At 68.1% G+C, this 113,788-nt stretch carries 103 protein-coding genes (2 of these 103 only partly in view); 44 read left to right on the top strand and 59 right to left on the bottom strand.

The window, feature by feature from the left end:
• On the top strand, nt 1-4 hold the 3' end of the coding sequence (locus WJ16_RS28050) for an IclR family transcriptional regulator (protein WP_069260269.1). Its footprint begins 890 nt before the window's first position; 4 of the gene's 894 nt are visible here — the last part of the coding sequence; its start codon lies off the left edge, out of view; its stop codon occupies nt 2-4.
• A gap of 218 nt (nt 5-222) precedes the next feature.
• Here WJ16_RS28050 and WJ16_RS28045 read toward each other — a convergent pair whose 3' ends face one another.
• Nucleotides 223-1,302, bottom strand: coding sequence for a porin (locus tag WJ16_RS28045; RefSeq protein WP_069260268.1), 1,080 nt, complete (start codon nt 1,300-1,302; stop codon nt 223-225).
• 445 nt (nt 1,303-1,747) lie between these two features.
• On the opposite strand from WJ16_RS28045, the gene WJ16_RS28040 reads away from it, so the two are divergent.
• From WJ16_RS28040 to WJ16_RS27970, 15 genes are all read left to right on the top strand, one after another.
• On the top strand, nt 1,748-2,065 hold the full coding sequence (locus tag WJ16_RS28040; protein WP_027789384.1) for a non-heme iron oxygenase ferredoxin subunit: 318 nt from the start codon (nt 1,748-1,750) through the stop codon (nt 2,063-2,065).
• Between the two features lies 1 nt (nt 2,066).
• Nucleotides 2,067-2,378: a recombinase-like helix-turn-helix domain-containing protein gene (locus WJ16_RS28035; protein WP_027789383.1), complete on the top strand. Its 312-nt coding sequence runs from the start codon at nt 2,067-2,069 to the stop codon at nt 2,376-2,378.
• A gap of 54 nt (nt 2,379-2,432) precedes the next feature.
• A complete protein-coding gene (locus WJ16_RS28030) occupies nt 2,433-3,503 on the top strand; it encodes an aromatic ring-hydroxylating dioxygenase subunit alpha (protein ID WP_069260267.1) in 1,071 nt (356 codons plus the stop codon).
• Nucleotides 3,496-4,266, top strand: a complete 771-nt coding sequence (locus WJ16_RS28025; RefSeq protein WP_069260266.1) for an SDR family oxidoreductase — start codon at nt 3,496-3,498, stop codon at nt 4,264-4,266. The genes WJ16_RS28030 and WJ16_RS28025 overlap by 8 nt, the downstream gene beginning before the upstream one ends.
• Before the next feature lie 37 nt (nt 4,267-4,303).
• Entirely contained in the window at nt 4,304-4,831 is a 528-nt protein-coding gene (locus tag WJ16_RS28020; RefSeq protein WP_069260265.1) for a cupin domain-containing protein, read from the top strand.
• A gap of 17 nt (nt 4,832-4,848) precedes the next feature.
• Nucleotides 4,849-5,745, top strand: a complete 897-nt coding sequence (locus WJ16_RS28015; protein WP_069260264.1) for an alpha/beta fold hydrolase — start codon at nt 4,849-4,851, stop codon at nt 5,743-5,745.
• Nucleotides 5,742-6,599 (top strand): IclR family transcriptional regulator, encoded by an 858-nt coding sequence (locus WJ16_RS28010; protein WP_069260263.1) that lies wholly within the window; start codon nt 5,742-5,744, stop codon nt 6,597-6,599. Before WJ16_RS28015 ends, WJ16_RS28010 begins: the two co-directional genes overlap by 4 nt.
• Complete coding sequence (locus WJ16_RS28005) at nt 6,596-7,393, top strand: SDR family oxidoreductase (protein ID WP_069260262.1); 798 nt, start codon at nt 6,596-6,598, stop codon at nt 7,391-7,393. The genes WJ16_RS28010 and WJ16_RS28005 overlap by 4 nt, the downstream gene beginning before the upstream one ends.
• Nucleotides 7,386-9,053, top strand: coding sequence for a thiamine pyrophosphate-binding protein (locus WJ16_RS28000; protein WP_069260261.1), 1,668 nt, complete (start codon nt 7,386-7,388; stop codon nt 9,051-9,053). The genes WJ16_RS28005 and WJ16_RS28000 overlap by 8 nt, the downstream gene beginning before the upstream one ends.
• Nucleotides 9,046-9,861 (top strand): aspartate dehydrogenase, encoded by an 816-nt coding sequence (locus tag WJ16_RS27995; protein ID WP_069260260.1) that lies wholly within the window; start codon nt 9,046-9,048, stop codon nt 9,859-9,861. The genes WJ16_RS28000 and WJ16_RS27995 overlap by 8 nt, the downstream gene beginning before the upstream one ends.
• Nucleotides 9,862-9,933: 72 nt before the next feature.
• Nucleotides 9,934-11,424 carry an aldehyde dehydrogenase gene (locus tag WJ16_RS27990; protein WP_069260259.1) on the top strand — a complete coding sequence of 497 codons (1,491 nt, stop codon included), beginning with the start codon at nt 9,934-9,936 and terminating at the stop codon, nt 11,422-11,424.
• Nucleotides 11,425-11,442: 18 nt separating this feature from the next.
• Nucleotides 11,443-12,405 carry a VOC family protein gene (locus WJ16_RS27985; protein ID WP_069260258.1) on the top strand — a complete coding sequence of 321 codons (963 nt, stop codon included), beginning with the start codon at nt 11,443-11,445 and terminating at the stop codon, nt 12,403-12,405.
• Nucleotides 12,402-13,646 (top strand): NAD(P)/FAD-dependent oxidoreductase, encoded by a 1,245-nt coding sequence (locus WJ16_RS27980; protein WP_069260257.1) that lies wholly within the window; start codon nt 12,402-12,404, stop codon nt 13,644-13,646. The genes WJ16_RS27985 and WJ16_RS27980 overlap by 4 nt, the downstream gene beginning before the upstream one ends.
• A 30-nt stretch (nt 13,647-13,676) precedes the next feature.
• Nucleotides 13,677-15,077, top strand: coding sequence for an MFS transporter (locus WJ16_RS27975; RefSeq protein WP_069260256.1), 1,401 nt, complete (start codon nt 13,677-13,679; stop codon nt 15,075-15,077).
• Between the two features lie 170 nt (nt 15,078-15,247).
• Nucleotides 15,248-15,838, top strand: coding sequence for a GNAT family N-acetyltransferase (locus tag WJ16_RS27970; RefSeq protein WP_069260255.1), 591 nt, complete (start codon nt 15,248-15,250; stop codon nt 15,836-15,838).
• Between the two features lies 1 nt (nt 15,839).
• On the opposite strand, the gene WJ16_RS27965 is transcribed toward WJ16_RS27970, so the two are convergent.
• Complete coding sequence (locus WJ16_RS27965; RefSeq protein WP_084636122.1) at nt 15,840-16,766, bottom strand: ADP-ribosylglycohydrolase family protein; 927 nt, start codon at nt 16,764-16,766, stop codon at nt 15,840-15,842.
• 312 nt (nt 16,767-17,078) lie between these two features.
• On the opposite strand from WJ16_RS27965, the gene WJ16_RS27960 reads away from it, so the two are divergent.
• Complete coding sequence (locus WJ16_RS27960; protein ID WP_069260254.1) at nt 17,079-17,492, top strand: PPC domain-containing DNA-binding protein; 414 nt, start codon at nt 17,079-17,081, stop codon at nt 17,490-17,492.
• A gap of 155 nt (nt 17,493-17,647) precedes the next feature.
• Here the strand turns inward: WJ16_RS27960 and acnB are convergent, their stop codons facing one another.
• From acnB to WJ16_RS27940, 4 genes are all read right to left on the bottom strand, one after another.
• Entirely contained in the window at nt 17,648-20,233 is a 2,586-nt protein-coding gene (gene acnB, locus WJ16_RS27955) for a bifunctional aconitate hydratase 2/2-methylisocitrate dehydratase (protein WP_069260253.1), read from the bottom strand.
• A gap of 335 nt (nt 20,234-20,568) precedes the next feature.
• Nucleotides 20,569-21,042, bottom strand: a complete 474-nt coding sequence (locus WJ16_RS27950; RefSeq protein WP_069260252.1) for a nuclear transport factor 2 family protein — start codon at nt 21,040-21,042, stop codon at nt 20,569-20,571.
• A 301-nt stretch (nt 21,043-21,343) separates the two neighbouring features.
• Complete coding sequence (locus tag WJ16_RS27945; protein ID WP_069260251.1) at nt 21,344-21,592, bottom strand: adhesin; 249 nt, start codon at nt 21,590-21,592, stop codon at nt 21,344-21,346.
• A 665-nt stretch (nt 21,593-22,257) separates the two neighbouring features.
• Nucleotides 22,258-22,692 carry a universal stress protein gene (locus WJ16_RS27940; RefSeq protein WP_069260250.1) on the bottom strand — a complete coding sequence of 145 codons (435 nt, stop codon included), beginning with the start codon at nt 22,690-22,692 and terminating at the stop codon, nt 22,258-22,260.
• A gap of 367 nt (nt 22,693-23,059) precedes the next feature.
• On the opposite strand from WJ16_RS27940, the gene WJ16_RS27935 reads away from it, so the two are divergent.
• The 6 genes from WJ16_RS27935 to WJ16_RS27910 all read left to right on the top strand — a co-directional run bounded on the left by WJ16_RS27935 (nt 23,060) and on the right by WJ16_RS27910 (nt 28,173).
• Entirely contained in the window at nt 23,060-24,544 is a 1,485-nt protein-coding gene (locus WJ16_RS27935; protein WP_069260249.1) for an amidase, read from the top strand.
• 544 nt (nt 24,545-25,088) lie between these two features.
• Entirely contained in the window at nt 25,089-25,775 is a 687-nt protein-coding gene (locus WJ16_RS27930) for a hypothetical protein (RefSeq protein WP_069260248.1), read from the top strand.
• An 86-nt stretch (nt 25,776-25,861) separates the two neighbouring features.
• Nucleotides 25,862-26,692 (top strand): arylamine N-acetyltransferase family protein, encoded by an 831-nt coding sequence (locus tag WJ16_RS27925; RefSeq protein ID WP_069260247.1) that lies wholly within the window; start codon nt 25,862-25,864, stop codon nt 26,690-26,692.
• A gap of 87 nt (nt 26,693-26,779) precedes the next feature.
• A complete protein-coding gene (locus WJ16_RS27920) occupies nt 26,780-26,956 on the top strand; it encodes a ribbon-helix-helix domain-containing protein (RefSeq protein ID WP_069260246.1) in 177 nt (58 codons plus the stop codon).
• Between the two features lies 1 nt (nt 26,957).
• On the top strand, nt 26,958-27,305 hold the full coding sequence (locus WJ16_RS27915) for a VOC family protein (protein WP_069260245.1): 348 nt from the start codon (nt 26,958-26,960) through the stop codon (nt 27,303-27,305).
• A gap of 7 nt (nt 27,306-27,312) precedes the next feature.
• Nucleotides 27,313-28,173, top strand: a complete 861-nt coding sequence (locus WJ16_RS27910) for a class I SAM-dependent methyltransferase (RefSeq protein ID WP_069260244.1) — start codon at nt 27,313-27,315, stop codon at nt 28,171-28,173.
• A gap of 45 nt (nt 28,174-28,218) precedes the next feature.
• Here WJ16_RS27910 and WJ16_RS27905 read toward each other — a convergent pair whose 3' ends face one another.
• The 6 genes from WJ16_RS27905 to WJ16_RS27885 all read right to left on the bottom strand — a co-directional run bounded on the left by WJ16_RS27905 (nt 28,219) and on the right by WJ16_RS27885 (nt 36,564).
• Nucleotides 28,219-33,063 (bottom strand): NAD-glutamate dehydrogenase, encoded by a 4,845-nt coding sequence (locus tag WJ16_RS27905; RefSeq protein ID WP_069260243.1) that lies wholly within the window; start codon nt 33,061-33,063, stop codon nt 28,219-28,221.
• A 147-nt stretch (nt 33,064-33,210) separates the two neighbouring features.
• The gene (locus tag WJ16_RS27900) at nt 33,211-33,432 is read right to left on the bottom strand and encodes a hypothetical protein (protein WP_069260242.1); all 222 of its coding nucleotides are present in this window, start codon (nt 33,430-33,432) and stop codon (nt 33,211-33,213) included.
• A gap of 12 nt (nt 33,433-33,444) precedes the next feature.
• Nucleotides 33,445-34,329, bottom strand: a complete 885-nt coding sequence (locus WJ16_RS35085) for a hypothetical protein (RefSeq protein WP_157126871.1) — start codon at nt 34,327-34,329, stop codon at nt 33,445-33,447.
• A gap of 345 nt (nt 34,330-34,674) precedes the next feature.
• Nucleotides 34,675-34,863, bottom strand: a complete 189-nt coding sequence (locus tag WJ16_RS27895; protein ID WP_059500251.1) for a 4-oxalocrotonate tautomerase — start codon at nt 34,861-34,863, stop codon at nt 34,675-34,677.
• Nucleotides 34,864-34,922: 59 nt separating this feature from the next.
• Nucleotides 34,923-35,696 (bottom strand): class II aldolase/adducin family protein, encoded by a 774-nt coding sequence (locus WJ16_RS27890; protein WP_069260241.1) that lies wholly within the window; start codon nt 35,694-35,696, stop codon nt 34,923-34,925.
• Nucleotides 35,674-36,564, bottom strand: a complete 891-nt coding sequence (locus tag WJ16_RS27885; protein WP_069260240.1) for an urea transporter — start codon at nt 36,562-36,564, stop codon at nt 35,674-35,676. The genes WJ16_RS27890 and WJ16_RS27885 overlap by 23 nt, the downstream gene beginning before the upstream one ends.
• Nucleotides 36,565-36,881: 317 nt before the next feature.
• Between WJ16_RS27885 and WJ16_RS27880 the strand changes: the two genes are divergently transcribed.
• The gene (locus WJ16_RS27880) at nt 36,882-37,445 is read left to right on the top strand and encodes a putative glycolipid-binding domain-containing protein (RefSeq protein ID WP_069260239.1); all 564 of its coding nucleotides are present in this window, start codon (nt 36,882-36,884) and stop codon (nt 37,443-37,445) included.
• Here the strand turns inward: WJ16_RS27880 and WJ16_RS27875 are convergent.
• From WJ16_RS27875 to WJ16_RS27855, 5 genes are all read right to left on the bottom strand, one after another.
• Nucleotides 37,397-38,311 carry an alpha/beta fold hydrolase gene (locus tag WJ16_RS27875; RefSeq protein WP_069260238.1) on the bottom strand — a complete coding sequence of 305 codons (915 nt, stop codon included), beginning with the start codon at nt 38,309-38,311 and terminating at the stop codon, nt 37,397-37,399. The two genes, WJ16_RS27880 and WJ16_RS27875, sit on opposite strands and share 49 nt — an antisense overlap.
• A gap of 4 nt (nt 38,312-38,315) precedes the next feature.
• Entirely contained in the window at nt 38,316-39,221 is a 906-nt protein-coding gene (locus WJ16_RS27870; RefSeq protein WP_069260237.1) for a metal-dependent hydrolase, read from the bottom strand.
• On the bottom strand, nt 39,218-40,147 hold the full coding sequence (locus WJ16_RS27865) for an SDR family NAD(P)-dependent oxidoreductase (protein WP_069260236.1): 930 nt from the start codon (nt 40,145-40,147) through the stop codon (nt 39,218-39,220). The genes WJ16_RS27870 and WJ16_RS27865 overlap by 4 nt, the downstream gene beginning before the upstream one ends.
• A 21-nt stretch (nt 40,148-40,168) precedes the next feature.
• Nucleotides 40,169-41,746 (bottom strand): flavin-containing monooxygenase, encoded by a 1,578-nt coding sequence (locus WJ16_RS27860; RefSeq protein WP_069260235.1) that lies wholly within the window; start codon nt 41,744-41,746, stop codon nt 40,169-40,171.
• 246 nt (nt 41,747-41,992) lie between these two features.
• On the bottom strand, nt 41,993-42,664 hold the full coding sequence (locus WJ16_RS27855) for a lysoplasmalogenase (protein WP_069260234.1): 672 nt from the start codon (nt 42,662-42,664) through the stop codon (nt 41,993-41,995).
• A gap of 382 nt (nt 42,665-43,046) precedes the next feature.
• Between WJ16_RS27855 and speB the strand changes: the two genes are divergently transcribed.
• The gene (gene speB / locus WJ16_RS27850) at nt 43,047-44,015 is read left to right on the top strand and encodes an agmatinase (RefSeq protein WP_069260233.1); all 969 of its coding nucleotides are present in this window, start codon (nt 43,047-43,049) and stop codon (nt 44,013-44,015) included.
• 234 nt (nt 44,016-44,249) lie between these two features.
• Here speB and WJ16_RS27845 read toward each other — a convergent pair whose 3' ends face one another.
• Nucleotides 44,250-45,545 (bottom strand): citrate synthase family protein, encoded by a 1,296-nt coding sequence (locus tag WJ16_RS27845; RefSeq protein ID WP_069261175.1) that lies wholly within the window; start codon nt 45,543-45,545, stop codon nt 44,250-44,252.
• Between the two features lie 103 nt (nt 45,546-45,648).
• On the opposite strand from WJ16_RS27845, the gene WJ16_RS27840 reads away from it, so the two are divergent.
• Nucleotides 45,649-47,082: a CoA transferase gene (locus WJ16_RS27840; RefSeq protein ID WP_069260232.1), complete on the top strand. Its 1,434-nt coding sequence runs from the start codon at nt 45,649-45,651 to the stop codon at nt 47,080-47,082.
• 150 nt (nt 47,083-47,232) lie between these two features.
• On the opposite strand, the gene WJ16_RS27835 is transcribed toward WJ16_RS27840, so the two are convergent.
• From WJ16_RS27835 to WJ16_RS27810, 6 genes are all read right to left on the bottom strand, one after another.
• Nucleotides 47,233-47,457: a hypothetical protein gene (locus WJ16_RS27835; protein ID WP_069260231.1), complete on the bottom strand. Its 225-nt coding sequence runs from the start codon at nt 47,455-47,457 to the stop codon at nt 47,233-47,235.
• Between the two features lie 278 nt (nt 47,458-47,735).
• Nucleotides 47,736-47,939 carry a cold-shock protein gene (locus tag WJ16_RS27830; RefSeq protein WP_069260230.1) on the bottom strand — a complete coding sequence of 68 codons (204 nt, stop codon included), beginning with the start codon at nt 47,937-47,939 and terminating at the stop codon, nt 47,736-47,738.
• A 355-nt stretch (nt 47,940-48,294) separates the two neighbouring features.
• Nucleotides 48,295-49,275 carry a sulfonate ABC transporter substrate-binding protein gene (locus WJ16_RS27825; protein ID WP_069260229.1) on the bottom strand — a complete coding sequence of 327 codons (981 nt, stop codon included), beginning with the start codon at nt 49,273-49,275 and terminating at the stop codon, nt 48,295-48,297.
• A 123-nt stretch (nt 49,276-49,398) separates the two neighbouring features.
• A complete protein-coding gene (locus WJ16_RS27820; protein WP_069260228.1) occupies nt 49,399-50,238 on the bottom strand; it encodes a MerR family transcriptional regulator in 840 nt (279 codons plus the stop codon).
• A 9-nt stretch (nt 50,239-50,247) separates the two neighbouring features.
• A complete protein-coding gene (locus WJ16_RS27815; RefSeq protein WP_069260227.1) occupies nt 50,248-50,808 on the bottom strand; it encodes a GNAT family N-acetyltransferase in 561 nt (186 codons plus the stop codon).
• A gap of 87 nt (nt 50,809-50,895) precedes the next feature.
• Entirely contained in the window at nt 50,896-51,768 is an 873-nt protein-coding gene (locus WJ16_RS27810; protein WP_069260226.1) for a LysR family transcriptional regulator, read from the bottom strand.
• Between the two features lie 131 nt (nt 51,769-51,899).
• Here WJ16_RS27810 and WJ16_RS27805 point away from each other — a divergent pair, with 131 nt between their 5' ends.
• Nucleotides 51,900-52,898, top strand: a complete 999-nt coding sequence (locus tag WJ16_RS27805) for a quinone oxidoreductase family protein (protein ID WP_069261174.1) — start codon at nt 51,900-51,902, stop codon at nt 52,896-52,898.
• Between the two features lie 57 nt (nt 52,899-52,955).
• On the opposite strand, the gene WJ16_RS27800 is transcribed toward WJ16_RS27805, so the two are convergent.
• On the bottom strand, nt 52,956-54,470 hold the full coding sequence (locus WJ16_RS27800) for an MDR family MFS transporter (protein WP_069261173.1): 1,515 nt from the start codon (nt 54,468-54,470) through the stop codon (nt 52,956-52,958).
• Between the two features lie 230 nt (nt 54,471-54,700).
• Between WJ16_RS27800 and WJ16_RS27795 the strand changes: the two genes are divergently transcribed.
• Nucleotides 54,701-56,260 (top strand): methyl-accepting chemotaxis protein, encoded by a 1,560-nt coding sequence (locus WJ16_RS27795; protein WP_069260225.1) that lies wholly within the window; start codon nt 54,701-54,703, stop codon nt 56,258-56,260.
• Nucleotides 56,261-56,320: 60 nt separating this feature from the next.
• On the opposite strand, the gene WJ16_RS27790 is transcribed toward WJ16_RS27795, so the two are convergent.
• Both WJ16_RS27790 and WJ16_RS27785 read right to left on the bottom strand, forming a co-directional pair.
• Nucleotides 56,321-57,988, bottom strand: a complete 1,668-nt coding sequence (locus tag WJ16_RS27790; RefSeq protein WP_069260224.1) for an ATP-binding domain-containing protein — start codon at nt 57,986-57,988, stop codon at nt 56,321-56,323.
• 147 nt (nt 57,989-58,135) lie between these two features.
• Nucleotides 58,136-58,990, bottom strand: coding sequence for a helix-turn-helix domain-containing protein (locus WJ16_RS27785; RefSeq protein ID WP_069260223.1), 855 nt, complete (start codon nt 58,988-58,990; stop codon nt 58,136-58,138).
• A 224-nt stretch (nt 58,991-59,214) separates the two neighbouring features.
• Between WJ16_RS27785 and WJ16_RS27780 the strand changes: the two genes are divergently transcribed.
• A complete protein-coding gene (locus WJ16_RS27780) occupies nt 59,215-60,549 on the top strand; it encodes an NAD(P)/FAD-dependent oxidoreductase (protein ID WP_069260222.1) in 1,335 nt (444 codons plus the stop codon).
• Nucleotides 60,550-60,631: 82 nt separating this feature from the next.
• On the top strand, nt 60,632-61,726 hold the full coding sequence (locus WJ16_RS27775; RefSeq protein WP_069260221.1) for a potassium channel family protein: 1,095 nt from the start codon (nt 60,632-60,634) through the stop codon (nt 61,724-61,726).
• Between the two features lie 283 nt (nt 61,727-62,009).
• On the opposite strand, the gene WJ16_RS27770 is transcribed toward WJ16_RS27775, so the two are convergent.
• The 3 genes from WJ16_RS27770 to WJ16_RS27760 form a co-directional block, all read right to left on the bottom strand.
• Nucleotides 62,010-62,768 carry an SDR family oxidoreductase gene (locus WJ16_RS27770; protein ID WP_069260220.1) on the bottom strand — a complete coding sequence of 253 codons (759 nt, stop codon included), beginning with the start codon at nt 62,766-62,768 and terminating at the stop codon, nt 62,010-62,012.
• Between the two features lie 249 nt (nt 62,769-63,017).
• On the bottom strand, nt 63,018-63,959 hold the full coding sequence (locus WJ16_RS27765) for an alpha/beta hydrolase (protein WP_069260219.1): 942 nt from the start codon (nt 63,957-63,959) through the stop codon (nt 63,018-63,020).
• A gap of 61 nt (nt 63,960-64,020) precedes the next feature.
• A complete protein-coding gene (locus tag WJ16_RS27760; protein ID WP_069261172.1) occupies nt 64,021-65,121 on the bottom strand; it encodes an OpgC domain-containing protein in 1,101 nt (366 codons plus the stop codon).
• A gap of 379 nt (nt 65,122-65,500) precedes the next feature.
• Here WJ16_RS27760 and WJ16_RS27755 point away from each other — a divergent pair, with 379 nt between their 5' ends.
• A complete protein-coding gene (locus tag WJ16_RS27755; protein ID WP_069260218.1) occupies nt 65,501-66,655 on the top strand; it encodes a porin in 1,155 nt (384 codons plus the stop codon).
• Nucleotides 66,656-66,704: 49 nt separating this feature from the next.
• Here WJ16_RS27755 and WJ16_RS27750 read toward each other — a convergent pair whose 3' ends face one another.
• Complete coding sequence (locus WJ16_RS27750; RefSeq protein WP_069260217.1) at nt 66,705-67,616, bottom strand: LysR family transcriptional regulator; 912 nt, start codon at nt 67,614-67,616, stop codon at nt 66,705-66,707.
• Between the two features lie 139 nt (nt 67,617-67,755).
• Here WJ16_RS27750 and WJ16_RS27745 point away from each other — a divergent pair, with 139 nt between their 5' ends.
• Nucleotides 67,756-68,772: an aldo/keto reductase gene (locus WJ16_RS27745; RefSeq protein ID WP_069260216.1), complete on the top strand. Its 1,017-nt coding sequence runs from the start codon at nt 67,756-67,758 to the stop codon at nt 68,770-68,772.
• 294 nt (nt 68,773-69,066) lie between these two features.
• Nucleotides 69,067-69,807, top strand: a complete 741-nt coding sequence (locus WJ16_RS27740) for a sulfite exporter TauE/SafE family protein (protein ID WP_069260215.1) — start codon at nt 69,067-69,069, stop codon at nt 69,805-69,807.
• 114 nt (nt 69,808-69,921) lie between these two features.
• On the opposite strand, the gene WJ16_RS27735 is transcribed toward WJ16_RS27740, so the two are convergent.
• The 3 genes from WJ16_RS27735 to WJ16_RS27725 all read right to left on the bottom strand — a co-directional run bounded on the left by WJ16_RS27735 (nt 69,922) and on the right by WJ16_RS27725 (nt 74,313).
• Nucleotides 69,922-72,093 (bottom strand): hypothetical protein, encoded by a 2,172-nt coding sequence (locus tag WJ16_RS27735; RefSeq protein WP_069260214.1) that lies wholly within the window; start codon nt 72,091-72,093, stop codon nt 69,922-69,924.
• 495 nt (nt 72,094-72,588) lie between these two features.
• Nucleotides 72,589-72,975 (bottom strand): ester cyclase, encoded by a 387-nt coding sequence (locus WJ16_RS27730; RefSeq protein ID WP_069260213.1) that lies wholly within the window; start codon nt 72,973-72,975, stop codon nt 72,589-72,591.
• 441 nt (nt 72,976-73,416) lie between these two features.
• The gene (locus tag WJ16_RS27725) at nt 73,417-74,313 is read right to left on the bottom strand and encodes a LysR substrate-binding domain-containing protein (protein WP_069260212.1); all 897 of its coding nucleotides are present in this window, start codon (nt 74,311-74,313) and stop codon (nt 73,417-73,419) included.
• A gap of 535 nt (nt 74,314-74,848) precedes the next feature.
• On the opposite strand from WJ16_RS27725, the gene WJ16_RS27720 reads away from it, so the two are divergent.
• The 3 genes from WJ16_RS27720 (at nt 74,849) to WJ16_RS27710 (ending at nt 77,795) form a co-directional block, all read left to right on the top strand.
• A complete protein-coding gene (locus tag WJ16_RS27720) occupies nt 74,849-75,721 on the top strand; it encodes a peptidoglycan DD-metalloendopeptidase family protein (protein ID WP_069260211.1) in 873 nt (290 codons plus the stop codon).
• Between the two features lie 197 nt (nt 75,722-75,918).
• Nucleotides 75,919-76,818 carry a class A beta-lactamase gene (gene bla / locus WJ16_RS27715; protein WP_069260210.1) on the top strand — a complete coding sequence of 300 codons (900 nt, stop codon included), beginning with the start codon at nt 75,919-75,921 and terminating at the stop codon, nt 76,816-76,818.
• 104 nt (nt 76,819-76,922) lie between these two features.
• Complete coding sequence (locus WJ16_RS27710) at nt 76,923-77,795, top strand: LysR substrate-binding domain-containing protein (RefSeq protein WP_069260209.1); 873 nt, start codon at nt 76,923-76,925, stop codon at nt 77,793-77,795.
• Between the two features lie 42 nt (nt 77,796-77,837).
• On the opposite strand, the gene WJ16_RS27705 is transcribed toward WJ16_RS27710, so the two are convergent.
• The 9 genes from WJ16_RS27705 to sapR all read right to left on the bottom strand — a co-directional run bounded on the left by WJ16_RS27705 (nt 77,838) and on the right by sapR (nt 85,827).
• The gene (locus WJ16_RS27705) at nt 77,838-78,173 is read right to left on the bottom strand and encodes a type 1 fimbrial protein (RefSeq protein WP_069260208.1); all 336 of its coding nucleotides are present in this window, start codon (nt 78,171-78,173) and stop codon (nt 77,838-77,840) included.
• Nucleotides 78,174-78,543: 370 nt separating this feature from the next.
• Nucleotides 78,544-78,798, bottom strand: coding sequence for a GlsB/YeaQ/YmgE family stress response membrane protein (locus WJ16_RS27700; RefSeq protein WP_069260207.1), 255 nt, complete (start codon nt 78,796-78,798; stop codon nt 78,544-78,546).
• A gap of 127 nt (nt 78,799-78,925) precedes the next feature.
• Nucleotides 78,926-79,702 (bottom strand): ABC transporter ATP-binding protein, encoded by a 777-nt coding sequence (locus tag WJ16_RS27695; RefSeq protein WP_069260206.1) that lies wholly within the window; start codon nt 79,700-79,702, stop codon nt 78,926-78,928.
• On the bottom strand, nt 79,699-80,613 hold the full coding sequence (locus WJ16_RS27690) for an ABC transporter ATP-binding protein (protein ID WP_069260205.1): 915 nt from the start codon (nt 80,611-80,613) through the stop codon (nt 79,699-79,701). Before WJ16_RS27690 ends, WJ16_RS27695 begins: the two co-directional genes overlap by 4 nt.
• A 1-nt stretch (nt 80,614) precedes the next feature.
• Complete coding sequence (gene nikC / locus WJ16_RS27685; RefSeq protein WP_069260204.1) at nt 80,615-81,529, bottom strand: nickel transporter permease; 915 nt, start codon at nt 81,527-81,529, stop codon at nt 80,615-80,617.
• Between the two features lie 66 nt (nt 81,530-81,595).
• Complete coding sequence (locus WJ16_RS27680; RefSeq protein ID WP_069260203.1) at nt 81,596-82,666, bottom strand: ABC transporter permease; 1,071 nt, start codon at nt 82,664-82,666, stop codon at nt 81,596-81,598.
• 10 nt (nt 82,667-82,676) lie between these two features.
• Nucleotides 82,677-84,278 carry an ABC transporter substrate-binding protein gene (locus tag WJ16_RS27675; protein WP_069260202.1) on the bottom strand — a complete coding sequence of 534 codons (1,602 nt, stop codon included), beginning with the start codon at nt 84,276-84,278 and terminating at the stop codon, nt 82,677-82,679.
• 79 nt (nt 84,279-84,357) lie between these two features.
• A complete protein-coding gene (ddpX, locus tag WJ16_RS27670) occupies nt 84,358-84,921 on the bottom strand; it encodes a D-alanyl-D-alanine dipeptidase (RefSeq protein ID WP_069260201.1) in 564 nt (187 codons plus the stop codon).
• Between the two features lie 24 nt (nt 84,922-84,945).
• Nucleotides 84,946-85,827 (bottom strand): sap1 transcriptional regulator SapR, encoded by an 882-nt coding sequence (sapR, locus tag WJ16_RS27665; protein ID WP_069260200.1) that lies wholly within the window; start codon nt 85,825-85,827, stop codon nt 84,946-84,948.
• Nucleotides 85,828-86,275: 448 nt separating this feature from the next.
• Here sapR and WJ16_RS27660 point away from each other — a divergent pair, with 448 nt between their 5' ends.
• A complete protein-coding gene (locus WJ16_RS27660) occupies nt 86,276-87,532 on the top strand; it encodes an oxalate decarboxylase family bicupin (protein ID WP_069260199.1) in 1,257 nt (418 codons plus the stop codon).
• A gap of 92 nt (nt 87,533-87,624) precedes the next feature.
• Nucleotides 87,625-88,932, top strand: coding sequence for an Nramp family divalent metal transporter (locus WJ16_RS27655; RefSeq protein ID WP_069260198.1), 1,308 nt, complete (start codon nt 87,625-87,627; stop codon nt 88,930-88,932).
• Between the two features lie 18 nt (nt 88,933-88,950).
• Here WJ16_RS27655 and WJ16_RS27650 read toward each other — a convergent pair whose 3' ends face one another.
• From WJ16_RS27650 to WJ16_RS27620, 6 genes are all read right to left on the bottom strand, one after another.
• Nucleotides 88,951-90,204 carry a hypothetical protein gene (locus WJ16_RS27650; RefSeq protein ID WP_069260197.1) on the bottom strand — a complete coding sequence of 418 codons (1,254 nt, stop codon included), beginning with the start codon at nt 90,202-90,204 and terminating at the stop codon, nt 88,951-88,953.
• Nucleotides 90,205-90,350: 146 nt separating this feature from the next.
• Nucleotides 90,351-91,940: an ABC transporter substrate-binding protein gene (locus WJ16_RS27645; RefSeq protein ID WP_069260196.1), complete on the bottom strand. Its 1,590-nt coding sequence runs from the start codon at nt 91,938-91,940 to the stop codon at nt 90,351-90,353.
• Between the two features lie 136 nt (nt 91,941-92,076).
• A complete protein-coding gene (locus WJ16_RS27640; RefSeq protein WP_069260195.1) occupies nt 92,077-92,412 on the bottom strand; it encodes a sugar ABC transporter ATPase in 336 nt (111 codons plus the stop codon).
• A gap of 255 nt (nt 92,413-92,667) precedes the next feature.
• Entirely contained in the window at nt 92,668-92,997 is a 330-nt protein-coding gene (locus tag WJ16_RS27635) for a hypothetical protein (RefSeq protein ID WP_069260194.1), read from the bottom strand.
• 175 nt (nt 92,998-93,172) lie between these two features.
• Complete coding sequence (locus tag WJ16_RS27630; RefSeq protein ID WP_069260193.1) at nt 93,173-94,732, bottom strand: DHA2 family efflux MFS transporter permease subunit; 1,560 nt, start codon at nt 94,730-94,732, stop codon at nt 93,173-93,175.
• A gap of 400 nt (nt 94,733-95,132) precedes the next feature.
• Entirely contained in the window at nt 95,133-96,035 is a 903-nt protein-coding gene (locus tag WJ16_RS27620; RefSeq protein WP_069260191.1) for a LysR family transcriptional regulator, read from the bottom strand.
• Nucleotides 96,036-96,180: 145 nt separating this feature from the next.
• On the opposite strand from WJ16_RS27620, the gene WJ16_RS27615 reads away from it, so the two are divergent.
• Nucleotides 96,181-98,211 carry an FUSC family protein gene (locus WJ16_RS27615; protein ID WP_069260190.1) on the top strand — a complete coding sequence of 677 codons (2,031 nt, stop codon included), beginning with the start codon at nt 96,181-96,183 and terminating at the stop codon, nt 98,209-98,211.
• 36 nt (nt 98,212-98,247) lie between these two features.
• Here the strand turns inward: WJ16_RS27615 and WJ16_RS27610 are convergent, their stop codons facing one another.
• Nucleotides 98,248-99,168, bottom strand: coding sequence for a bestrophin family protein (locus WJ16_RS27610; RefSeq protein WP_069260189.1), 921 nt, complete (start codon nt 99,166-99,168; stop codon nt 98,248-98,250).
• A gap of 12 nt (nt 99,169-99,180) precedes the next feature.
• Nucleotides 99,181-101,505, bottom strand: coding sequence for an FdhF/YdeP family oxidoreductase (locus tag WJ16_RS27605; RefSeq protein WP_069260188.1), 2,325 nt, complete (start codon nt 101,503-101,505; stop codon nt 99,181-99,183).
• Nucleotides 101,506-101,657: 152 nt separating this feature from the next.
• On the opposite strand from WJ16_RS27605, the gene WJ16_RS27600 reads away from it, so the two are divergent.
• Nucleotides 101,658-103,079, top strand: a complete 1,422-nt coding sequence (locus WJ16_RS27600; RefSeq protein ID WP_069260187.1) for an aminotransferase-like domain-containing protein — start codon at nt 101,658-101,660, stop codon at nt 103,077-103,079.
• A gap of 37 nt (nt 103,080-103,116) precedes the next feature.
• Here WJ16_RS27600 and WJ16_RS27595 read toward each other — a convergent pair whose 3' ends face one another.
• Entirely contained in the window at nt 103,117-104,367 is a 1,251-nt protein-coding gene (locus WJ16_RS27595) for a mechanosensitive ion channel family protein (RefSeq protein WP_069260186.1), read from the bottom strand.
• A gap of 492 nt (nt 104,368-104,859) precedes the next feature.
• On the opposite strand from WJ16_RS27595, the gene WJ16_RS27590 reads away from it, so the two are divergent.
• Entirely contained in the window at nt 104,860-106,578 is a 1,719-nt protein-coding gene (locus tag WJ16_RS27590; RefSeq protein ID WP_069260185.1) for a SulP family inorganic anion transporter, read from the top strand.
• Nucleotides 106,579-106,763: 185 nt separating this feature from the next.
• On the opposite strand, the gene WJ16_RS27585 is transcribed toward WJ16_RS27590, so the two are convergent.
• From WJ16_RS27585 to WJ16_RS27565, 5 genes are all read right to left on the bottom strand, one after another.
• Nucleotides 106,764-108,218, bottom strand: coding sequence for a DHA2 family efflux MFS transporter permease subunit (locus tag WJ16_RS27585; protein ID WP_069260184.1), 1,455 nt, complete (start codon nt 108,216-108,218; stop codon nt 106,764-106,766).
• The gene (locus tag WJ16_RS27580; protein ID WP_069260183.1) at nt 108,215-108,778 is read right to left on the bottom strand and encodes a cysteine hydrolase family protein; all 564 of its coding nucleotides are present in this window, start codon (nt 108,776-108,778) and stop codon (nt 108,215-108,217) included. Before WJ16_RS27580 ends, WJ16_RS27585 begins: the two co-directional genes overlap by 4 nt.
• A gap of 65 nt (nt 108,779-108,843) precedes the next feature.
• Entirely contained in the window at nt 108,844-109,299 is a 456-nt protein-coding gene (locus WJ16_RS27575; RefSeq protein WP_084636121.1) for a MarR family winged helix-turn-helix transcriptional regulator, read from the bottom strand.
• Nucleotides 109,300-109,371: 72 nt separating this feature from the next.
• Entirely contained in the window at nt 109,372-109,605 is a 234-nt protein-coding gene (locus WJ16_RS27570; RefSeq protein WP_069260182.1) for a DUF7661 family protein, read from the bottom strand.
• Between the two features lie 43 nt (nt 109,606-109,648).
• A complete protein-coding gene (locus WJ16_RS27565) occupies nt 109,649-110,743 on the bottom strand; it encodes a serine hydrolase (protein WP_069260181.1) in 1,095 nt (364 codons plus the stop codon).
• Nucleotides 110,744-110,834: 91 nt separating this feature from the next.
• Between WJ16_RS27565 and WJ16_RS35970 the strand changes: the two genes are divergently transcribed.
• The 3 genes from WJ16_RS35970 (at nt 110,835) to WJ16_RS27550 (ending at nt 112,591) form a co-directional block, all read left to right on the top strand.
• Nucleotides 110,835-111,293: a hypothetical protein gene (locus tag WJ16_RS35970; RefSeq protein WP_157126870.1), complete on the top strand. Its 459-nt coding sequence runs from the start codon at nt 110,835-110,837 to the stop codon at nt 111,291-111,293.
• Between the two features lie 35 nt (nt 111,294-111,328).
• Entirely contained in the window at nt 111,329-112,204 is an 876-nt protein-coding gene (locus WJ16_RS27555; RefSeq protein WP_069260179.1) for a LysR family transcriptional regulator, read from the top strand.
• A gap of 102 nt (nt 112,205-112,306) precedes the next feature.
• Nucleotides 112,307-112,591, top strand: coding sequence for a transcriptional regulator (locus tag WJ16_RS27550; protein ID WP_069260178.1), 285 nt, complete (start codon nt 112,307-112,309; stop codon nt 112,589-112,591).
• A gap of 83 nt (nt 112,592-112,674) precedes the next feature.
• On the opposite strand, the gene WJ16_RS27545 is transcribed toward WJ16_RS27550, so the two are convergent.
• Together WJ16_RS27545 and mgtA are read right to left on the bottom strand one after the other, a co-directional pair.
• Nucleotides 112,675-113,418 carry a transporter gene (locus WJ16_RS27545; RefSeq protein ID WP_069260177.1) on the bottom strand — a complete coding sequence of 248 codons (744 nt, stop codon included), beginning with the start codon at nt 113,416-113,418 and terminating at the stop codon, nt 112,675-112,677.
• A gap of 77 nt (nt 113,419-113,495) precedes the next feature.
• A protein-coding gene (gene mgtA, locus WJ16_RS27540) for a magnesium-translocating P-type ATPase (RefSeq protein ID WP_076606051.1) crosses the window boundary here: on the bottom strand, nt 113,496-113,788 show its 3' portion. 2,491 nt of this gene lie beyond the right edge of the window; only the last 293 of its 2,784 coding nucleotides appear in the window; its start codon lies beyond the right edge, outside the window; its stop codon occupies nt 113,496-113,498.

Genomic DNA, 113,788 nt, shown 5'->3' with positions numbered 1-113,788 from the left:
CTGAGGGTTCCGGTTTCCGGTGCGCGACCGGCTCGCGGCCGCGCATCGATCGCGCTTGCGCGCCAGCGTCTGTGTGCCGATCCCTGGAAATCTCCCGGTATTCGGGCGACTCGATGCGCCGATGCGCGGATGCGTCGTCGGCAAACGACATCAGTACTCCCCAAGACAAAAGCGGCCCGCGGGCCGCTTTTGTCGTATCGGGCGCCGAACGCCCGACCCCGTTCAGAACGAGTGGTGAATCCCGGTCAGCACGATCACCTGGTTCGCGGTGCTCGACACGCCTGCCGTGAAGAACGCGGCCTTCGCGCCGCCCGACCCGTGTTCGTACAACACGTTCGCATAGAGTTGCGTGCGCTTCGACAGCGCATAGATGTCGCCGAGCTCGACCTGCGTCCAGCGGCGGCCGGCCAGCGTCGTGGTCGCCGCGCCGCCCGCGATCGTGTTGAACGCGCTGCTGCGGTAGTTCACGCCCGCATCGTAGCTCTGGAACGTGTCCGAAAAGCCGTTCGACTGCATCTTCGTACGCGTGTACAGGCCATGCACGAGGAAGTCGCCGAACTGGTAGGACGCGCCCGCACCGATGTTCTCCACCTTGCTCGCTGTGTAGCCGTTCGCGGTGTTCTGCCCCTGGAACGACGTGATGCCGGTCGTGCCGATCAGGATCGAGCGGTCGTGCTCGTTCGAGTACACGGCCGACGCCTTGAACGGCCCGTTCGCATAATTCAGCGCGACGCCGACCGATTTGCCGGTCGAGAAGTTCGTCGTGTTGCCGAGCGCCATCGTCGCCGCGGCCGAGAAGCCCGCGAAGGCCGGCGACCGGTACTTGACCGAGTTGTTGTACGGCACGTTGCCGGTCGCGGCGAGACCGTCGATGTTGCCTGGGTGGAACGCGTACCAGCTCATCGCGAGGTAGGCTGTGCTGAGCGGATCGAGATAGTCGAACGACAGCGGCGTCTGGCGGCCGAGCGTCAGCGTGCCGTAGCGCTCCGAACCGAGGCCGACGAATGCCGCGCGGTTCCAGATCGTGTTCGCGGTCGCGAACTGCCCGTTGTTCGTATAGAAGCCGTTTTCGAGCTGGAAGATCGCCGACAGGCCGTCGCCGAGGTCTTCCTTGCCCTTCAGGCCCCACCGGTCGGGCTGCGTATTGCCCTGGATCATCGCCCACTTCGCATGGCCGCCGACGTTGTTCACGTAAGCGACCCCCGCATCGAGGCTGCCGTACAGCACCACGCTGCTCTGCGCCCACGCGCCCGACGCGGCGCCCAATCCGATCACTGCTGCTGCTACCGCTTGCTTGACCATTTGATCTCCTGAATCTCCGTACCTGATGAAAACGTGCCATGGCGGCATGCACGGAAGAACGGCCGGCCATCGTGCGTTTTCGCCATCGAGTGGGCATTTTTGTGTTCCATATAAGGAACAGTGTGCCTCTGATGGAATGGAGTATAGAGGCGTCGGGCGGCGAGTCAAAAATAAATTTTTCGGGACGGATGAGCTTGCGGTGCGACCCGGCTGCGCGGAGCGAATCCGTGAAAAAGTCGGTAAATCCCTGCCGAATAACAAAAAATTACATTCGATAAGGTAGGGCGGCGGGTTCGTTGAGCGCGCGGTCGGTGTTTTCCCTAGGACATGCAGCTTTTTGTTTTACTCGTGGAAAGTCGCTCCTATAATCACCATCCATAAACTGCTGTTCCGGATATGGAACAAATCGGAACAAACCGAGCGTCGCTCAGAAGGAAGGGTTGAGATGTCTGAACAATGGATTTGCGCCGGACACGCCGGCGCGCTGTCGGAAGACACGCCGATCGAGTTCAAGCGGACCGACGGCGTCGAAATCGGGATCTACCGCGTCGGCGACGACGTGTATGCGCTCGAGAACGTATGTCCGCATGCGTACGCGCTGCTGACGCAGGGGTTCGTCGACGAAGGCACCGTCGAATGCCCGCTGCACGAGGCCGTGTTCGACATCAGGACGGGCGAATGCCTGAAGGGTCCGGGCGGGCGCGCACTGAAGCAGTACGCGGTGCGCCTCGCCGGCGAGGAAATCCAGATCAAGGTGGAATGACATGAAAGAAGCGACCGTCAACTTCAATCCCTTCCTGAAGCCGTGGGTGGCGCCGCAGCCGAACAACGTCGCGGGCAAGGGGCAGATCGAGATCCCCGGCCAGGTCGAGAACCAGGTCTGGCAGAACCGCAAGGCCGCGCCGACCCAGTACGAAAACGACCTCGGCGACGCGCTCGAACGCGTGTTCGAAGCCGGCGCGACCGAGCTGGACGACGTCGTCGCGGGCCTGAACCGCATCGGCTTCCGCGCGCCGGACGGCACCGCGTGGACCGCCGAGCGCTTCCGCGCCGAAATGGCCTCGCTCGCGGAGTGAGCGCGCTGACGCGCTGACCGCCGAGCCGACGACAACCGCATCCGGAGCACACTGATGACGTCCCCCGCACAACACGCAGTCCAACACGACCCGGTCCGTGACTATCTCGACCGCGGCATCAAGAACTACTGGTATCCCGTTGCGCCGAGCTGGCAGGTGTCGAATGCGCCTGTCGGCCTCACGCGCCTGTCCGAGCAGATCGTGCTGTGGCGCGATCACGACGGCAAGGTCCATGCGCTCGAAGATCGCTGCCCGCACCGCGGCGCGCGCCTGTCGCTCGGCTGGAACCTCGGCGGCAACATCGCCTGCTGGTATCACGGCATCGAAGTTGACGGCGGCGGCACGGTCAACCGCGTGCCGGCCGTGTCGAACTGTCCGCTCGAAGGCACGAAGTGCGTGAAGTCGTACCCGGTCGAAGAGAAGGCCGGCGCGATCTTCCTGTGGTTCGGCGACGAAGCGCACGGCGAGCCGGCGCCGCTGAACCTGCCGGAAGAACTGGTCGCCGACGAATACGCGCACTTCCTGTGCGTGTCGAACTGGAAGTGCAATTACCAGTACGCGATCGACAACGTGATGGACCCGATGCACGGTGCGTACCTGCATGCCACCTCGCACTCGATGGCCGAAGGCGACAAGCAGGCCGACATGCGCGTGCGCAAGACGGAAACGGGCCTGATGTTCGAGAAGGTCGGCCAGCGCGACGTGAACTTCGACTGGGTCGAGCTCGGCGAAACGGGCTGCCTGTGGATGCGCCTCGCGATTCCGTACAAGCAGAAGTTCGGCCCGGGCGGCAACTTCGGGATCATCGGCTTCGCGACGCCGGTCGACGGCGACCACTGCCAGGTCTACTTCTGGCGCACGCGCAAGGTCAGCGGCTGGCAGCGCGACGTGTGGCGCTTCATGTATCGCAACCGCCTCGAGGGGCTGCACTGGGACGTGCTCGAGCAGGACCGCTACGTCCTCGAAAGCCTCGCGCCGCAGGCCCGCGATCACGAATACCTGTATCAGCACGACGTCGGCATCACGCGCGTGCGCCGGATGCTGCGCCAGCGTGCGCAGGAGCATCTCTCCGCGCTCGACGCGCATCGTGCGGCGCAGGCCGCGGCGGAGCCGTCGAATGGCTGAGCGCGCTCCGGTCGTGTCGCTCGCGGGGCGCCGCGTGCTCGTCACGGGCGGCGCGCGCGGGCTTGGCGCGGCGTTCGTGACCGCGCTCGTCGATGCGGGCGCGCAGGTCGCGTTCGGCGACGTGCTGGCCGATGAAGGCCGTGCGCTTGCCGCGCAACTCGCCGAAGCGGGCCACGGCGCGCATTTCTTTGCACTCGATCTCGCCGATCCGGCGAGCGTCGACGCGTTCGTCGCGCAGGGCGCGGCGGCGCTCGGCGGCATCGACGCGCTGATCAACAACGCGGCGATCACGAACTCGGGCGGCAAGCTGTCGACGGAGCTCGACGTGTCGACCTGGGACGCCGTGATGAACGTGAACGTGCGCGGCGTGTGGCTCGTCAGCAATGCGGCGCTGCCGCACCTCGCGCAGTCGGGCCGCGGCGCGATCGTGAACCTCGCATCGGACACCGCGCTGTGGGGCGCGCCGAAGCTGCTCGCGTACGTCGCCAGCAAGGGTGCAGTGATCGCGATGACGCATGCGCAGGCGCGCGAATTCGGCGCGCACGGCGTGACGGTCAACGCGATCGCGCCGGGGCTCACCGAAGTCGAGGCGACCGCCTACGTGCCGGCCGAGCGCCACGCGTTCTACATGCAGGGCCGCGCGCTGACGCGCGCGCAGGTGCCCGACGACGTGACGGGCCCGGTGCTGTTCCTGCTGTCGGACGGCGCGCGCTTCGTGACGGGCCAGTTGCTGCCGGTCAACGGCGGCTTCGTGATGAATTGACTGAACTGAAGTTTTCACTCTGATGAAGGAGAGGACGATGGCGGACGCCGATCTCGAACGCAAGTCGTGGGACCAGCCGGAAGGCGCAAGCTTCAACGACTGGATGGAAGGGCGCGTGGCGCGCTATGCGACGCGTCGCTACGACTGGGACGCACTGAAGTTCCAGGCCGACTACGACCCGAAGTACCGCCGCGCGCAGATGCGCTACGTCGGCACGGGCGGCACGGGCGTCGCGAAGGACGTCAACACGGTGCCGGCCGGCGGCTTCACGTTCTCGACGATGGTCATCCCGGCCGGCAACATCGGCCCGAGCCACATCCACATGGACGTCGAGGAAATCTTCTTCGTGCTGCGCGGCAAGATGAAGGTGATCTGCGAGCGTGACGGCGAGACGTGGGAGGCGGTCCTCGGCGAGCGCGACCTGATCTCGGTGCCGCCGGGCGTGTATCGCACGGAAATCAACATCGGCGAGGAAGATGCGCTGATGTGCGTGATGCTCGGTTCGCCGAAGCCGGTCACGCCGACGTATCCGCCCGATTCGCCGCTCGCGAAGATCAAGCGTTGAGACGGAGCGGCTGAGCAATGAGTGTCATCGACAAACGTGAACGCGACCGCACCGCGGCGTTCGCCGCGCTGCTCGGGCAGTTTCCCGAACAGCGTTGCGCGGCCGGCGCAGCGGGCACGATCGGCTACCGTGAGGCCGGCGCGCAGCATGCGGGCCGCGCGCTGCCCGTCGTGCTGCTGCACGGCATCGGGTCGGGCGCCGCATCGTGGGTGCGCCAGCTCGACACGCTCGGCGCATCGCGGCGCGTGCTCGCGTGGGATGCGCCCGGTTACGGCGTGTCGACGCCGGTGCACGGCGAGTCGCCGGCCGCCGCCGATTACGCGGCGTCGCTGAACGCGTGGCTCGAGGCACTCGGCATCGAACGCTGCGTGCTGGTCGGCCACTCGCTCGGCGCGATCATCGCGGGCGGTCTCGCCCGCGCGATGCCCGCGCGGATCGCCGGCCTGCTGCTGGTGTCGCCCGCGGGCGGCTACGGCAGCGCGCCCGCCGAAACGCGCGAATCGCGCCGCGACGCGCGGCTCGCGATGCTCGCCGCACTCGGCCCGGCGGGGCTCGCCGAGCAGCGCAGCGGCAACATGCTGTCCGGTTTCGCGAACGAGGAGGCGCGCGCGTGGGTGCGCTGGAACATGGCGCGCATCGTGCCGGCCGGCTACGCGCAGGCCACGCATCTGCTCGCGAACGCCGATCTCGCGGCCGATCTCGCCGGTTTTCGCGGCCGCACGGCCGTGGCCGTCGGCGCGAACGACGCGATCACGCCGCCTGCCGCGTGCGAGCGGATCGCCGCGGCCGCGCACGTCGGGCTGCAGGTGATTCCGCAAGCCGGTCATGCCGGCTATGTCGAGGCACCGGCCGTTTATTCCGCACTGATCGACACGTTCTGCCGTCAGTGCGACTCGCAGCGGGGGCTGGCATGAACGAACCGCTGAAACAACCCGAACTCGAGAACGCGAAGGCCGAAGCCAGTTACGTCGTGCCCGGCCTCGAACGCGGGCTGCGGATCCTCGCGGAATTCTCGCCGCGCGAGCCCGTGCTCGGTGCGCCCGAGCTGTCGAAGCGGCTCGGCATTCCGCGCACGACGGTGTTCCGTCTGCTGCAGACGCTCGAATCGCTCGGCTTCCTCGAGCGCGCGGACAAGGATCGCAACTACAAGCTCGGCATCGCCGTGCTGCGGCTCGGTTTCGAATACCTGAGCTCGCTGGAGCTGACCGATCTCGGCCTGCCGGTGATCGAGAGCCTGCGCGATGCGACCGGCTTCACGACGCACATCGTGATCCGCGACGGCCGCGACGTGGTGTTCGTCGCGAAGGCGCAGAGCCAGGCGCCGGTGTTCAGCTCGATCCGCGTGAACGTCGGCACGCGCCTGCCCGCGCATGCGACGACGCACGGCCACGTGCTGATGGGCGACCTGTCGTTGAAGGAACTGCAAGCGCTGTATCCGGAAGGCACGCTGAACCGGATGACGAACGCGACGCCGGAAACGGTCGACGCGCTGTATGCGGTGATCCGCGAGGATGCGCTGCGCGGCTACGGCGTCAGCAACTCGTCGTTCGAGCGCGGCATTTCGGTGGTCACGGCGCCGGTGCGCAACGAAACGCAGCGGATCGTCGCGTGCATCACGGTGACGGTGCCGCGGCCGGAAATCGACGCGGCGCTGATCGCGGACGGCCTGATCGACAAGGTGCAGCGCGCGGCGGCGGAACTGTCGCGGCGGCTCAATTACCGCTCGGACGACGAGCACACGTTCATGAAAGCATTAGGACTCCGATGATTCAGATCGATCTGACCGGGCAGGTGGCGGTAGTGACGGGCGGTTCGTCCGGCATCGGCCTCGCGACCGCCGAACGGTTTCTGCAGGCGGGCGCATCGGTCGCGATTTGCGGCCGGGACGGCGAGCGCCTCGCGCGCGCCGAAGCGATGCTCGTCGAAAAATATCCGGGCGCGCAATTGCTCGCCGTGCGCTGCAACGTGCTCGACGAAGCCGACGTGGCGGCGTTCGCGCAGGCGGTTTCCGCGCGCTTCGGCCGCGCCGACATGCTGGTCAACAACGCCGGCCAGGGCCGCGTATCGACCTTCGCCGACACGACCGACGACGCGTGGCGCGAAGAGCTCGAACTGAAGTATTTCAGCATCATCCGCCCGACGCGCGCGTTCCTGCCGCTGCTGCGCGACGCGCAGGCGCCGACGATCACCTGCGTGAACTCGCTGCTCGCGCTGCAGCCGGAGCCGCACATGGTCGCGACGTCGTCGGCGCGCGCGGGCGTGCTGAGCCTCGTGAAGTCGCTCGCGACCGAACTCGCGCCGCAGCGCATCCGCGTGAACTCGATCCTGATCGGCATCGTCGAGTCGGGGCAGTGGCGCCGCCGCTACGAAGCGCAGGCGCAGGCCGGCGAAAGCTGGGACGACTGGACGGGCGCGCTCGCCCGCAAGAAGAACATTCCGCTGAACCGCTTCGGCAAGCCTGACGAGGCCGCCTGGGCGCTCTTTTATCTCGCAACGCATCTGTCGTCCTACACGACGGGCAGCCATATCGACGTTTCTGGAGGCTTTGCACGCCATGTCTAAAAAAACCACGGTTGGCGAGCTGATTGCCGCCTTTCTCGAGCAGTGCGGCGTGAAGACCGCATTCGGTGTCATCTCGATCCACAACATGCCGATCCTCGACGCGATCAACTCGCGCGGCAACATCCGGTACGTCGGCGCGCGCGGCGAAGCTGGTGCGTTGAACATGGCCGACGGCCTGGCCCGCGTGTCGGGCGGCCTCGGCGTCGCGTTCACGAGCACGGGCACGGCGGCCGGCAACGCGGCCGGCGCGATGGTCGAGGCGCTGACGGCCGGCACCGCGCTGCTGCACGTGACGGGGCAGATCGAAACGCCGTATCTGGATCAGGATCTCGCGTACATCCACGAAGCGCCCGATCAGCTGTCGATGCTCGACTCGATCTCGAAGGCCGCGTTCCGCGTGCGCACCGTCGAAACCGTGCTGCCGACGATCCGCGAAGCCGTGCGCGTCGCGCAGACCGCACCGACGGGCCCCGTGTCCGTCGAGATTCCGATCGACATCCAGGCCGCCGAAATCGAATGGCCGGACGACCTTGCGCCGGCGTACGTCGCGGTGCGCGAACACGACTCCGCACGCGTCGCGAAGCTCGCCGACGCGCTGGCCGAGAAGCGCCGCCCGCTGCTGTGGCTCGGCGGCGGCGCGCGCCACGCACGCGAGGAAGTCGAACGCCTCGTGAAGCTCGGCTTCGGCGTCGTGACGAGCGTGCAGGGCCGCGGCGTGCTGCCGGAGGATCACCCGGCCACGCTCGGCGCATTCAACGTGCATGCGTCCGTCGAAGCGTTCTACAAGACCTGCGATGCGCTCGTCGTCGTCGGCTCGCGCCTGCGCGGCAACGAGACGTTGAAGTACAAGCTCGGGCTGCCGCAGCCGCTGTTCCGCGTCGATGCCGATGCGCTCGCCGACAACCGCGGCTATCGCAACGCGCTGTTCGTGCACGGCGATTCGAAGCGCGTGCTGGCCGAGCTGGCCGACCGCCTCGAAGGCCGCCTGACGGTCGATCCGCAGTTCGCGGTCGATCTCGCGACGGCCCGCGAACAGGCGGTGGCCGACGTGTCGAAGGGCCTCGGGCCGTACAAGCAGCTCGTCGACACGCTGCAGGCCGCCGTCGGCCGCGACTACAACTGGGTGCGCGACGTGACGATCTCGAACAGCACGTGGGGCAACCGCCTGCTGAAGATCTTCGAGCCGCGCTCGGGCGTGCATGCGCTCGGCGGCGGCATCGGCCAGGGCATCCAGATGGGCATCGGCGCGGCGCTCGCGGGCGCGGCTGCGAAGACGGTCTGCCTCGTCGGCGACGGCGGCCTGATGGTCAACGTCGGCGAACTCGTCACGGCCGTGCAGGAAAACGCGAACGTGATGATCGTGCTGATGAACGACCAGTGCTACGGCGTGATCCGCAACATCCAGGACGCGCATTACGGCGGCCGCCGCTGCTTCGTGCAGCTGCACCAGCCGGATTTCGCGCAGTTCTGCGCGAGCTTCGGCCTCACGCACTACCGGATCACGTCGCTCGACGACGCCGAAGCGATCGTGCGCGAAGGGATGGCGAAGGAAGGCCCGGTGATGGTCGAGGTCGACATGCTGTCGGTCGGCTCGTTCGCGTCGAATTTCGCGGGCCCGCCGGTCAAGAAGGAAGAACCGTCGGAGCGCCAGTATGCGTAACGGCCACGCACCCGTCGACGTCGCGATGATCGGCTTCGGTGCGATCGGCGCGGCCGTGTACCACGCGGTCGAGCACGATGCGTCGCTGCGCATCGCGCACGTGATCGTGCCGGAACACCAGCGCGCGGCGGTGCAGCGCGAGCTGGGCGGCGCGGTGGAGGTCGTGTCGTCGGTCGACGCACTGGCCCGCCGCCCCGGGTTCGCGCTCGAATGCGCGGGCCACAGCGCGCTCGTCGATCACGTCGTGCCGCTGCTGAAGGCCGGCACCGACTGCGCGGTCGCGTCGATCGGCGCGCTGTCCGATCTCGCGCTGCTCGACGTGCTCGCGCAGGCTGCCGACGAAGGCGACGCAACCGTGACGCTGCTGTCCGGCGCGATCGGCGGCATCGACGCGCTGGCGTCCGCGAAGCAGGGCGGCCTCGACGAAGTGCTGTACGTCGGCCGCAAGCCGCCGCTCGGCTGGCTCGGCACGCCCGCCGAAGAACTGTGCGACCTGCGCGCGATGACCGAGGAGAAAGTGATCTTCGAAGGCACCGCGCGCGACGCCGCGCGGCTGTATCCGAAGAACGCGAACGTCGCGGCGACCGTCGCGCTCGCGGGCCTCGGCCTCGATGCGACGCACGTGCGGCTGATCGCCGATCCGGCGGTCGAGCGCAACGTGCATCGCATCACCGCGCGCGGCGCGTTCGGCGAGATGTCGCTGGAAATGAGCGGCAAGCCGCTGCCCGACAACCCGAAGACGTCCGCGCTGACGGCGTACAGCGCGATCCGCGCGCTGCGCAACCGCGCGGCCCGCTGCGTGATCTGACCGGGCCATTGAATGCCCGCCCGCGCCACGGCGCGGGCGAGCCTGCAGAGACAGATTTGTGGGACTTGTGACATGACTCCTTTCGATACGCGCCTCGTACCCGACGGCAACATCCTGATCGGCGGCGAATGGCGGCGCGGCCGTGGCGCGCCTTACGCGAGCATCTATCCGGCCGACCAGTCGCTGAACATGGAAGTGTCGACCGCGGACGCGCAAGACGCGGCCGACGCCGTCGTGGCCGCCGATGCCGCGTGGCGCCGCGCCGACTGGGCCGGGCTGAAGCCGCATCTGCGCGCGCAGGTGCTGTACCGCATCGCCGATCTGATCATGCAGCGCCACGAAGCGCTCGCGAACCTGCAGCGTCGCGACAACGGCAAGCCGATCGGCGAGACGCGCGTGCTGGTGGCGAGCGCCGCGAACACGTTCCGCTATTTCGCGGCGTGCCTCGAAACGCTCGACGAAGAGCTGACCCCGTCGCGCGGCGACTACCTGACGATGAGCGTGTACGAGCCGATCGGCGTGATCGCGGCGATCACGCCGTGGAATTCACCGATCGCGTCCGACGCGCAGAAGCTCGCGCCGGCGCTCGCGGGCGGCAACGCGGTGGTGTTGAAGCCGGCCGAAGTCACGCCGCTCGTGTCGCTCGCGCTGGCGCGCATCTGCGAGGAAGCCGGCGTGCCGAAGGGCGTGCTGAGCGTGCTGCCGGGCAAGGGCTCGGTGATCGGCGACGTGCTCGTGCGGCATCCGCTGGTGAAGAAGGTGTCGTTTACCGGCGGCACCGAAGTGGGCCGCGGCATCGCGCGCATCGCGGCCGAGAAGCTGATGCCCGTGTCGCTCGAACTCGGCGGCAAGTCGCCGACGATCGTATGCGACGACGCCGATCTCGATCACGCGGTCAACGGCGTGCTGTACGGCATCTTCAGCTCGTCGGGCGAAGCGTGCATCGCGGGCTCACGGCTGTTCGTGCAGCGCTCGGTGTACGACGAATTCATGCGACGCCTGGTGGCCGGCGCCCGCAAGCTGCGCGTGGGCGACCCGACGCGGCCCGACACGCAGATGGGGCCGCTGATCACCGCGAAGCATCGCGAATCGGTGGAGCGCTACGTCGCGCTCGGCCTCGAGGAAGGCGGCCGCCTGCTGTGCGGCGGCGAGCGGCCGTCGGGCGACGGCCGCGAAGACGGCTTCTTCTATCAGCCGACGATTCTCGAAGGTCTGCCGAACAGCGCGCGCATCTGCCAGGAAGAAATCTTCGGGCCGGTGCTCGTCGCGATGCCGTTCGACGACGAAGCGTCGCTGATCGTGCAGGCGAACGACAGCGTGTTCGGTCTTGCGGCCGGCATCTGGACGCGCGACTACAAGCGCGCATGGCGCATCGCGCGTGCGCTGGAGACGGGCACCGTCTGGATCAACACGTACAAGCTGTTTTCGATCTCCACGCCGTTCTCGGGCTGGAAGGAGAGCGGGATGGGGCGCGAGAAGGGGCGTCTCGGCATCCGCGAGTACATGCAGCAGAAGAGCCTCTACTGGGGATTGAACGACGCGCCGCTGCCGTGGGCGAACTGAGCGAAGGGGAATGACGCAATGAGCATTTTGGGAATCGAGCAGATCACGTACGGCGTCGACGATCTCGCGACCTGCCGGCGCTTTTTCGCCGACTGGGGGCTGAAGGAAGTCGAGCACGACGACACGCAAGCACGCTTCGAGACGCTGAACGGCTGCACCGTGCTGGTCGTCAAGGCCGACGATCCGGCGCTGCCGCCCGCGTTCGAAGCGGGCCCGACGGTGCGCGAAGTCACGTGGGGCGTCGCGACGCAGCAGGAACTCGACGCGCTGCGCGGCAAGCTCGCCGGCCAGCCCGGCTTTTACGCACGGAAGGACGCGCTCGGCTGTACCGACCCGAACGGGATGGCGATTCGCATCGAAGTCACGCGCAAGCGTGAACTCGACATCACCGGCTCGCCGTCGAACGTGTGGGGCCGCACGCTGCGCGTCGACCAACCGAGCCCGATCTACGCACGCGCGGAGCCGGTCGAGGTCGGCCACGTGGTGTTCTTCACGAACTGCCTCGACGCACAGGAAAAGTTCTATCACGAGCTGCTCGGCTTCGAGACGTCCGACCGTTATCCGGGCCGCGGTGCGTTCATGCGCTGCGCGCCGCACGGCGGCCACCACGACCTGTTCCTGCTCGCGCTGCCGAACGGCAAGCGCGGCCTGAACCATGTCGCGTTCACCGTGCGCGATATTCACGAAGTGTTCGGCGGCGGCCTGCACATCGACCGCTGCGGCTGGCAAACGCAACTCGGCCCGGGACGCCACCCGGTGTCGTCCGCGTACTTCTGGTACTTCCAGAATCCGGCCGGCGGCCTGATCGAGTACTACGCGGACGAGGACATGCTGACGCCCGAGTGGCAGCCGCGCGAATTCGAACCGGGCCCGACCGTGTTCGCCGAATGGGCCGTCGACGGCGGCCTCGACGGCAACACGCGCCGGCAGAAGGACGCGAAGGCGCCGGAAGGCAAGTTCATGACGGAGCGCAAATCGTGAGCGAAGGGACCACACAGGAGCAGGCCGCGCCCGGCACGGTCGTCGTGATCGGCGGCGGCCAGGCGGCCGGCTGGGTGCTGAAGACGCTGCGCGCGGAAGGCTACGCGGGCCGCCTCGTGATGATCGCGGACGAACCGCATCTGCCGTACGAGCGTCCGCCGCTGTCGAAGGCCGTGCTGGTTGGCGACGCCGACATCGACACCGTGCGCGTCGTGCGCCCGGACGAATTCGACACGCTGAACGTCGAAGCGTGGCAGCCGGAACGTGCCGCGTCGATCGACCGCGCCCGCCGCGTCGTGAAAACCGCAAGCGGCCGCGAGATCGAATACGACCGCCTCGTGATCGCGACCGGCGGCACGTCGCGCCGCCTGCCGGATTCGATCGTCAGGACGCCGAACCTGCATTACCTGCGCACGCTCGACGAAGCGGCCGCGCTGGGCGAGAAGCTGCGCGCGAGCCGGCGCGTGCTCGTGATCGGCGGCGGCTGGATCGGCCTCGAAGTCGCGGCGACCGCGCGCAAGCTCGGTGTCGACGCCGTGGTGGTCGAAGGCGCGCCGCGGCTGTGCGGGCGCTCGGTGCCGCAGATCGTGTCGGATTTCCTGCTCGACCTGCATCGCGCGAACGGCGTCGACGTGCGGCTCGGTGCGGCGCTCGCGTCGCTCGACGCGCAGCCGGGCGATGCGTCGAAGGTCCGCGCGACGCTCGCTGACGGCACGACGATCGACGCCGATTTCGCGGTGGCCGGCATCGGCCTCGCGCTGAACGCGTCGCTCGCGAGCGACGCGGGGCTGGCGGTCGACGACGGCATCGTCGTCGACGAATTCGGCGCGACGAGCGACCCGGCGATCTTCGCGTGCGGCGACGTCGCGAACCATCACAACGGCTGGCTGAAGCGGCGCGTGCGGCTCGAATCGTGGGCCAATGCGCAGAACCAGGCGATCGCGGCCGCGAAGGCGGTGCTCGGCGTGCGTGCGCCGTACGCGGAGATTCCGTGGTTCTGGTCCGATCAGTACGACGTGAACCTGCAGATCCTCGGCGATCTGCCGGCCGATGCGCAGCTCGTCGTGCGCGGCGAGCTGGCCGCGCGTCGGGCGACGTTGTTTTTCGTGGGCGAAGGACATGTGAGAGGTGTCATCGCCGTCAACAACGCGCGCGAGCTGAAACTCGCGCGCAAGTGGATGAACCAGGGCCGGGCAGTCGATACGGAAGCCCTGGCAGACACGAGCAAGGCCTTGGCCTGACCGCGCGACGAGACACAGGAGACTCCCCGCATGAGCACTTTCGACAACGTCGTGGCCGGACGCGCCACGATGGAAGCTGCCGCCTCCACGCCCGGCGCGATCATCGCGCGGCTCGAGCGGCTTCCCGCCAACGCGATGCAGATCCGTGCGCGCGTGCTGATCGGCGCCGCAACGTTCTTCGACGGCTTCGACGTGATCACGATCGCGGCGACGCTGCCACTGTTGATTCACAAGTGGGGGCTGTCGCCGACGCAGATCGGCATGCTGATCGCGTCCGGCGCGATCGGCCAGCTGATCGGCGCCTTCCTGTTTCCCGCGCTGTCCGAGAAACACGGCCGCGTGAAGGCGATCGCGTGGAGTTCGGCCGTGATCGGCGTCACGAGCATCGCATGCGGCTTCGCGCCGACGTTCGAGATCTTCGTGCTGCTGCGGATCTTGCAGGGCCTGGGGCTCGGCGGCGAGCTGCCGGTCGCCGCGACGTACATCAACGAGATCACGCGCGCCCATGGCCGCGGCCGTTTCGTGCTGCTGTACGAGATCGTGTTCCCGATCGGCCTGCTCGTGTCGATGGCGCTCGGCGCATGGCTCGTGCCGCGCTTCGGCTGGGAAATCATGTACTTCGTCGGCGGGCTGCCGCTGATCCTGTCGCTGGTGCTTACGCGCCTCGTGCCGGAGTCGCCGCGCTGGCTCGCGTCGCGCGGGCGTCTGGCCGAAGCAGGGCGGGCGGTCGGCGCGTTCGAAACGTCGGTGCGCGGCGAGCTGCCGCCCGTCACGCAGGCGGCCGCGTTCGACGAGATGGTGCGCCAGCATCCGAAGCGCAAGATGAGCGACCTGTTCAGCGCCGCGTATCGCAAGCGCACGCTCGCGGTCGCGACGTTGTGGGCGACCTGTGGGTTCATCCAGTACGGGCTGTCGACGTGGCTGCCGACGATCTACAAGAACTTCTATCACGCGCCGCTGCAGCTCGCGCTGAACCTCGCGGTGATCGGCTCGGTGATGGGCGTGCTCGGGTCGCTGGCGTCCGCGCTGCTCGTCGACAAGCTCGGCCGCAAGCCGGTGATCGTCTGGTCGTTCGTGCTGTGCGCGCTGTCGTTGGCGCTCGCGGGCATCTATCACGCGTCGTCGGTGTACGTCGTTGCGCTTTTCTGCTCGCTGTCGCTCGGGTTGATGGCGTCGGGGTTCATTACCGCGTACGTCTATACGCCGGAGCAGTATCCGACGAGCATCCGCGCGTCGGGCTGCGGGCTCGGCAGCGCGTGGCTGAAGATCGCATCGTTCGTCGCGCCGATGGTCGTGCCGCACGCGATCATCGGCGGGAACCTCGCGCCGGCGTTCTACCTGATCGGCGTCGTGCCGCTGATCGCGGCGCTGACCGTGCACTTCGTCGGGATCGAGACGAAGGGGAAGGTGCTCGAAGCGCTGGAAGCGTAAGCGCGGCCGGTGGTAGCGGATGACGTGACGAGGCCCGGGCGGATGTCCGGGCCTTTTTGTCTGGTGCGACGCGGGTGCCGGAGCTGAGCGCGTCGTGCGAACGCGCGCAGTGACCGGCTTGCGGTTTGCGTGTTCTAATTCACGCTTCCGTTTTCAGAACGACTGTCGCCATGCCTTTGTTCGAACCCGTCACGCTGAGTACCTCCCGCCTCGTCCTGCGGCCGCTGCGCGAAGCCGACGCGCACGCGTTCTTCGAGATCTGGTCGGATGTGGAAGCGATGCGCTATTTCTCGTTCGCGCCGATGACGCGCGTCGAACAGGCCGTCGAGCGCGTCGCGCGCAACCTGACGACGTCCGCGAGCGGACAGGACCTGATCTGCGTGCTCGAACTGCGGGAAACCGGCGAAGCGCTCGGCGAATGCGCGCTGTTCCATGCGAACGAGCAATGCCGGCGCGCCGAGATCGGCTTCAGCCTGCGGCGCGCGTTCTGGCGCGGCGGCTACATGCGCGAGGCGGCATCGGCCGTGCTCGATCACGCGTTCGGCACGCTGCGGCTGAACCGGATTGAAGCCGATATCGATCCGCGCAACGTCGCATCGGCGCAGTTGCTCGAACGCCTCGGGTTCACGCGAGAAGGGGTGCTGCGCGAACGCTGGATCGTCGGCGACGAAGTGTCGGACAGCGCGCTGTACGGGTTGCTGGCGAGCGACCGGCGCGCGCGATGCGCCGGTGCGCGGGTCGCTTCGACGCCGGCGCGATGACTCACAGCTTCGCGAGCCGGTCCTCGACCATGTCTCTCCCGCGCAGCGTCGCCCTCCATCGATCGGGCAGCGCCTGCTCGCCATACAGCGCGCCGGCGAGGCTGCCGGCGATGGCCGCGGTCGTATCCGTGTCGTTGCCGAGCGCGATCGCGCGCTTCACGCAGTCTTCGTAGCTGCGCGTCGACAGCAGGCAATGGATCGACGACCAGAAGCTGTCGACCACGTACCCGGAGCCTTGCGGCGCATCGAAGCGGCCATCGAGCACGACCTTCAGTTCGATCTCGTCGGCCGTGCCCGCGTAGCGCGTCAGCAGCTCGTCTTCAGCCGCGCGCACCGCATCGGGCGCGGGCTGGCCTTCGACGATGCCCCACGCCGTCAGCGCATAGAGCGCACAGCACAGCTGCGAGCGCACGTGGCCGTGCGTGACGACGCTCTGCCGGCACGCGAGCCGGATCGTTTCGTCGCGCGATGCGGCGGCGATCACCACCGGAAAGCAGCGCATCAGCGCGCCGTTGCCGTTGTCGTGCTCGCCGTCCGGGCCTGCCGCTGACGGCGCCGCGCCGGCCGCCAGCGCATGGAGCGCCCGCTGCGTTTGCAGGCCGACGTCGAACACGCAGCCGTCCGGCGTGAAGGCGCCGCGATGAAACCAGTCCTGCAGGTTGCGGGCGAATGCATCGAGGTTCAGGCTGCGGTCGTCCGTCAGCGCGTCGAGCAACGCGAGCGCCTGCGCGCCGTCGTCGCTCCAGGTGCCGGGCGGCACGCCGTCGTGTGCGCGCGCAAAGCCGGGCGGCGGCGTCATGTCGATCGCGGCGGGCGGCGGAATCGACGCCGCGTCGTGGAATTCGTACGGCACGCCCAGCGCGTCGCCGATCAGCAGGCCAAGCAGGCCGCCGCGCAGCCGGTATCGTCGGTTCGGAATCGCTGTCATCGGAACGGGTTCGGATGGGTGGTTCGCGTGGAATACGGTGCAGGCTAGACCATTCGCCCGCGCATGCCTAGCCGATATGTCGCGGCCGGTGCGAACGCATGCAGCAGGGGCGGTGTGCGCCGGTGAACTGGAGTCGAACGGTAGCGGACGAACCGATACCGGAAGACGATACATCATGGCCGGGAAATTTTCGCTGCAACGAGGGCGCGCAATGCGTGCCGCCGCCGACCGACCGGGCGACGACGGCCTTGCCCGATTGGCGGCGCGAACTTACCCTTTGTCGACATCCCGGCTCCGAACAGGATCGCGACCATGCAAGCCCACCCTCTGCGTCTGTCCCCCGGCGACGACCTGCGCGCGTCGATCGAGCATGCATTGCGTCGGCACGACGCGCACGCGGCATTCGTGATCCAGGGCATCGGCAGCCTGAGCGTCGCGCAGTTGCGCTTCGCCGGGGCCGACGCGCCGACCGAACTGCGCGGCGACCTCGAAATCCTGACGCTGGCCGGCTCGGTATCGCCGGACGGCGCACACCTGCACATGTCCGTTTCCGATCGCGTCGGCCGCGTGTCCGGCGGCCATGTGGCCAGCGGCTGCGTGGTGCGTACGACCGCCGAGATCCTGCTGGCCGTGCTGCCCGCGCATCGCTTTGCGCGCGAGCCCGACCCGCACACCGGCTTCAACGAACTGGTGATCCGCCGCGAGCCGGGCGGCGACGGCGCGTGACCGTCGCGACACGGCGCTTGAATCGCCGGTCATGCGACTGCTGATCGACCGGAATCCCGGCGCCGGATAAAAAAATGGCGCCGCAGGCATTGAGCCTGCGACGCCATCGCGTGGTGCTCCGACGTCGACCGCCCGTCGCAGCCCGCTGCGCGTGCTTACAGCTGCACGGTGTCGGCCACTTCCTTGAAGTCTTCGATCTGGTCGAAGTTCATGTACTTGTAGATCTTGTCGCCGTTCGCGCTGAGCACGCCCATGTCGGCCATGTACTCTTCCTTGGTCGGAATCTTGCCCAGACGCGAGCAGATTGCCGCCAGTTCCGCCGAGCCGAGATACACGTTCGTGTTCTTGCCGAGACGGTTCGGGAAGTTGCGGGTCGACGTGGACATGACCGTCGCGCCTTCGCGCACCTGGGCCTGGTTACCCATGCACAGCGAGCAGCCCGGCATTTCGGTACGCGCGCCGGCCGTGCCGAACACGCCGTAGTGACCTTCTTCGGTCAGCTGCTTCTGGTCCATCTTGGTCGGCGGCGCGACCCACAGCTTGACCGGAATGTCGCGCTTGCCTTCGAGCAGCTTCGACGCGGCACGGAAGTGACCGATGTTGGTCATGCACGAGCCGATGAACACTTCGTCGATCTTCGCGCCCGCGACGTCGGACAGCGTCTTCACGTCGTCCGGATCGTTCGGGCATGCGACGATCGGCTCATGGATGTCGGCGAGGTCGATCTCGATGACGGCCGCGTACTCGGCGTCGGCATCCGGCGACAGCAGTTGCGGGTCGGCCAGCCACTGTTCCATCGCCGCGATCCGGCGCTGCAGGCTGCGCGGATCCTGGTAGCCCTGCGCGATCATCCACTTCAGCAGCGTGATGTTGCTGTTCAGGTACTCGATGATCGGTTCCTTGTTCAGGCGCACCGTGCAACCGGCCGCCGAACGCTCTGCCGACGCATCCGACAGCTCGAACGCCTGCTCGACCTTCAGGTCGGGGAGGCCTTCGATTTCGAGGATGCGGCCCGAGAAGATGTTCTTCTTGCCTTGCTTGGCGACCGTCAGCATGCCCTGCTTGATCGCGTACAGCGGAATCGCGTTGACGAGGTCGCGCAGCGTGACGCCCGGCTGCATGTTGCCCTTGAAGCGGACCAGCACCGATTCCGGCATGTCGAGCGGCATCGTGCCGGTGGCGGCCGCGAACGCGACCAGGCCCGAACCTGCGGGGAAGCTGATGCCGATCGGGAAGCGCGTGTGCGAATCGCCGCCGGTGCCGACGGTGTCGGGCAGCAGCATGCGGTTCAGCCACGAGTGGATCACGCCGTCGCCCGGACGCAACGCGATGCCGCCGCGCGTGCTGATGAAGTTCGGCAGCGTCTGGTGCGTCTTCACGTCGACCGGCTTCGGATACGCGGCGGTGTGGCAGAACGACTGCATCACGAGGTCGGCCGAGAAGCCGAGGCACGCGAGATCCTTCAGTTCGTCGCGGGTCATCGGGCCCGTGGTGTCCTGCGAGCCGACCGAGGTCATCTTCGGTTCGCAGTACGTGCCCGGGCGCACGCCCTGGCCCTCCGGCAGACCGCACGCGCGGCCGACCATCTTCTGCGCGAGCGAGAAGCCCTTGCCGCTGTCGGCCGGCTGGTGCGGCAGGCGGAACAGCGTCGACGGCGCGAGGCCCAGCGCTTCACGCGCCTTCGCGGTCAGGCCGCGGCCGATGATCAGCGGAATGCGGCCGCCGGCGCGCACTTCGTCGAACAGCACGTCGGACTTGACCTGGAATTCGGCGATGACCTTGCCGTCCTTCAGCGCCTTGCCTTCGTACGGGCGCAGTTCGACCACGTCGCCCATGTTCATCTGCGACACGTCGAGCTCGATCGGCAGCGCGCCGGCATCTTCCATCGTGTTGTAGAAGATCGGGGCGATCTTGCCGCCGAGGCACACGCCGCCGAAGCGCTTGTTCGGCACGAACGGGATGTCTTCGCCGGTGAACCACAGCACCGAGTTGGTGGCCGACTTGCGCGAGGAGCCGGTGCCGACCACGTCGCCCACGTAGGCGACCAGGTGACCCTTTTCCTTCAGCGATTCGATGAACTTGACGGGGCCGCGCTTGCCGTCTTCTTCCGGCGTGATGCCCGGGCGCGCGTTCTTCAGCATCGCCAGCGCGTGCATCGGGATGTCGGGGCGGGTGGTGGCGTCCGGCGCCGGCGACAGGTCGTCGGTGTTGGTTTCGCCCGTGACCTTGAACACGGTGATGGTCAGGCTTTGCGGCACTTCCGGACGGCTCGTGAACCATTCGGCGTCGGCCCAGCTTTGCAGCACGGCCTTCGCGTGCGCGTTGCCCTTGTCGGCGAGTTCCTTCACGTCGTGGAACTGGTCGAACATCAGCAGGGTTTTCTTCAGTGCGTCGGCGGCGACGGCGGCCACGGCTTCATCGGACAGCAGCTCGATCAGCGGCTGGATGTTGTAGCCGCCGAGCATCGTGCCGAGCAGTTCGGTCGCGCGTTCGCGCGAGATCAGCGGGCAGGCGGTCTCGCCCTTGGCCACGGCGGCCAGGAAGCCGGCCTTCACGCGGGCGGCTTCGTCGACGCCGGCAGGCACGCGATGGGTGATCAGGTCGAGCAGCGTCTGCTCTTCGCCGGCCGGCGGGTTCGTCAGCAGTTCCACCAGTTCGGCGGTCTGTTGAGCCGTCAGCGGCAGGGGAGGAATACCGAGCGCGGCGCGGGCGGCCACGTGAGCACGAAAGTTTTCAAGCATGGGGAGACCTGCTGATATTGCGTTTGAGGGGAAGGCCTTGCCGGCACTCCGGGGCTGTTCCAGGCACTGCTTTGCAGCCGGATTCTAATCTCAATGCGCTTTAACGTCAAATGTCTTATGTCTTATATAAGAGTTGGCGGTCGGAGTGCGGGGAAGCGTGATGGCGCGAGGGAGTCGGTGGTTTCGGACGTGTAGCGGAGGCGCGGGTGGCCCCGAAGCCGACGAAAGCCGGTTTCGCCAGTACGGTCTCAAGAATCCGGACGGTGTTCTGCCCGATCCGGCTTGCCACCCGATCGACGCGACGATGAAGCGATGACGGCGAGTAATGGTGGGTGCTATTTCCGTTTCGCGCGATACGCGTCGAGATTCTTCCGCGCCTGCGCGCGGATCGCCCGTTGCACGAAAGGTGTCCAGCCGAGCAGCGCGCCTTTCAGCCCCAGTGCCTGACGCGACCAGCGCCACAGGTCGAAGCTGTCGCGATGCTCGACGATGCGTCCGTCGCGAAACCGGAACCGCGCATCGATCCGGTTGACCACCATGCGGTTGGTCGCGGTGAACCGGTATTGGGCGGTCCACCTGGCGCGCCCGGTCTGTTGATCCGCGTCGACGTCGCCGAACGTCAATGAAAAGTCCTGCGCACGCGCGACCAGCATGCGCCACATGTCGCGTGCGAGGTCGCCGCGCAGTTCGCCGAACGCCGGATCGCTGAAGACGACGTCATCGGCGTAGCACGCGAGCATCGCGTCGACATCGCGCTGCTGGAATGCGGTGTAGAAGCGCTGGATCAACTCGGTGTTCGGATGGGTCATTTCTGGATGGGTTGTGGTTGCCGAAGAGGCGGCGTTTCGGTGCGGCGGCCGGAAATTCGGCCGGTTGAGCGACCGGAGCATGGCGAACGGCAACGATGCCACGATCGAGCCGATGCCGGCGCGTATTCTTCGCGACTCTGCCGGTCGGTCACGCGCAGATCTGCAGACGTGCGGTGTGCCGCCGCCCGTATCGTGACATGCGTCTCGATCTCGATCGAAAAAGCAGGAAGGGAGGCGGGTGGGTGCGGCCGGGGTTCAGCCGGCATGGGCCGGCTGCGACCGGAGCGTCAACCGACGTGCATCAGCGGTTCGCCAGCGCGACATCCGGGTTGCCGCGCCCCGTCACCAGGCAGCCCGACATGTATGCCTCGCTCTGGCTGCCGGCGGCCGCTTCGCCGAAACCGCGGCCGAGCGCGTCGACCTTCACCTGCGCGGCGCCCTGTTCGCAAGCAAGCGGGCTGGTGTCGCGGCCCTGCGCGTGCAGGATCGCGCGACCGCCAATGAGATAGGCCAGCAGCGCGAAAACAGCGATATGTACGGCTCGTCTCATGGTTCGTCTCCTCGTCGCGCTAGCGTAACGCGGACCCGCTTGACGAAGCACTTGGGGGTTCCCCCGGTAAACGTCTGCTGAAACCGCGGTGAACGCGGTGGTTCTGTCCCGTTTTTCGGGCTCGGCGTGGCGTGCGGCGGGGGCACTCAATTTCAATGCGGCCGGCGGACGAAACCGGACGGGCGGCGAGACGTTGGCGCGATGGTTTTCAGCGCAACCGGCGCGCGATTCACGCGAGTTTGACGAATGTCAGGTTACGGGCGGGAGGGGGCGGTCGTGCGGCCGTTCAAGGCGATAGCATGAATGCACGATTTGACGGAACGCGATCGCGGAGGCGTGCATCGGTTCCGGCAAGCAGGTTCGTGTTGAACATCGCTATCGAAATAGTGAGGAATCCAAATGCTTGACGTCTCTTCCGTGCTGATCAGCCTCGCCCCGATGTGGGCCATCCTGCTCGTTGCATCTTCGGCGGCCGCTTATTTCGTATTCTGGCGCAAGGTCATCGAATAAGCGCTGCTTGAAGGTGGGTGCGCGTGCGGGCGGCATGACATCACGCGTTGCGTAACGCCCGCATGCGTGCGGCATTGCTCGTTCGATCGCCGCCGAGGCTGACGAACGACTCGTCGGCGCGAACCGCCGTCACCGCGCCGCTGCGCGTCATCCCGTCATTGCACGGCCGTGACCGGCACGTTCGAAATCCGCACGAGCCGGCTCATCACGCTGCGGCGAAACACCGACAGCAGCGCATGCAGCGGACCGTGCCGTGGCGCGACGACCACGATCTCGTCACATCCTGTTTCTGCCGCGACGGACGCGATCGTATCGGCCACCGGGCCCACCTTCATCACGACGCTGTACTTGACGCCGGCTTCCTGCAGGATCCGTTCGGCCATCGCCAGATCGTCGGACGCGAACTTCTCCTCGATCGAACGCAGCCGCGACAGCGGATGGTAGGCCTCGAGCCGCGTCGATTCGAGCGGCACCTGAACGTTGATCAGCACGATCTCCGATGCGCACCGTTCGCGATACAGGAAGGTCGCATGGCGAACCGCCTGAAGCGAGCGGGGTGAGTGGCCGACCGGAACCAGCAGCTTGAGCATGAACGTTGTCCAGGAAACGAGATGATTCCAGCGTAGCGCGCCGCCGGGCCGAACGATCTAAAGAGAACGGGCGACCGCGTAAAAATGTCGTTAACGCGGGCCGCCTCGTGCCGCGCCTAATAGAAATATAAGAAATTTAAGTTTATGCGCATAAACGATTTCATCGGCGGGGCGGCGCGCGGCAAGCGTGGCCTGCTGGCCCCGATTTAGTCGAAACCGCAATGAATCGCGGCGGAAAATATCGGAGGTGGCCGATCCGGCGTCGCGTAGAGTAGTGCATCGGCCGCGGCGCGGCCGCTTCCGGCCGGCTCGGGAGCGACCGCCGTCATGCGGCCCGCCATTCCATCCCGCTTCCAGGAGACCCCGCATGCCGCACGGCGCCCCGCAGCTTCTCGCTCCCGCTTCCATCCCGGTCGACCCGATCGTGCGCCTGTCGGCGAGCGAGCTCGCGTCGGCGATCCGCGGCAAGGCCGTGTCGTGCGTCGAGACGATGCGCGCGTATCTCGATCACGTCGAGCGTGTGAACGGCGCGGTCAATGCGATCGTCGCGCTGCGCGATCGCGACGCGCTGCTCGCCGAAGCCGCGGACAAGGATGCCGCGCTCGCACGCGGCGAGTACCACGGCTGGATGCACGGGATGCCGCAGGCGCCGAAGGATCTGGCGATGACGAAGGGGCTGCGGACGACCTTCGGCTCGCCGATCTTCCGCGAAAACGTGCCGCAGGCCGATTCCGTGGGTGTCGCGCGGATGCGCGCGGCCGGCGCGATCTTCATCGGCAAGACCAACACGCCGGAATTCGGGCTCGGCTCGCATACGTTCAACGAGGTCTACGGCGCGACGCGCAACCCGTACGACCAGACGAAAAGCGCGGGCGGCAGCAGCGGCGGCACGGCGGCGGCGCTCGCGTCGCGGATGCTGCCGGTGGCGGACGGCAGCGATTTCGGCGGTTCGCTGCGCAATCCGGCCGCGTTCTGCAACGTCTACGGCTTCCGTCCGTCGCAGGGCCGCGTGCCGCGCTGGCCGGGCGTCGACGTGTTCGTGCAGCAGCTCGGCACGGAAGGGCCGATGGGCCGCACGGTCGGCGACGTTGCGCAGCTGCTCGCGATCCAGGCCGGCTACGACCGCAACGATCCGCTGTCGCTCGCGGAAGATCCGGCCGTATTCGCACAGCCGCTCGACGCCGACCTGCGCGGCAGGCGGATCGCGTGGGTCGGCGACTGGAACGGCTATCTCGCGACCGAGGCCGGCGTGCTCGCGCTGTGCGAACAGGGGCTGGCGACGTTGCGCGAGATCGGCTGTGACGTCGATGCCGCGCTGCCGGCGTTCGCGCCCGACCGGATCTGGCGCCTGTGGCTCGCGCACCGGCATCTGCTGTCCGGCGGCGGGCTGCTGGCGCACTATCGCGATCCGGCGCGGCGTGCGCTGCTGAAGCCCGAGGCGATCTACGAGGTCGAAGGGCTGCTCGCGATGCAGGGCGCGGCCGTGTTCGACGCGAGTGTCGAGCGCACCGCGTGGCATCAGGCCGTGCTGAGTTTTTTCGACCGCTACGACTTCATCGCGGCGCCGACCGCGCAGGTGTTCCCGTTCGACGTCGAGCAGCGCTGGCCGAAGGAGATCGCGGGCCGCGCGATGGATACCTATCACCGCTGGATGGAAACGGTCGTGCCGTGGACGCTGGCCGGCTGCCCGGTGATCAGCGTGCCGGTCGGCTTCAACGACGCGGGGCTGCCGATGGGGATGCAACTGATCGGGCGGCCGCGCGCGGATCTCGCGGTGCTGCAGCTCGCGCGTGGTTACGAGCAGGCGGCCGATTGGGTGGGTGCGCGACTGCCCGGGTGGATGGCTGCGTAGCCCGGTGCAATCGTAGCCGCAGCCGGGGCTGGTTGCGGAGGGTGGATCGAGAAGCGGGCGGCGGCAAGCTGCCCGTTTTGCATTGAATCCCGAATGTATTGTCAGGTGGCTTGCGTCACGCCGCCATGGCAACGGCAACGGCAACGGCAACGGCAACCGACTCGGACACCGAAGCGTCGCGCGACAGCGTGGCGCCACGTCACGATCGCTGCGCGGTACCGTCCGCAGCCACTGCCGCGCCGATCGATGGTGATACGACGCACATTCAAAGACGCGCGACGTCTGGCAGACCTCCGGCCGTATCACTGCGCAATCGCGCAACCGCTACCGTCGACCGTCATTCCTGCAACTCGCGAACGAATTCACCCGCGTGCCCGACTATCGCGCAGCCTATGCGGGTGAATCCACCCCTCCGCATACGCCGGCCTAGGAATTGCAAGCGTCCGCGCCACGTGATTTCGTTTCGATGTGTTTCAGTCGTTGCGGCGGCGCGCGGCGCGCTTCGACAATATCGGCTTCGATCATTCCGGCACGAGGAACACACATGAAGCAGATTCGCGCGACGGGCCGGTACCTGGCCACCGCAGGCATCGCGTTCGGAATCCTGGCGAGCGGCGCCGCGCACGCGCAGCTCGACCTGCAGTCGATCGGCGCGTCGCTGCTCGGCGGCGGCCAGCAGCAGGCCGCGCCCACGCAGGGCGGCGTCGCGCAGTTGCTGCAGGCGTATGTCGGTGCGAACCAGCAGGTGCTGACCGGCCAGTCGTCGCTCGCGTCGGCGATGGGGCTCACCGGCGCGGCCGGGCAGGCGCAGCAGGCCGCGAGCCAGCTCACCGGCGGCGATGCGCTGACGCCGGCCGCGCTGTCGCAGATGGGCGGCGCGCAGCAATCGGTGTCGCAGGCGCTCGGCCAGGCCTTCGCGAGCGGCGGCGCGACGCACGGGCCGATCGACAAGCAGGCGTTCAGCAACGGCCTCGCGTCGCTCGGGCAGGGGCTCACGCAATATTCGCAACTGCAGTCGGGGCTCGGCAATCTCGGCTCGACGAGCGCGGCGTCGCTGTTGCAGTCGGGCCTGAATCCGCAGAACATGCAGGCAGCGTCGTATATCGCGCAAAGCGCGCCGGGCCAGTTGCAGTCGCTCGCGACGACGCTCAGCCAGGCCGTGCAGTTCGCGACGAGCCAGGGCATTTCGGTGCCGTCGGTTGCGTCGTCCGCGCTGAAGCTGCTGCCGTAACGTTGCGCGGTGCGAAGAGGGCCCCGCACAACATGGGGATGGCGCACGATGCTATCGTGGCGTGTCCCTTTGTTCGGTGCAGGTTCATGACAGACTCGTTCGACCTCTCGCGCTACTTCTCCCGCATCGGCTACGACGGCCCGGCCGAGCCGACGCTCGACGTGCTGCGCCGGCTGCATCTGCTGCACCCGCAGGCGATTCCGTTCGAAAACCTCACGCCGCTGACCGGCGCGCGCGTGCCGCTCGACCTGCCGTCGATCGTCGACAAGGTGCTCGCGCATCGCCGCGGCGGCTACTGCTTCGAACTCAACAAGCTGTTCTACACCGTGCTCACGGCGATCGGTTTTCGCGTGACGCCGATGATCGCGCGCGTGCGCTGGCTGCTGCCGCCAGACGTCGTCACCGCGCATACGCACATGCTGCTGCGCATCGATCTCGACGGCGCGGCCTGGCTCGCGGACATCGGCTTCGGCAGCGCGACGCTGACCGCGCCGCTGCGCTTCGTGCCGGACGAGCGGCAACTGACGCCGCACGGCGCATTCCGTGTCGTCGCCGCGCCGGTCGACGGCGAATTCGATATGCAGATCGAGACGCCCGACGGCTGGCAGACCACCTACCGTTTCCAGCCGAAGCGGGTCGAGTGGATCGATTACGACGCCGCGAACTGGTTCACGTCGACGTATCCCGAATCGATCTTCCTGCATAACCTGATCGCCTGTCGCGTGCTGCCGGACGGCCGCGCGGCGCTGCGCAACACCACGCTGACGATTCGCGATGCGGCGGGCGTCGGGCGCACCGTCACGTTCGACGATGCGACCGCATGGGGCGCCTGCCTGCGCGACACGATCGGCATCGACACGACGGGATTCGATCTCGACGCGCTGTTCGCGCGGCTGGCGGCGCACGTCGCGACGTAACCCCGATTCACGACAGCCGATCGCGGCCCGCATGCGCGGGCTGCGTTGGCAATTGACTTTTGCTAGATTGCTAGCATACTAGTAACCATGACCGACGAAGAAGTGAAGCAGTTCAACGTGTACCTGCCGCTGAGCCTGATCCGGCAGGTCAAGCATCGCGCCATCGAAACGGAGCAGTCGCTGTCCGCGCTGGTGGCCGACGCATTGCGCGCGTACCTGGCCGCACCGCGGCCGGGCGCGGGGCCGTCCACCAAGGAGGAGTGACATGTCATCCGAGCGAATCGAAGCCGTGTACCTGACGACGCACAACTGGGGCAAGTCGGCGAAATTCTTCCAGGCGCTGGGCTTCACGCTGGAGTTCGAAACCGATCACCAGTCGGGCCAGTTGCGCAGCGGCGACGGCCCGTTCCTGTTCATCGCCGAAGTGCCGCCGGGCGAGACACCCGATATGCAAGTCGTGCTCAAGGTGGCCGACGAGCACGCGGTGCGACCGCAGCCGATCGTCGACGTCGTCACGCCGTTCGAGGATACCCACTGGGGCACGCGCGACATGACCGTGCGCGATCCGGACGGCCGCGTGTGGCGTCTGCAGGCGCCGGGCAAGGGCGCGTGAGGCTGGCATGGCCGAACTCCGCGAAACCGCCCCCGACAGCACGGCCGCCCGCGTCGCGCTGTGGCGTGCGCTGCACGTCGAACTCGATGCGCCGCCGCATGTGCTCGCCGACGAAGTCGGGCTGCAATTGCTCGCCCCCGAACCCGGCTGGCAGCAGCGCGGCGACATGGACCCGCAGTTCACGCGGCCGTTCCGTGCGTCGATCGTCGCACGGGCGCGCTTCATCGAGGATCTGGTGGTCGAGCAGGCCGCGCGCGGCGTGAGTCAGTACGTGATCCTCGGCGCGGGTCTCGACAGCTTCGTGCAGCGCCGGCCCGACATGGCGTCGCGCGTAACCGTGTTCGAAGTCGATCCGCCGGCGCCGCAGGCGTGGAAGCAGCGCCGCCTGGTCGAGCTCGGTTTCGGCGTGCCCGACTGGCTGCGTTTCGTGCCGGTCGATTTCGAGGCGAAGCAGTCGTGGCGCGCGGCGCTCGTCGGCGCGGGCTTCGATGCCGGCAAGCCGGCGGTCGTGGTGTCCACCGGCGTCAGCATGTACCTGACGCACGAAGCGAACGCGGCTGCGTTGCGCGAAGGCGCGTCGCTCGCGCCGGGCTCGACGCTCGCGATGACGTTCCTGCTGCCGCTGGAGAATGCCGACCCGGATGTGCGCCCCGGGCTGGAAATGGCCGCGAAGGGCGCGCGCGCGAGCGGCACGCCGTTCATCAGCTTCTTCATGCCGGCGCAGATCCAGGCGCTTGCGCGGGAGGCCGGCTTCGCGCAGGCCACGCACGTATCGGCGGCCGAACTGACGCGGCGCTATTTCGCCGATCGCACCGACGGCCTGCGGCCGCCGAACCACGCGGAAGAGCTGCTGGTCGCGACGGTCTGAGCCGCCGTGCCGGGGCCGGCCGGTCCGTCACGACCGGAGCGGCCGTCACGCGCGTTCGAGCACGGCCATTTCCCGCACGATCACGAGCAGTACCGCGAGGCTCGCGCCGCCCGACGCGCGCAGGTCCGCGAGCAGGTGCTCGTAGCGGGCGAGCGCGGCTTCGCGGCGTTCGCGCCACGCGCCGACGATCGTCTCCGGCGTCGTCGAATCCGGCGATTCCGCGAGCGCGCCCGTCGCGAGCGTGCGCTTTAGGCGGGCGACTTCGGCCAGCGCGGCCGCGCGCGCGAGCATGTCCCAGTGGGTCGGCGTCGGCAGCGTCGCCGCGCGTTCGGCGATCCAGCTGTAATTGAGCAGCGTGCCGAGCGAGAAATACACGCCCGCGACGAGTTCGAGGCTGCGGCTGCCGGTGGCGGCCACTTCGGCGATGTCGAGCAGCGCGGCCGAGATGTCGCCGCTCGCGACGCGCACCGCCAGCGCGCTGTCGACGCCGGCTTCGACCAGCACGCGCTGCCGCTCGGACAGCGCATCGAGGTCGTCGGCCGGCAGCAGCGACGGCAGTTGCGGCGCCAGCCGCTGCGCCGCGTCGCGGCAGCGTGCGATCAGCTCGGCCACGCCGCCGTCGGCCACCGCGCCGGATTGCAGATGCCGCAGGAACCACAGCGCCGCGCGCTCCAGCAGCCGCGCGACGTCGACGAACATGCGCGCCTGCACGTCGTCGGCCACGCGGTTGTCGAGCGCGTCGATGTCGCGCCACACCGCATCGAGGTCGAACACGTCGCGCGCCATGATGCACGCGCGCACGATGTCGCCCAGCTTCGCGTCCGTTTCCTCCATCAGCCGGTGCACGAACGCGCAGCCCACGCGGTTCACGAGCGCGTTGGTCAGGTGCGTCGCGAGAATCTCGCGGCGCAGCGGATGGCGGCGCATCGGTTCGCTGAAACGCTGCTGCAGCGGCTTCGGGAAGTAGTCGACAAGCATCGCGGCCACGAGCGGATCCTCCGGCACGTCGGATTCGAGCAGCGCGTCGTACAGCCACATCTTGCTGTACGCGAGCAGCACCGCGCGCTCCGGCGACGTGAGGCCGAGCTTCGCCGCCTGCCGTTCGGCGATTTCGTCGTCGGTCGGCAGAAATTCGATCACGCGGTTCAGCCGGCCCGCGCGTTCGAGCCAGCGCATCAGCCGCGCTTCGGCGTCGAGCAATTCGACCGCATAGCGGCCGGCGATCGACAGCGCCTGCGTCTGGTAGTAGTTGTCGCGCAGCACGAGCAGCCCGACTTCGTCGGTCATCTCCGCGAGCAGCGCGTTGCGCTGCTTCTCGGTCATCTCGCCGTCGGACACGACGAGCCCGAGCAGGATCTTGATGTTGACTTCGTGATCCGAACAATCGACGCCCGCCGAGTTGTCGATCGCGTCGGTGTTGATGCGGCCGCCGCGCTGCGCGAACTCGATCCGCCCGAACTGCGTGCAGCCGAGGTTGCCGCCTTCGCCGACCACCTTGCAGCGCAGGTCCGCGCCGTTCACGCGCACCGCGTCGTTCGCGCGGTCGCCGACCTGCAGGTGGGTTTCGCGCGCGGCCTTCACGTAGGTGCCGATGCCGCCGTTGTACAGCAGGTCGACCGGCGCCTGCAGGATCGCGCGGATCAGCTCGGTCGGCGGCAGCGCGTGCGCGTCGATGCCGAGCGCGGCCTGCACGGCCGGCGACAGCGGAATCGTCTTCGCGGTGCGCGGATACACGCCGCCGCCCGATGAAATCGCCGCCGGATCGTAATCTGCCCAGCTCGAGCGTTCGAGCGCGAACATGCGCTGGCGCTCCGCGAAGCTCGTCGCCGGGTCGGGGTTCGGGTCGAGGAACACGTGCCGGTGATCGAACGCGGCGACGAGCCGGATATGCGGCGACAGCAGCATCCCGTTGCCGAACACGTCGCCCGACATGTCGCCGACGCCGACCACGGTGAAGTCGGTCGTCTGCGTATCGACGCCCATCTCGCGGAAGTGCCGCTTCACCGATTCCCACGCGCCGCGCGCGGTGATCGCCATCTTCTTGTGGTCGTAGCCGACCGAGCCGCCGGACGCGAACGCGTCGTCGAGCCAGAAGCCGTATTCATGCGAGATCGCGTTCGCGTAGTCGGAGAAGGTGGCCGTGCCCTTGTCGGCGGCGACGACCAGGTACGGATCGTCCGGATCGTGACGCACGACGCCGGGCGGCGGCACGATCGCGTTGCTCGCCAGGTTGTCGGTCAGGTCGAGCAGGCCGCGCAGGAAGGTCTGGTAGCACGCGATGCCTTCGCGCATCCACGCTTCGCGATCGCTCGGCGGCGGCGGGTTCTTCACGACGAAGCCGCCTTTCGAGCCGACCGGCACGATCACGACGTTCTTCACCATCTGCGCCTTCATCAGCCCGAGCACCTCGGTGCGGAAATCCTCGCGGCGATCCGACCAGCGCAGCCCGCCGCGCGCGACGCGCCCGCCGCGCAGGTGCACGCCCTCGACCCGCGGCGAATACACCCAGATCTCGAACATCGGCTTCGGTTCGGGCAGGCCCGGCACTTTCGCCGGATTGAACTTGAACGACAGGTACGGTTTCGATTCGCCGCTGGCGTCGACGAGGAAGTAGTTCGTGCGCTCGGTCGCGTTGATCACGCCGAGGAACTGGCGCAGGATGCGGTCTTCGTCGAGGTTCGGCACCTGGTCGAGCGCGCCTTCGATCGCCTTCAGCAGCCGCTCGGCCTGGACGTCGCGCGTGTCGCCGACGGCCGGGTCGAAGCGCAGCAGGAACAGCTCGACGAGCTGCCGCGCGATCGCCGGGTTGCCGGTCAGCGCGCGCTCGATATACGCGTCGCTGAAGGTCGAGCCGACTTGCCGCAGGTACTTCGCATACGCGCGCAGGATCGTCACTTCGCGCGCGCTCAGGTGGGCGCGCAGCACGAGGCGGTTGAAATCGTCGTTCTCGATCCGGCCGCTCCAGATCTGGTCGAACGCATCTTCGAACAGGCCCTTCACGCGCTCGATGTCGAATTCGGTATTGTCGTCCGCGAGTTCGAGGCCGAAGTCGTGCACCCACGCGTGCGCGCCATCCTGCGTCTGGATGCGGTACGGCCGCTCCTCGTCGACGCGCACGCCGAGATGTTCGAGCATCGGCAGGCTGCGCGACAGCGCGATCGGGTCGCCCGCGCGATAGACCTTGAAGCGGAACGCACGCGCCTCGGCCTCGATCGGCCGGTACAGGTTCATCGCGAGCTGCCCCGAATCCTTCACGCGCTCGATCAGCTCGATGTCGCGCACGGCCGTGCGCGCCGGATAGTCGTCGCGATAGCCGGCCGGGAACGACTCGGCATAGCGCTGCAGCAGGCGGTTGCCTTGCTCCTCGCCGAATGCGTCGAGCAGCGCGTCGGCGAGATCGTCCTGCCAGCGGCGCGTGACCTGCACGAGCCGCGTTTCGAGTTCACGCGTGTCGACGTCGGGCATCGTGCCCGGTTCCGCGTGCACGACGAAATGAATGCGCGCGATCGCCGATTCCGACAGCAGCGGCGTGAATTCGACGTTCACGCCGTTGTACGCGTCGACCAGCAGTTTCGCGATGCGCCGGCGCAGGTCGGTGTTGTACTTGTCGCGCGGCACGAACACGAGGCACGACACGAAGCGGTCGAAGCGGTCGCGGCGCACGAACAGGCGCGTGCGCTGGTGTTCCTGCAGCCGCAGGATGCCGAGCGCGATGTCGTAGAGCTGGTCTTCGTCGGCCTGGAACAGTTCGTCGCGCGGATAGGTTTCGAGCACCGTCACGAGCGACTTGCCGAGATGCCCCTTCGGCAAAAAACCCGCGCGCCGCACGATGTTCGCGCACTTGCGGCGCACGATCGGGATTTCCGCGCTCGACACCATGTAGGCGGTCGACGTGTAGAGCCCGATGAAGCGGCGTTCGCCGGCCACCTTGCCGTCGGCGCCGATGAGTTTCACGCCGACGTAGTCGAGATACCCGGGCCGGTGCACGGTCGCGCGCGAGTTCGCCTTGGTCAGGAAGATCGGCCACGCGCCGGTGATGATGTCGGCGGCAGCCTGCGGCAGCGGCGTGACGTCGGGCGCGCCCGACGGGCGCAACGATTCGCGCAGGATGCCGAAGCCGGTGCCCTCGATGCCGCGCAGCCCGAAGCCGGTGCCGTCCGAGACCAGCGCGTAGTCGCGCTGGCCGAGGAACGTGAAGTGATCGGCCGCCATCCATTCGAGGAACGCGCGCGCCTCGATGTCTTCGGCGGTCGATTCGCGCGCCTTCATTTCCTTGATCGTCGCGCGGGCGATGTCGACGATCTTCGGCCAGTCTTCGACCGACGCGCGTACGTCGCCGAGCACGTGCGCGATGTCGTTGCGCAGCGTGTCGAGCAGCGCGGCGTCGCCGCAGCGGTCGACTTCGAAATGGATGAACGATGCGAGCTGCGACTGGCCGTCGGCCGACGCCGCGCCGCCCGCGTCGACCCGCTCGATGCCGCCGTCGGCGCCGCGCCAGATGCGGAACACCGGGTGCAGCGCGGAATGCAGCGCAAGCCCGAGGCGGTTGACGGCCATCGTCACCGAATCGACGAGGAACGGCATGTCGTCGTTGACGATCTCGATCACCGTGTGATCGGAATGCCAGCCGTGCTGTTCGAGGATCGGGTTGTACACGCGCAGCCGTTCGCTGCCGGGCACGAATTTCTGGGCCGTCTGCCAGTGCGCCATCGCGGCGCCGTAGAGATCGGCGATGCCGCGGCTTTGCAGGTCGTCGGCATCGGCGAAATCGTAGTAGTGACGCAGGAACGGTTCGACGATCCGGAACGTGGCTTCGGGCAGGCGCCCGCGCGCGAATTCGACGACGTCGGAGAGCAGGTGTGCGACGACTTCCTCGTTCTTCGCTTCCATGGCGGTCTCCTCGTCGGGTGGCCATCGGCTGCTGCGTCTGTCCGGCATTATGCGCCGATTGCGTGACAAAGCGATGTGCGGGCGCACAACGGGACGGAGCGTGAAGCGGGGGCTGCAGCGCCCGTGGCGGGGCGCTGCAGATGTGGGTCACGTCAGTTCCGGCGGCTTCAGGTCGGGGTGCCGTGCGTAGAGCGGGTTCATGAAGTCGACCAGCATTGTGGTCAGCACTTGCGACACGAATTCGCGGTAGGCGACGAATTCGGAATCCGGGCACGACGCCTTGACCTCCAGTAGAGAGCGATCGAGATCGGCCCCCATTTGCAAGATCATGTCGTTCAGGGCGCTTGCGATTTGCTTGTCCGTGATCATGTGCTTACCTTTTTAACATCCCGCCAACGCGTTGCAACTGTTGACGCAGTTCCAGAATTTGAATCCGAAGTTGCCGGTTGGTAAAGTCATTGCAGAACACTTTGCCCGGCACATCTCCCTCCATTGCGCGCAGGACGTGTTTCGAGGCTGCGGCGCCATACCAGGAGGGTTGTCGATAGTTGGGTGAGCGACGAAGACGAAGTTCGTCGATTCTTGTATCGTCGGATAGATCACGGCGAGATCTTCCGAAAAGAGCAACGCTGCATCAAATTCGTGATTGAACTTGGTTGCGCAGGCTGTCGTCGCTGGAGAGAGCGTCAGATGCGATCCATCTTCCAAGCCATCTGATTTTATCTTCCCTGCCAGTCTACATTTACCGATATCGACTGACGCGTCCGCAAGGTTTTTGTCGATGCGAAGCTGGACAGGGATATCGGAGATTGTTGCCAGCCAGCTTCCCGAACGGAGGGCGCCCTGAGCTTTATTTTTGGTGCGATAGGGTTTCGCAACGAAGCTGGTAGTTTCACCATTGGCGCTCAGCATGACGCCAATTGATCGACTGCTAGTCTCCTGAACTCCGATAGTGATTTTGGACGAATTCGAAGTCCACGGGACATAGTCGGTGCCGTTTGATCCGTCTCGTCGATCATGAATGACGTATCCGGAAATATTCTTTTTGTTTCCGTATACGACTAGAAAGCGGTCGGCGGAAATCTTGATGATTCTGTAAGCCGTTCCATTCTCGTTGGCCTCCCATGTCTCGTGGATAGTAGCGGAGTGCCGATCCGACGTCGTGTCGGGCGATGTCGAGACGGGGCCGCCGACGCCGGAAGTCGCGAACGAAATCAACGAAAACAGCAGAGCGGCGGAATAGCCTTTGAGCGTCCTGATTTTCATGGTGTCTACCTGTAGCGATAAGTTGAATGTCGGCGTAGACGTACTTGCCGGATTTCATCGCTGGCGGTGACACCGATGGGCGGTGATTGGCTGGCTACTATGTCAAATGCGGAATGATGTTTTTGATTCGTTATACGAAGCTTTTTTGGAGCGCAGCGAAACGATTCCTGGATGTTTTTGTGTTAACGAAAGCTAATTGCGATGATTCTGAATGTCAATGGCAATATATTGGGATAGCTGATTGACGTGAGGTATTCGAGGAGGTGGCGAGGGGGCTATAGCTGAGCAACGGAGACAGCGCGCTTTTGTGGTCCGGAGGCGCGCTGGCTTTTTGTGGGGCGCCTGTCAGCGCTCGTCGCTCCACAGCTTGCCGGCCGTCGCCCAGTTTTCCTTCTTCACGTCGGTCAGGATGATATCGACCGAGCCCGGCGTGCAGCCGAGCGTCTCGCAGGTGACGCGCGTGATCGCTTCGACGAATGCGCGCTTCTGTTCGACGGTGCGGCCTTCGAAGAGCTGGATATTGAAAGTCGGCATGAGAGGGGCTCCGGTTGGGTTTGAACGATTCGGCCGCGGTTGCGGCGACGATTGCGGCGTCAGTCGCGATACGACGGATCGATCCGGTCGAGGCGGCGCAGCAGCGCCGGCCATTCGAGTTCGCCTTCGATCGCGCCGCCGTCGCGCAGTTGTTCGGCAGTGCGCTGCGCGACGGCCGCATCGGGCAGCACGAGCGGCCCGCCGCCTGCTTGCGCGCGCACCTGGATGTCGCACGCCTTGATCAGCGTATCCATCAGCACATAGGCTTCGGCCACGGTGCGGCCGACCGTCAGCGTGCCGTGGTTGCGCAGCAGCATCGCGGATTTTGCGCCGAGGCTCGCGGTCAGTCGCGCGCCTTCGGCCGGCGAGAACGCGAGCGCTTCGTAATCGTGATACGCGAGGTCGCCATGAAAGCGCAGCGCGTGCTGCGACGCGGGCAGCAGCCCGTCGCGCTGGATCGACACCGCAATGCCGGCCGTATTGTGCAGATGCATCACGCACACGGCGTCGGCGCGCGCGGCATGCACGGCCGCGTGCAGCGCGAAGCCCGTCACGTTGACCGCATGCTCGCTCGTGCCGATCCGGTTGCCGGCCAGGTCGATCTTCACGAGATTCGATGCGCGGACTTCGTCGAACGTGAGCCCGAACGGGTTGATCAGGAAGTGGCCGGGTTCGCCGGGCACGGTCGCGGACAGATGCGTGTAGATCAGGTCGTCCCAGCCGTTCAGCGCGACGAGCCGGTAGGCGGCGGCGAGGTCGACGCGCAGCCGGCGTTCGGCGTCCGAGATCGGGCCGCCGGGTTTCAGGGCGTCAGGACGGTGTGCGAATGACATCGGGTTCTCCGAAGGTGAAGCGGCGTGCGACGGCTACGGTCACCCACGACGCCAACGCGAACGGGGCCGTGAACGCGGGAATGCCGGCGCGCGTCGCGAGCCACTGGATCAGCGCGGCGAATGCTGCGGCGGCCAGTGCCGCGCGCGGGCCGCGCGGCATCAGCGCCAGCGCGGCGAGCGCGCCGTTGAAGCCGAGCAGGCCGTCGGCGAACTGCGCGTCGCTCGCGCCGAGCACGACCAGCAGCACGGTCGATACGAGCGCGCCGCCGAGCGCGAACGCGGCCGCCCGGCGCGACGCGACGGCAAGGCCGGCGACGATCAGCGCGCCGGCCCACGCGCCTTGCGCGAAGGTGGTCTGGGCGACGCCGGACAGAACGGCATCGGCGGCGGCAGCGACGGTCAGCGCCGGGGCGGCCGTCGCGCCGTCCGCGTGTTGCAGCGCGACAAACGGCAGCCACAGCGCGGTGACGACGAGGCACGGGCTCGAATACGGACACTGGCGCCAGCGCGCGAGCGGCGTGCGCATCGCGCGCTGGACGAGCGCCGCGCCGATCGACACGAGCGGCACCAGCGCGACGGCGGCGCCGGAAGACGGCGCGCACAGCACGGCGATCAGCGCGGCGAGCGCGCCGTTGAAGCCGTGCAGCCCCTGTTCGACGTCGCGACGCCCGGCGCCCGTCAGCACGGCGGTCATGCTGGCGGCGGCCGAGCCCACCAGCGCCGCGCTCGCGAGCCGCAGGTCGGTCAGTGCCAGCGCGGCGAGCAGCAGGGCGCCTGTGAGCGCATTCGCCTGCAGCACGATCTGCCCGATGCCGCGCAGCAGAATGCGCAGATCGATCGAGGGCGAGGCGGGGCGGGCGGTAGGCATGGCAGCGACGGAACAGAACGACACGCGAGCATAGGACACTCCGCGATGCACCGGAATAGGGAATTCCGGATAGTCAGGATTTGGGATGGATGCCCCAAATTGAGGCAAAAAGAGGCCGGTGTGCGTACTCGGAATGTTTTTCGTGTGCAGGCTGGTCGTCACGTGACTGATTCACGCTCGCCGACTTCAAAGCGCCAGCCCCGATCGCCGTTCGAGGGGCCGGACACGGTGCGCCGTGCTGACCGACGGGGGGGCATTCCGGATAGCGACGATTTGTGTGACGATGCCCCGACACGAGATATCCGGGAGGTGGGACGATGCGCGAGGTGCGGTGGGCGTCGCTCGAAGGCGACGGGGTCGAACATCTGACGTTCGACCGGAGCGACGGCGGGATCGTCGTCGAAAGCGCGGTGGTCGGGCAGCGGTACGGCCGTGCGTACGGGCTCGCGTATCGCGTCGAATGCGATCCGCAATGGCGCGTGACCTACGCCGTGCTCAAGGTAATGGGCGGCGGCACGCTCGAACTGCACGGCGACGGGGCTGGGCACTGGCGCAACGGCTCAGGCCGGGCGCTGCACGAGCTGGATGGCTGCGTCGACATCGACATCGCGGCGACGCCGTTCACGAATTCGCTGCCGATCGGCCGCCTCGGGCTCGCGCGCGGCGAGCGGCGGCCGATCGACGTCGCGTACATCTCGACGCCCGACCTGAAGGTCACGCCGGTCAAGCAGGCTTATGCGTGCATCGAACCCGGCCGGCGCTACCGCTACGAAGGGATCTTCCGGAACTTCACCGCGGAGATGGACGTCGACGACGACGGGCTCGTCGTCGATTACGAGACGCTGTTCAGACGCCTGTCGGCGCTGCCAACGGCACGTTGAACCGCGGCGTTCGGCACCGCCGGGCGCTCCTGCGCGGAGGCGAAGCGGTCGATCCGCGACGCGATCATGTCCGGGTGGCGCAGCACGATCCAGTGCGTGCCGTCGATTTCCTCGCGCACGTGCTCGCCGAGCCAGCGGTCGAGGTCGACCGACATCTCGGGCGTCACATAGCGGTCGCGCACCGGCACGAGGATCTGCACCGGCGCCTGCGCGTAGCGTTCGCGCGGCTGGCGGGCCCGTGCGAGGAAATTCGCGCGGTACAGCTGCAGGCCGTTCAGCGCGTTCTTCAGCTGCACGGGATCGCGCTCCGCGCGCACGCGTTCGGTGAGCTGCAGCCAGCGCGGCCACAACGCCGCGCCGCCGAGCCGCCACACCAGCGACGGCACGAGCGGCAGATGAAAGAACGCGATGTACCACGACTTCAGGCTCTGCTTGAGCCGCATCTTCGCGCGGAACACGTGATCGAGGCACGGGCCCGAGATCGACGTGTACGACGCGATTAGGCCGCGGAACGCGGGGTCGGTCACGGCCTCCCAGCACTGGATCGAGCCCCAGTCGTGGCCGACGAGATGGAACGGCCGGCCGCCGCAGGTCGCGTCCGCCACCGCCTTCAGGTCGGCGGCGAGCCGCTCGAGCGTGTAGTCGGCCCGGCGGCGCGGCGCATCTGACGCGCCGGCGCCGCGCACGTCGTACGCGATCACGCGGTAGCGCTTCGCGAGCCGCGCGCGGATCGGCGCCCACACGGACGCCGAATCGGGGTAGCCGTGCACGAGGATCAGCGGCGGCGCGCGCCGCGGCCCGCTCACGTAGACGGCGAGCTTCACGTCGCCGGACTGGACGGTCAGCATCTCGTGGGCGCGCGCCATCGCGTCACGCCTGCGGGACCGGATGCAGCGGCACGCGGCGCGGCGCGGCTTGCGCGGCGTAGTGCGCGTTGGTCGCGTCGATGTTCTCGAGCAGCGTGTCGAGCTCCTGCAGGTACTGGTGGTTGTCGTGGTCCCACGGGTGGAAGCCCGGGCGGAAGTAGTCGAGCCATTCGCGCGCGATGCTCGGAAACACGCCGTGCTTCGGGCTGTACAGGTACTTCACGAGGCGCCACATGCCGCCGAACTTCCCGTGTTCGCGACGGTGCGCGCGCATCAGCCGCACGTGGAAGTCGAACACGATCGTCCAGAAGAACACGGTGGTCACGAGCATCGTGCCCGTGCGCAACAGGTAGCTGCCGAGGCCCGGCTTCATCACGGTGTTCCATACGTCGTAGGACACTGCCTTGTGTTCGGTTTCCTCCATCGCATGCCACATCCACATCTGCCGGTAGCCTTCGACCGAACCGTCGATGCGGTGTTCGTGGCCGGACAGCAACTGGTTCGCGAGGATCGCCGTGTAGTGTTCGAGCGCGATCGTGATCGCGAGCTGCATCGAATGCGGCAGCACCTTCTTGAACCAGCCGAGGATCGTCCACAGGCGCTTGTCGAGCTTGTGCGCGGGCAGGCCGGCCGCTTGCAGCAGATCGTTGTATTCGATGTGCTCGCGCGTATGCATCGCTTCCTGGCCGATGAAGCCGAGCACCTGCTTCTTCAGCTCGGGGTCCTCGATCCGGTCGCGGTAGTTGCGCACCGAATCCATGAAGAAGCGTTCGCCGGCCGGAAACAGCAGCGACAGCGCATTCATGAAGTGCGTGACCGGCACGCCCTGCACGTGCCAGTCGCGCGCGCGTTCCGGCGGCAGCGCGAAACGGATGTCGCGCCGCACGGGCATCATGTTCGGGGTCGTCATGATTGTTCTCCCTGATTGCCTGCATTGTTGTAGGTGGCGTGCAGCGGGGCGGGCGCCGACGTGCCGCGCGCGGCGCGACGGGCCTTCGCGGCCTCGCGGCGCGTCGCGAGCACGACGAGCGCCTGGTACGCGGCCGGCAGGATGCGCGCCATCCAGTCTGCCCCTTTCGCGTCGCGGCCGATCAGCACGCGGCGCTTGTTCCTGCGCACGCCGGCGAGGATCGTGCGCGCGGCGTCGTCGGCGGTCGTGATGAAGAACTTCTCGAAGCTGTCCTTGCCTTGCTGTTCGCTCTCGACGATGAAGCCGACCATGTTCTTCGCGACGCGGCTCGACTGCGCGATGTTCGTGCGGATGCCGCCCGGATGCACGCAGGTGGCCGATACGCCGCACTTCATCATGTCGAGTTCCTGGCGCAGCGATTCGGTGAAGCCGCGCACCGCGAACTTCGTCGCGTTGTAGCCGCTCATGCCCGGCTGCGCGAAGATCCCGAAGATGCTCGACGTATTGATCACGTGGCCGTCGCCCGATGCTTTCAGATGCGGCAGGAACGCCTTCGTGCCGTGCACGACGCCCCAGAAGTTGATGTTCACGATCCATTCGAGATCGTCGTATTCCATGCCTTCGATCGTGCTCGACAGCGCGACGCCCGCGTTGTTGAAGATCAGGTTGACCTTGCCGTGTTCCTTCACGGTGTCGTCTGCCCACGCGAACATCGCGTCGCGCTCGCTCACGTCGAGCACGCGGGTCGATACGCGCACGTTCGGCGCGATCGCACGGACGATCCGTTCGGTTTCGGCGAGGCCGACGCCGTTCCTGTCGGCGAGCGATACGTGGCAGCCGGCCTGCGCGAGCTGGATCGCAAGCGCGCGGCCCATGCCCGAACCGGCTCCCGTGATCGCGGCGACCTTGTTGGCGAAATCTCTCATGTCGGTGGCTCCTTGTCTGGCTCAGGCCGCTTCGGCGGATGCGGAAGCGGCGGGCGCGGCGGCGGGCCGCGCGCTCGTGTCGTGTTGCGGCGCGCGATACATGTGGTAGTCGGCGATCGAGAAGTGCGCGGTCGCCTGGCGGAAGCGCCACGTGAAGCCCGGCCACAGCGTCGTGTTCTTGCCGGTGCGCGGGTCGAGATACCAGCTCTTGCAGCCGCCTGTCGACCAGATCGCCTTCTTCAGCCTGCCCTGCAGGTCGTCGTTGAACTGCGCCTCGACGAGCGGGCGCACCTCGATCGCGTCCGCGCGCTCGCGGCGCATCGCCTGCAGTGCGCCGAGGATGTACTCGATCTGCGACTCGATCATGAACACCATCGAGTTGTGGCCGAGGCCCGTGTTCGGGCCGACGATCATGAAGAAGTTCGGGTAGCCGGGCAGCGTCGAGCCGAGGTACGCGTGCGCGCCGTCGCGCCACGCGTCGACGATGTCGAGCCCGCCGCGGCCGACGATCGCGCCGCGCGGATACGGATCGGCCACCTGGAAGCCGGTGCCGTAGATCAGGCAGTCGACTTCATGGCGCTTGCCGTCGGCCGTCACGACCGCGTCGGCTTCGATGTGGTCGATGCCGGTCGTGATCACGTCGACGTTCTTGCGCGACAGCGCCGGATAGTAGTCGTTCGAGATCAGCACGCGCTTGCAGCCGAGCGTGTAGTTCGGCGTGACCGTCTTGCGCAGTTCCGGATCGGGAATCTGCTTGCGGATGTGGCGCAGCGCGAGCTTCTGCACGTTCTTCATCAGCGACGGATGGATCGCGAAGCCGAGCACGCGCGATTCGAGCATCCAGTAGATGCCGCTGCGCACGATCTTCTGCGTGAACGGCAGCGTGCGGAACAGCCACTTCTCGAACCCGGTGAGGTTGCGGTCGGGCTTCGGCATGATCCACGGCGGCGTGCGCTGGAACAGCGCGAGCTGCTTCACGCGCGGCGCGATCTGCGGCACGAACTGGATCGCGCTCGCGCCGGTGCCGATCACCGCGACGCGCTTGCCTTCGAGCGCGTAGTCGTGATCCCACTGCTGCGAATGAAACGCGCGGCCCTTGAAGGTCTCGACGCCGGGAATCGACGGCAGCGCGGCGCGCGACAGCCCGCCCATTCCCGACACCAGCACGCGCGCCGACAGCCGCTTGCCGTTTGCGAACGTGAGGCGCCAGCGCTGCGCGGCCTCGTCGTACTCGGCGCGCTGCAGTTCGTGGTTCAGGCGCAGGTGCGGGCCGACGCCGAAGCGCTGCACGCAGTCTTCCAGATACGCGCGGATTTCCGGCTGGGGCGCGAACATGCGCGTCCAGCGCGGGTTCGGCGCGAACGAGAACGAATAGACGTGCGATTGGACGTCGCAGGCGCACCCGGGGTAATGATTGTCGCGCCACGTGCCGCCGACCGCCGCGGCCTTCTCCAGCACGACGAAGTCGGTCACGCCTGTTTGCAGCAGGCGGATCGCCATCCCGAGGCCGGCGAAGCCGGTGCCGATGATGGCGATGTCGATGGTTTCGTCCAGGCCGTCGTGGCCGGGCGGACCGAAAGGCAACGTGCGAGCATTCATCCGGGTGTCTCCGATTTGGCTCATTTCTGAATGTTACATTGTTTGATGTAACGATAGTGGGTGAACCCGGAAACCGCAAGAGGCTAGAAGCGGCGCTCTAAGGGCCGGAAGCCAGACGGGAAAAGGCTGAGCGGGGTTTGGAACGGGTCGGGTTCCGCACTGCGGGAAGGGCGGAAACGGCCGTCGGGACGGCGAGAGCGGAAGCGCACGAGGCCGCCGGCGCGCGGCGGCCTGTTTGAAACGGTATCAGGGACGGATCGAACGGGCGGCGGTCTCATGGAAAACCCCGGCCACGATCGTGACCTGCGCGAGCGCGTAGAGGCCCCAGATCAGGTAATCGATGCCCGGAAAGCCGCCGAGGAAGCGGCCGACGCCGATCAGCGTGTCGGAGCCGACGAAGATCAGGCTGCCGATGGCCACCAGCGGGCCGCGCGTGCGGGCGGCGAGCGCGAAGCTCGCCATCGCGCAGAGCACGAGCATGTAGACGGCGACCGGCGCCAGCAGCTCGCCGAGGTGCGGGAAGAACGCCGCGTAGAACGCCGGCGCGGCGATCCACAGCGCGACGAGCGCCACGATGCGCCAGCCCTGCGGCCGCGCGCGCCAGCGCACGAAGATCGCGCAGTAGCACAGGTGCGTGAGCAGGAACGCGCCGAGGCCGAGGACGAACGACAGCGGCCAGTCGGGCAGCGCGAGCAGCACGTCGCCGAGCACGGCCGTTGCGAGCGCCGCGCACAGCCACGCGCGTTCGCGCGGCGCCGCGCAGGTGCTGCCCGCCGCGAGCAGCAGGATGCCCATCGCGGCTTTCGCGGCGGCCTGGCCGGGATACGGGGCGGCGGCGAGCGACAGCCCGTACAGCAACGCGGCGGCGACGGCGAGCGGCCAGAGCCGGCGGTAGGTGGCGGGAAGCGTGGCGATCAAGGCGGGTGTCTCCGGTTTGTTGTTGTCCGCGGTGGACGGCGCGCGGTCGAGGGCGCGTGGTCGAGAGCGGCTGTCGGCCATTATCCGGAAGAAAGGGCATTCGAAAACCGGCGAATCCTTCTAGGCGTCGAAGGCGATGCGGGCGCGGCGGCCGTCTGCGCGTTGCCCCGGCTGAACCGGGGCAACGACTTCAATTCGGCTTGCTATGATCACCGCGGGTTTGCCGTTGTCGATCGGGTTTGTTGATGTTGCTGTCGTTGTTTCGCCCGGCTGCGTGACTGGCTGCGCAGGCCGGTGCGTGCCGATGAATCCACGCCGTGCCTGGCCCGTGCGCGCATGCGAAGCGGGGCGGGCGGCCCTCCTCACGAAAACAGGTCCGACCATGACCGAACTTCTCCACGGCGACGGCGCGATCCGTCGCACGACGCCGTACGGCTCGTCGATCGAAAACACCTATGCGGGCGTGCTGTCGTTCATGCGCCGCAACTATTCGCGCGAACTCGGCGGTGTGGACGTCGCGATCTCCGGCGTGCCGCTCGACCTCGCGACGACCTATCGCTCCGGCGCGCGGCTCGGCCCGGCCGCGATCCGCGCGGCAAGCGTGCAGCTCGCGGAGCTGCATCCGTATCCGTGGGGCTTCGACCCGTTCGACGAACTCGCGGCGATCGACTACGGCGACTGCTGGTTCGACGCGCACAACCCGCTGTCGATCAAGCCCGCGATCGTCGAGCATGCGCGCACGATCCTCGGCTGCGGCGCGAAGATGCTGACGCTCGGCGGCGATCACTACATCACGTATCCGCTGCTCGTCGCGCACGCGGAGCGCTACGGCAAGCCGCTGTCGCTGATCCATTTCGATGCGCACTGCGATACGTGGGCCGACGACGATCCGGACAGCCTCAATCACGGGACGATGTTCTACAAGGCCGTGAAGGAAGGGCTGATCGATCCCGCGACGTCGGTGCAGGTCGGCATCCGCACATGGAACGACGATTTTCTCGGGATCGAGCGGCTCGATGCGGCGTGGGTGCACGACCACGGTTCGCGCGCGGCGGTCGAGCGGATCGTCGACATCGTCGGCGCGCGGCCCGCGTACCTGACGTTCGATATCGACTGCCTCGATCCGGCGTTCGCGCCCGGCACGGGCACGCCGGTGGCGGGCGGGCTGTCGTCGGCGCAGGCGCTCGCGATCGTGCGCGCGCTCGGCGCGGTGAATCTCGTGGGCGCCGATGTGGTCGAGGTGGCGCCCGCCTATGACCACGCGGACATCACGGCGATCGCGGCCGCGCATGTCGCGTGCGACTTGCTGTGTCTGTGGCGGCAGAAGAAGGTGGCGGGGGCGTTGAAGTAAGTCGGCATGCGGGGCGCGGGGGCCGGTGCGCGTAGCGCGGATCAATGCCTGGTGCGCGGTGTGCCTGTCGTTTGCATCTCGCTGAACCCGCATGAGAGTCGTCGCGGATGTCCGTGGACGGCTCTTGCCGATCCATCGGCGACATTCGCGAAACGTCTGCGGCTGGCGGCTTCCGTATATCGACGACGCGTGGGCGAATCACCGCTGCTGCGTGCCGGCATCGTCGCTCGAAAGCTATGGATGCCTGAAGAAAGCCGCAAGCATGTCGTCTTCCGGGGCCGCATGTTGCGTCGCTTGCCGCTTTCCCGATCGTCCGCGGGATCGCGCATGCTCCGGGCCGGCATGCGTGCCACCCGGCCACGTCCCCGTATAAACCGCGCGCGGCCGGATCAGATCGGACTGCTCGCGCTGCTCCAGCCCGTGCGCGATCCAGCCGATCGAGCGGCCCAGCGCGAACAGGCCGAATGCGGCACCGAGCGGCAGCCTCAAATGTCTGCGCAGGGCCACCAGCGCGAGATCCAGCGAGGGCCGGTGGCCGACGAGTGCGCTGCCTGCATCGATCATCCGGCTCCATTGAGGATGGCGCGGCAGGATTCGCGACAACAGAGACGTCGCGCGCACGTCGCCGTCGGGGTACAGCGAATGTCCGAAGCCCGGCAGGCCGTCGCCGCGGGCCAGCCGCTCGCGCATTTTCTGTTCGATGTCCTTGTTACCGAGTTCGTCCCACATGGCTTCGCAGCGCGCGGTGGTGGCGCCGTGCCGCTCGCCCGACAGCCCGGCCAGCCCGCCGACCACGACGGCCCGCAAGCTCGCGTTCGTCGACGCGATGCACCGCCCCGTGAAACTCGACGCGTTCAGTTCGTGGTCCGCGCATAGCACGAGCGCCATCCTGATCAGCTCGGCGCCCGCAGGCCCGACGCCCCATGCCTGCGCGCATTGCACGTGCACGGGTGCGGTATCGATCCGGGTTCGCAGCAGGCATGCCGCGAGAATCCGCACGAGGTCGCCGCAACCCTGCGCGTGGCGATCGGCCGATTGCTGCCAGATCGCCGTGGGCGCGTCCTCGCTCGCGACGGTGAAGAGCGGCAGCAGCGCCTGCTCCGCGCGTTGCGCGCCGTAGTGCCTGAAGAGCGTTCGCAACACCGCGGGCGTCGCGGGAACGGGGCGCCCGAACGCGGTCTGCTCGTCGCATCGCCACAGCAGCGCCGCGACTTCCTCGAGACTCGCACGGGCAGCGAGATCGAGCGCATCGACACCGCGATAGAAGAGCCGGCCGCCGTCGATGAGCGTGATGCTCGATTCGAGCACGGGCGACCCCCAGTTCAGCGCGGCTTTCGCCACTTCCTTCGGCTTGCGGCCGCGCGCGCGTTGATCGGCGAGCCGCTCGACGTCGGCCGCGAGATAGCGGCTTTCACGATGACTGCGGCCCGGTTCCGCGCGCAGCAGGCCGCGGCTCACGTACGCATAGAGGGTTGGCCGCGAGACGCCGAGCCGTGCCGCGGCTTCGGTCGAATTCAGGTAGGTCGACATCGTGCGCAGGGGGAATCGTTCGACAGGTTGATCAGGATAATCAACGTTGACAACGAATGCGAGCGAGACGATCTTTGCGTCACCGAATTCATGCGAGGCGAACATGCGTGTCGATCAACTGTCGGGGGAAGCGGCGACGGCCGGCGAGGATCAGGTGTCGCGTCATCTACGGGCGTTCTGGCTTGCTGCCGGCGGGACTGAGGCGTTCGTCGACTCGTGCCGCTTCAGCGGCTCGGGCGAACTGGTTTCCGCGTTTCGCGTCACCGACCTGGCCGCGGCCGCAATCGGTGCAGCCGGGACGGCCGTGGCCGAATTGCTGCATGCGTCGACCGGCACGCTGCCGCCGGTTCGGGTCGACCGGCGCCTGGCGTCGCTGTGGTTCGGCGTGTCGTTGCGTCCGCAGGGCTGGACGATGCCGCCGCCGTGGGACCCGGTGGCCGGCAACTATCGCGCACGCGATCGCTGGATCCGGCTGCACACCAACGCACCGCATCATCGGCTGGCCGCGTTGTCGGTGCTCGGCTGCGCCGGCGATGCCCGGTCGGTCGCGCAGGCGGTGAGTCGCTGGGACGCCGTTGCGCTCGAAGATGCGATCGTCGAGCGCGGCGGTTGTGCGGCGGCGATGTACTCGGCGCAGGAGTGGGCCGCGCATCCGCAGGGCCGGTCGGTCGCGACCGAGCCGCTGCTGCACGTGCAGGCGGCGACCGACGCCGTCGCGCATGCGTGGCGGCCTGCCAGGGACCGGCCGTTGCGCGGCATTCGCGTGCTCGACCTGACGCGCATTCTCGCGGGCCCCGTGGCGACGCGATTGCTCGCGGGTCTCGGCGCCGACGTGTTGCGCATCGATCCGTACGGCTGGGAAGAGCCGGGCACGGTGCCCGACGTGGTGCTGGGCAAGCGATGCGCGCGGCTGAATCTGAAGGATGCGGCGGATCTCGATACGCTCAGGCAGTTGCTGCGCGGCGCGGATATCGTCGTGCACGGCTATCGGTCGGACGCACTCGCGCGTCTCGGGCTCGACGCCGCGCATCGGCGCGAACTGAATCCGGCGCTCGTCGACGTGTCGCTCGACGCGTATGGCTGGAGCGGTGCATGGCGTTGCCGGCGCGGCTTCGACAGCCTCGTTCAGATGAGCACGGGGATCGCCGACGCAGGCATGCGCGTGACGGGGCGCGACGAGCCGGTCAGCCTGCCCGTCCAGGCGATCGACCATGCGACGGGCTATCTGATGGCGACGGCAGCCATCCGCGGGCTGACGGCGCGAATGAAACAGGGTGTCGGCACGCAAGTGCGCGCGTCGCTCGCACGCACGGCGTCCGTTCTGGCGTTGCGTTCGGAGCCCATGAGCGAGGTGGTCGAACTGGCCGCCGACGATCGTCGCGATCGCGCGGAGCAGGTCGAGCCGACGTCGTGGGGGCCGGCAGTCCGGCTCCTGCCGCCGTTGCAGATCGACGGCGCACCGCTGCGCTGGTTTTATCCGGCGCGCGCACTGGGTACGTATGAACCCGAGTGGTTGGCGTTGAACGACGCGCTTTGACGGAATGCGATGAAGCGGGCGGGGACGGGCAACGGGACGGAAATCGGCCCGGCCGACGCGCGGCCGCCGCAGAAGGTCGCGGCCGGGTGAAGCGGAGAGGCGGGCGCAGGCCGCCGGCGCGTCGCACGCGCCGATGGCCGGGCGTCGCCATCAACCGCGGGTGTCGACCCAGTTGCGTGCCCAGCGGACCGAATGCTGCAGCGCCTGTTCCTCGCTCGCGAAGTAATCGAGCGAATAGAACTGGTAGCGGCCTTCGGTGCGCGCGCTGTCGGCGCGTTCGAGCAGCAGGTTGGATGAAAAACTGCCGTCGGGCAAACGGTGCGCCGAGGGTTGAACGGCATAGCCGTTGTATTGCTGAAATCGTTGGTTGTGCATTTTAATTTTAATGATGTTCGAGTGCGTGCGTGCCGTGCGGAATGTGCACCGGCCCGTCGATTCAAAGCCATTGCGAGCTGAATCCGACGCAGTCGTAAAGCGAAAAAAGGGCTTGGCAGCCAGAGGGGGAATGAAGTGCAACGAGACGTGTGGCGCTCGGCAAGCTGCTGAATGAATCGAGGCAGCCAAGAGCGATCGCGCCAACTTTGGGAGACCAATCTCCGCGAGGATGTCGCTGCAACCCGGCGCCCGTGACGGGCGGCCGGGTTCTTCAAACTTTACAGCGGCTTGATGTTGGCCGCTTGCAGACCCTTCGGGCCTTGCTTCGTTTCGAAGCTCACTTTCTGATTTTCAGCCAGCGTCTTGAAGCCGTCGGCGCGAATTTCGGAGAAGTGTGCGAACAGGTCGTCGCCGCCGTTGTCGGGCGAGATGAAGCCGAAGCCTTTGCTGTCGTTGAACCACTTGACGGTACCGGTATCCATGAAGAATCCTTGAGAAAAAAATGAGAGAGTTGCCCTGTAAACGGGCGCGTGAAGCATCAAGGAGAGAGAGGACAACGAATACCGCTGGGAAGCGAGCAATTGATGAACAGCAATCGGACTTCTTGAACTTCGGGTGACACACTAACCGCCGGGCAGTGGTGGCGTCAACGTTTAACTTGTAACTGTTTTACCCGCCGGTCGGTTTTGCGGATGGCGCGATGTGGCCCTGCGAGGCCCGCGCTCGGGTGCGATGCCGGCCATTCGTCCCGCGTTCCCTGACGATTCAATACGAACCCACAGGCCGACGAGTCGTGCGCTCGTCGGCCTGTGGGGCGGGATGCGCGCGGCGTATTCGCTACTTGGCCGCGAGCGCGCTCTGCACGTTTTTATCGACCCACGCGTTGTCGGCCACGTTCAGCTTCTGCGGAATCAGCTTCGCCGCAAGAAACGCGTCGGCGACACCCTGCTGGGCCGCGACGATCTTTTCGTCGAGCGGCACCGCGCCGAACGGCACACGCTTGAGCCACGTTTCGACGAGCGGTTGCGGCAGGCCGACCTTCGGCGCGATCAGCGCGGCCGTGTCGGCCGGATGCGCGTTGACCCACTGGCCCGTCTCGCGCGCTTGCTTCAGGATCGCGCCGACCACATCGGGATGCTGTTGCGCGAAGTCCCGCGTGGCTTCGTAGAAGTTGTTGGTGGCCGCGAGGCCCGTGTAATCGGACAGCGTGCGCACCTTCAGCGCATTCTGTGCGGCCGCGTAGTACGGATCCCAGACGACCCACGCGTCGACGTTGCCGCTCTCGAATGCGGCCCGCGCATCAGCGGGCGGAAGGTAGACGGGTCGGATTTCGTCGTAGCGCACGCCGGCCTTCTTCAGTGCTTCGAGCAGCAGGTAGTTCGCGCTCGAACCCTTCTGCAGGGCGATCTTCTTGCCGCGCAGGCCGGCGACCGAACGGATCGGCGAATCGGCCTTCACGAGCACCGCTTCGTTGTGCGGCGCCGGCGGTTCCGCGCCGACATAGACGAACTGCACGCCGGCCGCCTGCGCGAACACGGGCGGCGGCGCGCCCGTATAGCCGAAGTCGATGCTGTTCGCGTTCAGTGCTTCGAGCAGTTGCGGGCCGGCCGGGAACTCGAACCACTGGACGCCATAGCCGAGCGGCTTGAGCCGCGCTTCGAGCGAACCTTGTGCCTTGACGACCGACAGCAGGCCGGCCTTCTGGTAGCCGATGCGCACGACCTTGTCGGCGCCGCCTTGCGCGAAGGCGGACGCGGCGGACAGCGCGACGACCGTCACGGCGGCGCTGCGGGCGATCCAGCGGGTAAAACGAATCATCGAACGGACTCCATGCAGAACGTCTTCGGGCGAGCGGCGGCGCCGCTCGGTTGGAAGAATCGTCGCATGGGCGATCACACCCGCAAACGAAGCATTGTCGATATCAATATGACGGCCGCGCGCCTATGCTTCGTCGCCGTCGTGTTCCGGTGCCGGCGTGCCGGACTGCCGCGCGGCCTCGTCGCTGAGCTTCTTGTCGAGGATCGTCGCGACGCGGCCGCCGAGATATGCGCTCGCCGCGGTTTCCAGCGCGCGGTTCGTCTCGCCTTCGACGAACACGGCCGCGAGCGGGCGCAGGCGCCAGATCGCGTCGACGAGCTCGGGCACGTCGGTGGCGGGCGGCAGCGTGCCGGCGTCGTAGCGGTCGAGCCGCTTCACGACGAGATCGACGAGCAGCCGCGCGATCGCATCGAAATGCGGCCGCGCGAGGCTGATCACGTCGAGCAGCTCGCGCGGCGGGATGCCTTCCTTCGTCATCGCGGCGGCCGCTTCGAGCAGCGCGGGGCTCTTCGCGACGAACGACAGCCCGCGCCGTTCGAGCAGGCCGAGTTCGGTCACGCGCGACAGCTGCGTGGTCGCCTGCGGGCCGAACATCTGCGCGAGCGCGGCGAGCGAGTAGGTTTTCGGCAGTTCGTGCGACCAGCGTCCGCCGATCGCGTTTTCGAGGCCGAGGATCGAGCGCAGGTCGTGGCCTTCGTCGATCGCCTTGATCAGATCCTGGATGTTCGACAGCGTGTAGCCGCGCGCGAGCAGATGGTTGATCAGCTTCAGGCGCGCGACGTGCGTGTCGTCGTAGATGCCGACTCGGCCGCGTTTTTCCGGCGGCGCGAGCAACCCGCGATCCTGGTACGCGCGGACGTTGCGCACGGTCGTGTCGGACACGCGCGCGAGTTCGTCGACGGTGTACTCGTTGCGGGCGTCGGGCGCCGCGTCGTCGGGGGTGGAATGAGTCTGTTTTGCCATGCGGCCATTCTAGCGCGACGGGGTGTGCGCGGGCGAGCCGGCGGCCGTGCGCGCGGCGCCGCCGAGCGGGCGCTGCAGCAGCGCCGTGTCGATCCAGCGGCCGTGCTTGAACCCCACGGCCTTCAGCAGGCCGGCCGGTTCGAAGCCGAATGCGCGATGCAGCGACGTCGAGCCGCCGGTGCCGCCGTCGGCGATCACCGCGATCATCTGCCGCCACGGGCCGGCCTCGCAGCGTTCGATCAGCGCGGCGAGCAGCGCGCGGCCGATCCCGCGCCCGCGCTGCGTGTCGTCGATGTAGATCGAATCCTCGATCGTGAAGCGGTACGCGCTGCGCGTGCGGTACGGCGTCGCGTACGCGTAGCCGGCCACGCGGCCGTCGCATTCGGCGACGAGGTACGGCAGCCCGTGGTCCAGCACCGCGCGGCGGCGCGCGCGCAGTTCGGCGACGTCGGGCGGGGTTTCCTCGAACGACGCGACGCTGTGGTGCACGTGGTGCGCATAGATTGCGTGGATCGCATCGAGGTCGGCATCGGTCGCGTCGCGAACGACGCAGGCGGGGGCGGTGGTCATGGCGGCGGGTCGGGCGGATTCGGAACGCAAACCGCTACTATGCCGGCCGCCGGCGCGCGTGGCAAAGCCGCAATCGGCGCCGGCCGCCTATAGCCGGCCGTCGGCCGCGTGAACCGCGTCGGCGATCGCGTCGGCCACGCGCTGCACGCGCGGCGACCGGCGCACGTCCGGGTGGACCACGAGCCAGATCTCGCGCTCGATGTCGCAACGCGGCGCGGCCGTCAGCTCGACGAGCGGCGCACCGGCATGCGCGGCCGGATCGTCGACGAGAAACCGCGGCAGCAGCGCGACGCCCGCGCCGGCCGCGCACGCGCGATGCTGCGCGGCCAGGTCGTTGGTGACGAACGCGAAACGGCGCCCGGCCGCGAAGCGGGCGAGCCACCGATGCTGCGGCGTTTGCGCGAGCGCGTCGTCGTAGCCGACGAACGCCCAGGTGTCGGGCGGCGCGTCTGCCCATTCCGGCGCCGCGCACAGCGCGAAGCGCATCGTGCCGAGCCGGCGCGCGGCGAGGCCCGGCTCGGTCGGCCGCGACAGCCGCACCGCGAGATCGGCTTCGCGCGCGTACAGGTTCGCCGCCTGCATCTCGCCTGCGAGGTCGATCCGCAGCGCCGGCCACGCGCGCTGCGCGCGGGCGAGCCGCGGCGCGAGGAAATGGCTCGCGAATACCGGCGACGCCGAGACGCGCACCACGCCGTCGAGCGCCGCCGCGCCCTGGGCGGCGCGCGCGAACGCATGCGCGTCGGCTTCGATGCGCGCCGCGTGTTCGGCAAGGTGGAGCCCTTCGTCGGTCGGCGGCCAGCCGCGCGGCAGCCGGTCGAACAGCCGGATGCCGAGCGCCGACTCCAGCGCATCGATGCGCCGCGCGACCGTTGAATGCTGAACCTGGAGCGCCCGCGCGGCGGCCGACAGGCTGCCGCCGCGCATCACCGCAAGGAAATAGCGGACGTCGTCCCAGCTCATCGGGAGCGCGGAGGGAGCGGTGGGTGCCAGATCGGTCGAATTTTGCACGGTGGATGGGCGATTGTCGGGAATTCCGATCGATTATGCACGATGGGATGATCGTGTCACTTCATTCGATCAAGAGGAACGTCATGACCCAGACTGCCACCGCCATCCGGATCGGCATCGACCGCTACGGCGACGCCGGCGTGCTGCGCCGCGTCGATGCGCCCGTCGCGGCGCCCGGCGCCGGCGAAGTGCGGATTCGCCAGACCGCGATCGGCGTGAATTTCGTCGACATCTATTTCAGGACGGGTGCGCACGCGTTGCCGGCGCTGCCGGACGCGCTCGGCGTCGAGGCCGCCGGCGTGATCGACGCGGTCGGGCCCGGCGTGACGGCGCTCGTTCCCGGGCAACGGGTCGCGTATGCGGGGATGCCGACCGGCAGCTACGCGAGCCTGCGCACGATGCCGGCCGAGCGCGTGCTGCCGATTCCCGACGGCCTGAGCGACGCCGCGGCGGCCGCCGGGCTGCTGAAAGGGATCACCGTCTACATGTTGCTGCACCGCGTCCGGCAGGTCGGCGCCGGCGACACGGTGCTCGTGCATGCGGCAGCCGGCGGTGTCGGGCTGCTGGCGACGCAATGGGCGCGTGCGCTCGGCGCGCGGGTGATCGGCACGGTCGGGTCGGCCGCGAAGGCCGCGCTCGTGCGCACGCATGGCGCGGAGGCGGTCGTCGATTATCGCGAGGAAGATTTCGTCGGAGCGGCGCGCGCGTTCGGCGGCGGGATGGGGGTCGACTACGCGATCGACGGAATCGGCGGCGACGTGCTCACGCGTACGCTCGGCGCGGTGCGTCCGTTCGGGATGGTCGCGAGCATCGGGCAGGTGGCCGCGATCGGCGCGCGGCAGACGTTCGATCTCGACGAGCTTGGGCCGGCGCGGTCGATCGCGCTGGCGCGGCCGAGCGTGCTCGGCTTCATCGCGCGCGACGTCGACGGATATCGGGAGGCTGCACGCGCGACGCTCGAACGGCTGGCGGGCGGGATGCATGTGGAGATCGGCGCGCGGTTGCCGCTCGAACAGGCGGCCGAAGCGCACCGGCTGCTGGAGTCGCGTGCGACGACGGGCGGGGTCGTACTGGTGCCTTGACGGCGGCCCGCCGGGTCGCGATGCGACACGACGCTCGCATCGCGATCCGCAGGATGCTCAGTGGTGCTTGCGCAGCGGCGCATCCTCCACGAACCACGCGAGCACGAACGCGATCGCGATGATCGTCGCCGCCGCGAGGTACACGACATGCAGCGACCCGGCGAACGCATGCAGGTACGCGTCGCGCACGGCATCCGGCAACTGGTGCACGGCGGCCGGGCCGAGCGCGGGCGGCAGCGCCGTGCCGGCCGGGAGTGCCGCCGTCACCCGCGACTCCAGCCCGTGCGAGAACAGCGCGCCGAACGCCGCGACGCCGAGCGAGCCGCCGATCGAGCGGAACAGCGTCGCGCCGGACGTCGCGACGCCCATGTGCCGGAACTCGACCGTGTTCTGCACGGCGAGCGTGAGTACGGGCATCACCATGCCGAGCCCGATGCCGAGCAGCGCCATGTATGCATACATCGTGTGCAGCGGCGTATCGAGCGTCAGCGTCGACAGCAGCGCCATCGCGATGCCGCCGGTCAGCGTGCCGAGGATCGGGAACATCCGGTACGAGCCGAGCCGCGAGATCAGCCGGCCGCTGACGACCGACGTCACGAGCATCCCGCCCATCATCGGCAGCAGCTGCATCCCGGCCTGCGACGGCGTCGAGCCCTTCACGACCTGCAGGTAGAGCGGAATGAACGTGACCGAGCCGAACAGCGCGATGCCGACGACGAAGCCGATCAGGCTCACCAGCACGAAGGTGCGATGGCGGAACAGTTCGAGCGGCATGATCGGCTCGGCCGCGAGCCGCTCTTCGTAGATGAAGCCGCCGATCGCGACGACGCCGAGCACGAGCGTCATCCACAGCTGCGGCGACGTCCACGGCAGCAGCGAGCCGCCTTCGCTCGTGAACAGGATCACGCAGGTGAGGGCCGTGGCGAGGAACGCGGCGCCCATGTAGTCGATCCGGTGCTTCACGTGCGCGGTGTGCGGCCGGAACGCGACGCCGATCACAGCGAGCGCGAGAAAGCCGAGCGGCAGGTTGATCGTGAAGATCCAGCGCCACGACAGGTGCTCGACCAGGAAGCCGCCGAGCAGCGGGCCGACGATCGTCGCGAGGCCGTACACGCCGCCGAACATCCCCTGGTAGCGCGCGCGGCGATCGGGCGGCACCAGATCGCCGATCGCGGCCATCGTGACGACCATCAGGCCGCCGCCGCCGAGCCCCTGCAGCGCGCGCAGCACGATCAGCTGCGTCATGTCCTGCGCGACGCCGCACAGCGCGGAACCCGCGAGGAACAGCACGATCGCTGCCTGCAGCACGATCTTGCGGCCGTAGAGGTCGCCGAGCTTGCCGTACAGCGGAAGCACGACGGTGGACGACAGCAGGTATGCGGTGACGACCCACGACAGCTGGTCGAGCCCGCCGAGGTCGCCGACGATCGTCGGCAGCGCGGTCGACACGATCGTCTGGTCGAGCGCGGACAGCAGCATCACGAGCAGCAGCGCGGCGACGATCAGCCCGGTCGGGGCGTCGCGGCGGCCCGCGTCGGCGGCCGGCGGAGTGAGGAAGGTGTGGGTGGTCATCGAGATATCTGCCATGGCAGGGAATTGTGTCGAACTATAGCCACGGATAGTTGACTGGTCAATTTCTGCCCAGCCTCGATGTGTTGCAGCCGTAACAGAAGATTGCCGGCGCGAAAAATTGACCGGGATCAGCGGAAAGCGGGGCCCGACTCAAGTTTTTTGCAGGCAAACCGTAATCCAGAGTGCCGCGCGCCGATTGCCGCGACACTTTTTACCGCTCACGTCCCGTCATGAACCTGAACGCCCTGTTTTCCCGTTTCTCGATCCGTACGCGGATCTTCTCCACGCTCGGCCTCGTCGCCGCGCTGCTCGTCGTATCGGGGCTGATCGGCCTCGCCGGCATGCAGAGCTCGAACCGCGCGCTCGACGAGGCGTATACGCGGCAACTGGCTGCGAAGACCGCGCTGTCGGCGGCCAGCCTGAATCTGACGATCGTGCGCACGACGCTCGACCGCGCGATGCTGCACCCGGAAGCGCCGGAAGTGCCCGATCTCGTCAAGAAGGCCGAAAACTATCTCGCGAAGGCCGACGCCGCATGGCGCGGCTACGCATCGATGCCGCACGACGGCGACGAAGGCCCGCTCGCGAGCCGCCTCGACGCCGCGCGTCAGGCGCTGATCGGGCAGGCGCTGAAGCCGATGATCGACGCCGTTCGCGCCGGCCGCCGCGACGAGGCCGACCGGTTGCTGATGTCGGTCGCGCCGCCGCTGTCGGTTGCGCTCACGCAGGCGACCGATGCGCTCGACGCGTACCAGGTCGCGCGCGGCAAGGCGGTGTACGACACCGCGCAGACCTACTACGGCTGGATGCGCGCGGGCGCGATCGCGGGGATCGCCTTTGGTCTCGCCGCATGCCTCGGCTGCGCGGTCGGCCTGCATTACGCGATCACGCAGCCGGTGAACCGGCTGCTGTCGCATTTCCGCCGCCTGTCGGAAGGCGACCTGACGTCGGAAGTGCGCTGGTCGTCGCGCGACGAGATGGCCGAGCTGGTCAAGGGCGTGACCGGCATGCAGCGCAGCCTCGCGGACACCGTGCGCCAGGTCAGTCAGGGTTCCGAAGCGATTTCGACGGCGACGCACCAGATCGCGGCCGGCAACACCGACCTGTCGCAGCGCACCGAGGAGCAGGCTGCCGCGCTGCAGGAGACGGCCGCGAGCATGGAGCAGCTCACCGCGACCGTGAAGCAGAACGCGGATAACGCGATGCAGGCGCAGGCCTGCGCGGACACCGCGAGCGAAATCGCGACGCGCGGCGCGACGGTGGTCGGCGAGGTGATCGGCACGATGAACGAAATCGACCAGAGCTCGCAGAAGGTCGCCGACATCATCGGCACGATCGAGGGCATCGCATTCCAGACCAACATTCTCGCGCTGAATGCGGCGGTCGAAGCCGCGCGCGCGGGCGAGCAGGGTCGCGGCTTCGCGGTGGTCGCCGGTGAGGTGCGCACGCTCGCGCAACGCTCGGCGTCGGCGGCGAAGGAAATCCGCACGCTGATCGGCGAATCGGTCGAGCGCGTCGCGAACGGCTCGCGGCTCGTCGGCATGGCCGGCACGACGATGCAGGACATCCAGCAGGCGATCGGCCGCGTGACGGGCATCATGACGGAGATCGCGGCCGCGTCGAACGAGCAGCGCGACGGGATCGAGCAGGTGAACCGCGCGGTGTCGCAGATGGACCAGGTGTCGCAGCAGAACGCGGCGCTCGTCGAACAGGCCGCGGCCGCCGCCGCATCGCTCGAAGAGCAGGCCGACGGCCTGCGCCGCGCGGTCGGCGCGTTCCAGGTCGCCTGATCGACCGCGGGCGGCGGCGGGGCGGGGATTCGCCCGACGGCCCGCCGCCCGCCCGTTACGTCAGACGGCGGCGAGCTGCGCCGCCGCGCGCGACGACGCGACGATCAGCAGCTTCATCGTCGCGCGCGTCGCGCCGACGAAGAGCTTGCGCGCGGCCCGCGCGTCGAGCGTGTCGAAGTCGACTTCGGTGAGGATCACGCACGGCGCCGACTGGCCCTTGAAGCGGTAGATCGAATCGAGCAGCACGTCGCCTTCGCGATACTCCGGATTGCCGAACAGGTCGTACTTGCCGGTGAAGCTCTTGAGCCGGTGCGGGCCGAGCTGGTCGAGCGGCGCGAGCACCGAGCCTTCGCGGCCGCGATACGACAGCACCGCGATGTCCTGCTTGCGAAAGCCGAGCGACAGCGCATGCGTGATCGCGCGCTTGGTCGCGTCGATGCAGGCGTCGGCCAGCGCGTCTGCCGACGCGCCGGCTTCCCCGTACGCCGACACCGACGGATCCGAACCGTCGAACGGGCTGCCCGAGCGCAGCTCGGCCGCGAGCGGCTCGACCCGGCCGACGATGTCGCGCACGAATTCGAGCAGGTCGCGCGGGCTGCGGTAATTCGTCAGCGCCTTCAGCGTGACCCAGCCGGGCAGCGCGACGGGCTCGCGCATGTACAGGTTCTGCAGCGGATCTTCGAGCCACCACCATGCGCCGTCGGCCGCCAGCAGGCGCTCCAGCGCCACCGCCCACGGCGCATGGAAATCCTGCCCTTCGTCGACGACCAGCACGTCGAAGCGCCAGCGTTCGGGGATCGGCGTTTCGGCGAAGCGCGTCTCGAGCCGCTCGAATTCGCCGGGCACCTGGAAGTCGGGCGTATAGCCGCCATCGCGCGCGACCCAGTCGCACAGCTGGTGGTAGTTCGCGATCTTCGCGCCGGGCGGCGCGATGCGCGCGATATAGTCGGCGAGCGGCCGGTTGAAGCACACGTAGAGTACGCGCTTGCCGGCCGCGACCGCGTCGCGCATCGCCTGCACCGCGAGCTGCGTCTTGCCCGAGCCGGCCGTGCCGGTCACGCGCAGCCGGAACGGCGCGAATTCGAGCTGGCGCGCCCATGCGGCGAGTCCGCCCGACAGCCGCGTGACGAGCGTGCCGGCCTGGCCGACGAGCGCGCTCGTGTCGGGCGTGAGCGCGAGCTCGTCCGCGAGGAAATGGTGGAGTTTCGCTGCGTTCGGAAACGCTTCGTCGTCTTCGGGCAGGATGCGCAGGATCACCTGCGCGAGCTGCGCCTTGCGCGACGCATCGACGATGCGGTCGGCCGCGACGCCGGCGATCGACGCGTCGCGGATCGAGTAGTCGGGGCAGTACAGCAGCGCCTCGACGCCGTAGACGCCCGCGCCGAGCGCGGCCGTCAGGCGGCGGTGCAGCGTTTCCTGCGTGCGCGCGAGCTGGATCGGGACGTTGCGCTCCTTCTGCAGATAGACCTTCACGAGCCCTTTCGGCGTCTCGCGCAGGAAGCCGGCTTTCTGCTCGATCAGCAGCACGCGGCCGGCCGGGCTCACGACGACGAACGCGGCCTCGCCGAACACCGAGAAAGCCTGGTCGGCGCGGGTCCAGTGCACGCCGTGATACACGGTGTAGCTGTCGGGCAGCGCATGTTCGAGCGCGGCGAGCGTTTCGCGCTCGCGTTCGGCCGCGCCGGTCGCGGCGAGGCTTTTCCAGTCGTCGGGGATGAGGCGGGCCATGGCGTCGGGCGGCGGATGCCGGCGTGGGCGTGAGCGGGTGCGGCTATTGTACTGAGGTGCCGGGTGATAAACCTGTTCACGGCCGCCGTGCCGCGCGGACGTCGGCCGCCAGCAGGCGCAACGGCCGGGGACGTTGCTCGGGTTGCGTTACCCGCGGGCGAGCCGTTTCGCGAGATCGGCGCTGAGGATCGCCATGCGTGCGGGCTTTTCGTAGCAGACGACGTCGAACGCGCGGATCACTTCGCTGATGTCGGCTTCGCTCGCGCGGCCGGTGAGGAGGTCGCCCGTCAGCACGAAGATCGGCGCACCCGGATTGTCGGACGTGCGCACGGCCTTGATCGCGGTGGCGGCGGTGCCGTCGTCGAACAGCCATTCGGTCAGGACCGCGTCGAACGCCTGACCCTGCAGCGCGTCGACGAACGGTGCGAGACCGTCGAATGCGGCCGTTGCGAAACCCTGACGTTCGAGATAGCGGCACAGCTCGGTCGCGCTGACGCGATCGGGGTCGATCACCGCGACGACGAGCTTGTCGCTCTCCGCGCGGCGCGGATAGATCTCGATCTTGTGCACGTCGTACGCGTTCTGGTACAGCACGCCGGTGTGGCGCAGCACGCGCCAGCGACCGTTCTGTTCATACGCGACGAATTCGGGACGCGCGCCGGCTTCGAGCGGCGCGCCGATCCATGCGGTGCACGGAATCTCGGCGACGCCCGCATAGAGCACGGCTTCCTGCGAATAGGCGCCGACCATGCCGGGGTCGAGCGTTTGCGCGCCGAACAGCTGGGCGGCGGGTTCGCCGTACGCTTCGGCGACTTTCTTGATCTGCGCGAGCGTCCAGGGGCTGCTGCCGCGCAGCTTACGATGGCCTTGCGAGAAACTCAGGTCGAGGATGCGGCAGAGTTCGGTGGTCTGCTGGCGCTTGCCGATGCCGTTGCGGGTCATCAGCTCGCGCACGCGCTCGGCAACCGCGAGGGAATCCGTGGTGATTGCTTCAGTGGTCATGCTACGGGAACGGATCGTGACGTTCAGAACGACGCCTTGCGGCAGTCTCGACGGACAGTCTTCATGACGTCCAGGGGCGAGCCGACCGGCCACGCGCGGAAAAGATAACTTTACCGCAAAATAGTCGTTATTCAGCGGAGTGAAAGGTGCGTTTGTGTGAAAGGTGTGTCACGACGTTACCACCGCCGGCCGAATCCGGAAGCATTCTTGACTGACAGGAAACAATGACGACCACCTATCCATTGCACGATGCGCTGACCGCGGCCGACACGCCGTTCCCGGACGAAGCCGACGTCGTGATTGCCGGCGCCGGCATCATGGGCTGCGCAGCCGCGTATTACCTGGGCCTGCGCGGCCTGAAGGCCGTCGTGCTCGACAAGTCGCGCATCGCCGGGCAGCAGTCGACCCGCGCCTGGGGCTTCGTGCGACAACAGGGGCGCGAAGCGGCCGAGGTGCCGCTGATGATGGCCGGCATGCGGATCTGGGAGCAGTTAGAGGAAACGCTCGGTTTCGATCTCGAATGGCGGCAGGGCGGCTGTCTCTATATTGCGGACAACGAAACGGATTGGGCGTCGTTCAATGCGTGGCTCGCCGTCGCGCGCGAGCACGGGCTCGACACGCGCACGCTGACGCGCGCGCAGATCGACGAACGCGTGAGCGGCCTGGCGCCGAACGCGCGCACGCTCGGCGGGCTGTACACGGCGACCGACGGGCAGGCCGAGCCGCGCCGGGTGGCCGCCGCGTTCGCCGCGCGTGCCGTCGAGGCCGGCGCGCGCTTCTTCGAAGGCTGCGGCGTGACCGCGATCGAGACGGCCGGCGGCACGGTGGCCGGCGTCGTGACCGAGCGCGGCACGATCCGCACGCGGCGCGTGATCTGCGCGGCCGGCGCGACCAGCTTCCGGCTTCTCGACGGCGTCGGCATCCGGCTGCCGCAGCAGGCCGTACGCGGCACCTGCATGCGCACCAACGTCGTGCCGCCGGTGTCGGCGTCGACGGTGTGGGGGCACGGCCTCGGCATCCGGCAGCGCAGGAACGGCACGATCAATCTGGCCGACGACATGCAGGTCGACGTCGACCTGACGCTCGGCCACCCGCGCGGGTTGAGCCTGTTCTGGCCGGCGTTCTGGTCGCAGCGCGACAAATTCCGGCTGCACGTGAACGGCGCCGCATGGCGCGATGCGCTCGCCCGCATCAATGGTGCGACCGGGCCAATCGAGCCGCGCGATCCGCAGCCGCAGCCGAATCGCGCGCACGCGCCGCGTGCGCTCGCGAAACTCAAGGCGATCTTTCCCGCGCTGAAGGACGCGCAGATCGTCGAGGCGTGGGCCGGCCTGATCGACGTGCTGCCCGACGGCATTCCGGTGATCGATGCGCCGGGCACGCCGTCCGGGCTCGCGATCGCGACGGGGTTCTGCGGCCACGGTTTCGCGATGGGGCCGATCGTCGGGCGGCTGCTTGCCGAATGGATCGACACGGGCGCGCCGTCGCTCGACCTGTCGGCGTTTCGCGCGCAGCGCTTCGTCGACGGCACGATGGTGCGGCCACGCAGCATGCTGTAACGGAAGAATCGACGCGATGACGCCGGCCGGTCGAAGCCGACCCATCGTAGAATCGAGCCCGCATCCTTCAGGAGATTCCCCGTTGGCAACGCCTTCCGCCCAGCGCCGCTCGTTGCGCTCACGCCTGCGTCGCGCCCGCAACCCGTGGCAGGCGCCGCGTGCGCGCACGCTGTTCACGCGTCCGGCGACGTCGCCGCAGCGCACGCTGTTGTTCCGTGTCGGCGCGGTCGTGCTGCTGTGCGCGCTCGCGTTCCTCGTGCTGTATCTCGATCGGGACGGGCTGCGCGATTCGACCAAGAGCACGCCGATGACCGTCTCCGATCTCGTGTACTTCACGATGGTCACGGTCGCGACGGTCGGCTACGGCGACATCGTGCCCGTCACCGCACGGGCGCGTCTCATCGATGCGTTCTTCATCGTGCCGATCCGCATCGTCATCTGGTTCATTTTCCTGGGCACGGCGTATCAGTTCGTGATCCAGCGCGTCGTCGAGGAATTCCGCATGAAACGCCTGCAAAAGCAATTGTCCGATCACATCGTCGTCTGCGGTTATGGCCTGTCGGGCTCGATCGCGGTGCGCGAACTGCTCGAGAGCGGCGTCGATCCGGCGACGCTCATCGTGATCGACTCGCAGCAGCAGGCGATCGAGGCCGCGACGTCGCTCGGCGTGGCCGGATTGCTCGGCGATCCCGCGCACGAGGATCTGCTGCAGCAGGCGCAGGTGCGTGAAGCGAAGGCCGTGATCATTTCGGTGACCGACGATCCGACCGCGATCCTGCTGACGCTGTCGGTGCGCAGCATCGCGCCCGATACGAAGATCGTCGTGCGGATCCAGGAGAACCTGTACCAGCGGCAACTGCGGCAGGCGGGTGCGGACGTGATCGTGTCGTCGACGAAGATCGGCGCGCTGCTGCTCGCGGATGCCGTGCATAGCCGCTATATCGTGCCGTTCGTGAACGACATGCTGTCGACGCGCGGACGCGCGACGCTGCTGGAGCGCGAGGCGATGCCGCAAGAGGTCGGCTGCATGACGAACGTCGTGCCGGGTGCGATCGTCGTCGGGCTCGATCGGTGCGGGAAGATCTTCTCGTTCTACGAAGACCCGCCGTGCAGGATCGAGGCGGGGGACACGCTGGTCGTGATCCAGTCGGCGCGGATTCCGGATGCGGATGTGTGAGCCCGTTCGGATCGACGTGTACGCGATACATGCGATGCGCGCCCGCATGTGCGGAACGTGCGCGATATCCGTCGCCGGCGCCGTGATCTGACGGACCCTGTCGCGCGGAAGGCCGGGTGCAATGGCCCGGCGGGCCGCAGTTGCGTTTCCAGTGCGCGCGCACGCTCGGCACCGCGCACTACGCACTCCTAACCCGACAATCCAACGCTCGCCCACGCAATCGTCCGCGACTGGCTCGCATAAGCCGCGCGACGGCGTGCATCGATTGCCGTGCGTTGCGCGCTTATCCCCGGCCGACGAACGGCATGGCCGTCGCCATGATCGTCATGTTCAGGATGTTCGTGTCGAGCGGCAGGTTCGCCATCTGGACGATCGCGTTCGCGACATGCGCGACGTCCATGCGCGCTTCGGGCGCGAGGCTGCCGTCGGCTTGCGGAACGCCTTGCGTCATCCGTTCCGTGAGCGACGTCGCCGCGTTGCCGATGTCGATCTGGCCGCACGCGATGTTGTACCGGCGGCCGTCGAGCGCCAGCGATTTGGTGATCCCGGTCACCGCGTGCTTGGTGGCCGTGTACGCGATCGTGTCGGGGCGCGGCGCGTGAGCGGAGATCGAACCGTTGTTGATGATCCGGCCACCCTGCGGCGTTTGCGCTTTCATCAGGCGCCACGCGGCCCGCGCGCACAGAAAGACGCCGGTCAGGTTCGTCGCGACGACGCCGTTCCACACGTCGAGATCGTATTCGTCGAGAGAAACCGGCGGCGCGTTGCGTCCGGCGTTGTTGAACAGCACGTCGAGCCGGCCGAACTGCTGCGCGATCTGCGCAAACGCGCGGTCGACCGATGCTTCATCGGTGACGTCTGCGGGAAACACGTGCGCGTCGCCGCCGGCCGCGCGGATCGCGTGCTGGGTTTCGCGCAGCGATTGCTCCGTGCGGCCGAGCAGCGCGACGGTGAACCCCGCTGCGGCGAGCGCGACGGCCGCCGCGCGACCGATGCCGGAGCCGGCGCCCGTGACGGCTGCGAACTTCTTCGAGATTGACATGGCGTGATGTCCTGCGGGTTGAATGACAGGTGAGGCTGGGGATGAGCGTTGACCTTGCCGCTTCGCCAATGTAGTCGAAATGCGCGGCGGAGAGCCGAACGAACGACAGGGCGGCACGTGGCTGTGAGTCCGCTATCTCGAGCCCGACGTCAGGCGCGACAAATGTGCCGGGAGGGCGGATCGACGGCCGGCGGCCCGTCGGTCACCGGCCAGCCTGACGAAAACGGGCGGCGCAGCGCCCGCCCGCCGTCACTTCACGCATTCGAGCGCGTACTTCAACCCCGGCCCGAGCAAGCCGCGCCAGACGTCCCACGTATGCCCGCCGTCGACGATGCGCAGTTCGGCCGGATTCTGCGCGCGGCGCAGCTGCGTGTACAGCACGCTCGATTCGGCCTGGATCGTCAGGTCGTCGTCGCCGGCCGCGATGAACATCGGGATCCGCCAGCTGCGCGCGAAATAGCCGCGCATCAGCGCCGGGTAGTTGAGCTCGTGCCACACGCGCGGGTCGAACTGCCGCTCGCCGAATACGCCGACGTAGCGCGCGGCGGAATTGAGCGGCGGCTCGTTCGCGTAGATCGCGGGGCTCAGCAGCATCGCGCCGCAGAACAGCCCCGGTTCGAGCAGCGAGAAGCGCAGCGCGCCGAAGCCGCCCATCGACACGCCGCCGATCGCGCGGCCCGCGCGCTGGTTCGACACCGCGAAGTGCGCTTCGACTTCGGGCAGCAGGTCGTTGAGGAACGCGCTCTGCATCTTCTCCTTGCGGTCGACGTACCAGTCGGTGCCGCCCTGCGGCATCACGATCACGACGTGCGGAATCTCGCGGCGCTCGATCAGCGTGTCGACGGTGGCCTGCAGCCGCCCCTGCGTGACCCAGTCGTTCGCGTTGCCGGCATTGCCGTGCAACAGGTACATCACCGGGTAGCGCGCGCCTTCCGGGTTGTAGCCGGGCGGCAGGTAGACCGTGTACGACCAGTCGCGCCTGAGCGACGCCGACCGGAACGTGCGCAGCACGACGCTGCTGCCCGGGTTGAGCGCGGGCTCCTGCGCGGCCGACGGGGTCGTCGCGGTCTGCACGGCCGGCGGTGGCGGCGGCGGTGCGGGCGATGCCGCCGGCGCGGGCGGCGTCGCGCGGGCGGCGCCGATGGAGCCGGCGATCAGGGCGAGGGCGAACGGAAGGGCGAGTCGGCGCATGGCGAATCGTTTCAGGAGAGGCGCCGGCTATCGTAGCAGCGGCGCATGACGGCGCGGCGCGTCATCGCCGCGAACGGAGGAGCGGCAGCCGTGCGACGAGCGGCCCGTAGAGTTTGGCGACGAGATACAGCAGGCTGATCGCGACGACGTCGGCGATCAGCCCGAGCTTCACGTCGAGATAGCCTTCGGTCGCCTGGTACAGCAGCGAATCGACCGCGAGCGAGATGCCGGTGCCGGCGACGAAGCAGAGCAGCCCCTGCCGGCCGATCGTGCCGATCCACGGCATCGCGTGCGCGACCTTCTTCATCCAGCCGAGGTGCACGAGCTTGGCCGCGAGCCACGCGATCGCGAGGAAGTTCGCGAGCCGCAGCGCACCGAGGTTCTGCTTGATCGACGGATCGGTCGGAAACGGCTCGATGCGCAGCCGGTAGTACGCGCCGGCCGCGACGATCGCGAGTGCTGCGGCCGTCAGCAGCCAGCCCTGCGGCTTCGGCGCGAGCGTCTGGTAGACGGGCTGGCAGCGCGCGATCACGCCGAGCACGAACAGGAACTGCCACGCGAACGGGTTGAAGTCCCACGGCGCGCCTTCGACGGTCGGCAAAAAGCGCGCGACGTGCGGCGCCGCGTACCACAGCGACCCGCTGAACGCGAGCAGCAGCCACGGCTGCGTGCGGGCGAGCGGCAGCGCGAGCGGGACGAGCAGCGCGAAGAACGCATACATCGGCAGCACCGAGGCGAGGTACGGCTGGCGGCGGAACAGCAGGATGTCGCGCAACGCGGCGAGCGGCTTGTGGAGCAGGCCATCGAGATCGTTGGTCGGCATGTTCGGACCGTCGATCGCGAGCGCGTTCAGCGCGGCCGTGATCAGCAGCATCAGGCCGGCCGTCACGAGGAATGCACGGTAGATCTCGAACGCGCGCCGGATGAAGCGCTGGCGCGCGGCGGCTTCGTCGTGCCGCTCGGCGAGCGAGTTGTACGCGATCGCGGTGGCGAAGCCGCCGAGGAACACGAAGACTTCGGCCGCGTCGCACAGCGCGTACGCGTGCAGCGTCACGCGCGACAGGATGCTGCCGCCGATGTGGTCGACGACGATGACGAGCAGCACGAGGCCGCGGAAGAAATCGAGCTCGGCGTAGCGGCCGGCCCGGGCCGGTGCGGTCATCGGACCGCCTCCCGGCGCGGGGCGCGGGCGCGGCTGGCGCGCACCGCGCATGAATCGGGGTGAAGCATGACTTCGTGAGGAAATGGCGAACGGATGCGCATTGTGCCACCGATGCGACGCCTACCGGGTTTACGCGGATGGCGGGCCCGTGCGCCGCTGCCGATAAGCCGGGTCAGGCCGTTCGCGCAACGGGCAGTTGGACGAGCGCAACGTTTTGCGCACGGTTCATACACCCCGATGGACGGACGATTTGCGACGTGACACCATTTTATCCTCACGCGGCAGCACACCGCGTCGTCCGCCCTGCGGGCCAGCCATACAACAGACCAGACATTCGCCGGACGCTTGCCTCGTCCGGCCCCCGGCTCCGGAGATTCGCATGAAGAAGCACGTCATTTTTGCCGCCGCGCTGGCCGCTTTCGCCGCGCCGGTCTTCGCCCAGAACAGCGTGACGCTGTACGGTGTGATCGACGAAGGCTTCAATTACACGAACAACGTGAACGTCAATGGGGTCGGAAAAACGAATTACCAGCTCGCGAGCGGCTATGCGCAGGGCAGCCGCTGGGGCCTGAAGGGCAGCGAGAATCTCGGCGGCGGGCTGAAGGCGATCTTCACGCTGGAAAACGGGTTCGACGTGAACAACGGCCGGCTCGGCCAGGGCGGCCGCATGTTCGGCCGCCAGGCGTTCGTCGGGCTGAGCGAGTCGCGCTTCGGCACGCTGACGTTCGGCCGCCAGTACGATGCCGTCGTCGACTACCTCGCGCCGCTCACCGCGAACGGCAACTGGGGCGGCACGCTGCTCTCGCACCCGTTCGACAACGACAACACGGACAATTCGTTCCGCGTCAACAACACGGTCAAGTACGCGAGCGCCGACTGGAACGGCCTGACGTTCGGCGGCACGTACAGCTTCAGCAACAGCACCGGCTTCTCGAACAACCGTCAATACAGCCTCGGCGCGCAATATTCGCTGGCCGGGCTGCAGGTCGCCGCCGCGTACCTGCAGGCGAACAACCCGGGTGTCGGCAGCGCCGGCGCGATCACGGCGGACGACGCGAACTTCGTCGCCGACCGCCTGCGGATCTTCGGCGGCGGCGTCAACTACACGTTCGGCCCGGCCACGGTCGGCGTCGTCTACACGAAGACCGACGTGAAGAACCCGGTGTCGACCGTCTACCTGCCGGCCTCGACGTTCGCCGGCCTCGGGCTGACCGCGACGAAATTCCAGAACTTCGAGATCAACGGCAAGTACCAGCTCACGCCCGATTTCTATCTCGGCGCGCAGTACGTGTACACGGACGGCAAGTTCGATGCCGCGGCCGGGTCGTTCAAGCCGAAATACCACACGGTCGGCCTGATGGCCGACTACAGCCTGTCGAAGCGCACCGACGTCTACCTGCAGGGCGCATGGCAGAAGGTTGCCGGCGACAAGACCGGCACGGCGGCCGACGGCGGTTACGTGGTCGGCACGGACGGCCCGTCGTCGTCGTCGAACCAGTTCGCGGTGCGGGCCGCGATCCGCCACAAGTTCTGAGCGTCCGATCGGACGGCGCCGCGGCCGGATGCCGCGGCGTCCGTTGTCGTCATTCCGCGCGCGGCGTGGCGCCGAGCGTTTCGGCGAGCCAGTCGACGAAGATCCGCACGCGCGGCGCGAGATGCCGGCCGGTCGGAAACACCACCGACACCGGCAGCGGTTCGGCATTCCATTCCGGCAGCACTTCGACCAGCGAGCCGTCGGCGAGCAGCGGGCCGAGCCCTTCGCGCGGCGCCTGGATCAGCCCGAGGCCCGCGAGACAGCACGCGAGATACGCCTGCGAACTGTTGACCGACACGACGCTGCGCATCTTGAGCGTGTGCAGCTCGCCCGAATCCATGTCCGCATATTCCCAGTCCAGCTCGCGGCCCGTGCGGCTCGAGAAATAGCCGACCGCGACGTGGTCCGGCAGCTCGTCCGGCGAGCGCGGGGTGCCGTACCGCTCGAGATACGCGGGCGCCGCGCAGTTGATCTGCGCGAGTTCGCCGATGCGCCGCGCGACGAGCGACGTGTCGGACATCGCGCCGACCCGCACCGCGCAGTCGATGCCGTCGGCGACGAGATCGACGAAGCGGTCGGTCGTGCCGATCACGATGCGCAGGTCGGGATAGCGCGCGTGGAAATCCGGTAGCGCCGGAATCACCTGGTTCAGCGCGAAGCGTTCGGGCAGGTCGACGCGGATCGCGCCGCGCGGCGCCGTGCCGGCGTCCTCGAACAGCGTTTCCGCATCCTCGAGATCGGCCAGCAAGCGCGTGCAGCGCTCGTAATACGTCGCGCCCTCGACCGTCAGCGCGACGCGCCGCGTCGTGCGCTGCAGCAGGCGGACGGCCAGGTGCCTTTCCAGATACTGGACGGCGTTGCTGACCGTCGGGCGCGGCAGTTGCAGTTGTTCGGCCGCTTTCGTGAAGCTGCCGAGATGGGCGACGCGCGCGAAGATGCGCATTGCTTGCAGATGATCCATGCGGGGTGAGTGCGCGGGTGGAGAAGGCAGGCTCCATTGTTAATCAACGTTGAATGGTTTGGTTGCGCGTTTCGCGTTTATCGCGCGGCCCGATGCGTCCAGAATCCGGCCTGTTCAGTCATCGATCGAGGACACGGATATGGATACGCGTGAACTGGGCCGTACGGGCCCGCGGGTGTCGGCGCTCGCGCTCGGCTGCATGGGGATGTCGGACTTCTACGGGCCGGCCGACCGCGACGAAAGCATCGCGACGGTGCACGCGGCGCTCGACCACGGCATCACGATGCTCGATACCGGCGATTTTTACGGGATGGGCGACAACGAGATGCTGATCCGCGATGCGCTGCGCGGCCGCGCGCGCGACAGCGTGCTGCTCAGCGTGAAATTCGGTGCGTTGCGCGATCCGGCCGGCGGGTTCGCCGGTTACGACGCGCGGCCGGCGGCGATCCGCAACTTCGTCGCGTACTCGCTGAAACGGCTCGGCACCGACTACATCGACATCTACCGGCCCGCGCGCGTCGATCCGGCGGTGCCGATCGAGGAGACGATCGGCGCGATCGCCGATCTCGTGAAGGCCGGGTACGTACGTCATATCGGCCTGTCGGAAGCCGGCGTCGACACGATCCGCCGCGCGGCCGCCGTCGCGCCGATCGCCGACCTGCAGATCGAATATTCGCTGCTGTCGCGCGGGATCGAGGCCGCGATCCTGCCCGCGTGCCGCGAACTCGGGATCGGCGTGACCGCGTACGGCGTGCTGTCGCGCGGGCTGCTCGGCGGCCAATGGAGCACGACACGGCAGGCCGCGCGCGATTTCCGCGCGGCGAGCCCGCGCTTCCAGGGCGAGAACCTCGCGCACAACCTCGAGCTTGTCGACGCGCTGCGGGCAGTCGCCGACGAGAAGGGCAGCAATCCGGCGCAGGTCGCGATCGCCTGGGTGCTGTCGCGCGGCGACGATATCGTGCCGTTGATCGGCGCGCGCAAGCGCACGCAGCTTCAGGACGCGCTGCAAGCCGCCGATATGCAACTAACGGTCAATGATATCGAGCGCATCGAAGCGGCGGTTCCCGCCGGGGCGGCTGCCGGTGCGCGTTATCCGGCCGCACAGATGGCCCACCTCGACAGCGAGCAGGCGCGGGGGCCCGCTCACGGGGATTGATCGGCCGGGATCGGCTGCCGTTTCGGAATCAGGCTTTCCGTGCGGCTGCGGTCCGGATTCGGGCGTCGGGGCGAGCTTGGGCAACCCGGGCGGTGCATGGCCCGGGCCCGCCTGCGTCGATGCCGGCGGCGCGTGTTGCGCCTGCATGCGGTGCGGCGGCCCATCGGCCCACCGGCCCGCCCCCGCGCCGGCTCCGCCCGGCAAGCCCTAGCCAGCCTCAGGCAAAACCAGATGGCGGGCGGCGCGATCGCGGTTCACCATCGGCGCCGTACTCGACCTGACGGAACGCCTTTCATGCCCATTCATACGCTGACGATCATCGCCGTGGTTTTCCTGCTGGCCGGTGCGGTCAAGGGAATGATCGGGCTCGGGCTGCCGACGATCGCGATGGGGCTGCTGACGCTCGCGATGCCGCCGTCGGCCGCCGCAAGCCTGTTGCTCGTGCCGTCGTTCGTCACCAACGTGTGGCAGTTGTGGCTCGGCCCGTCGTTCGGGCCGCTGCTGCGCCGGCTGTGGCCGCTGCTCGTCGGCCTGACGATCGGCACGCTGACGGGCGGGCTGCCCGCGCTCGCGGCCGGCAGCACCTGGACGCACGCGGCGCTCGGCGTGGTGCTGATCCTGTACGGGCTGTGGGGGCTGGCCGCCGCGCGGCTGCCGGCGCCGGGCCGTCATGAGAAATGGCTGTCGGCCGCGGTCGGCTACCTGACGGGTGTCGTGACGGCCGCGACCGGCGTGTTCGTGGTGCCTGCCGTGCCGTACCTGCAGGCGTTGCGGCTGTCGAAGGACGATCTGATCCAGGCGCTCGGGCTGTCGTTTACCGCGTCGACGATCGCGCTCGGGCTGCAGTTGCGCGTGACGGGCGCGCTGGAGACGGTCGATCTCGGCGTGTCGGCACTGGCGCTCGTGCCGGCGCTGGCGGGCATGGCCGGCGGGCAATATGCGCGGCGCGTGATGAGCGAGCAGGCGTTCAAGCGCTGCTTCTTCGTCGGACTGATCGCGCTGGGTGCGTATATGGCGGCGTCGGGCTGGCTGTGAGCGGGCGTCGCAGGCGATGCGAGAGGCCCGCGTCCGTCCGTGACGATCCCGAAGCCGGTTTCAGCGGCAACCGGCTTCGGGAGTCTGCGGCGGACCTGCGTTACACCGTTGCGCTCAAGCCGGATCGGCGTACTTCAGCGTCCACCCGAACGTGCGGGTCGCGCCCGCGCCGAGGGCGAACGGCTTCGTCGTACATGCGAAGTTCGAATGCAGCTGGCCGATCGGCGTCGTCGACAGCGGATTCGTCGTGCCGTTCGCCGTGTCGAAGGCGGACAGCGCGCAGTGGTCGAACCCGGACGCCGCATAGCCGGTCGCGGCGCTGTTCGCGTACGTGACCGACGCGCCGTCGCCGTTGGCCTGCGTCGACGCGAAATCCGCGAACGACGTGAAGTCCGTTTCGACCGACAGGTTGCCGGCGAGCGTGCCCGTGCTCAGCGTATCGCTGCGCGAGACCGAGCCGTGCGCGAACGTCAGCACGGTATGCACCTGCAGGTCGAGATCCGTCGTGTACGCCGCGTTCTTCGACGCGAGCCGGAACTTCGCGGTGTCGAACGACACGATCACCTGCCCGTTGGCTTGCTGCACGTTCAGGTTCTTGTAGTACGTGACGGGAATGTAGGTCTTCCCGTTGTACGACACCTGCGGCACCAGCAGCGCGTAGCCGAGATCGGTCGTGCCGTAGATCAGCTTGTCGGAGAACGGCACCGGGTAGTACGGCGTGTACGAGTTGTAGTCGGGCGCCTGGCTGAGATTCAGGTTGATCACGCGCCGGCCGTCGCGCACGGTGACGAGTGCCGCGCTGTACGGATGCGCGGTGTCGCCCGGCTGGTTGTACCAGGTGAGCGTGTAGTGCGGCAGCGCGTCGAGCCACGCGCCGTAGTCCGTATCGGCCATCGGCGCCTTGCCGCCGAAGCCGAGCTTGTTCCACCACGCGTTCACGTACAGGTACTGGTGCAGCAGGCTGAAGTTCTCGCCCATCACGCGCGGCTTGCCGCGATACGCATCCGTGCCGCGGCCCTTGACCCACATGTTCACCGACGGCGTGGGCAGCGACGGGTCGTACCAGTACGTGTCGAAACGCCGCGCGGCCTGGTAGATGAACGTGTACGCGACCTGCTTCTCCTGGTCGGTCAGCACGCCGGCGTTGGCCGCGGCCGTCAGCACCTCCATGAACGCCGAATCGCCGTACGGGCCGATCGAGCGGCCGTAGTTGAAGCCCTGGCCGTCCGCGTTCAACTGCGGCAGGATCAGGTCGACCGACTTGCGCAAGTAGCCCTTCAGTTCGGGCGTGAGGTTCGCCTCGTTGCCCATCTCGAACGTGCGCTCGGTCACTTCGCCGATCAGCAGCGTGCTGTAGCGGTCGAAGCGCGCCTGGTCGTAGTAGGTCGTGTGCGTGTTCGACGCTTCGTCCGAGAACCCGCCCGACGAATCGTTGCGGATGTGGTTCGTGAGCGTGTACAGCAGCGCGTCGCGCGCACCCATCGTCGCGACCGACGGATCGGTCTTCGACGCGAACGACGGGCTGCTCCAGCCGAGCTTCTGGCGCAGCCCGGCGATTCCGTAGGACACCGCATAGTAGTTCTGCGCGGTGTTGAGCGACGCGATGTCGATCGGCGTGCCGGCCGCCGGGCACGTATCGGTCTTGCCGCTCGCATCGGGGCCGAACATGTCGCAGAAGGTGAGCCGCTGCTGCAGCGTCGCGAGCATCGCGTCGCTGAACACTTCGTTGAGCATCCCGTGCGCCTTCAGGTTGTTCAGCGCGACGAGGTAGTAGTACTCGCCCCACGACGTGTTCGCATACGTGTAGTTGCCGCCCGACTGCGCCATCATCGCGGTCGTGATCGTCCGGTACGTCGCGAGGTAGCTCGCGTACTGCGGATCGTTCTTCGACTTCATGTCGATCAGGATGTACGACAGGCCGAGCGCGAGCTTGCCCGGCAGGAATTTGTCGCCGGTGTTCGTGTCGAGCACGTGGACGGGCGTGCCGTCGCCGAGATCCATCACGACCTGCGTGAAGTCGGGCGATTTCCGGATCAGGTCGAACAGCGCGCGCATCTGGCCCATCATCGTGACCGGAACGTTCGTGCCGGCCGGCACGCTGGTGTCGGGCGCGCCGTAGACGAGCGCCTGCAGCGAATTGGGTGCGAGCGACGGCGCCGTGGTCGGGGGCGCTGAAGGCGACGACGGCGGCGTGTCGGTCACGTCGTTGCCGCCGCATGCGCTGACGAACAGGACGGAAAGGGCGCTGAGCGCGGCGCCGAGCGCGAATCTGCTGCGCGAATGCATTGTGTCTCCAGTTTCGAATAGTGGTGAAGGACGGGCGGGTATGGCCGTCGCCGCGCTCGATGCCCGTACCCGGCCGCCGCCTTGCAACCCTGATCCCTGAAGACGGACGGCCTGAATCACTTATCGAGCGGGCAAGCGTTCTCCCTGCGCGGGCCGTGGCCGGCGTCGCGCGGTAGCATTGGAAAACGTTTTCCAAATTTAGGCCGCGACTGGGGCAATGTCAATGAACTTTCATGCTGGACGGGGCGGGAAAAACCCGGATGGTGGGAAGTCGGGCGCGGTGCGTGAGATTGGAATGCTGCGATATTTACCGGGATTTGTTCCGGATTTGAAAGGCGGCGGCGAAGGGTGCCGATTCGGCCGTGACGTCCGGAAGGAATTTTCGAGGAGGCACGTTCACGCGATTGTGATGGAAAACGTTATCCGAAAGGCTTGAGCCAAATGCGACCGAGATGGGGGGCAACGGCGACGGGCAGTCAGGCCGTTCCGGCAACGCTAGAGCTGTGTCTCGATCGTCGCCTTGTCGATCACCGACCAGACCTGCCGGATCTTGCCGTCATGAAATTCGTAGAACACGTTCTCGCAGAACGTGACCTTCCGGCCGTCGATGGCGAGGCCCATGAACGTGCCTTTTGGCGAACATGAGAAGCGAAGCCGGCATGCGACGCGCGGCGGCTCGCACACGAGCAGCCGGATGTCGAAACGCAGATCGGGAATGTCGCGGAAGTCCTGTTCCAGCATCGCGCGGTAACCGGGCAGGCCCAGCGGCCGGTCGTTGTGGATCACGTTATCGGAGACGTATTCGCCGAGCGCCGGCCAGTCTTGCCGGTTCAGGCAGTCGATGTACGCGCGGTAGCGGGTCGCGAGATCGGTTTCGGTCATCGTTGCTTCTCCCGAAGTTTCGACAGGCGGTGCGAGGTCTCGCGCCGCCGCGTGATGCGCCGCGGTGTTGCATGCGCTGCTGCCGTGGCGCGCTCGACGCGGTTCGCCGGCAGCCTGTGCTCTCGCGCGATCGCGATGCAATCGCGGCCGTGCGCCACCCGAGCGCGCGCTCGGCGAGTTGCGCGGCCGTCGCCTCGCGCCACGGTTCGAACCCGTGTTCGGGTTCGTCGGTGGCCCGCGTGGGACGAGGGGCGGGCCGTTCGTGAACCGCCACGACGTTGCGCGTGGCTGCCTTTAGTCGCCGCTCGATGAAGCGCATCGCGATCGACTTGCCGGAACCCATGAAGCCTTCGACGATCGCCAGCCGACGGGCAGGAAGGGCAGGTGGATCGCAGGTCACAGGCATGACGTCGGCGCGGGCGGACGCATCGGTACGGCAGGTTACCGCGCCGCCGCCGCGCCCGACAAGAACGCGACGAATTCGCGCGTGTACTTCGGCAGCGCTTCGAACGACCGCGCGCACAGCTTCAGCCGTCGATGGCTCCACGGATCGGACAGCTCGACGAGCCGCACGTCCATCGTCTGCATCGCGCGCTCGGCCGCGTGGCGCGACACGACGCCGATGCCCACGCCGCTGGCGATCACGCGGCAGATCGCGTCGAAGCTCTTCAATTGCACGCGATAGCGGATCCGCTTGCCGAGCGCGCGCGCCTGGTCGGCGAGATGCACCTGCAGCGCGCTGCCGTCGGTGAGGCCGATGAAATCGGCGTCGGCGATCGCGTCGAACGCGACCTCGCGTTGCGACGCGAGCGGATGCGCGGCCGGCACGACGACGATCAGCCAGTCTTCGCGGAACGGCTTCTGTTCGAGCCCGCCGAGCCCGACCGAATCGGCGACGATGCCGACGTCGGCCGTCTTGTTGCGGATCGCGTGCACGATCTCCTGGCTCGAACGCTCCTCGACGCTGATCGACAGCTTCGGATGATGGGGCAGGTAGTCGGCCAGCGCGTCGGGCAGGTATTCGCTCAGCGACGCGGTGTTGCACAGCAGCCGGATATGCCCGCGCAGCCCCTGGCCGTATTGCTGCAGTTCGCCGCGCATGTGGTCGATCTGCTGCAGCACGGTGCGCGCGTGGTGTTCGAGCGCGCGGCCCGCGTCGGTTGCCTGCGCGCCCGACTTGGTTCGGTGCAGCAGCGGCACGCCGAGCTCGTCCTCCATGCCGCGGATGCGCTCGCTCGCGGCCTGCAGCGTGATGTGCGTACGCTCCGCGCCGCTCGTGATCGTGCCGGCTTCGCAGATGTTCAGGAAGAGCCGCAGGTCGGTCAGGTCGAAGCGCATGATGGGTGGGGGCGATCGTGTTGGAATGGCCGATAACTTAGCAGGGAACGGCGGCCGCGGTATCAGGCGCAGCCTGAGACCCGATTCGCCGGTTCCGCATTTTCGGGGCGCGCGCGACGGCGGATCATGGCCGCACATCAACCGGGGAGCCTGTCATGCAGATCGATCCGTCGTGGGGCGTGTCGTTCAAGATCGCGCTGCACCTGCTGTTCCTGTGCATCGGCATCGCGTGGGCGTGTTCCGAATTCGCCGCATGGTTGCGCTGAATCGCGCGGCGCGCGGGTGCTGCGGCGGGCTGCCGAAGCCGTCTCGTGCCTATCGATAGCGCGCCGTCATAGTTTTCCGCAACGAAAATTCTTCCGCTTTTCGCGCAAAAGACCATCAAGTTTTTCCGGATCGGACCGTATTACCGGTAGCGAATGCCGGCCGGCATCCGGTCCGTGATCGTTTGTCATCATTGTTTGCATCCGGTTACACGTCGGCCGTTCCGTTTTTGAGATGCTTGAAAGATTGTCAAACCGGAGTCGGATCGTCCATGAAATCGCGCGAGATTCACCGCAACGCGGCGTGGCTGCCAGGCCTTGCCGCCGTGCTCGTCATGGCCGGTTGTGCAAGCACGCAGACCGTTGCGCCGAGCGACACGCTGGCGGGACCGTCGTCGCCGTCGAGCCAGCCGGTCGCAGCGCCGTCGGCCGCCGCGCCGCCGCCGGCGCCGATTTTCGTTGCACAGAAGTACGTCGTGAAGCGCGGCGACACGCTGACGGGCATCGCGTCCGCGAACGGCTGCAGCGTGGCCGACCTGCGCACGTGGAACAAGCTGGGCGCAAACGGCAGGCTGCGCATGGGGCAGGCGCTGCGCATCGTCAAGCAGCAACCGTTGCCGCCGTCGTCGCCGTCGGATGCGGCCGGTACGCAGGTGGCCGCCTCGTCGGCCGGGAGCGGCGGCGCGACGGGCAGCCGCGCGGCGACGACGCAGGCCGCCGCGTCGAACGCGAGCGATCGTCAGGTCGTCAAGGAAACGAAGCGGCATGCAGGCGGCGTCGCACTCAAGTGGCCCGCGAGCGGCAAGATCGTCGACGGATTCCGGCCGGGGCAGAACCGCGGCATCCAGATCGCCGGCCGGCCGGGCGATCCGGTCCGCGCCGCGGCCGACGGCCGCGTGATGTACGCGGGCACCGGCCTGAACGATTACGGCAGCCTGATCATCGTCCAGCACAACGCGGATTTCCTGACCGCCTATGCGCACAACCGCAAGCTGCTCGTGAAGACGGGCGACATCGTGCGCCAGGGCGACGAGATCGCCGAGATGGGCGACCTCGACAACTCGCGTGTCGCGCTGCTGTTCGAAGTGCGGCGCGACGGCAAGCCGGTCAATCCGATGCCGTATCTGCCTTCGTCGCAAGGGTGACGCCGCGCCGTTTCGCTGGAACGGGGCGGCGGTCGCTGCTACCCTAGGGAGTCCCGCGCTGCGCGGGCCGGCGGCCGTCTTTCGGGGATGCGCGGCGAACGCCGTCGCGGGCCGGCCGCCGGCGGGAACGGGTGCGCTGCATCGACGCGTGCCCGCGTTGCTTCGTGCCACCGATTCCGACAGAACACACCACATTCATGGATCACTCTCCGACACGCCGCTCGCTGTTGCTCGCCGCCGTTGCCGCGCCGTTCGTCGCCGCGTGCACGTCCGCGCCGGTCGCCGACCAGGGGCGCGCCCATACCGCCCAGGCCGAACTGGCCGCGCTCGAGAAGGCCTCGAACGGCCGGCTCGGCGTCGCCGCGCTCGATACGTCGAACGGCGTGCGCATCGCTCACCATGCGCGCGAGCGCTTCCCGCTGTGCGGCACCTACGCGGTCGTCGCGGCCGCCGCGATACTCGCGCGCGGCTCGCTCGACGCGTCGCTGCTGCCGCGCCGCATCCTGTACCGCCGCTATGAAATCGTCGCGGGCTCGCCGATCACGGAAAGCCACGTCGACACCGGCATGACGATCGAGCAGCTGTGCGCGGCGATGCTGCAGTCGGGCGACAAGGGGGCCGGCAACCTGCTGATGGGCGTCCTCGGCGGCCCGCAGGCCGTCACGTCGTTCGCACGCGAAAGCGGTGCCACGTCGTTCCGCCTCGATCACTGGGAGCCCGAACTGAACAACGCCGCGCCCGGCGACGAGCGCGACACGTCGACGCCGGTCGAGATGGCCGACACGCTGCAGCGGCTGCTGCTCGGCAACACGCTGCAGGAGCCGCAACGCGCGCAGCTGACGGCGTGGATGGCCGGCGGCGCGCGCGGCACGACCGGCATCGCGGCGGGCGTGCCGCCCGGCTGGCGCATCGCGGACAAGGCCGGCACGGGCGGTTACGGCACGACGACCGACGTCGCGGTGCTGTGGCCGCCGTCGCGCGCGCCGATCGTGATGGCCGTGTCGTTCACGCAGCCGCAGGCCGCCGCGGCCGCCCGCGCGGACGTCGTCGCGTCGGCGGCGCGCATCGTGGCGGGTGCGCTCACCGCGACCACCTGAGCGTCCCGCCTCGCGCAAAACCGGCGTTTGGCTTATCGTGTCGGACAGCGCGCGCCGGTGCCGGCGCGCGGCCCTTTCGCGCCGTTTTTCCGTTCGTCTTCTCCATGCGCCGACTTCCGCCCCTGCACGCGCTGCAGATCTTCTCGACGGTGGCCCGCCATCGCAGCTTCACGCGCGCGGCCGAGCAGCTGTGCATCACGCAGGGCGCGGTGAGCCGGCAGATCCAGACGCTCGAGGCGCATTACGGTTTTCCGTTGTTCAAGCGGCATGCGAAGGGCCTCACGCTGACGGCGGAAGGCGAGCAGTTGCTGCCGGTCGTCAACGAGAGCTTCGCGCGGATCGAAGACATTTCGATGAAGCTCACGCGGCAGCGCACCGATCTCGCGCTGAAGGTGCCCACCTGCGTGATGCGCTGGATGCTGCCGCGCATCCTGCGCTTCCAGGGCGAGCATCCCGATCTCCACGTGCAGATCACGACGGCGTGGCAGCACGTCGTCGATTTCTCGACCGAGCCGTTCGACGCGGCGGTCGTGTACGGCACGTCGCCGGGTGCGGGCGTGTGCGCGCTGCCCCTCTTCGACGAACGGCTGACGCCCGTGTGCGCGCCCGAGTTGCGGCAGACGGCGCCACTCGACGCGGTCGGCGATCTCGCGCGCCATACGCTGCTGCATCCGACCCGCGACCATCGCGACTGGCGCGCGTGGCTCGATCACGCGGGCGAGCGCGGCGTCGATCCGGCGCGCGGGCCGACGTTCGACACGCTCGATCTCGCGACGAACGCGGCGATGCAGGGCTTCGGCGTCGCGATCGGCGACGTGACGCTCGTCGACGACGACGTCAGTGCGCGCCGGCTCGAGCGGCCGTTCGACATCGTGCTCGAAACGGGCGCACGGTATTTCTTCGTCTATCCCGAGCACATCGGCAACCAGCAGAAGATCCGCGCATTCAGCGACTGGATCGCGCGCCATCGCGACTGACCGGCGCGCGCCACCCGTCGCATGCAGGGCCGGCGAACGGCTTTACTGGTACGTGACGACGGCGATCATCGGTGCCTGATTGTTGCCCGGACGGTGCGGTAAAACGATTGCGCGCGAGGCCTGCGTAAAGGTCGTCGTCCTGACGGCCTGCCGGCTCGCCGTGTCGACGAACGCGATCTGGCCGGTCGCCGGACGCGGGCAGTCGGGCCGTACGCGCGCTTGAGCGGCATCGGTCGTATCGAGCGCAAACGTGCAGGGCGGCTCGACGATCATGCCGGAGAAGTGGATGGTGCCGGACGCGCCGGCGGCAAACGACGGGGAAATGGCCAGAAGCGAGGCAGCCAGGACGAACGAGGCGGCGACAGGGCAATGCTTCATGACAGGCTCCAGAGAGGAAGCGCGTCGCAGCGGGGCCGCTCGGGTGGCAGTCCGTCAACGCTGCGGTGCTATCTGCGTAAACGGCAAAACCATCGGACCTCTTGAATCGAAAACGGGAAATAACGGTAATAGGTGCATCACTCGGCATTACTTCAATCAATGTAGGCCGGATTTGCGGGGGCGCAAGTCAGGGTAATGCCGATGCCGTAAGCTGAACGGAGGAACCCGGTTGCGCTGCGGGAGCGCACCGCGAGTCGTTGCAGGGTCAACGAGTTGACGAATCGACGAAGCGGTGCACAGGTGAATGCCGCGCGACAAAAGAAAACGGCCGCTCGTGAAAGAGCGGCCGTTTGGCGTGACGCTACGCCGTTCAGTTCGTGCGCTTGCGTATCGCGCCGACGATCACGAGCAGCACGATCGCGCCGATGATCGACGCGATCCAGCCCGCGCCCTGGCCCGGCGCGTACCAGCCGGCGGCGCGGCCGAGGTAGCCGGCGACGAGCGAGCCGACGACGCCGAGCACGACCGTCATCACGATGCCCATCTTGTCGTCGCCGGGCTTGAGCGCGCGGGCGAGGAGGCCGACGATGAGCCCGACGACCAGGGTTTCGATGAGTTGCAGCATGAACGCCTCCCTATTGCAGTTGAGCAGTTGACGAAACGAAGTTGACTCGTGCGGCGCACAAGGGTTCCATGCGCGCCGGGCCGGTGCATCGCGTGCGAGTATCGCATGCCGGCGCGTCGCGCGGATGTCAGGTTGCCGGTGCGTCCGCCACCGGGTCGAGACGGCGATAGCCTTCGGTCGCGCGCAACAGCGTGCGCGTGTAGTCGCGCGCCACCAACCCGGTGCGCACGTCCTCGATCCGCAACTGTTCGACGATTTCGCCATGCTGCATCACCGCGACGCGCTGGCACAGGAAGCCGATCACCGCGAGGTTGTGGCTGACGAGGATCATCGTCAGGTTGCGTTCGCGATGCAGGCGGCGCAGCAGGTTCAGGATCTCGGCCTGCACCGATACGTCGAGCGCGGACGTCGGCTCGTCGAGCAGCAGTACGCGCGGCTCGACGATCAGCGCGCGTGCGATCGCGACGCGCTGGCGTTGGCCGCCCGACAACTGGTGCGGATAGCGGAACCGGAACGCGGGGCCGAGGCCGACTTCGGACAACGCGCGGGCGATGCGCGCGTCGGCGTCGTCGATACGGTGGATCGACAGCGGCTCGCGCAGCGTCTGGTCGACCGTGAAGCGCGGATGCAGCGACGCGTACGGGTCCTGGAACACCATCTGCACGTGCCGGCGCAATGCGCGATCGGGCGTGCCGCCCACCGTCCGCCCGTCGATCGACAGATGGCCGGACGCGAGCGGCACGAGGCCCGTCAGCGCGCGCAGCAGCGTCGACTTGCCGGAACCCGATTCGCCGACGAGCCCGAACACTTCGCCGTCGCGCACCGCGAAGCTCGCGTCGCGCACGGCGTCGACGTGACCGGTGCGGGTCGGGAAACGGATGGATGCGTGATCGACGTCGATCATCGTACGGCCTCCTGTCGATCGGCGGACGATCCGGCGTATGACGCGGGCTCGAGCCAGGCGGGATCGCGCCGCAGCACGGGCAGTTCGTCCGGCGGGTTCGCGAGCGGCGGGTTCGCCGCGAGCAGCCCGCGCGTATAGGGATGTGCGGCGTCGCGCAGGTCGCGCGCCGCGCAGGTTTCGACCACGCGGCCCGCGTACATCACCGCGACGCGATCGCAGAACGACATCACGAGCGGCAGGTCGTGGCTGATGAACATCAGGCCCGTGCCGTGCCGCGCGATCATCGTGTCGAGTACCGCGAGCACCTGCATCGACACGGCGACGTCGAGCGCGGACGTCGGCTCGTCGGCGATCAGCAGGCGCGGGCCGGTCGACACCATCATCGCGATCATCACGCGCTGGCCCATGCCGCCCGACAGCTCGTGCGGATACGCATCGGCGACGCGCGCCGGGTCGCGGATCTGCACGGCCGCGAGCGCATCGACGATCCGCTCGCGCAGCGCGCGGCCGCGCAAGCCCGGCTCGCGCAGCCGGAACGCCTCGCCCATCTGTTTGGCGACCGTCATCACCGGGTTCAGCGAATACTTCGGGTCCTGCAGGATCATCCCCATCTGGCTGCCGCACAGCCGCCGGCGTTCGGCCGCCGACATCGCGAGCAGGTCGTGGCCCGCGAAGCGCATCGTGCGCGCCGACCAGCGCGCGGCATCGGGCAGCAGGCCGAGCAGCGCGCGGCCCGTCAGCGATTTGCCGGAGCCCGATTCGCCGACGATGCCGAGCCGTTCGCCGGGCGCGAGCGTCAGCGACAGGTCGCGCACGGCGTCGGTGACGGTGCCGTCGTGCCCGCGAAAGCCGATCTTCAGGCCGTCGATTTCGCAGAGCGGCGTGGGTGAGGAGGCGGAATTCATCGGCATCTCATGCTCCGTGGCGGGGATCGAAGACGTCGCGCAGCCCGTCGCCGAGCAGGTTGAATGCGAGGCTCACGAGCAGGATCGCGCAGCCGGGCAGCGTGGCGACCCACCATGCATCGAGCAGCACGTTGCGGCCCGACGCGACCATGAAGCCCCATTCGGGGCTCGGCGGCTGCGCGCCGAGGCCGAGAAAGCCGAGGCCCGCGACGGTCAGGATGATGCCGGCCATGTCGAGCGTCGCGCGCACGATCACCGACGACATGCAGAGCGGCACGATGTAGCGCAGCAGGATGCGCGGGCCCGATGCGCCTTGCAGCCGCGCGACGTGGATGTAGTCGGCCTGCGCGATGCGGATTGTCTCCGCGCGCGCGAGCCGCGCATACGCGGGCCATGCGGTGATCGAGATCGCGACGACCGCGTTGATCACGCCGGGCCCGAGCGCGGCCGCGAACGCGAGCGCCAGCACGATCTTCGGAAACGCGAGCGCGATGTCGGTGATGCGCATCAGCACGCTGTCGACGAAGCCGCCGCAGTAGCCGGCCGTCGTGCCGATCGCGAGGCCGATCGGCACGACGATCGCGACGACGAGCAGCGCGATGCCGAGCGTGAGGCGCGAACCGGCGATCAGCCGCGAGAGGATGTCGCGGCCGAGCTGGTCGGTGCCGAACCAGTGCGACGGCGAGCCGGGCGGCAGCAGCCGGTCGGACAGCACCTGGCGCAGCGGGTCGTGCGGCATGATCAGCGGGGCGACGATCGCGACGACGATCAGCGTGACGAGGATCGCGAGCCCGAACAGGTTCAGCGGGTTGGTGGCGAAACGACGCCAGCGTCGATATGCGAGGCCGAATGCGGCCTGCGAGCGCGACGCGGGTGCATCGGACAGCAGCCACGCGCGCAGCGTGAGGCGCTCGGCGTTCATGATCGGAGGACCTTCGGCATGGGTAGTGAAAGAAGCGGAATGAAAGCGGTCATGGCGGGGCGGCCCTCAGCGCGCACGCGGATCGAACACGCGGTACAGCGCGTCGGTCAGCAGGTTGACGGTGATGAACATCGCGCCGATCACGAGCGTCGCGCCGAGCACCGCGTTCATGTCGGCGTTCAGCAGCGCGCCGGTCAGGTACGAGCCGAGCCCCGGCCACGCGAACACGATCTCGGTCAGCACCGAGCCTTCGAGCAGGTTGCTGTACGTAAGTGCGATCACGGTGAGCAGCGGCACCATGATGTTGCCGAACGCATGCCGCCAGATCACGCGCCGCTCGGGCAAGCCCTTCGCGCGCGCGGTGACGACGTATTCCTGGCTCAGCTGGTCGAGCATGAACGAGCGCGTCATGCGGCTCAGGTAGGCCACCGAGTAGTAGCCGAGGATCGCCGCCGGCAGCGCGATGTGCGACACCGCGTTGCGGAACACGTCCCACTCGCCCGCGAGCGCCGCGTCGATCAGCAGGCTGCCCGTGCGCGGGTCGACCATCCCGTCGTACACGGGATCGAGCCGGCCGGGGCCGCCGACCCAGTGCAGCCGCGCGTAGAACAGCAGCAGCCCCATCAGCCCGAGCCAGAACACCGGCACCGAATTGCCGACCAGCCCGACGAAGCGCGCGACGTGGTCGATCGGCCGGTTGTGCTTCACGGCGGCCGCGACGCCGAGCGGGACGCCGATCGCGATGCCGATCAGCGTCGCGATCGTCGCCAGTTCGAGCGTGGCCGGGAACACGCGTCTGATGTCGTCGAGCACCGGGTTCGCGGTCAGCAGCGACACGCCGAGATTGCCGTGCAGCACATCGCGCGCATAGATCAGGAATTGCGTGGCGAGCGGCTTGTCGAGCCCGAGCGCGATGCGTTCGGCCGCATAGGCTTGCGCCGATGCGCGATCGCCGAGGATCGCGAGCACGGGATCGATCGGCACCTTGCGGCCGATCACGAACGTCAGCGCGAGCAGCCCCGCGAACGTGACGGCGAGCGTGAGCGCCCAGCGCAGCACGCGCAGCGCCCAGCGCACGGCCGGGCGCCGCGCGGGCAGCGTGCGCAGCGCTTCGAGGGAGGAGGCGGGAGTCGACATGCGGCGAGTCTTATTGCTTCTTCAGGTTGCGGTACGACACGAGATCGTTGATCGGCCCGACTTCGAGCCCGCTCACGCCGGGCCGTGTCGCGACTTGCGCGACCTTCTCGAACATGATCACGAACGGCGAGCGCGCGAGCACTTCCTTCTGCATCGCCTGATACAGCTGTGCGCGTTTCGCGGCGGTCGGCTCGGCGAGCGCGGCGTCGGTCTGCTTCGTCAGTTGCGGGATGTCCCAGCTGTTGCGCCAGGCCAGCATTTTATAGCTCGACTTGTCGGAATTGTCGGGGTTCCATGCGAACCCCTGCGCGTTGCTGTGCGGATCGATGTAGTCGGCCGACCATTCTCCGATGTAGATGTCGTGCTGGCGCGCGCGGTATTTCGCGAGCGTCTGCTTGTTGTCGCCGGGGATCAGCTGCACCTTGATGCCGGCCTGCGCGAAATTCGCCTGCACCGCCTGCGCGATTTCGGTGTACGGATAATCGTTGCGCACGTCCATCGTCACCGAAAAGCCGTTCGGTACGCCGGCCTTCGCGAGCAGCGCCTTCGCCTTCGCGACGTCGAGCTTGTACGGGTTCGTGTTCAGCGTGCCGAGGAAGCCTTCGGGCAGGAAAGTCTGGTGCACCTTGTAGGTCGTCTTCACGACGTTGCCCTGGATGCCCGCATAGTCGACGAGCCACTTCAGCGCTTCCTGCACGTCGGGTTTCGCGAGCGCCGGGTTCTTCGTGTTCAGGCCGAGATACAGCAGCGTCGCCTGCGGCGAGGCCGACACCTTCGCCTTGCCGGACTTCACGACCGACGCCAGATCGTCGGGGCTCAGGTCGCGCGCCGCGTCGACGTCGCCGTTCTCCAGCAGCAGGCGCTGGCTTGCGGCTTCGGGCACGTGGCGCAGCACGATGCGTTTCATCGCGAGCGGCAGCCGGTAGCCGTCGAAGCGCTGCAGCACGAGGCTGTCGCCGGCTGTCCACTTCACCAGCCTGTATGCGCCGGAGCCGGCTTCGTTGGTCTTGAGCCACGCGTTGCCGAAGTCGTTGCCCTGCTGGTGCGACAGCAGGAGCTTCTTGTCCAGCACCGATGCGGGCCACGAGCCGAGCACGTTCAGCACGAACGTCGGCGCGTATTTCTGGTCGGTCGTGACCGATACCGTCAGGTCGTCGAGCTTCTTCACGTTGGCGACGACGTTCGCCTTCGTGAGCCCGATGCCGGTCAGCACGGCGGCCGGGCCCTTGTCGAGCAGCACCGCGCGCTGGATCGACCACGCGACGTCGTCGGCCGTCAGCGGATTGCCCGAGTGGAACTTGAGGCCGGGCCGCAGCTTGAACGTGTAGGTCAGCCCGTCGGTGCTGACCGTCCACGACTGCGCGACGTCGCCGTTGAATTTCGACGGATCGCGCAGGTCGACGCGCACGAGCCGGTCGTACGTGTTCGCCACGTATTCCTCCGGCACCAGCTCGTAGATCTCGCCCGGGTCGAGCGTCGTGAATTCGTCGAGCAGCGTGGCCATCACGAACATGTCCTTCGGCGTTTCCGCGCGCGCGGCGGAAAGCGGGACGGCGGCGAGCACGGACGCGGCGGCCAGCGCCGCGACGAGCCGGGAAGTCGGGAATTTCATGTGCGCTCCATCTGTCGTTGAAGTCGTTGAAGTCGTTGAAGTCGTTGAACGTGAACGGTGAAGGGGATGCATGTGGCCGTTACATCAGGTGCCACGGGGCGCTGTCGGCAGCGTCGATCTGCGGCAGCGCGTGCGAGCCCGGTAATTCGTAGTGCCACCACTCGCTGTCGATGTGCGCGAAGCCGGCCGCGTGCATCACGCCGAGCAGCAGCAGGCGGTTGCGCTGCACGGCGACGGGCAGCCCCGCGTGGAAGTGGCCCGATTCGGCGACCATCTCGTCGAAGCCGGTGCCCATGTCGAGCGGTTCGCCGTCCGCGCCGACGAGCGTCAGGTCGAGCGCGGTGCCGCGGCTGTGATTCGAGCCGCGGCCGAGGTCGGCGATGAAGTTCGGATCGGGCAGGAAATCCCACAGCACCTGCTGCGCCTGCGGCGGCCGGTACGCGTCGTAGATGCGCAGCGTGAAGCCGGCCTGCGCGGCAATGTCCACTGCGCGGCGCAGCGCGGCTTCGGCCGGCTCCAGCAGCAGGCAGTGCGCGTGGCGGTAGATCGGCTTGCCGGTCAGGTTGCGGTCGGTCGCGTAGACGAGATCGATGTCGACGCGATGCGTGGCCGGCGTGATTTCAACGAGGCGGTGAGCGTTCATCGGCGGTTGGGAAGGCACTTGCATTCAGGATTCGAATTGATCGAACGTGCGCTGCAGTTCGCGGTTGCGCGCGACGCGCCGGTCGATCGCGGGGCCGAGACGGTCGACCACGGCCGTGATCAGCAGGTTGAACAGGCAGGTGAGCGGCGCGAGCGAATCCCAGAACTGGCCGACGTCGGTCTTCACCTGCAACAGATCGGCCGGCCAGTCGCGCGCCCACGGGCACGACAGATCGGTGACCAGCGCGAACGGCTGCCCGCGCTCGGCGGCCGCCTGGCAATAGCGGCGCGCGCTGCGCGAATACGCGCGTGTATCGGTGACGATGCAGTACGGCCGCTCGAATTCGGAGTTCAGCGAATCGACGTACGAGCCCGACTGGCCGTCCGAATAGAACACGCGCGGGCGCAGGTATTCGAGGTAGCTGCTGAACGCGTTGCTGATCCCGCGCGTCGACTGGATGCCGAGGATGAACACGGCGTCTGCATCGGCGATCCGGTCGGCCACCTGCGCGAACACCGGGCCTTCGGCGAGCCGGTACACGTGGCGGATCGCATCGAGCTCGCGCTCGAGCGACGCCGCGAGCGGGCTTTCACGGCCGTTGCCGTCGGGTGCGGCCGGTGCCGTGCCCGCGACGCGGCGGTATTCGTCGAGCCGGTCGGTGATCATCCACGGGCGATCGCCGCCGCCGCGCAGTTCGCGCTTCAGGTCGTCGAGATTGCGGTAGCCGACGCTGCGCAGGAAGCGCCCGACCGAAATGCCGCTGGTGCCGGCTTGCTGCGCGATCTGGTCGGCCGTCTCGAGCCCGAGCCGGTCGAGGTTCGCGAGCATGTAGCTCGCGATGCGCTTGGCAGTCGGCGTCAACTCCGCATAGCGGGATTCGACGGTGTGAGCGAACGCACAGGTCATTGGCTGTTAGATTGTTGTCGTTTGATGATCGAATGTCATCCATCTAACAAAGCCAAAATCATTCGCGCCAGCGGATAAAAACTATGGCCGGAGGGTAGGTGATAGGGTCGAAAGCAGGGGCGGTGGCGGGGAAGAGCATCCCGGCTCGACCCGGGGGGGGGCGACATTCGACGTATCGAAAAATGTCCGTTTCGCACCATTCGATCAGTTATCCGGATCGAATGAATTGCATCGCGACCGCGCACGAACTTCATACACCTCAGCGCGTGAATCATTACAAAGTTAAAGCGGATCAGATTAAATCATTAATTCAGGTTAATAATTCATTTAAGTTTTCAGGGGATTTGGATTTAACTTGCGTCACGGGATGTTCGATTTTCGATAATTCGAAAAACGGCATGTGTTCCGTAATGGAAATTCGCTCAATTGCAGGCATGAAGAGGAAACCATGACGAATCTTTCTCGACGCAAAATGCTGGCGGGAACGGCCGGCGCCATTGCCGCCGCGGGTATCGCGGTATCGGCCAAGGCGGCTTCGTTCGGCAATCCGGACCGCCCGCCGGAAGGCGCGGTGAATGCGCGCAACCGCCAGAGCCTGACCGACCCGGGGCCAAAAAATCCGGCCATCGCGAATCAATTTCCGTCCTTTCAGGACCCGCCGGCCACCGATATCAACGGCATGCCGTTATTCTGGGCGTCGTTCAATAATGCGCATAAACGCATTCAAAATGGCGGATGGGCGCGCGAAGTCACGCAGGACGATTTTGCGATTTCCGAAACCATTTCCGGCGTGAACATGCGCCTGACGCGCGGCGGCATTCGCGAGATGCACTGGCACCAGCAGGCCGAGTGGGCCATCATGCTCGACGGCCGCTGCCGGATCACGGTGCTCGACGAACTCGGGCGGCCGTCGGTGCAGGACGTGAAAACCGGCGATCTCTGGTATTTCCCGCCCGGCCTGCCGCATTCGCTGCAGGGCCTCGGCACCGACGGCGCCGAATTCCTGCTCGCGTTCGATAACGGCCGCGCGTCCGAATTCAACACGCTGCTGCTCACCGACTGGATCGCGCACACGCCGCCCGACGTGCTCGCGCTCAACTTCGGCGTGCCGGCCGACGCATTCAGGAACATTCCGCTCGACAACCTGTGGATCTTCCAGGGCGACGAACCTGGCCCGCTCGCGCAAGCGCAGCGCGCGTCGGCATCGTCGGCCGGGGCGCCGCCGCATCCGTTCGTGTTCTCGCTCGGCGACATGAAGCCGGTCAGGAAAACCCGCGGCGGCGAAGTGCGGATCGCGGACAGCACGAACTTCAACGTGTCGACCACAGTCGCGGCGGCGCTCGTGACCGTCCACCCGGGCGGCATGCGCGAGCTGCACTGGCACCCGAACGCGGACGAATGGCAGTACTACCTGCAGGGCGACGCACGGATGACCGTGTTCGACACCGGACCGAAGGCGCAGACGGCCGACTTCCGCGCGGGCGACGTCGGCTACGTGAAGAAGAGCCTCGGGCACTACGTGCAGAACACCGGCAACACCGATCTGGTGTTCCTCGAGATTTTCAAGACCGACCGCTACGCGGAAGTGTCGCTGTCCGACTGGCTCGCGCATACGCCGCCGCAACTCGTCGAAGCGCACCTGAACGTCGCGCCCGACGTGATCGCGCAGTTTCCGCGCAACCGTCCCGACGTCGTGCCGCTGTAACGCGGCGTTCGCGGTGCCGCGGCCGGCACGCGGCCTGCCGGCCACGGCGCCCGACCTTCACGCAGTCTTCCTCATTCGAACGGAACCCCATCATGATTCCCGTCACGAGCAAACCTGCCGGCGGCCTCGCGCTGCCGGGCCTGCCTCCCGAGCGTACCGACGGCGCCGCGCGTGCCGCGCTGGAAGGGCGCCGCACCGGCGTCGCCGCGCTGCTGCCGTTCGTCGGCCCGGCCGTGATCGCGTCGATCGGCTATATGGACCCGGGCAACTTCGCGACCAACATCCAGGCCGGCGCCGCGTACGGCTACCGGCTGCTGTGGGTCGTGCTGGCCGCGAACGCGATCGCGATGCTGTTCCAGGCGATGTCCGCGAAGCTCGGCATCGTGACCGGACGCAATCTCGCGCAGCTGTGCCGCGACCGCTTTCCCGCGCCGGTCGTGTGGGGCATGTGGGCCGCGTCGGAGATCGCCGCGATGGCGACCGACCTCGCCGAATTCCTCGGCGGCGCGCTCGCGTTCGGCCTGTTGTGTCACCTGTCGCTGTTCGCGGGGATGGTCGCGACGGCGCTCGCGACCTGCGCGATCCTCGCGCTCGAAACGCGCGGCTTCCGGCCGCTGGAAGCCGCCATTGCGGCGCTGGTCGGCGTGATCGGCGCGTGCTATCTCGGCGAACTGCTGATCGCGCCGCAGGACTGGCACGCGGCCGCGTTCCACCTGGTCGTCCCGCAGATCCCGGATCATGCGGCGCTGACGATCGCGGTCGGGATCATCGGCGCGACGATCATGCCGCATACGCTGTATCTGCATTCGGGGCTCACACAGAGCCGCACCGCGCCGCGCGACGACGCGGAGCGTCGGCGGCTCGTGCGCTTCTCGAATCGCGAGGTCGTCGTCGCGCTCGGGCTGGCCGGGTTCGTGAATCTCGCGATGGTGATGATGGCGTCGTCGGCGTTTCATGCGAGCGCGCCGGGCATGACCGACATCGGCGACGCGTATCACACGCTGATCCCGGTGCTCGGGCCGGCGGCCGGCGCGCTGTTTCTCGTCGCGCTGCTGACGTCGGGCGTGTCGAGTTCGGTGGTCGGCACGATGGCCGGGCAGGTCGTGATGCAGGGCTTCATCCGCCGCCGCATGCCGGTGTGGGTGCGGCGCGCGGTGACGATCGCGCCGGCGTTCGCGGTGGTCGCGCTCGGCTGCGACGTCACGCGCGCGATGGTCGCGAGCCAGGTCGTGCTGAGTTTCGTGCTGCCGCTGCCGATGATCGCGCTGCTGATGCTGTCGGCACGCACCGACGTGATGGGGGCGCACGCGATGCGGATGCCGCTGCGGCTCGTCGCCGGTGCGGCGACGGTCGTGATCGTCGGCTTGAACGCGTACCTGGTGTGGGCGGCCTTCAATTGAACGGCAGCGGGCCGGCGCCTACTGCTGCATGTCCGGCGCTTCGCGCAGCCGCCAGATCGCGTTGCATTGCTGGCCGCCGAGGCTCGTCGAGCGCAGCGTGACGACGGTGCCGGCCGCGACCCGATACCAGAAATGCGCCATCAGCTCGGTGCCCTTGGGCTGCGCGTGCCCGTCGACCAGCACTTCGCACAGCAGCGGCGACGGCGAGCCGGACGGGTGCGTGACGTACACGTGCAACCGCGCGATGTCGCGGGTCGCGGTGAACACGATTTCGTGGTTGCCGCTGCCGATCAGCAGCGTGCCGCCGGGTTCGTCGATCGCCTGCAGGTACGCGCCCGCGCCGGCCTCGATCGCGGCGGCCGCAACGGTCAGCCCGGCCGAGCGCACGTAGTCGGTCGCCGCGATGCGGGCGGCGAGCGCGTCGGAGCGGGCCGGCGTGCCGTCCGACAGCGCGAACGGCGCGCCGTCGCGCAGCGCGACGCCGACGTGATTCGCGTAGTAGCGCCACCGGTCGAGGAAGCGGATATCGCCGGTCATGTGCAGTGCGCGGATCGGTTCGCCGTGATACCGGAGCGTCGTCGTGCCGGTGCCCGTATCGAATGCTTCGTGAATGCCGTACTTGCTGACGAAGTTCTGCACCGGATCGAGCAGCGTCGTTTCGCCCTTGGCGCTCCACAGGTGCAGGAACGTCGTATCGATCCCGAAGCATTCCTGGAAATCGGTGCCGATGCGGGCGATGCAGTCGCGCAGGTGGCCGGCGTAGCGGGCCCACGCGTCGGCGGTCCCGGCGACGAGCCCGGCCTGCAGGGCGCCGCCGTGGCGCGCGTTGACTTCGTCGACGACGAGGCGCCAGTGATGGTCGCGCCGCTCGCCGATCAGCGGCGTGACGACGAACGTGCAGAACAGCGGGTCGGGGCACGCGTGGAGCCGGTCGTCGCCGATCTGCGAGAACAGGTCGAACGCCGGCGCGCAGAACCAGATGTCGGCATCGTACAGCGCGAGCTTGCGGATGTGCGGGTGGCGCGCGCAGTACTCGGCGGCTTCGATGAAGCGGCCGACCGGCAGCGCATACGCGCCCGACGCTTCGATCACGTCGACCGACTGGCTCGCGAGGATCTGCCGCTTGCGTTCGGACAGGCCGTAGCCGATCACCGCGACCCGGCCGTCGTAGCCCGTGTGCCGCAGCGACAGCAGGAACGGGACGAGCATTTCATACCATGCGCGGTTGTTGTCGTTGATCGCCACGCAGACCGCGTGCTCGCTCGAATGCATGTGGTTTCCCCGTTACGTGTGCCCGGCGCGGGTGTCCCGCGGCGCCTGCCATTGTAGATCGCCGGCCGCGGCCCGGCACGGCGCGGGCGCGGCGGCCGCGGCGATTACCCGCAAGCCGGCGGTGCCGGCTGCGCGGGCAGCCGCGATTATTTCGCGAGCGTGCGGTATGACACGAGGTCGTTGATCGGCCCGATTTCCGGCCCCGTCACGCCGGGGCGCGTCGCGACCTGCACGACCTTCTCGAACATGATGATGAACGGCGAGTTCGCGAGCACGGCTTTCTGCAGCGCTTCGTAACGTTGCGCGCGCTTCGCGGGCGACGGCTCGACGAGCGCGGCCTCGCTGTCCTTCGTCAGTTGCGGAATGTCCCAGCTGTTGCGCCACGCGAGCATCTTCGTCGGCGACTGGTCGGAATTGTCCGGATTCCACGCGAAGCCGCGCGCATTGCTGTTCGGGTCCATGTAGTCGGGCGACCATTCGCCGATGAAGATGTCGTGCTGGCGCGCGCGATACTTGCCGATCGCCTGCTTCGCATCGCCCGGAATCAGCTTCACGCGGATGCCGCCCTGCGCGAAGTTCGCCTGCAGCGCCTGCGCGATCTCGAGGTACGGATAGTCGTTCGGCATGTCCATCGTCACGTCGAAGCCGTTCGGCAAACCGGCCTTCGCGAGCAGCGCCTTCGCCTTCGCGACGTCCTGCTTGTAAGGCCGCGCGTTCGACGCGCCGAGGAAGCCTTCGGGCAGGAAGGTTTGATGCACCTTGTAAGTCGTGCTGACGATGTTGCGCTGGATGCCGTCGTAGTCGACGAGCCATTTCATCGCCTGCTGCACGTCGGGCTTCGCGAGGTTCGGGTTCTTCGTGTTCAGGCTCAGGTACAGCAGCGCGGACACCGGCCACGACGCGACCTTGATCTTCCCGGCCTTCGACAGCGCGGCGAGGCTGTCGGGGCTCAGGTTGCGTGCGGCGTCGGCGTCGCCGTTCTCCAGCAGCAGCCGCTGCGCGGACGCTTCCGGCACGTGACGCAGCACGACGCGCTTCATCGGGTACGGCGTGCGGTACTTGTCGAAACGCTGCAGCACGATGGTTTCGTTCGGCGTCCACTTGACGAGCTGGTACGGGCCCGAGCCCGCGTCGTTGGTGCGCAGCCAGCCGCTGCCGAAATCGTTGCCCTGCTGGTGCGACAGCAGCAGCTTCTTGTCGAACACCGATGCCGGGCACGCGCTCAATACGTTGAGCACGAAGCTCGGCGCGTACTTGCGGTCGGTTTCGAGCACGACGGTCTGCGGGTCGACCACGCGCACCTTCTGTGCCACGTTCGCCTTCGTCAGGCCGAGATCGGCGAGCACGCCGGCCGGCCCCTTGTCGAGCAGGATGGTGCGTTGCAGCGACCACGCGACGTCGTCGGCGGTCACCGGGTTGCCGGAATGGAACGTGAGACCGGGGCGCAGCTTGAACGTGTAGGTCACGCCGTCGGCGCCGACCGTCCACGATTGCGCAATCTGCCCGTCGAAGCGCGTCGGGTCCTTCAGGTCGACGCGCACCAGGCGTTCGTAGGTGTTCGCGACGTACTCGGACGGCACCAGCTCGTAGATCCCGCTCGGGTCGAGGGTCGTGAATTCGCCGAGCTGCGTGGCGACGACGAAGATGCCGGGCGGCGTGGCGGCCTGCGCCGGCAGCGCCGGAACAAGCGCGACGAGCGCGGCGCTGACGAACAGCCGGGACAGCAGGTGCTTCATGCGGGCTCCGTTGAAAGGGAATCGTGGGTGCGATTCTCTCATCGACGGCCGCCCGGGTGAAAATATTCGGCGCGCGCGCCGACGGGGTGGCGCGCAGCAGCGAGCCGGGCAGGCGCCCGGCCTCGGCAGGCTTAGGTCAGATCGCGCAGCGCGCGATCGCGAAGCGCATCGCTTCCTCGGCCGGCTCGTTGCCCGAGCCGCGCACGACCTTGATGACGGCGCCGTTGCCCGACGGTGTCAGCGTGACGAAGTACGAGTTCGAGCCGACGGAGATATCGGTCACGCCGTTGTGCTGCGATTGCTCGGTGCCCGACAGGCGGCTGTCGAGGCAGTTCGCGATCGCATAGGCAGGACGCTGCGACGCCACGTAGATCATCGGCGCCGCACCGGAGGCGGCGGCCGAGTCGGGCGACGGAGCGGAACCGCACGCGGCGAGCAGGGCGGCGGGAACGAACAGCAGGAATCGTTTCATGGCGGTCGTCGGGTGTCTCGTATCGAGGCTGGGGCGCGGGGTAGGCGAAACGCGAAGCTTCGCGACGAAACCGCCCGGAATCGGGCCGTTCGTGACGGACGACGATGCGGCAGGCGGCTGACGACGGAGTATACCCGCGGCATGCGACGGCGCTGGCGCGTTGAAACGATTCGATACACAACAAGCACCCGCTGCCGCGCGGCGGCAGCGGGCGTTCAGGCAGTGGCGAATGGGCACTTGCCGGTGTTGTCGCTCTTATTGGCCGATCTGGTGGCTGACCGCATTTTCCTGCTGGTTCAGCACGTGCTTTTCGCTCTTCGTGATGTGGCCGTGATCCTGCGCGGCCATGTCCCGCTCTTCCTGGCGGATCTTGCGGTCGTCGCGGTGCAGGCGTGCGGCCTGCGCGTGCGACATCTCGCCTTCCCTCACTTCGTGATGGATGCGGCGATTCTGGTTCGCGAGGCGCTGGTTGACCTCTTCGCGGCGCGGATGCGCCTGCTGCCACGGCGTGTCGGCGAACGCGGTGCCGGTCAGCACCGACATCAGGGTGGCGGCGATCGCGAGATGGCGGGTGAGGGCTCGCATGGTGTTTTCTCCTGTCGTTGTGCGTCCGGATCGTGGGCGCTTGTTCAGAAAACGCGGAGCGGGCACCGGCTGTTGACGTTTCCGCCTGTATCGATTGCAAGTCTTTATTACGTCTGCGGAAAACGGCGCGGGCCCCGGCGTGTGCGGCGCGGGGCCCGGTGGTCGCGCGGGCGGATCAATGCGCGCCGGCCGCCGCCGCATCGGCATCGCCGCCGCCCGAGCGTGTCGGCTTCGTGATCCAGATGAGCGGAATGATCGCGACGAAGATGATCGCCGACACGTAGAAGATGTCGTTCAATCCCATTACGGCCGCCTGCGAATCGACCGACGCGTTGAAGAACGCGAGCGCCGAATCGGGGCTCAGGTGCAGCAGCGAACGCGTCGTGTCGACCTGCTGCGCGAAGATCGGGTTGGTGACGCTCGCCTGTTCGGTGAGCCGCGCGTGATGCAGGATCGTGCGGTCGTTCCACGCGTTGCTGATCAGCGACGTGCCCACCGCGCCGCAGAACGTGCGGCCGAAATTCGACAGGCCGGCGGCGGCCGGGATCTTTTCAGGCGGCAGCCCGGACAGGATGATCGACGTCAGCGGCACGAAGAACATCGCCATCGGGATGCCCTGCAGCAACGTCGGCAGCACGAGATCCCAGCGCGACACGTCGGTGTAGAACGTCGTGCGCATCATGAACACGACCGCGAAGCCGACGAACGCGAGCGTCGCGATGTAGCGCGGATCGGTGCGCGGCAGCAGGCGCCCCATGACCGGCGTGAGCAGGATCGCGAACACCCCGAGCGGCGCGGTGGCGAGCCCGGAGTCGACCGCGCGGTAGCCGAGGTAGCCCTGCATCCACTGCGGCAGCAATACGAGCGTGCCGAAGAACATCCCGTACGCGACCGAGATCGCGATCGTGCCGCCCGCGAAGTTGCGCTGCGTGAAGAGCCGCAGGTCGACGATCGGGTTGGCCTCGTACAGTTCCCACACGAGGAAGAACGCGAAGCCGATCAGCGCGACGATGCCGAGCGCGACGACGACGGGCGAGTTGAACCAGTCGAGATCCTTGCCCTTGTCGAGCATGATCTGCAGCGATGCGACCCACAGCACGAGCAGCAGCAGGCCGACGGTGTCGATCGGCATGCGTTTCGTCGCCGATTCGCGGTCGCGGAACACGAGCCACGTGACGGCCGCCGCGAAGAAGCCGACCGGGATGTTGATGTAGAAGATCCACGACCAGTTGTAGTCGTACGTGATCCAGCCGCCGAGCGACGGCCCCGCGATCGGGCCGACGAGCGCCGTCATCGACCACAGCGCGAGCGCGCTCGACGATTTCTGCCGCGGCCACGCGCCGAGCAGCAGCGCCTGCGACAGCGGCGCGAGCGGGCCTGCCACCGCGCCCTGCAGGATTCGCGCGGCGAGCAGCGTCGGCAGGTTCGGCGCGATCCCGCACAGCCACGACGCGAACACGAACAGCAGGATCGCCGTGACGAACAGGCGCACCTGGCCGAAGCGCTGCGTGAGCCAACCCGTCAACGGAATCGACACCGCGTTCGCGGCCGCGAAGATCGTGATCACCCACGTGCCTTCGTCGACCGACACGCCGAGGTCGCCCGAGATCGTCGGGATGGCGACGTTCGCGATCGACGAATCGAGCACGTTCATGAACATCGCGAGCGATACCGCGATCGTGCCGATCGCGAGGCGGCCGCCCGATAGCGGCGCTGAAGAGGACGGAGCGGACATGGGTTTCCTGCGAACGGTAGGGACGGATGCGGGCCGCCGGTTGCGGCGGGCACGCGCCGCCGCGCACGCGCGTGCACGCGGCAACGCGGCGCACGCGCGCTCGGGCGGCTGGACGGAAAGGGTCACGGCGCGTGACGCGGCCCGGTACCGGGGCCGACGCGCGCAACGTGCTGCTCGATCGGAAGCACGAAGCCGTGGCGGGCTTCGCGAGGCCGGATACGGCCGGTCAGGAAGGCGGGACGCGCGTGACGCGCCTGCGGGCAGCGCTCAGGCGGCTGCCGTTGCGTGTGGAGTCGTTGTGCATCGCGACAGGCTAACGATGTGGCGAGCCGCCATCAACACGGGGCGGCTCATTAATCGATTTCGCGTCGCGCAATAATCGGTGGGCGAACCGCACCGGTTACGGCGCGGCTCGCCATGCGGTGAACACTTCCGCGAGGAAATCGACGAACGCGCGCACCTTGCTGTCGAGGGTCGCGCGTCGCGGATACAGCACGTGCAGCTCGACGTCGTCGCTGCGGTGCCAGTCGGGCAGCACGATTTCGAGTTCGTTCCGTTCGAGCCGGCGGGCCGTGTAGTGCGTCGAGACGAGTGCGATGCCGCCGCCGCTCGCGGCCTGGCGGAGCACCGTCACCGATTCGTTGGTGATCAGCACCGGCCGCACCGGCACGTCGGCCACGTCGCCGGCCGCGTTGGTGAGCCGCAGCGTCAGCCCGGGCGCGTCGCGGCCGACCAGCAGCAGGTCGTGTTGCGCGAGATCCTGCGGCGTGGCGGGCCGGCCGGCGCGGTCGAGATAGGCGGGGCTCGCGGCGAGCTTCGCCTGCGACCAGCCGAGCGAGCGCGCGATGTAGCTGGAGTCGGTCAGCACGCCCGCGCGCAGCGCGACGTCGAAGCCGTGCTCGACGAGATCGAGCGCGCTGTTGTCGTAGATCAGCACGAGCTGGACCAGCGGGTAGCGCCGGCGGAACTCGGCGAGTGCCGGCTCCAGTTCGAACAGGCCGATCGAGTAGGGCACCAGCACGCGCAGCGTGCCCTCCGGCGCTGTGCGCAGCGCACGGGCCTGACGGTCCGCGTCGAGCAGGATGTCCTCGGCGCGCAGGCAGCGCTCGTAGTAGTCGCGTCCGGCCTCGGTGACGGAGACGCGGCGCGTGGTCCGGTACAGCAGCTGGACGCCGAGGTCGTCCTCGAGCTGCTTGACCTTGCGGCTCACGCGGCTGAGCGGCATGTCGAGATGCGTGGCGGCGGCGGTGAAGTTGCCGCGCTCGACCACGCGCAGGAATATCCGGATGCTTTCGAAATCCATACGGGGTGCTTCCGTGTTCGGTGTGCGGGCATCTTACCTGCGCCGGCCGAATCGCTTCATGCGGCGGCGATTATCCTGCCCGGTGCAATAACGCATCCTGTCCGAGCCTCTTAGTGGCGGCGGCGCGCGCCCGTATGCTCGCCGGATGAAATTCGCCTTGCCCTCCCTGCCGCCGCTCGCGGCCGTGCGCACCGCGCTGCGCGACACGTGGCCCGCGCTGCCGCCCGGCGCCGTCGGCTTCGCGTTGCGCAACACGGCGGCGTCGCTGCTCGCGCTCTACATCGCGTTCCGGATGAATCTCGACGACCCGAAGTGGGCCGCGTCGACGGTGTGGATCGTCGCGCAGGGCAGCCGCGGAATGGGGTTGTCGAAGAGCCAGTACCGGATTCTCGGCACCGCGATCGGCGCGGTCGTCGCGCTCGTGCTGACCGGCGCATTCGCGCAGACGCCGGAGCTGTTCCTGCCGGCGCTCGCCGCGTGGATCGGCTTGTGCGCGGGCGTCGCGACCTTCCTGCGCAATTTTCGTGCGTATGCGGCGGTGCTCGCCGGCTATACGGCGGCGATCATCGCGATGGACGCGGTGGCCGCGCCGCTGCACGCATTCGACATCGCGACCGCGCGATTCCTGTACGTGGTGGTCGGCATCCTGTGCGGCGCGGCGTTCGAGACGGTGTTCGCGCCGGGCTCGCCGCTGGCCGACGTCCGCACGCGGCTCGCGCGCTATCTCGACCGCGCGGTGGCCGTCGGCGCGGGCGCGCTGCGCCGCGAGCCGAACGGCGCGGCCGTGCACCGGCTGTTCGTGGAGGCGCTCGCACTCGACACGGCAGCCGAGTATGCGGCCGCGGGCGAGCCGTCGGTGCGCAATGCGATCGGCCATCTCCGTGCGGCGGTGCTCGGCGTGCTGTCCGCGCAGGCCGCCGGGCAGGCGCTGCACGAGCACGCGGCGCGCAGCGGCGGCACGCCGGACCCGTTGATCGCCGATACCGCTCAGGTGCTCGACGGCGTGGCCGCGCGGGGCGACGCGGGTGCGGCGCTGGCCGCATTGCGTGCGCGCGTGGACGACGCGATGCGCGCCGAGGCCGCGGAGCCGGCCGGCTCGGACCCGTCGCGCCTGCTCACGCTCGACCGGCTGGCGGCGCTCGTCGCCGGGTTCGACGCCGCGTATGCGGGCCAGGTGCAACTGGCGCGGCCGAATCCGCCGGCGTCGCGCGTGCGCTATGCGTTTCACCGCGATCCGGTGCTCGCGTGGCACAACGGGCTTCGCGCGTTCGTCGCGGTGCTGATCGCGGCAGCGCTGTGGATCGTCACCGCGTGGCCGTCGGGCGCCGGGTTCGTCGCGATCACGGGCGTGGTCTGCGCGCTGTTCTCGACGCGCCCGAACTCGGTCGGTGCCACGCTCGGTTTCCTGAAAGGCGCGGGCTGCGCGGCGGTCGCGGGCGCGCTCTGCAATTTCGTGCTACTGCCGGCCGTGTCGGGCTTCGAGATGCTCGCGACCATCCTCGGCGTGTTCATGATCGGCACCGGTATCGCGATGCGCAATCCGCGCACGGCCGGCATCGGTAGCGGCTTCTCGATCTTCTTCTGGAATTTCACGTCGCCGGACAATACCGCGCGCATCGGCGACGCCGCCTTTCTCAATTCGGCGCTCGCGACGCTGCTCGGCATCGCGTTCGGCGCGCTGGTGTTCGCGCTCGTGTTTCCCGGCGACGCCGGCACGAGCCGGCGGCGCCTGCATCGCGCGGTGCGCGACGACCTCGCGCGGATCGCGCACAATCCGCGGGCTTGGCAAGCGAGCGCGTGGCTGAGCCGCACGGCCGATCGTATCGGACGCGAACTCGGGTTCGCGGGCCGTCTGCCGGCCGCGCTGATCGAACGCGACGTGCGCGACCTGCTCGCGGCCTGGACGATCGGCGACAGCCTGCTGGCGCTGGCCGCGCTTGCAACCCGCGAGCCGGCGGCGCGCCGTGCGGTCGCGGTGGTGCGGGGGCGGATCGGGCACGCGGATTTCGCGCGGCTCGCGCGGGCCGGCCATGCGGCGGCCCGGGTGCTGCTGCGGCGCGTGACCGAGGTCGACAGCGACGATGGCCGCGCGCTGCTGCGCGGCGCGGTGTTGCTGAGAACGATCGCGGATACGGCGGCCGCGCACGACGGCTTTCTGAGCGGCCGCGACGATTGACGGCGCGACTGACGCGCGCGGGCGGCGGCCCGCCCGTCAGCTGAGGTGATACGCGTTGACGGGCGTCACTTCCGCCGGCAGCGGCTCGCGGTTCAGTTCGAGCAGCGTGCGCTCGATCTGGCGCGTCATCGCATCGAGGGCGAGATGGTTCGGCCCGTCGCCGAACGGTTCGGCGATCGCATGCGCGATCGCGTCGAGCGCGATCAGCGTATAGGCGACGAACACGGTGACGAACGGCGTCGCCGCGCCGATCGAATCGACGAGGCCGAACGGCAGCAGCACGCAGTACGCATAGATCGTCCGGTGCAGCAGCACGTCGTAGGAGAACGGGATCGGCGTCGACGCGATGCGCTCGCAGCCGCTCACCATCGCCACCAGCTCGTCGAGGCGCGCGTCGAGCATCCACAGGCGCGTGTCGGCGAGGCGGCCCGCATCGGCGCGCGCGGCGAACGCTTCGCGCAGTTCGTGCACGATGACGATCGGGCGGAAGCGGGACGCGGCGATGCGCGCGCAGGTCGCGCCGTCGAGCAGCCCGCGCAGGTCCGCGTCCGGATCGGTGCCGCGCAGCTGATGCTTGAGCGCATGGACGAACGCGACGACCTTGCGCACGAACGCGCGCTGCGCGGCCTCGTCGCGATCGATCGCGCCGTAGCAGAGCGCCTGCGACACCAGCGTGCGCGTCGCGGTCAGCACGCCGCCCCACAGCTGCCGGCCCTCGCGATAGCGTTCGTAGCTCGCGTTGTTGCGGAACCCGGCGAAGATCGCGAGCGTGAGGCCGATCAGCGTGAACGGCGTCGGGTTCAGCGGCACCTTCTCGCCGAGCACGCGGCCGCCGCCCCATACCGCGACCAGGCTGATCGCAAGCGTCAGCAGGAGCTGCGGCAGGATGGTCGGCAGTACCGAACCGTTCCAGACGAGCAGCATCCGCAGCCAGTGCTCGCGCGGCCGAACGATCATCGCCGTGCTCCGTCAGGCGGCGATCGACGCCGGCGCGGCCGCGCGATGCAGCAGCACGGGAATCGACTTCGACGTCGGCGTGTTGCACACGTCGCCGACGCTGTCGAGCGGCACGAGCGGGTTGGTTTCCGGGTAGTACGCGCCGATGCAGCCGCGCGGGATGTCGTATTCGACGAGCAGGAAGCCGTCCGCGCGCCGCGCGATGCCGTCGTGCCACACGGTTTCCATGTCGACCCATTCGCCGGCCTTCAGGCCGAGCATCGCGAGATCGTCGCGGTTCGCGAACACCACGCGGCGCTGGCCGAACACGCCGCGATAGCGGTCGTCGAGCCCGTAGACGGTCGTGTTGTACTGGTCGTGCGAACGCGTGGTCATCAGCGTCATCAGCCGTTCGCCGTGCAGCGCGCGGGCGCGCTGGATCGGCGTGCCGGCCGGCAGCGCGTGCGCGATGAAGTTCGCCTTGCCCGTCGGCGTGAGCCACTCGCGGTCGCGCGACGCCACCCGCAGATGGAAGCCGCCCGGCCGCGCGATGCGCGTGTTGTAGTCGTAGAAGCCGTCGAGCGTCGCCTCGATCGCGTCGCGGATCTTCGCGTAGTCGTCCTTGTACGCGAGCCAGTCGATCTTGCCGCTGCCGAACAGCGCGTGGCCGATGTGCGCGACGATCGCGGGCTCCGACATCAGGTTCGGCGACGCCGGCTTGTTCATCCCGTACGACACGTGGACCATGCTCATCGAATCCTCGACCGTCACGCCTTGCGCGACGTTGTCCTGCAGGTCGATTTCGGTGCGGCCGAGCGTCGGCAGGATCAGCGCGTCGCGGCCGTGGATCAGGTGGCTGCGGTTCAGCTTCGTCGTGATGTGCACCGACAGGTCGCAGCGGCGCATGCCTTCCCACGTGCGCGGCGTGTCGGGCGTCGCCATCGCGAAGTTGCCGCCGAGGCCGATCAGCACCTTCACACGGCCGTCGAGCATCGCTTCGATCGTCTCGACGACGTCGTAGCCGTGGTGGCGCGGCGGCTCGAAATCGAACACGCGGCCGAGCCGGTCGAGGAACGCATGCGACGGCTTCTCCTCGATGCCGACCGTGCGGTTGCCCTGCACGTTCGAGTGGCCGCGCACCGGGCACAGGCCGGCGCCGGGGCGGCCGATGTTGCCGCGCATCAGCATCAGGTTCGTCAGCATCTGCACGGTCGCGACCGAATGCTTGTGCTGCGTGATGCCCATCCCCCACGTCGCGATCACGCGTTCGCTGCGCGCATAAAGCTGCGCGAGGCCGTCGATCTGTTCGTACGGCACGCCGCTTTCGGCCGTCAGCGCGGACCAGCTTTCGTCGCGCAGATCGTCGGCGAACGCGTCGAAGCCGGCCGTGTGTTCGTCGATGAACGCGGTGTCGAGCACGCGCGGCGTGCCGGCGGCGCGCGCGGCGTCGTCGAGTTCGAGCACGCGCTTCGCGATCCCCTTGATCAGCGCGAAATCGCCGCCGATCGTCGGCTGGATGAACGTCGACGCGATCTTCGTGCCCGACATCGTCAGCATTTCCAGCGGGCTTTGCGGATCGGCGAAGCGTTCGAGGCCGCGCTCCTTCAGCGGGTTGATCGACACGATCGTCGCGCCGCGCTTCGCGCATTCGCGCAGCTCGCCCATCATCCGCGGATGGTTGGTGGCCGGGTTCTGGCCGAAGATCAGCAGCGTGTCCGCGTGCTCGAAATCGTCGAGCGTGACGGTGCCCTTGCCGACGCCCACCGACGCCGGCAGCCCGCGGCTCGTCGCCTCGTGGCACATGTTCGAGCAGTCGGGGAAGTTGTTCGTGCCGTAGAGCCGCACCAGCAGCTGGTACAGGAACGCCGCCTCGTTGCTCGCGCGGCCGGACGTGTAGAACGCGGCCTGGTTCGGGTCGGGCAGCGCGCGCAGGTGGCGCGCGATCAGCGCGAACGCGTCGTCCCACGCGATCGGGACGTAGCGGTCGGTCTGCGCGTCGTACACCATCGGATCGGTGAGCCGGCCGTGCTGTTCGAGTTCGAAGTCCGACTGTTCGAGCAGCTCGGCGACCGTGTGCGCGGCGAAGAAGTCGGGCGTCACGCGCTTGCTCGTCGCTTCGGCGGCCACGGCCTTCACGCCGTTTTCGCAGAATTCGAACGTCGATGCGTGCTGGCGATCGGGCCACGCGCACCCCGGGCAGTCGAAGCCGTCCGGCTGGTTCTGGCGCAGCAGCGTGCGGTAGTTGCCGCCGGCGACCTTTTCCTTGATCAGATTGATCGTGACGGCCTTGAGCGCACCCCAGCCGGCGGCCGGGTGGGTGTACGGTTCGATGCGCGCGGTGGCGGATTTCTTTTTCATGATGCGGGTGTCGGGGTCGATGGCTGCAGAGTACGCGCGGCCCCCGTCCGGCTGTGTGTACACCTGTTCACTTCAAAAAAGAGTACAGTTTCGGCCATTCAGGCAGTACGGATCGCAACTGTATCGTTGAAGGGAAGTTGAAAGGGAGGCGCGTGAAGCGTTACGAACAACTGGCCGACGAGCTCCACGCGCAGATCGAGCGCGGCGTGTACCGGCCCGGCGAGCGGATTCCGTCGGTGCGGCAGGCGAGCCGGCAGCAGCAGCTCAGCGTCACGACCGTGCTGCGCGCGTACCTCGTGCTGGAAAGCCGCGGGCTGATCGAAAGCCGGCCGCAATCGGGCTATTTCGTCCGCGCACGCGCCGCGGCGCCGGCCGAGGCCGAGCTGCACACGTCGGCGCCGACCGCCGAGCCGTCGGCGGTGGACGTGAGCCGGCTGGTGCTGTCGACGCTGCGCTCGATCGCGCGCGACGACGCGGTGCCGCTGGGTTCGCCGTATCCCGATGCGTCGCAGTTTCCGGTGCAGCGTCTCGCACGCTATGCGCAGACGATCGGCCGCCGTCGCACGCGCTGGGGCGTGATCGACGATCTGCCGCCGGGCAACCAGGAACTGATTCGCCAGATCGCGCGGCGTTATGCGGAGCGCGGGATCGCGGTCGAACCCGGCGAGATCGTGATGACGATCGGCGCGACCGAGGCGATCAACCTGTGCCTGCAGGCCGTCGCGAAACCGGGCGACACGATCGCGGTGGAGTCGCCTACCTTCTACGCGATGCTGCACGCGATCGAGCGGATGGGCATGCGTGCGCTGGAAATCGCGACGCACCCGGGCGACGGCATCGATCTCGACGCGCTCGAACGGGTGCTCGAGAGCGAGCGCATCGCCGCGTGCATGGTGATGCCGAACTTCCAGAATCCGCTCGGCTTCCAGATGCCCGATGAACGCAAGCGCGCGCTCGTCGAACTGCTGGCGAAGCACGGCGTGCCGGCGATCGAGAGCGACGTCTATCACGAGCTTCACTTCGGCGACACGACGCCGAGCGCGCTGAAGTCGTTCGACCGCGACGGGCTCGTGCTGCATTGCGCGTCGTTCACGAAGAGCCTGTCGCCGCGCTACCGGATCGGCTGGGCGATGCCGGGCCGCTACCGCGACCAGGTCGAGAAGCTGAAATTCCTGAACACGCTCGCGACGCCCGCGATCGAGCAGCTCGCGATTGCCGAGTACCTGAAACACGACGGCTACGATTTCCACCTGCGGCGCATGCGCAAGCAGTACGCGCAGCAGGCGAGCCTGATGAGCGCGATGGTGCGGCGTTTCTTTCCGGAAGGCACGCGGCTGTCGCAGCCGCAGGGCGGTTACGTGCTGTGGGTCGAGCTGCCGCCGCAGGTCGACGCGATGAAGCTGTATGCGCTCGCGCTCGCGCAGCGGATCACGGTCGGGCCCGGGCACATGTTCTCGGCCGGCACCGATTACCGGCATTTCATCCGGCTCAACTACAGTTATCCGTGGTCGCGCCAGATCGAGGAAGCGTTGAAGGTGCTCGGCCGGCTCGCGTCGGAGTGCGCGGCGCGCTGAGGGCGGGGCGGCGGCCGCTCACCGGCTGCCGCCTACGTCAACCCGCGTGTGGCGCCTGCAGCGCGGTTTGCGCGGCGCCGACCATCTGCCGCATGTCGAAGCCCGACGGATGCTGGTACACGCGCAGCCCGAATTCCGGCAGCACGGCGATCAGGTGGTCGAACAGGTCGGCCTGGATGGCTTCGTAGTCGACCCAGGTCGTCGTGTCGGTGAAGCAGTACAGTTCGAGCGGAATGCCTTCGGCCGTGAGCGGCAGTTGCCGCGCCATGCAGGTCATGTCGCGGCGGATGCGCGGATGGCCGTTCAGGTAGTTCGCGACGTACGCGCGGAACGTGCCGAGGTTCGTCAGCTGGCGGCGGTTCGCCGCGCAGTCGCCGGCCGCGCCGAGCGTGCCGTTCCACTGCGCGATCGCATCGACCTTGTCCTCGAGATAATCCTTCAGCAGCGTCAGGCGTTCGAGCCGTTCGATTTCGTCGTCGGTCAGAAAGCGCACGCTCGTCGCGTCGACGAACAGCGCGCGCTTGATGCGGCGGCCACCGGCTTCGGTCATCCCGCGCCAGTTCTGATAGCTCTCGGTGATCAGCTTCCACGTGGGCACCGTGATGATCGTGTGGTCGAAGTTCGCGACCTTCACGGTGTTCAGCGTGATGTCGATCACGGTGCCGTCCGCGCCGGCCGACGGCATCGTGATCCAGTCGCCGATCCGCAGCATGTCGTTCGACGACAGCTGCACGCCGGCGACGAGGCCGAGCAGCGTGTCCTTGAAGATCAGCATCAGCACCGCCGACATCGCACCGATGCCGGACAGCAGCAGGCCGATCTGCTTGCCGGTCGCGTCGCCGATCACGACGAGCGCGGCCGTGATGAACATCACGAGCTTGACGAGCTGCATCGCGCCTTTCAGCGACAGGCGCGGCTGGTCGTGCTGATCGCGCTGGTAAGTGCGATGCGTATGTTCGAGCGCCGAGAGCGTCGCACTGACGGTCATCGTCACGAGGAACACGATCAGCGCGAACAGCACCTTGTCGGCAGCCTGCGCGGCCCCGACCGGGATGCCGGGCACCACGCCGAGCCCGAGCTTGATCACGACGAACGGGACGATGCGGTTCAGCCACTTGAATGCGCCGAACTCGAACAGCGCGTCGTCGACGCGTGTGGCGGAGCGGCGCGCGACGCGCGCGACCACGCGGAACAGCAGGAAATGGACGACGGTGGTGATCGCGCCGGCGGCGGCGAGCAGGACGAGGGTACCGACGAGCGGCGCAAACCAGGATTCGTTCAGGGTCATAGGGGCAAGCAGGGTCCTTCTGATGCGTTGAATCGGCGCCGCGGCGCGGCGCGCGCCCGGTGAAGGGCACATGAAAGGGACCGTGATTGTGCCATCGGGTTCCATGCGCGTTGTCGTGAACGCGGGGTGCGCGGCTCCCGAATCTTCTCACCGTTATGCAGGTGTCCTCTGTAACGAGGTGAGGGGCGGCGATGAAAACGCTTCACCGCAAGCGGTCGTACGAGCACGTTGCAGGATGCGCCGCACGCCGGCCCGACCCCGGCGCGATGCCGCCAGCGCGGGCCGTCGCGCTTCGATGCGCGCGACCGGCGATCCGTGCAATCATGCGGGCGTCGCAACGCTCGTCGGCGCGCCGTTCGTCGTTGCGCGGCCCATGCGCCGACGGTGAGCGACACGCGCGTTCTTCGCGCACTTGCCCCGCGATGCCTGCGCCGGGCACGATGCGCGAACGGCTTCGCGAACCCCGTCACCCCGAATTCACGCAATTCACGCATGCAAGATTCCAACGAAACGCGCCCGTCGCGCGTGCGGCTGCTGCAAGGCATCCTCCCGATCCGCCGTGGCGGGGCCGTTCGCGACATCTTCGCGGGCATTTCGCTCGCGTCGATGGACGTCCCGCAGGTGCTCGGCTATGCGCGCATTGCCGGCATGCCGGCCGTCACGGGCCTCTATACGGTGTTCCTGCCGCTCGTCGCGTTCGCGTGCTTCGGCGCGTCGCGGCATCTGGTGGTGGCCGCCGATTCCGCGACCGCGACGATCTTCGCGAGTCGGCTGTCGTCGATGGCGCCGCCCGGCAGCGCCGACTACGTGGCGCTGGCCGGCATGGTCGCGCTGCTGACCGCCGCGATGCTGCTGCTCGCGCGCATCTTCAAGCTCGGTTTCCTCGCCGATTTCCTGTCGCGCACGGTGCTGGTCGGCTTTCTTGCCGGCGTCGGCGTGCAGTTGTCGATCGCGATGCTCGGCGACATGCTCGGGCTGGCCGTGCCGTACCCGGCGTCGCGCAGCGTGGCGCAGCTCGACTACGTCGTCACGCATCTCGTCCACACGAACCGGCCGACGTTCGCGCTCGCGGCGCTCGTCGTCGTCGCGATTCTCGCGTGCAAGCGGTATCTGCCGCGCGTGCCGATGCCGATGATCGCGGTCGCGGGCAGCATCGCGGCAAGCGCCGCGTTCGGATTCGCCGCGCACGGCATCGCGGTGCTCGGGCCGGTTGCTGGCGGGTTGCCGCCGTTGCGCTGGCCGTCCGTCACGTGGCAGCAGTGCCTCGATCTCGTGCCGGTCGCGGCGTCCTGCTTCGTGATGATCATTGCGCAGAGCGCGGCCGCCGCGCGCGTGTTCGCGCAGCAGTATGGCGAGGACGTCGACACCAACGCCGACATCCTCGGCCTCGCGGCCGCGAATGCGGCTGCGGCGGTGGGCGGCGCGTTCGTCGTCAACGGCAGCCCGACGCAGACGGCGATGGCCGACGGCGCGGGCGTGCGCAGCCAGATCGGGCATCTCGCGTTCGCGGCCGTGGTGGCGGTGGTCCTGCTGTTCTTCAGCACGTATCTGCAGTACCTGCCGCATGCGGTGCTGGCCGGCATCGTGTTCACGATCGCGCTCGGGCTGATCAACGTGCGCAGCCTCGCCGCGATTCGCAAGGAAAGCCCCGGCGAATTCACGCTCGCGCTGGTGACGGCCGCGGCCGTCGTGACGGTCGGCGTCGAGCACGGCATTCTGCTGGCCGTCGCGCTGTCGCTGCTGCGGCACGTGCGCCACAGCTACCAGCCGCACACGATGGTGCTCGAACCCGTCGAAGGCAATGGCCGGTGGCAGCCGGTGCCCACGCGGCGCGGCGCGATGACGGCGCCCGGGCTGATCGTCTACCGGTTCGGCGCCGACCTGTTCTTCGCGAACGACCATCGGTTCGCCGCCGAAGTGACGGAGCTCGTCGATGCGGCACCGGTGCCGACGCGCTGGTTCGTCGTCGATGCGGGCGCGATCACCGACGTCGACTATTCGGCCGCGCGGACGCTGGTCGAGCTCGTCCGGATGCTGCACGCACGCGGGATCGGCGTGCTGTTCGGGCGCGTCAATCGCTACCTGCGCGCGGACATGGATCGTCACGGGATCACCGGCGTCGTCGGCGCGTCGCGCGTTTTCCCGACGCTGCATCAGGCGCTCGAGGCCGCCGGCACGACGCCGGCGCCGCAGGAACCGGGCGTCGTGTAGCGGGCTGGCGCCAGGCCGCCGGGCGCAGGCGCGCGAGTTGCGTCGCGGCCGGCGTGTGCTGCTCGCGTTGCAGTTCGCGATGAAGGCGGTGGGGGCTCGGCGTGCTGCTCGTGGTGTCGATCTTGCCGACGTGGCTGCCGTAGCGTTGCCCCACGACGCCGCACGCGCGGCGCCGCGTTGCGCACTCAGCGCGAACCGGCGCGCGCGACGCCCGTGGAGGGTCCGCCCGCACCGGTCGACCACAGCGGCAGCCGCAGTGTCGTGACGAAGCTCGCCGCGTGCAGCACGCAGAGCAGCCCGAACGCCCACGCATACGCGTTCGCCTGCGTGCCGCCGCTCGCCACCGATTCGGCCTGCAGCCGCCACGCGAGGAACAGCGTGCACACGGTCGTGAAGGTCGGGCCGCCGAGACGCTGCACGATATTGAGCGAGGTCGTCGCCATCGGCAGGTTGCGGCGCTCGACCGATGCATACGCGGCGGCGATCGACGGTGCGCCGATCGCGCTCTGGCCCATGCCGCGCAGAAACAGCGCCGGCACGAGCAGGTAGGGATCGTAGCCGGTCAGCGCGAGGAACACGAACGGCAGCGTCGCGAGCAGCGCGAGCATCGCGCCGGCGGCGGCCAGCCGGCGCACGCCGAACCGGCTCGTCAGCGCGCCCATCGACGGATACGTGACGAGCATGCCGAGGCCCATCGGCGCGAGCAGCCAGCCCATTTCGCCGGGCGTGCGGCCGCACGCCTGGATCAGAAACACCGGGATCAGCATCTGGCCCGCGAACAGCGCGCCGTTCGACAGAAACTGCGTCGCCGCGGCCGCGCCGAACACCTTGCGGCGAAACAGCGCAAGGTCGATCAGCGCGTGGTCGCCACGCCGCGTTTCGACCCACAGGAACGCCGCGAGCAGGCACGCCGACGCGACGATCGCCGCGATGCCGGGCGCTTCGTCGATCCGCTCGATGCCGTACAGGAACAGCACGAGCCCCGGCGACAGCAGCGCGAGGCCGACCCAGTCGAGTTCGCGCGGCCGCGTGTCGTCGCGGTCGCCGGGCAGGAACCGCGCGGCCAGCGCGAGCGCGAGCACGCCGACGGGCAGGTTCACGAGAAACAGCCAGCGCCACGACGCGTGCTGCAGGATCGCGCCGGCGACGACCGGGCCGAGGATCGGCGCGAGCAGCACCGGCACGGCCGCGTAGCCGATCACGCGCGCCATCTGCTGGCCGGCCGCGCGCGCGATCATCATCTGCGCCATCGGTGCGAGCAGCCCGCCGCTCACGCCTTGCAGCACGCGAAACGCGATCAGCGACGAGGCGGACCACGCGAGCCCGCACAGTGCCGACGTGAGCGTGAACGCCGAGAAGCACCACAGGTACAGCGTCTTCGCGCCGATCCGGTCGACGAGCCAGCCGTTCAGCGGCAGCACCAGCGTGAGCGCGAGCAGGTAGCCGCTCGTCACCCACTGGATCGTCGCGAGGCTCGCGTGCAGGTCGGTCGCGAGGCTCGACAGCGACACGTTGACGATCGTCGCGTCGAGCTGCGACAGCAGCGAGCCGAGCGTCGCGACCGCGCCGACCTTCCAGATCGACGGATCGAGCCGGCCGGCCGCGCGGCCCGGCGCCGGTTGCGTGCGCTCGCCGCTCACGCGCCGCGCCGGTCGAGCAGCGCGACGATGTCCTGCGTCGTGCCCGTCTCGCCGAGGCGCGGGAACAGGCGCTCGACGCTGTTCGCGTGTGCATCGGCGTTGAGGTCGGTCATCGCGTCGACGGCGAGCGTGACGTTGTAGCCGAGTTCGTGCGCCTGGCGGGCGGTCGATTCGACACCGATGCTCGTCGCGACGCCGGTCAGCACGATCTGCGTGACGCCGGCCGCCTTCAGGTGCGCGTCGAGGCCGGTGCCGGTGAACGCGCCCCAGGTTTTCTTCGTTACGACGTGGTCGTCCGGCTGCCGGTTCAGTTCAGGCACGAGTTCGGCCCAGTCGGCCGGGAGCGGCGCCGTGCGCGGCGGTTGCTCGTTGCGACCTGGCGCGACGCCCGCGACGTTGACGAGCACGACCGGCAGGCCGCGGCTGCGGAATGCGTCGAGCAGCGTGCGGGCGTGCGCGATCACCGGCGCGACCGGGTGCGCGGTGGGGAGGGCGACGATGCCTTTCTGCAGGTCGATGACGACGAGGGCCGTGTTCGTATCGAGGCGGGTTACGCTCATGATGGGACTCCGTGAAAGGGACGAGGAAAGCCGTGCGCGCGGATGCGCTCGCGCGCAGGCCGGGTTCAGGGCTCGCCGATGCGACGAATCAACGGGATCGCGGCGGCGAGCGTGGCGATGTCGTCGGGGTCGAGTTGCGCGATCGCGGCGCCGAGCCATTTGTTTTTCGCGGCGTTGCGCTTGAGTCGTGCGTCGAGGCCGGCCGCGGTCAGCCGGAACAGGATCTGGCGGCCGTCGGTCGGATGCGGTTCGCGCTCGACGAGACCGTCTTCCTCGAGGCTCGCGAGAATCGCTTTCATCGACTGTGGCTTCATCGCTTCGGCGCGTGCAAGATCGGCGGTCGTCATCGGTCCATGCCGCTGGAGTCGCGCGAGCGCGCTCGTCTGCGACATGCCGAGCCCTTCGGAATCGACCTCGGAGCGCAGCCGCCGGATCAACTGGCCGACCGCGAGGGTCAGCTCGGCGGCGACGGTATCGGCGGAAACGCCGGGTTTGCGTGGCGGGTTCATGCGGCGGATCATAGAACACGACAGGCAAACTTGCAAGTTTACCTGTCGAATTGATCGCCGGGGCGGGGTGTCGCGGTGCGGCGGTTACGTGCTGCGGCGCGGGACCGGGACGACTTCGCCGTAGCGCGGCGTTGCGTTTTCGTGGAGCAGGTCGCCGAGGTATTGCGCGAGCTCGTCCGCGGCGAGTTCGGACGGAATGAGCAGGTTGGCCGGGCGGCGCTTGCCGTCGGCGCCGAGATCGAACACGTGCCAGCGGCCGTTGTTGCGCACGACGGCGAGCAGCCGGCCAAATGCGTTGAAGCGGTATTCATCGTGCATCGCATCGCTCCGTGGGGTGAGCGTGCCGGCCGCCCCTGCACACTCACTGGATCGAGCAGGACAGCCAGCGATGGATCTTGAGTGCGTCGCTCGACACGCCCGCACGCGTCGGCGCACCGAGCAGCACGATCGTCTCGCGGCGGCCCTTGACACGCATGCGCATCACGACGCCGTGCCCCGACTCGTTGATGAAGCCGGTCTTCTGCAGGCGGATCGGCAGGCGGCGGTAGCGCACGAGCGGATCGGAATTCACGTACAGCAGCTCGCCGTCGCCCGGGCGCACGGTGGTCGACGTATCCGTCGAGAAATAGCGAATCAGCGGGTCCTGCGCCGCCGCGCCGACGAGCTTCGCGAGGTCCTCGGCCGTCGACACGTTGTGCGGCGACAGCCCGGTGGGCTCGCGGAAGTGCGTATGACGCATGCCGAGCCGGCGCGCTTCGCGGTTCATCGCGCTGACGAACGCGGCGCGTCCGCCCGGATAGTCGCGGCTGAGCGCGGCGGCCGCGCGGTTTTCCGACGACATCAGCGCGATATGGAACATCTCGCGGCGCGACAGCTCGGCGCCGACCCGCAGGCGCGAGCCGGTGAACTTGATCGTGTCGCGGTCGCGCGCGGTGACGCGCAGCACGCCGTTCAGCGGACGGTCGGCATCGCGCGCGACGACGGCCGTCATCAGTTTCGAAATCGACGCGATCGGCCGCACGGTGCGGGCGTTGCGGGCCAGCAGCGGCGTGCCGGAGTCGACGTCGAGCACGTAGGCGGCGCGTGAATGGAGTGCGTTGACCGCGCGCGGGCCGTAGCCGCAGCTCGCCATCAGGCGCGGCTTGCCGGCCGGGCGCGGGCGCACCGCCTGCGTGCGCTTGCCGCGACGAGGCTGCGGGGCCGGCGCCGCGTGGCGCTTGACCGCGTGATGCTTCACGCGCGGGCGGCGATGCTTGACGGCCTTCTTGTTGCGCCGGGCCGGCTTCTTCCTGACGGATTTCTTGACCGCCTTCGCCGGCGCATGAGCATGCGCTGCGCGCGGCGGCGGGTTGCGTGGCGTGGACGATGCGTGCGTCGAGAATGCGAGCATCAGCATCGACAGGGCGACGAGCACGGTGGTCCGGGCGAATGGCAGGCGCGCGATGAGGCCGGTCAAGCGAAAGTCTCCTTTTCACGCGCGGTGAGGCTGCGTGGAATGCGTGGGCGATCAGCGGGATGCGGAAAATTATACGGTCGATCGCGGGGCGATGACGTTTGAAGGCGGGAAACGACGGGGGGGCGGTGAGTGCCGGCGGTGCTGGGCGGCGATCGGAGCGGCGCGCGCGCTCGAAGGCGCGCCGTTTGTGACACGGTGTGCGGCGCGCTCGTGGACCGATCGCGCTGACGCTCAACGCGGCCAGTTCCGCCGCGACACCACCGCGAAACTGATCGCGATCGAACCGGTCACGGGGCGCGGCGGTGCATCGCTCGTCGCGCTCATCGCATCGACGGCATCGCCGAAACGAAAGCGGCGGCCGCGACCGTCAGCGCGGCCGGTCCGTTCGACCCGCTCCGCACGCCGTTTCGGCGTTGCGGTGCATTCGTCGATCGCGGCCGGCGCGCACGCGGTGTCGTCGGGCGGCGCTTCGCAGAAGGGAAGAAGGGACATGACGATCGATTCCAGGGAGGGCATGTCCGTATTGAACTTCATAGCGTTCGATCGGTAAAATGAATGTTTCGATTGTTACGATTCCTTTTAAGAATGGAATTGAAGCTGCTGCGAACGTTCCTGACCGTCACCGAGCTGTGCCATTTCAGCCGGGCGGCCGATGCGCTGCACATGAGCCAGCCGGCACTGAGCAAGCAGATCGGCGCACTCGAATCGAGCCTGGGCGGCAAGCTCTTCGAGCGCGGCCGGCACGGCGCGGAGCTGACGCCGTTCGGCGAGCGCTTTCTGCCCGACGCGCAGGCGCTCGTGCGCGATGCCGACGAGATGCTCGCGCGTGCGCGTGAGCTGTCGAGCGGGCAGCGTGGCCATCTGCGGCTGGGCATCTGCCTGTCGGTGCTGACGCTCGCGCCGCGGCTCGTCGCGGAATTCCGCAGCCGCAATCCCGGCATTGCCGTCACGCTGAGCGACTTGTCGTCCGCGGAGCAGACGCGGCGGTTGCGCGCGGGCACGCTCGACGCGGGATTCCTGCGGCTGCCGTCGGACGAAGGACTGTCGTCGTTCAAGGTGATCGACGAGGCGCTGGCGCTGGCGGTGCCGCCCCAGCTCGGCCTGAAACGCGTACCGGCCGATCTCGGCACGCTCAACGAGATCGGCTTCATCGCGTTGCAGCGCGCACGCGGGCAAGGGTTGGCCGCGCAGGTCGACCGGTGGTGCGTCGAACGCCGCTTCGTGCCGCGCGTGACGCAGCAGGCCGAAGACGTGCAGTCGGTGCTCGCCTCGGTCGCGGCCGGCGCGGGCGTCGCGTTCATTCCGTCGCGTGCGCAATATCTGCTGCGTGACGCGACGGTCCTGTCGCTCGACGGCAAGGACGCGAAGTGGCGCGTCGGGCTCGCGTGGCTGTCGGACCGCGACGATCCCGTCACCACACGCTTCGTGTCGTTCATGCGTGCCGCGATCAGGAGCGCATGACGGACGAAGCGGTATAGTGTCCCCGGCCGGCGGCGGTTGCCCGATGATCGCGCGCCGGACACCTGAACGAAAGTACCCAGTCTCGCTCATCCACCGTCACTCATGACTTCAGAATCCGACGACGCCCCGCTCGATCCCGCACTCGTTGCGACGCTTGCAACGCTGAACGACGCCGCGGGCGATCCGGCCGGCAAGCCGTGGTCGCTGCCGAAGATCGCGAAGCGCACGCAATTGCCGATGAGCACGCTGCGCCGCGTGCTGACGCAGCTCGACGCCGCCGGCCTGAGCGCGACGACGCTGAACGAGGACGGCAGCGGCAGCGCCGCGCTCACCGCCGAAGGGCGCGTGCTGTGCGCGCAGTTGTTCGGCGCGAACGACGCGCGATAAAAAACGAGCCGCTCGAAGCGGCTCGTCGTCTTGCGCTGCGATGCATGACTCGACAGGCGACGCCGGATGCGTGACCTGCGGCGTCACCACCGCATCGTCACACCACCCATCACCGAATGATCGTAGGTCTGGTCGTTCAGCCCGCGGCGGTAGCCGATGTCGAGATCGAGCCACGGCTTCGGCGAATAGATCGCGCCCGCGATCACGAAGGCCGGATTCGCGCCGGCGCCGCTTTCCGTGTTGCGCGACGTGCCGATGTCGGCCACGATCTGCAGCGTATCGGTCGCCTTGTAGATCGCCGCGCCCGACACGGCCCAGATCGACGTCAGGTCGCCCTGGCGATTCGGCTGGTACGTGATGCCCGCATTCGCGAGAAACGAAAACCGTGCGACGTCGAGCTGCGCGAGCAGCGTCGCGCCGCCGCCCACGCGGCCGGTGCCGAGCCCGCGCCGGTCGTTGCCGGTCGGCGTCGTCAGTTTCGGCTTCAGCGCGACCGACAGCGGGCCGCGCTCGACGAACCGCCATTTCATGCCGATCTCGACGTCGCCGACCCCCGCGCCGTTCTCGTCGGTGCGGGTTTGCAGATGCGTGTACGGCGCGTTCACGTAGAGATCGACGTGCTCGCCGAACCCGCGTGTGAGCGTCGCGTTCCACAGCTGGTGGCGGCCGTTTTCCGGCTGTTTCGAGGTTTCCTCGGCGTTGAACTCGAACTGCCAGTTCGCGTTGCCCTGCGTGCCCGTGTCGTCGCTGACGAGCGGATGGGCGGCGAACGCGTCGAACGGCGCGAGGAGGGCGCTCGCGGCGGCGAGCGGAAGCATTCTTTTCATGATGTCATCCGGGATGCGTTGCGAATCTGCCGGCCCACGCAGCGAGCGCGGGCCGGCAGGCCGTCAGGCGAAGCGGTTCAGAACCACTGCTTGTAGCGGCGCACGTAGATCGTCTTGACGATCTGCGCGAGCAGGATGTAGCCGACCATCGTCGCCGCGAGCCACAGCCAGAACGTGTTCGGCAGATGGATGAAGCCGAGCGATTGCGCGAACGGCGAGAACGGCAGCCAGCAGCCGATCGCGATCGCGGTGAACGTCGACAACAGCACCGGCAGCGCGGCCGTGCTCTGCAGGAACGGAATCTTCTGCGTGCGCAGCAGGTGCACGACGAGCGTCTGCGACACGAGGCTCTCGATGAACCAGCCCGAGT

Source organism: Burkholderia metallica (genome assembly GCF_001718555.1).
Classification (GTDB): domain Bacteria; phylum Pseudomonadota; class Gammaproteobacteria; order Burkholderiales; family Burkholderiaceae; genus Burkholderia; species Burkholderia metallica.
Note: the sequence above shows the minus strand (reverse complement) of the source record. Positions and strands in the feature narration are given on the sequence as shown.

Bases quoted from the DNA above. Each gene is read 5' to 3' on its own strand.
- WJ16_RS28045 (WP_069260268.1), bottom strand. From the start codon at position 1,302: ATGGTCAAGCAAGCGGTAGCAGCAGCAGTGATCGGATTGGGCGCCGCG.
- WJ16_RS28040 (WP_027789384.1), top strand. From the start codon at position 1,748: ATGTCTGAACAATGGATTTGCGCCGGACACGCCGGCGCGCTGTCGGAA.
- WJ16_RS28035 (WP_027789383.1), top strand. From the start codon at position 2,067: ATGAAAGAAGCGACCGTCAACTTCAATCCCTTCCTGAAGCCGTGGGTG.
- WJ16_RS28030 (WP_069260267.1), top strand. From the start codon at position 2,433: ATGACGTCCCCCGCACAACACGCAGTCCAACACGACCCGGTCCGTGAC.
- WJ16_RS28025 (WP_069260266.1), top strand. From the start codon at position 3,496: ATGGCTGAGCGCGCTCCGGTCGTGTCGCTCGCGGGGCGCCGCGTGCTC.
- WJ16_RS28020 (WP_069260265.1), top strand. From the start codon at position 4,304: ATGGCGGACGCCGATCTCGAACGCAAGTCGTGGGACCAGCCGGAAGGC.
- WJ16_RS28015 (WP_069260264.1), top strand. From the start codon at position 4,849: ATGAGTGTCATCGACAAACGTGAACGCGACCGCACCGCGGCGTTCGCC.
- WJ16_RS28010 (WP_069260263.1), top strand. From the start codon at position 5,742: ATGAACGAACCGCTGAAACAACCCGAACTCGAGAACGCGAAGGCCGAA.
- WJ16_RS28005 (WP_069260262.1), top strand. From the start codon at position 6,596: ATGATTCAGATCGATCTGACCGGGCAGGTGGCGGTAGTGACGGGCGGT.
- WJ16_RS28000 (WP_069260261.1), top strand. From the start codon at position 7,386: ATGTCTAAAAAAACCACGGTTGGCGAGCTGATTGCCGCCTTTCTCGAG.
- WJ16_RS27995 (WP_069260260.1), top strand. From the start codon at position 9,046: ATGCGTAACGGCCACGCACCCGTCGACGTCGCGATGATCGGCTTCGGT.
- WJ16_RS27990 (WP_069260259.1), top strand. From the start codon at position 9,934: ATGACTCCTTTCGATACGCGCCTCGTACCCGACGGCAACATCCTGATC.
- WJ16_RS27985 (WP_069260258.1), top strand. From the start codon at position 11,443: ATGAGCATTTTGGGAATCGAGCAGATCACGTACGGCGTCGACGATCTC.
- WJ16_RS27975 (WP_069260256.1), top strand. From the start codon at position 13,677: ATGAGCACTTTCGACAACGTCGTGGCCGGACGCGCCACGATGGAAGCT.
- WJ16_RS27970 (WP_069260255.1), top strand. From the start codon at position 15,248: ATGCCTTTGTTCGAACCCGTCACGCTGAGTACCTCCCGCCTCGTCCTG.
- WJ16_RS27965 (WP_084636122.1), bottom strand. From the start codon at position 16,766: ATGACAGCGATTCCGAACCGACGATACCGGCTGCGCGGCGGCCTGCTT.
- WJ16_RS27960 (WP_069260254.1), top strand. From the start codon at position 17,079: ATGCAAGCCCACCCTCTGCGTCTGTCCCCCGGCGACGACCTGCGCGCG.
- acnB (WP_069260253.1), bottom strand. From the start codon at position 20,233: ATGCTTGAAAACTTTCGTGCTCACGTGGCCGCCCGCGCCGCGCTCGGT.
- WJ16_RS27950 (WP_069260252.1), bottom strand. From the start codon at position 21,042: ATGACCCATCCGAACACCGAGTTGATCCAGCGCTTCTACACCGCATTC.
- WJ16_RS27945 (WP_069260251.1), bottom strand. From the start codon at position 21,592: ATGAGACGAGCCGTACATATCGCTGTTTTCGCGCTGCTGGCCTATCTC.
- WJ16_RS27940 (WP_069260250.1), bottom strand. From the start codon at position 22,692: ATGCTCAAGCTGCTGGTTCCGGTCGGCCACTCACCCCGCTCGCTTCAG.
- WJ16_RS27935 (WP_069260249.1), top strand. From the start codon at position 23,060: ATGCCGCACGGCGCCCCGCAGCTTCTCGCTCCCGCTTCCATCCCGGTC.
- WJ16_RS27930 (WP_069260248.1), top strand. From the start codon at position 25,089: ATGAAGCAGATTCGCGCGACGGGCCGGTACCTGGCCACCGCAGGCATC.
- WJ16_RS27925 (WP_069260247.1), top strand. From the start codon at position 25,862: ATGACAGACTCGTTCGACCTCTCGCGCTACTTCTCCCGCATCGGCTAC.
- WJ16_RS27920 (WP_069260246.1), top strand. From the start codon at position 26,780: ATGACCGACGAAGAAGTGAAGCAGTTCAACGTGTACCTGCCGCTGAGC.
- WJ16_RS27915 (WP_069260245.1), top strand. From the start codon at position 26,958: ATGTCATCCGAGCGAATCGAAGCCGTGTACCTGACGACGCACAACTGG.
- WJ16_RS27910 (WP_069260244.1), top strand. From the start codon at position 27,313: ATGGCCGAACTCCGCGAAACCGCCCCCGACAGCACGGCCGCCCGCGTC.
- WJ16_RS27905 (WP_069260243.1), bottom strand. From the start codon at position 33,063: ATGGAAGCGAAGAACGAGGAAGTCGTCGCACACCTGCTCTCCGACGTC.
- WJ16_RS27900 (WP_069260242.1), bottom strand. From the start codon at position 33,432: ATGATCACGGACAAGCAAATCGCAAGCGCCCTGAACGACATGATCTTG.
- WJ16_RS35085 (WP_157126871.1), bottom strand. From the start codon at position 34,329: ATGAAAATCAGGACGCTCAAAGGCTATTCCGCCGCTCTGCTGTTTTCG.
- WJ16_RS27895 (WP_059500251.1), bottom strand. From the start codon at position 34,863: ATGCCGACTTTCAATATCCAGCTCTTCGAAGGCCGCACCGTCGAACAG.
- WJ16_RS27890 (WP_069260241.1), bottom strand. From the start codon at position 35,696: ATGTCATTCGCACACCGTCCTGACGCCCTGAAACCCGGCGGCCCGATC.
- WJ16_RS27885 (WP_069260240.1), bottom strand. From the start codon at position 36,564: ATGCCTACCGCCCGCCCCGCCTCGCCCTCGATCGATCTGCGCATTCTG.
- WJ16_RS27880 (WP_069260239.1), top strand. From the start codon at position 36,882: ATGCGCGAGGTGCGGTGGGCGTCGCTCGAAGGCGACGGGGTCGAACAT.
- WJ16_RS27875 (WP_069260238.1), bottom strand. From the start codon at position 38,311: ATGGCGCGCGCCCACGAGATGCTGACCGTCCAGTCCGGCGACGTGAAG.
- WJ16_RS27870 (WP_069260237.1), bottom strand. From the start codon at position 39,221: ATGACGACCCCGAACATGATGCCCGTGCGGCGCGACATCCGTTTCGCG.
- WJ16_RS27865 (WP_069260236.1), bottom strand. From the start codon at position 40,147: ATGAGAGATTTCGCCAACAAGGTCGCCGCGATCACGGGAGCCGGTTCG.
- WJ16_RS27860 (WP_069260235.1), bottom strand. From the start codon at position 41,746: ATGAATGCTCGCACGTTGCCTTTCGGTCCGCCCGGCCACGACGGCCTG.
- speB (WP_069260233.1), top strand. From the start codon at position 43,047: ATGACCGAACTTCTCCACGGCGACGGCGCGATCCGTCGCACGACGCCG.
- WJ16_RS27845 (WP_069261175.1), bottom strand. From the start codon at position 45,545: ATGTCGACCTACCTGAATTCGACCGAAGCCGCGGCACGGCTCGGCGTC.
- WJ16_RS27840 (WP_069260232.1), top strand. From the start codon at position 45,649: ATGCGTGTCGATCAACTGTCGGGGGAAGCGGCGACGGCCGGCGAGGAT.
- WJ16_RS27835 (WP_069260231.1), bottom strand. From the start codon at position 47,457: ATGCACAACCAACGATTTCAGCAATACAACGGCTATGCCGTTCAACCC.
- WJ16_RS27830 (WP_069260230.1), bottom strand. From the start codon at position 47,939: ATGGATACCGGTACCGTCAAGTGGTTCAACGACAGCAAAGGCTTCGGC.
- WJ16_RS27825 (WP_069260229.1), bottom strand. From the start codon at position 49,275: ATGATTCGTTTTACCCGCTGGATCGCCCGCAGCGCCGCCGTGACGGTC.
- WJ16_RS27820 (WP_069260228.1), bottom strand. From the start codon at position 50,238: ATGGCAAAACAGACTCATTCCACCCCCGACGACGCGGCGCCCGACGCC.
- WJ16_RS27815 (WP_069260227.1), bottom strand. From the start codon at position 50,808: ATGACCACCGCCCCCGCCTGCGTCGTTCGCGACGCGACCGATGCCGAC.
- WJ16_RS27810 (WP_069260226.1), bottom strand. From the start codon at position 51,768: ATGAGCTGGGACGACGTCCGCTATTTCCTTGCGGTGATGCGCGGCGGC.
- WJ16_RS27805 (WP_069261174.1), top strand. From the start codon at position 51,900: ATGACCCAGACTGCCACCGCCATCCGGATCGGCATCGACCGCTACGGC.
- WJ16_RS27800 (WP_069261173.1), bottom strand. From the start codon at position 54,470: ATGACCACCCACACCTTCCTCACTCCGCCGGCCGCCGACGCGGGCCGC.
- WJ16_RS27795 (WP_069260225.1), top strand. From the start codon at position 54,701: ATGAACCTGAACGCCCTGTTTTCCCGTTTCTCGATCCGTACGCGGATC.
- WJ16_RS27790 (WP_069260224.1), bottom strand. From the start codon at position 57,988: ATGGCCCGCCTCATCCCCGACGACTGGAAAAGCCTCGCCGCGACCGGC.
- WJ16_RS27785 (WP_069260223.1), bottom strand. From the start codon at position 58,990: ATGACCACTGAAGCAATCACCACGGATTCCCTCGCGGTTGCCGAGCGC.
- WJ16_RS27780 (WP_069260222.1), top strand. From the start codon at position 59,215: ATGACGACCACCTATCCATTGCACGATGCGCTGACCGCGGCCGACACG.
- WJ16_RS27770 (WP_069260220.1), bottom strand. From the start codon at position 62,768: ATGTCAATCTCGAAGAAGTTCGCAGCCGTCACGGGCGCCGGCTCCGGC.
- WJ16_RS27765 (WP_069260219.1), bottom strand. From the start codon at position 63,959: ATGCGCCGACTCGCCCTTCCGTTCGCCCTCGCCCTGATCGCCGGCTCC.
- WJ16_RS27760 (WP_069261172.1), bottom strand. From the start codon at position 65,121: ATGACCGCACCGGCCCGGGCCGGCCGCTACGCCGAGCTCGATTTCTTC.
- WJ16_RS27755 (WP_069260218.1), top strand. From the start codon at position 65,501: ATGAAGAAGCACGTCATTTTTGCCGCCGCGCTGGCCGCTTTCGCCGCG.
- WJ16_RS27750 (WP_069260217.1), bottom strand. From the start codon at position 67,616: ATGGATCATCTGCAAGCAATGCGCATCTTCGCGCGCGTCGCCCATCTC.
- WJ16_RS27745 (WP_069260216.1), top strand. From the start codon at position 67,756: ATGGATACGCGTGAACTGGGCCGTACGGGCCCGCGGGTGTCGGCGCTC.
- WJ16_RS27740 (WP_069260215.1), top strand. From the start codon at position 69,067: ATGCCCATTCATACGCTGACGATCATCGCCGTGGTTTTCCTGCTGGCC.
- WJ16_RS27735 (WP_069260214.1), bottom strand. From the start codon at position 72,093: ATGCATTCGCGCAGCAGATTCGCGCTCGGCGCCGCGCTCAGCGCCCTT.
- WJ16_RS27730 (WP_069260213.1), bottom strand. From the start codon at position 72,975: ATGACCGAAACCGATCTCGCGACCCGCTACCGCGCGTACATCGACTGC.
- WJ16_RS27725 (WP_069260212.1), bottom strand. From the start codon at position 74,313: ATGCGCTTCGACCTGACCGACCTGCGGCTCTTCCTGAACATCTGCGAA.
- WJ16_RS27720 (WP_069260211.1), top strand. From the start codon at position 74,849: ATGAAATCGCGCGAGATTCACCGCAACGCGGCGTGGCTGCCAGGCCTT.
- bla (WP_069260210.1), top strand. From the start codon at position 75,919: ATGGATCACTCTCCGACACGCCGCTCGCTGTTGCTCGCCGCCGTTGCC.
- WJ16_RS27710 (WP_069260209.1), top strand. From the start codon at position 76,923: ATGCGCCGACTTCCGCCCCTGCACGCGCTGCAGATCTTCTCGACGGTG.
- WJ16_RS27705 (WP_069260208.1), bottom strand. From the start codon at position 78,173: ATGAAGCATTGCCCTGTCGCCGCCTCGTTCGTCCTGGCTGCCTCGCTT.
- WJ16_RS27700 (WP_069260207.1), bottom strand. From the start codon at position 78,798: ATGCTGCAACTCATCGAAACCCTGGTCGTCGGGCTCATCGTCGGCCTC.
- WJ16_RS27695 (WP_069260206.1), bottom strand. From the start codon at position 79,702: ATGATCGACGTCGATCACGCATCCATCCGTTTCCCGACCCGCACCGGT.
- WJ16_RS27690 (WP_069260205.1), bottom strand. From the start codon at position 80,613: ATGCCGATGAATTCCGCCTCCTCACCCACGCCGCTCTGCGAAATCGAC.
- nikC (WP_069260204.1), bottom strand. From the start codon at position 81,529: ATGAACGCCGAGCGCCTCACGCTGCGCGCGTGGCTGCTGTCCGATGCA.
- WJ16_RS27680 (WP_069260203.1), bottom strand. From the start codon at position 82,666: ATGTCGACTCCCGCCTCCTCCCTCGAAGCGCTGCGCACGCTGCCCGCG.
- WJ16_RS27675 (WP_069260202.1), bottom strand. From the start codon at position 84,278: ATGAAATTCCCGACTTCCCGGCTCGTCGCGGCGCTGGCCGCCGCGTCC.
- ddpX (WP_069260201.1), bottom strand. From the start codon at position 84,921: ATGAACGCTCACCGCCTCGTTGAAATCACGCCGGCCACGCATCGCGTC.
- sapR (WP_069260200.1), bottom strand. From the start codon at position 85,827: ATGACCTGTGCGTTCGCTCACACCGTCGAATCCCGCTATGCGGAGTTG.
- WJ16_RS27660 (WP_069260199.1), top strand. From the start codon at position 86,276: ATGACGAATCTTTCTCGACGCAAAATGCTGGCGGGAACGGCCGGCGCC.
- WJ16_RS27655 (WP_069260198.1), top strand. From the start codon at position 87,625: ATGATTCCCGTCACGAGCAAACCTGCCGGCGGCCTCGCGCTGCCGGGC.
- WJ16_RS27650 (WP_069260197.1), bottom strand. From the start codon at position 90,204: ATGCATTCGAGCGAGCACGCGGTCTGCGTGGCGATCAACGACAACAAC.
- WJ16_RS27645 (WP_069260196.1), bottom strand. From the start codon at position 91,940: ATGAAGCACCTGCTGTCCCGGCTGTTCGTCAGCGCCGCGCTCGTCGCG.
- WJ16_RS27640 (WP_069260195.1), bottom strand. From the start codon at position 92,412: ATGAAACGATTCCTGCTGTTCGTTCCCGCCGCCCTGCTCGCCGCGTGC.
- WJ16_RS27635 (WP_069260194.1), bottom strand. From the start codon at position 92,997: ATGCGAGCCCTCACCCGCCATCTCGCGATCGCCGCCACCCTGATGTCG.
- WJ16_RS27630 (WP_069260193.1), bottom strand. From the start codon at position 94,732: ATGTCCGCTCCGTCCTCTTCAGCGCCGCTATCGGGCGGCCGCCTCGCG.
- WJ16_RS27620 (WP_069260191.1), bottom strand. From the start codon at position 96,035: ATGGATTTCGAAAGCATCCGGATATTCCTGCGCGTGGTCGAGCGCGGC.
- WJ16_RS27615 (WP_069260190.1), top strand. From the start codon at position 96,181: ATGAAATTCGCCTTGCCCTCCCTGCCGCCGCTCGCGGCCGTGCGCACC.
- WJ16_RS27610 (WP_069260189.1), bottom strand. From the start codon at position 99,168: ATGATCGTTCGGCCGCGCGAGCACTGGCTGCGGATGCTGCTCGTCTGG.
- WJ16_RS27605 (WP_069260188.1), bottom strand. From the start codon at position 101,505: ATGAAAAAGAAATCCGCCACCGCGCGCATCGAACCGTACACCCACCCG.
- WJ16_RS27595 (WP_069260186.1), bottom strand. From the start codon at position 104,367: ATGACCCTGAACGAATCCTGGTTTGCGCCGCTCGTCGGTACCCTCGTC.
- WJ16_RS27590 (WP_069260185.1), top strand. From the start codon at position 104,860: ATGCAAGATTCCAACGAAACGCGCCCGTCGCGCGTGCGGCTGCTGCAA.
- WJ16_RS27580 (WP_069260183.1), bottom strand. From the start codon at position 108,778: ATGAGCGTAACCCGCCTCGATACGAACACGGCCCTCGTCGTCATCGAC.
- WJ16_RS27575 (WP_084636121.1), bottom strand. From the start codon at position 109,299: ATGATCCGCCGCATGAACCCGCCACGCAAACCCGGCGTTTCCGCCGAT.
- WJ16_RS27570 (WP_069260182.1), bottom strand. From the start codon at position 109,605: ATGCACGATGAATACCGCTTCAACGCATTTGGCCGGCTGCTCGCCGTC.
- WJ16_RS35970 (WP_157126870.1), top strand. From the start codon at position 110,835: ATGACGTTTGAAGGCGGGAAACGACGGGGGGGCGGTGAGTGCCGGCGG.
- WJ16_RS27555 (WP_069260179.1), top strand. From the start codon at position 111,329: ATGGAATTGAAGCTGCTGCGAACGTTCCTGACCGTCACCGAGCTGTGC.
- WJ16_RS27550 (WP_069260178.1), top strand. From the start codon at position 112,307: ATGACTTCAGAATCCGACGACGCCCCGCTCGATCCCGCACTCGTTGCG.
- WJ16_RS27545 (WP_069260177.1), bottom strand. From the start codon at position 113,418: ATGAAAAGAATGCTTCCGCTCGCCGCCGCGAGCGCCCTCCTCGCGCCG.